Annotated in this window: 106 protein-coding genes and 8 pseudogenes (1 of these 114 only partly in view); 43 read left to right on the top strand and 71 right to left on the bottom strand. The window is 50.9% G+C overall.

The genetic code is table 11. The features are described 5' to 3' along the window. The 9 genes from HALTADL_RS07405 to HALTADL_RS17700 form a co-directional block, all read right to left on the bottom strand. Positions 1-5, bottom strand: the 5' end (the start) of a protein-coding gene (locus tag HALTADL_RS07405; protein WP_162551691.1) for a S8 family serine peptidase. 4,708 nt of this gene lie to the left of the window's left edge; the window shows 5 of its 4,713 coding nt (coding positions 1-5); it begins with the start codon at positions 3-5; its stop codon lies off the left edge, out of view. A gap of 219 nt (positions 6-224) precedes the next feature. After that, positions 225-1,562: an ISH6-like element ISHla10 family transposase gene (locus HALTADL_RS07400; RefSeq protein WP_100190878.1), complete on the bottom strand. Its 1,338-nt coding sequence runs from the start codon at positions 1,560-1,562 to the stop codon at positions 225-227. A 54-nt stretch (positions 1,563-1,616) separates the two neighbouring features. Next, a complete protein-coding gene (locus HALTADL_RS17280) occupies positions 1,617-1,769 on the bottom strand; it encodes a hypothetical protein (protein ID WP_162551690.1) in 153 nt (50 codons plus the stop codon). A gap of 265 nt (positions 1,770-2,034) precedes the next feature. Then, positions 2,035-2,274: a hypothetical protein gene (locus tag HALTADL_RS07395; RefSeq protein WP_245708448.1), complete on the bottom strand. Its 240-nt coding sequence runs from the start codon at positions 2,272-2,274 to the stop codon at positions 2,035-2,037. Further along, entirely contained in the window at positions 2,264-2,467 is a 204-nt protein-coding gene (locus tag HALTADL_RS07390) for a hypothetical protein (RefSeq protein ID WP_089673051.1), read from the bottom strand. The genes HALTADL_RS07395 and HALTADL_RS07390 overlap by 11 nt, the downstream gene beginning before the upstream one ends. Positions 2,468-2,930: 463 nt before the next feature. Continuing rightward, positions 2,931-3,293, bottom strand: a complete 363-nt coding sequence (locus tag HALTADL_RS07385) for a type II toxin-antitoxin system RelE family toxin (RefSeq protein WP_089673052.1) — start codon at positions 3,291-3,293, stop codon at positions 2,931-2,933. 63 nt (positions 3,294-3,356) lie between these two features. After that, the gene (locus HALTADL_RS17705) at positions 3,357-3,485 is read right to left on the bottom strand and encodes a hypothetical protein (protein WP_265472944.1); all 129 of its coding nucleotides are present in this window, start codon (positions 3,483-3,485) and stop codon (positions 3,357-3,359) included. 802 nt (positions 3,486-4,287) lie between these two features. Continuing rightward, the gene (locus HALTADL_RS07380; protein ID WP_245708450.1) at positions 4,288-6,561 is read right to left on the bottom strand and encodes a plasmid replication protein RepH; all 2,274 of its coding nucleotides are present in this window, start codon (positions 6,559-6,561) and stop codon (positions 4,288-4,290) included. A 1,484-nt stretch (positions 6,562-8,045) separates the two neighbouring features. Beyond that, positions 8,046-8,222, bottom strand: a complete 177-nt coding sequence (locus HALTADL_RS17700) for a division/cell wall cluster transcriptional repressor MraZ (protein WP_177171939.1) — start codon at positions 8,220-8,222, stop codon at positions 8,046-8,048. 236 nt (positions 8,223-8,458) lie between these two features. On the opposite strand from HALTADL_RS17700, the gene HALTADL_RS18015 reads away from it, so the two are divergent. The 3 genes from HALTADL_RS18015 (at position 8,459) to HALTADL_RS17695 (ending at position 10,472) form a co-directional block, all read left to right on the top strand. Continuing rightward, positions 8,459-8,836 (top strand): DUF5805 domain-containing protein, encoded by a 378-nt coding sequence (locus HALTADL_RS18015; protein ID WP_143054159.1) that lies wholly within the window; start codon positions 8,459-8,461, stop codon positions 8,834-8,836. Continuing rightward, entirely contained in the window at positions 8,829-9,992 is a 1,164-nt protein-coding gene (locus tag HALTADL_RS07370) for a site-specific integrase (protein ID WP_089673055.1), read from the top strand. The genes HALTADL_RS18015 and HALTADL_RS07370 overlap by 8 nt, the downstream gene beginning before the upstream one ends. A 354-nt stretch (positions 9,993-10,346) precedes the next feature. Continuing rightward, a complete protein-coding gene (locus HALTADL_RS17695; protein ID WP_265472943.1) occupies positions 10,347-10,472 on the top strand; it encodes a hypothetical protein in 126 nt (41 codons plus the stop codon). 528 nt (positions 10,473-11,000) lie between these two features. On the opposite strand, the gene HALTADL_RS07360 is transcribed toward HALTADL_RS17695, so the two are convergent. The 3 genes from HALTADL_RS07360 to HALTADL_RS07350 all read right to left on the bottom strand — a co-directional run bounded on the left by HALTADL_RS07360 (position 11,001) and on the right by HALTADL_RS07350 (position 13,226). After that, positions 11,001-11,771, bottom strand: coding sequence for a S1 family peptidase (locus HALTADL_RS07360; protein WP_162551689.1), 771 nt, complete (start codon positions 11,769-11,771; stop codon positions 11,001-11,003). Positions 11,772-11,978: 207 nt separating this feature from the next. Next, a complete protein-coding gene (locus HALTADL_RS07355) occupies positions 11,979-12,509 on the bottom strand; it encodes a hypothetical protein (RefSeq protein ID WP_089673057.1) in 531 nt (176 codons plus the stop codon). Between the two features lie 9 nt (positions 12,510-12,518). After that, positions 12,519-13,226: a DUF7437 domain-containing protein gene (locus tag HALTADL_RS07350; protein ID WP_089673058.1), complete on the bottom strand. Its 708-nt coding sequence runs from the start codon at positions 13,224-13,226 to the stop codon at positions 12,519-12,521. 269 nt (positions 13,227-13,495) lie between these two features. Between HALTADL_RS07350 and HALTADL_RS07345 the strand changes: the two genes are divergently transcribed. Further along, entirely contained in the window at positions 13,496-14,101 is a 606-nt protein-coding gene (locus tag HALTADL_RS07345) for a site-specific integrase (RefSeq protein WP_089673059.1), read from the top strand. 6 nt (positions 14,102-14,107) lie between these two features. On the opposite strand, the gene HALTADL_RS07340 is transcribed toward HALTADL_RS07345, so the two are convergent. The 6 genes from HALTADL_RS07340 to HALTADL_RS07315 form a co-directional block, all read right to left on the bottom strand. Next, positions 14,108-14,575 (bottom strand): type II toxin-antitoxin system VapC family toxin, encoded by a 468-nt coding sequence (locus tag HALTADL_RS07340; protein WP_218143681.1) that lies wholly within the window; start codon positions 14,573-14,575, stop codon positions 14,108-14,110. Beyond that, the gene (locus tag HALTADL_RS07335; RefSeq protein WP_177171940.1) at positions 14,556-14,906 is read right to left on the bottom strand and encodes a hypothetical protein; all 351 of its coding nucleotides are present in this window, start codon (positions 14,904-14,906) and stop codon (positions 14,556-14,558) included. The genes HALTADL_RS07340 and HALTADL_RS07335 overlap by 20 nt, the downstream gene beginning before the upstream one ends. Positions 14,907-15,135: 229 nt before the next feature. Next, positions 15,136-15,522: a hypothetical protein gene (locus HALTADL_RS07330; protein ID WP_089673061.1), complete on the bottom strand. Its 387-nt coding sequence runs from the start codon at positions 15,520-15,522 to the stop codon at positions 15,136-15,138. Then, complete coding sequence (locus tag HALTADL_RS07325) at positions 15,519-16,397, bottom strand: ParA family protein (protein WP_089673062.1); 879 nt, start codon at positions 16,395-16,397, stop codon at positions 15,519-15,521. Before HALTADL_RS07325 ends, HALTADL_RS07330 begins: the two co-directional genes overlap by 4 nt. Positions 16,398-16,581: 184 nt before the next feature. Next, positions 16,582-17,925 (bottom strand): DUF790 family protein, encoded by a 1,344-nt coding sequence (locus tag HALTADL_RS07320; protein ID WP_089673063.1) that lies wholly within the window; start codon positions 17,923-17,925, stop codon positions 16,582-16,584. Position 17,926: 1 nt separating this feature from the next. Beyond that, the gene (locus tag HALTADL_RS07315; protein ID WP_088901854.1) at positions 17,927-19,321 is read right to left on the bottom strand and encodes a DEAD/DEAH box helicase family protein; all 1,395 of its coding nucleotides are present in this window, start codon (positions 19,319-19,321) and stop codon (positions 17,927-17,929) included. Positions 19,322-19,703: 382 nt separating this feature from the next. Between HALTADL_RS07315 and lrp the strand changes: the two genes are divergently transcribed. Continuing rightward, the gene (gene lrp / locus HALTADL_RS07310) at positions 19,704-20,165 is read left to right on the top strand and encodes an HTH-type transcriptional regulator Lrp (protein WP_089673064.1); all 462 of its coding nucleotides are present in this window, start codon (positions 19,704-19,706) and stop codon (positions 20,163-20,165) included. A gap of 120 nt (positions 20,166-20,285) precedes the next feature. On the opposite strand, the gene HALTADL_RS07305 is transcribed toward lrp, so the two are convergent. From HALTADL_RS07305 to HALTADL_RS07295, 4 genes are all read right to left on the bottom strand, one after another. Then, positions 20,286-20,849 (bottom strand): TATA-box-binding protein, encoded by a 564-nt coding sequence (locus tag HALTADL_RS07305; protein ID WP_088901852.1) that lies wholly within the window; start codon positions 20,847-20,849, stop codon positions 20,286-20,288. A 241-nt stretch (positions 20,850-21,090) separates the two neighbouring features. Beyond that, positions 21,091-21,753: a GNAT family N-acetyltransferase gene (locus tag HALTADL_RS07300; protein WP_089673065.1), complete on the bottom strand. Its 663-nt coding sequence runs from the start codon at positions 21,751-21,753 to the stop codon at positions 21,091-21,093. Further along, entirely contained in the window at positions 21,754-22,443 is a 690-nt protein-coding gene (locus tag HALTADL_RS17275) for a hypothetical protein (protein WP_143054160.1), read from the bottom strand. Between the two features lie 7 nt (positions 22,444-22,450). Then, on the bottom strand, positions 22,451-23,110 hold the full coding sequence (locus HALTADL_RS07295; protein WP_089673066.1) for a hypothetical protein: 660 nt from the start codon (positions 23,108-23,110) through the stop codon (positions 22,451-22,453). A 366-nt stretch (positions 23,111-23,476) separates the two neighbouring features. On the opposite strand from HALTADL_RS07295, the gene HALTADL_RS07290 reads away from it, so the two are divergent. Further along, complete coding sequence (locus HALTADL_RS07290; RefSeq protein ID WP_089673067.1) at positions 23,477-24,211, top strand: winged helix-turn-helix domain-containing protein; 735 nt, start codon at positions 23,477-23,479, stop codon at positions 24,209-24,211. A gap of 563 nt (positions 24,212-24,774) precedes the next feature. Beyond that, complete coding sequence (locus HALTADL_RS07285) at positions 24,775-25,083, top strand: hypothetical protein (RefSeq protein ID WP_245708451.1); 309 nt, start codon at positions 24,775-24,777, stop codon at positions 25,081-25,083. Here the strand turns inward: HALTADL_RS07285 and HALTADL_RS07280 are convergent. The 8 genes from HALTADL_RS07280 to queF are packed head-to-tail and all read right to left on the bottom strand — an operon-like array spanning position 25,078 to position 34,630. Further along, entirely contained in the window at positions 25,078-25,563 is a 486-nt protein-coding gene (locus tag HALTADL_RS07280; protein ID WP_089673069.1) for a GNAT family N-acetyltransferase, read from the bottom strand. The two genes, HALTADL_RS07285 and HALTADL_RS07280, sit on opposite strands and share 6 nt — an antisense overlap. Beyond that, entirely contained in the window at positions 25,560-26,723 is a 1,164-nt protein-coding gene (locus tag HALTADL_RS07275) for an ATP-binding protein (RefSeq protein WP_089673070.1), read from the bottom strand. Before HALTADL_RS07275 ends, HALTADL_RS07280 begins: the two co-directional genes overlap by 4 nt. Beyond that, positions 26,720-27,835 carry a hypothetical protein gene (locus HALTADL_RS07270; protein ID WP_089673071.1) on the bottom strand — a complete coding sequence of 372 codons (1,116 nt, stop codon included), beginning with the start codon at positions 27,833-27,835 and terminating at the stop codon, positions 26,720-26,722. The genes HALTADL_RS07275 and HALTADL_RS07270 overlap by 4 nt, the downstream gene beginning before the upstream one ends. Before the next feature lie 10 nt (positions 27,836-27,845). Next, entirely contained in the window at positions 27,846-31,814 is a 3,969-nt protein-coding gene (locus tag HALTADL_RS07265; RefSeq protein WP_089673072.1) for a coiled-coil domain-containing protein, read from the bottom strand. Continuing rightward, positions 31,811-32,326, bottom strand: coding sequence for a hypothetical protein (locus HALTADL_RS17270; RefSeq protein WP_143054161.1), 516 nt, complete (start codon positions 32,324-32,326; stop codon positions 31,811-31,813). The genes HALTADL_RS07265 and HALTADL_RS17270 overlap by 4 nt, the downstream gene beginning before the upstream one ends. Further along, the gene (locus tag HALTADL_RS07260) at positions 32,313-33,164 is read right to left on the bottom strand and encodes a hypothetical protein (RefSeq protein WP_162551688.1); all 852 of its coding nucleotides are present in this window, start codon (positions 33,162-33,164) and stop codon (positions 32,313-32,315) included. Before HALTADL_RS07260 ends, HALTADL_RS17270 begins: the two co-directional genes overlap by 14 nt. A 6-nt stretch (positions 33,165-33,170) precedes the next feature. Continuing rightward, positions 33,171-34,205 carry a tRNA guanosine transglycosylase family protein gene (locus HALTADL_RS07255; protein ID WP_089673074.1) on the bottom strand — a complete coding sequence of 345 codons (1,035 nt, stop codon included), beginning with the start codon at positions 34,203-34,205 and terminating at the stop codon, positions 33,171-33,173. Further along, positions 34,202-34,630: a preQ(1) synthase gene (queF, locus tag HALTADL_RS07250; RefSeq protein WP_089673075.1), complete on the bottom strand. Its 429-nt coding sequence runs from the start codon at positions 34,628-34,630 to the stop codon at positions 34,202-34,204. Before queF ends, HALTADL_RS07255 begins: the two co-directional genes overlap by 4 nt. A gap of 240 nt (positions 34,631-34,870) precedes the next feature. On the opposite strand from queF, the gene HALTADL_RS17265 reads away from it, so the two are divergent. Further along, the gene (locus tag HALTADL_RS17265; protein ID WP_143054163.1) at positions 34,871-35,224 is read left to right on the top strand and encodes a hypothetical protein; all 354 of its coding nucleotides are present in this window, start codon (positions 34,871-34,873) and stop codon (positions 35,222-35,224) included. Positions 35,225-35,387: 163 nt separating this feature from the next. Here the strand turns inward: HALTADL_RS17265 and HALTADL_RS07245 are convergent, their stop codons facing one another. From HALTADL_RS07245 to HALTADL_RS07220, 6 genes are all read right to left on the bottom strand, one after another. After that, positions 35,388-35,645 carry a hypothetical protein gene (locus HALTADL_RS07245; protein ID WP_089673076.1) on the bottom strand — a complete coding sequence of 86 codons (258 nt, stop codon included), beginning with the start codon at positions 35,643-35,645 and terminating at the stop codon, positions 35,388-35,390. Positions 35,646-36,045: 400 nt separating this feature from the next. Continuing rightward, the gene (locus tag HALTADL_RS07240; protein ID WP_089673077.1) at positions 36,046-36,288 is read right to left on the bottom strand and encodes a hypothetical protein; all 243 of its coding nucleotides are present in this window, start codon (positions 36,286-36,288) and stop codon (positions 36,046-36,048) included. A gap of 24 nt (positions 36,289-36,312) precedes the next feature. After that, positions 36,313-36,615, bottom strand: coding sequence for a hypothetical protein (locus HALTADL_RS07235; RefSeq protein WP_089673078.1), 303 nt, complete (start codon positions 36,613-36,615; stop codon positions 36,313-36,315). Continuing rightward, positions 36,612-37,010 (bottom strand): hypothetical protein, encoded by a 399-nt coding sequence (locus HALTADL_RS07230; RefSeq protein WP_100190880.1) that lies wholly within the window; start codon positions 37,008-37,010, stop codon positions 36,612-36,614. Before HALTADL_RS07230 ends, HALTADL_RS07235 begins: the two co-directional genes overlap by 4 nt. A gap of 538 nt (positions 37,011-37,548) precedes the next feature. Further along, positions 37,549-38,199, bottom strand: a complete 651-nt coding sequence (locus tag HALTADL_RS07225) for a DNA-directed RNA polymerase subunit epsilon (protein WP_089673080.1) — start codon at positions 38,197-38,199, stop codon at positions 37,549-37,551. Positions 38,200-38,340: 141 nt separating this feature from the next. Further along, positions 38,341-38,649, bottom strand: coding sequence for a thioredoxin domain-containing protein (locus HALTADL_RS07220; protein WP_089673081.1), 309 nt, complete (start codon positions 38,647-38,649; stop codon positions 38,341-38,343). Positions 38,650-38,673: 24 nt separating this feature from the next. Between HALTADL_RS07220 and HALTADL_RS07215 the strand changes: the two genes are divergently transcribed. The 4 genes from HALTADL_RS07215 (at position 38,674) to HALTADL_RS07200 (ending at position 43,346) form a co-directional block, all read left to right on the top strand. Continuing rightward, positions 38,674-39,657, top strand: coding sequence for an HNH endonuclease (locus tag HALTADL_RS07215; protein ID WP_245708453.1), 984 nt, complete (start codon positions 38,674-38,676; stop codon positions 39,655-39,657). Between the two features lie 103 nt (positions 39,658-39,760). After that, on the top strand, positions 39,761-40,126 hold the full coding sequence (locus HALTADL_RS07210) for a hypothetical protein (protein ID WP_089673083.1): 366 nt from the start codon (positions 39,761-39,763) through the stop codon (positions 40,124-40,126). Between the two features lie 384 nt (positions 40,127-40,510). Then, on the top strand, positions 40,511-40,840 hold the full coding sequence (locus HALTADL_RS07205; protein ID WP_089673084.1) for a hypothetical protein: 330 nt from the start codon (positions 40,511-40,513) through the stop codon (positions 40,838-40,840). Between the two features lie 133 nt (positions 40,841-40,973). Further along, complete coding sequence (locus HALTADL_RS07200) at positions 40,974-43,346, top strand: MBL fold metallo-hydrolase (protein WP_089673085.1); 2,373 nt, start codon at positions 40,974-40,976, stop codon at positions 43,344-43,346. Positions 43,347-43,432: 86 nt separating this feature from the next. Here the strand turns inward: HALTADL_RS07200 and HALTADL_RS07195 are convergent, their stop codons facing one another. The 5 genes from HALTADL_RS07195 to HALTADL_RS07175 all read right to left on the bottom strand — a co-directional run bounded on the left by HALTADL_RS07195 (position 43,433) and on the right by HALTADL_RS07175 (position 51,356). Further along, complete coding sequence (locus tag HALTADL_RS07195) at positions 43,433-44,062, bottom strand: vWA domain-containing protein (protein WP_089673086.1); 630 nt, start codon at positions 44,060-44,062, stop codon at positions 43,433-43,435. Between the two features lie 325 nt (positions 44,063-44,387). After that, a complete protein-coding gene (locus tag HALTADL_RS07190) occupies positions 44,388-45,131 on the bottom strand; it encodes a hypothetical protein (protein ID WP_089673087.1) in 744 nt (247 codons plus the stop codon). Between the two features lie 142 nt (positions 45,132-45,273). Then, positions 45,274-47,802, bottom strand: coding sequence for a DEAD/DEAH box helicase (locus HALTADL_RS07185; protein ID WP_218143683.1), 2,529 nt, complete (start codon positions 47,800-47,802; stop codon positions 45,274-45,276). 200 nt (positions 47,803-48,002) lie between these two features. Then, on the bottom strand, positions 48,003-49,523 hold the full coding sequence (locus HALTADL_RS07180) for a ribonuclease H-like domain-containing protein (RefSeq protein WP_089673089.1): 1,521 nt from the start codon (positions 49,521-49,523) through the stop codon (positions 48,003-48,005). Between the two features lie 153 nt (positions 49,524-49,676). After that, on the bottom strand, positions 49,677-51,356 hold the full coding sequence (locus HALTADL_RS07175) for a DUF4143 domain-containing protein (RefSeq protein ID WP_089673090.1): 1,680 nt from the start codon (positions 51,354-51,356) through the stop codon (positions 49,677-49,679). Positions 51,357-51,645: 289 nt separating this feature from the next. Between HALTADL_RS07175 and HALTADL_RS07170 the strand changes: the two genes are divergently transcribed. From HALTADL_RS07170 to HALTADL_RS07145, 7 genes are all read left to right on the top strand, one after another. Beyond that, positions 51,646-53,379 carry a hypothetical protein gene (locus HALTADL_RS07170; RefSeq protein ID WP_218143684.1) on the top strand — a complete coding sequence of 578 codons (1,734 nt, stop codon included), beginning with the start codon at positions 51,646-51,648 and terminating at the stop codon, positions 53,377-53,379. Further along, the gene (locus HALTADL_RS17690; protein ID WP_218143685.1) at positions 53,380-54,168 is read left to right on the top strand and encodes a Piwi domain-containing protein; all 789 of its coding nucleotides are present in this window, start codon (positions 53,380-53,382) and stop codon (positions 54,166-54,168) included. A gap of 22 nt (positions 54,169-54,190) precedes the next feature. Then, positions 54,191-55,681, top strand: a complete 1,491-nt coding sequence (locus HALTADL_RS07165) for a metallophosphoesterase family protein (RefSeq protein ID WP_089673091.1) — start codon at positions 54,191-54,193, stop codon at positions 55,679-55,681. Beyond that, entirely contained in the window at positions 55,678-58,389 is a 2,712-nt protein-coding gene (locus tag HALTADL_RS07160) for an AAA family ATPase (RefSeq protein ID WP_089673092.1), read from the top strand. The genes HALTADL_RS07165 and HALTADL_RS07160 overlap by 4 nt, the downstream gene beginning before the upstream one ends. Next, positions 58,389-59,660 carry a DNA double-strand break repair nuclease NurA gene (locus tag HALTADL_RS07155; protein WP_089673093.1) on the top strand — a complete coding sequence of 424 codons (1,272 nt, stop codon included), beginning with the start codon at positions 58,389-58,391 and terminating at the stop codon, positions 59,658-59,660. Before HALTADL_RS07160 ends, HALTADL_RS07155 begins: the two co-directional genes overlap by 1 nt. Before the next feature lie 163 nt (positions 59,661-59,823). After that, positions 59,824-60,492 carry a hypothetical protein gene (locus HALTADL_RS07150; RefSeq protein WP_089673094.1) on the top strand — a complete coding sequence of 223 codons (669 nt, stop codon included), beginning with the start codon at positions 59,824-59,826 and terminating at the stop codon, positions 60,490-60,492. Further along, a complete protein-coding gene (locus tag HALTADL_RS07145; RefSeq protein WP_089673095.1) occupies positions 60,489-62,219 on the top strand; it encodes an ATP-binding protein in 1,731 nt (576 codons plus the stop codon). Before HALTADL_RS07150 ends, HALTADL_RS07145 begins: the two co-directional genes overlap by 4 nt. 54 nt (positions 62,220-62,273) lie before the next feature. Here HALTADL_RS07145 and HALTADL_RS07140 read toward each other — a convergent pair whose 3' ends face one another. Both HALTADL_RS07140 and HALTADL_RS07135 read right to left on the bottom strand, forming a co-directional pair. Further along, complete coding sequence (locus HALTADL_RS07140; RefSeq protein ID WP_015911568.1) at positions 62,274-63,212, bottom strand: transposase; 939 nt, start codon at positions 63,210-63,212, stop codon at positions 62,274-62,276. Between the two features lie 96 nt (positions 63,213-63,308). Next, positions 63,309-64,805 (bottom strand): hypothetical protein, encoded by a 1,497-nt coding sequence (locus tag HALTADL_RS07135; RefSeq protein ID WP_218143715.1) that lies wholly within the window; start codon positions 64,803-64,805, stop codon positions 63,309-63,311. 107 nt (positions 64,806-64,912) lie between these two features. Between HALTADL_RS07135 and HALTADL_RS07130 the strand changes: the two are divergent. Continuing rightward, positions 64,913-65,326, top strand: a pseudogene (locus tag HALTADL_RS07130) (DUF6610 family protein); the annotation flags it as partial. Positions 65,327-65,396: 70 nt separating this feature from the next. Continuing rightward, entirely contained in the window at positions 65,397-66,326 is a 930-nt protein-coding gene (locus HALTADL_RS07125; protein WP_089673816.1) for an ArdC-like ssDNA-binding domain-containing protein, read from the top strand. 197 nt (positions 66,327-66,523) lie between these two features. Here HALTADL_RS07125 and HALTADL_RS07120 read toward each other — a convergent pair whose 3' ends face one another. Next, on the bottom strand, positions 66,524-67,084 hold the full coding sequence (locus HALTADL_RS07120) for a TATA-box-binding protein (protein ID WP_089673817.1): 561 nt from the start codon (positions 67,082-67,084) through the stop codon (positions 66,524-66,526). Positions 67,085-67,582: 498 nt separating this feature from the next. On the opposite strand from HALTADL_RS07120, the gene HALTADL_RS07110 reads away from it, so the two are divergent. The 4 genes and pseudogenes from HALTADL_RS07110 to HALTADL_RS07090 form a co-directional block, all read left to right on the top strand. After that, positions 67,583-67,795, top strand: a complete 213-nt coding sequence (locus HALTADL_RS07110) for a hypothetical protein (RefSeq protein WP_089673819.1) — start codon at positions 67,583-67,585, stop codon at positions 67,793-67,795. Positions 67,796-68,270: 475 nt separating this feature from the next. Beyond that, positions 68,271-68,543, top strand: a complete 273-nt coding sequence (locus HALTADL_RS07100) for an AbrB/MazE/SpoVT family DNA-binding domain-containing protein (RefSeq protein ID WP_089673820.1) — start codon at positions 68,271-68,273, stop codon at positions 68,541-68,543. After that, positions 68,544-68,975: a type II toxin-antitoxin system VapC family toxin gene (locus HALTADL_RS07095; protein WP_089673821.1), complete on the top strand. Its 432-nt coding sequence runs from the start codon at positions 68,544-68,546 to the stop codon at positions 68,973-68,975. Between the two features lie 229 nt (positions 68,976-69,204). Then, positions 69,205-69,942 (top strand): annotated as a pseudogene (locus HALTADL_RS07090) (IS5 family transposase); the annotation flags it as partial. Between the two features lie 8 nt (positions 69,943-69,950). On the opposite strand, the gene HALTADL_RS07085 reads toward HALTADL_RS07090, so the two are convergent. Then, positions 69,951-70,481 (bottom strand): IS630 family transposase, encoded by a 531-nt coding sequence (locus tag HALTADL_RS07085; protein WP_162551687.1) that lies wholly within the window; start codon positions 70,479-70,481, stop codon positions 69,951-69,953. Further along, positions 70,450-71,004, bottom strand: coding sequence for an IS630 family transposase (locus tag HALTADL_RS07080; protein ID WP_089673823.1), 555 nt, complete (start codon positions 71,002-71,004; stop codon positions 70,450-70,452). The genes HALTADL_RS07085 and HALTADL_RS07080 overlap by 32 nt, the downstream gene beginning before the upstream one ends. A gap of 49 nt (positions 71,005-71,053) precedes the next feature. Between HALTADL_RS07080 and HALTADL_RS07075 the strand changes: the two are divergent. Together HALTADL_RS07075 and HALTADL_RS07070 are read left to right on the top strand one after the other, a co-directional pair. After that, positions 71,054-71,143, top strand: a pseudogene (locus HALTADL_RS07075) (IS5/IS1182 family transposase); the annotation flags it as partial. Positions 71,144-71,423: 280 nt separating this feature from the next. Continuing rightward, the gene (locus HALTADL_RS07070) at positions 71,424-71,681 is read left to right on the top strand and encodes a hypothetical protein (RefSeq protein WP_089673824.1); all 258 of its coding nucleotides are present in this window, start codon (positions 71,424-71,426) and stop codon (positions 71,679-71,681) included. Between the two features lie 432 nt (positions 71,682-72,113). Here HALTADL_RS07070 and HALTADL_RS07065 read toward each other — a convergent pair whose 3' ends face one another. Both HALTADL_RS07065 and HALTADL_RS07060 read right to left on the bottom strand, forming a co-directional pair. Beyond that, positions 72,114-73,313 carry an orc1/cdc6 family replication initiation protein gene (locus tag HALTADL_RS07065; RefSeq protein ID WP_089673825.1) on the bottom strand — a complete coding sequence of 400 codons (1,200 nt, stop codon included), beginning with the start codon at positions 73,311-73,313 and terminating at the stop codon, positions 72,114-72,116. 529 nt (positions 73,314-73,842) lie between these two features. Then, entirely contained in the window at positions 73,843-74,310 is a 468-nt protein-coding gene (locus tag HALTADL_RS07060; protein ID WP_089673826.1) for a hypothetical protein, read from the bottom strand. A gap of 149 nt (positions 74,311-74,459) precedes the next feature. On the opposite strand from HALTADL_RS07060, the gene HALTADL_RS07055 reads away from it, so the two are divergent. Continuing rightward, positions 74,460-75,005, top strand: coding sequence for a hypothetical protein (locus tag HALTADL_RS07055; RefSeq protein ID WP_089673827.1), 546 nt, complete (start codon positions 74,460-74,462; stop codon positions 75,003-75,005). A gap of 1,069 nt (positions 75,006-76,074) precedes the next feature. On the opposite strand, the gene HALTADL_RS07050 is transcribed toward HALTADL_RS07055, so the two are convergent. Together HALTADL_RS07050 and HALTADL_RS07045 are read right to left on the bottom strand one after the other, a co-directional pair. Beyond that, complete coding sequence (locus tag HALTADL_RS07050) at positions 76,075-76,731, bottom strand: arsenate reductase/protein-tyrosine-phosphatase family protein (RefSeq protein ID WP_089673828.1); 657 nt, start codon at positions 76,729-76,731, stop codon at positions 76,075-76,077. Beyond that, a complete protein-coding gene (locus HALTADL_RS07045) occupies positions 76,728-77,915 on the bottom strand; it encodes a carboxylate--amine ligase (RefSeq protein WP_089673829.1) in 1,188 nt (395 codons plus the stop codon). Before HALTADL_RS07045 ends, HALTADL_RS07050 begins: the two co-directional genes overlap by 4 nt. A gap of 919 nt (positions 77,916-78,834) precedes the next feature. Between HALTADL_RS07045 and HALTADL_RS07040 the strand changes: the two are divergent. Further along, a pseudogene (locus HALTADL_RS07040) lies at positions 78,835-79,419 on the top strand (DICT sensory domain-containing protein); the annotation flags it as partial. Positions 79,420-79,604: 185 nt separating this feature from the next. Here the strand turns inward: HALTADL_RS07040 and HALTADL_RS07035 are convergent. Next, positions 79,605-80,771 (bottom strand): ISH3-like element ISHla1 family transposase, encoded by a 1,167-nt coding sequence (locus HALTADL_RS07035; RefSeq protein ID WP_009486633.1) that lies wholly within the window; start codon positions 80,769-80,771, stop codon positions 79,605-79,607. Between the two features lie 49 nt (positions 80,772-80,820). On the opposite strand from HALTADL_RS07035, the pseudogene HALTADL_RS17685 reads away from it, so the two are divergent. After that, a pseudogene (locus HALTADL_RS17685) lies at positions 80,821-81,006 on the top strand (DICT sensory domain-containing protein); the annotation flags it as partial. 248 nt (positions 81,007-81,254) lie between these two features. Further along, positions 81,255-82,075, top strand: a pseudogene (locus HALTADL_RS07025) (IS5 family transposase). Between the two features lie 86 nt (positions 82,076-82,161). Here the strand turns inward: HALTADL_RS07025 and HALTADL_RS07020 are convergent. The 3 genes from HALTADL_RS07020 to HALTADL_RS07010 all read right to left on the bottom strand — a co-directional run bounded on the left by HALTADL_RS07020 (position 82,162) and on the right by HALTADL_RS07010 (position 84,624). Continuing rightward, positions 82,162-82,776, bottom strand: a complete 615-nt coding sequence (locus tag HALTADL_RS07020) for a protein sorting system archaetidylserine decarboxylase (RefSeq protein WP_089673924.1) — start codon at positions 82,774-82,776, stop codon at positions 82,162-82,164. Between the two features lie 468 nt (positions 82,777-83,244). Next, positions 83,245-83,544, bottom strand: a complete 300-nt coding sequence (locus HALTADL_RS07015) for a hypothetical protein (RefSeq protein ID WP_218143716.1) — start codon at positions 83,542-83,544, stop codon at positions 83,245-83,247. 210 nt (positions 83,545-83,754) lie between these two features. After that, positions 83,755-84,624, bottom strand: coding sequence for a universal stress protein (locus HALTADL_RS07010; RefSeq protein WP_089673922.1), 870 nt, complete (start codon positions 84,622-84,624; stop codon positions 83,755-83,757). 249 nt (positions 84,625-84,873) lie between these two features. Between HALTADL_RS07010 and HALTADL_RS07005 the strand changes: the two genes are divergently transcribed. Continuing rightward, complete coding sequence (locus tag HALTADL_RS07005; RefSeq protein WP_089673921.1) at positions 84,874-85,275, top strand: hypothetical protein; 402 nt, start codon at positions 84,874-84,876, stop codon at positions 85,273-85,275. Positions 85,276-85,693: 418 nt separating this feature from the next. Here HALTADL_RS07005 and HALTADL_RS07000 read toward each other — a convergent pair whose 3' ends face one another. Both HALTADL_RS07000 and HALTADL_RS17255 read right to left on the bottom strand, forming a co-directional pair. Continuing rightward, positions 85,694-87,082, bottom strand: coding sequence for a hemolysin family protein (locus HALTADL_RS07000; RefSeq protein ID WP_089673920.1), 1,389 nt, complete (start codon positions 87,080-87,082; stop codon positions 85,694-85,696). 233 nt (positions 87,083-87,315) lie between these two features. Further along, positions 87,316-88,089, bottom strand: coding sequence for a DUF7509 family protein (locus HALTADL_RS17255; protein WP_143054203.1), 774 nt, complete (start codon positions 88,087-88,089; stop codon positions 87,316-87,318). A 140-nt stretch (positions 88,090-88,229) separates the two neighbouring features. On the opposite strand from HALTADL_RS17255, the gene HALTADL_RS06985 reads away from it, so the two are divergent. Then, the gene (locus HALTADL_RS06985; RefSeq protein ID WP_089673917.1) at positions 88,230-88,622 is read left to right on the top strand and encodes an ArsR/SmtB family transcription factor; all 393 of its coding nucleotides are present in this window, start codon (positions 88,230-88,232) and stop codon (positions 88,620-88,622) included. Here the strand turns inward: HALTADL_RS06985 and HALTADL_RS06980 are convergent. The 6 genes and pseudogenes from HALTADL_RS06980 to HALTADL_RS06955 form a co-directional block, all read right to left on the bottom strand. Further along, positions 88,544-88,720, bottom strand: coding sequence for a calcium-binding protein (locus tag HALTADL_RS06980; RefSeq protein ID WP_089673916.1), 177 nt, complete (start codon positions 88,718-88,720; stop codon positions 88,544-88,546). The genes HALTADL_RS06985 and HALTADL_RS06980 overlap by 79 nt on opposite strands. Then, on the bottom strand, positions 88,717-89,496 hold the full coding sequence (locus HALTADL_RS06975) for a hypothetical protein (protein ID WP_089673915.1): 780 nt from the start codon (positions 89,494-89,496) through the stop codon (positions 88,717-88,719). Before HALTADL_RS06975 ends, HALTADL_RS06980 begins: the two co-directional genes overlap by 4 nt. Then, complete coding sequence (locus HALTADL_RS06970) at positions 89,496-90,308, bottom strand: SWIM zinc finger family protein (RefSeq protein ID WP_089673914.1); 813 nt, start codon at positions 90,306-90,308, stop codon at positions 89,496-89,498. Before HALTADL_RS06970 ends, HALTADL_RS06975 begins: the two co-directional genes overlap by 1 nt. A 159-nt stretch (positions 90,309-90,467) precedes the next feature. Beyond that, on the bottom strand, positions 90,468-90,761 hold the full coding sequence (locus HALTADL_RS06965) for a helix-turn-helix transcriptional regulator (protein WP_089673913.1): 294 nt from the start codon (positions 90,759-90,761) through the stop codon (positions 90,468-90,470). Positions 90,762-90,828: 67 nt separating this feature from the next. Continuing rightward, a pseudogene (locus tag HALTADL_RS18010) lies at positions 90,829-91,254 on the bottom strand (hypothetical protein). Beyond that, the gene (locus tag HALTADL_RS06955) at positions 91,251-91,868 is read right to left on the bottom strand and encodes a tyrosine-type recombinase/integrase (protein WP_089673912.1); all 618 of its coding nucleotides are present in this window, start codon (positions 91,866-91,868) and stop codon (positions 91,251-91,253) included. Before HALTADL_RS06955 ends, HALTADL_RS18010 begins: the two are co-directional and overlap by 4 nt. A 1,243-nt stretch (positions 91,869-93,111) precedes the next feature. On the opposite strand from HALTADL_RS06955, the gene HALTADL_RS06950 reads away from it, so the two are divergent. Continuing rightward, positions 93,112-94,449, top strand: a complete 1,338-nt coding sequence (locus tag HALTADL_RS06950) for an ISH6-like element ISHla10 family transposase (RefSeq protein ID WP_100190878.1) — start codon at positions 93,112-93,114, stop codon at positions 94,447-94,449. Between the two features lie 184 nt (positions 94,450-94,633). On the opposite strand, the gene HALTADL_RS06945 is transcribed toward HALTADL_RS06950, so the two are convergent. Continuing rightward, positions 94,634-95,266 carry a hypothetical protein gene (locus tag HALTADL_RS06945; RefSeq protein WP_245708459.1) on the bottom strand — a complete coding sequence of 211 codons (633 nt, stop codon included), beginning with the start codon at positions 95,264-95,266 and terminating at the stop codon, positions 94,634-94,636. Between the two features lie 99 nt (positions 95,267-95,365). Between HALTADL_RS06945 and HALTADL_RS06940 the strand changes: the two genes are divergently transcribed. Continuing rightward, entirely contained in the window at positions 95,366-95,980 is a 615-nt protein-coding gene (locus HALTADL_RS06940) for a hypothetical protein (protein ID WP_089673147.1), read from the top strand. A gap of 205 nt (positions 95,981-96,185) precedes the next feature. Then, positions 96,186-96,413: a hypothetical protein gene (locus tag HALTADL_RS06935; protein WP_089673148.1), complete on the top strand. Its 228-nt coding sequence runs from the start codon at positions 96,186-96,188 to the stop codon at positions 96,411-96,413. A gap of 178 nt (positions 96,414-96,591) precedes the next feature. Here HALTADL_RS06935 and HALTADL_RS17670 read toward each other — a convergent pair whose 3' ends face one another. From HALTADL_RS17670 to HALTADL_RS06925, 3 genes are all read right to left on the bottom strand, one after another. Continuing rightward, positions 96,592-96,732 carry a hypothetical protein gene (locus HALTADL_RS17670; protein ID WP_177171941.1) on the bottom strand — a complete coding sequence of 47 codons (141 nt, stop codon included), beginning with the start codon at positions 96,730-96,732 and terminating at the stop codon, positions 96,592-96,594. Between the two features lie 25 nt (positions 96,733-96,757). After that, a complete protein-coding gene (locus HALTADL_RS06930; RefSeq protein WP_089673149.1) occupies positions 96,758-97,246 on the bottom strand; it encodes a type II toxin-antitoxin system death-on-curing family toxin in 489 nt (162 codons plus the stop codon). Between the two features lie 387 nt (positions 97,247-97,633). Then, positions 97,634-98,464, bottom strand: a complete 831-nt coding sequence (locus HALTADL_RS06925) for an IS5 family transposase (protein WP_089673150.1) — start codon at positions 98,462-98,464, stop codon at positions 97,634-97,636. A gap of 332 nt (positions 98,465-98,796) precedes the next feature. On the opposite strand from HALTADL_RS06925, the gene HALTADL_RS06920 reads away from it, so the two are divergent. Continuing rightward, positions 98,797-99,159 carry a hypothetical protein gene (locus HALTADL_RS06920; protein WP_143054167.1) on the top strand — a complete coding sequence of 121 codons (363 nt, stop codon included), beginning with the start codon at positions 98,797-98,799 and terminating at the stop codon, positions 99,157-99,159. 225 nt (positions 99,160-99,384) lie between these two features. On the opposite strand, the pseudogene HALTADL_RS17925 reads toward HALTADL_RS06920, so the two are convergent. Next, positions 99,385-99,600 (bottom strand): annotated as a pseudogene (locus HALTADL_RS17925) (ATP-binding protein); the annotation flags it as partial. Positions 99,601-99,646: 46 nt separating this feature from the next. Between HALTADL_RS17925 and HALTADL_RS06910 the strand changes: the two are divergent. After that, positions 99,647-100,792: an ISH3-like element ISHli5 family transposase gene (locus HALTADL_RS06910; protein ID WP_076611400.1), complete on the top strand. Its 1,146-nt coding sequence runs from the start codon at positions 99,647-99,649 to the stop codon at positions 100,790-100,792. A 233-nt stretch (positions 100,793-101,025) separates the two neighbouring features. On the opposite strand, the gene HALTADL_RS17665 is transcribed toward HALTADL_RS06910, so the two are convergent. Beyond that, a complete protein-coding gene (locus HALTADL_RS17665; RefSeq protein ID WP_218143687.1) occupies positions 101,026-101,154 on the bottom strand; it encodes a thrombospondin type 3 repeat-containing protein in 129 nt (42 codons plus the stop codon). A 345-nt stretch (positions 101,155-101,499) separates the two neighbouring features. Between HALTADL_RS17665 and HALTADL_RS06905 the strand changes: the two genes are divergently transcribed. Together HALTADL_RS06905 and HALTADL_RS06900 are read left to right on the top strand one after the other, a co-directional pair. Continuing rightward, positions 101,500-103,512 carry a bacterio-opsin activator domain-containing protein gene (locus tag HALTADL_RS06905; RefSeq protein ID WP_162551686.1) on the top strand — a complete coding sequence of 671 codons (2,013 nt, stop codon included), beginning with the start codon at positions 101,500-101,502 and terminating at the stop codon, positions 103,510-103,512. Positions 103,513-103,613: 101 nt separating this feature from the next. Continuing rightward, on the top strand, positions 103,614-105,770 hold the full coding sequence (locus tag HALTADL_RS06900) for a sensor histidine kinase (RefSeq protein ID WP_089673153.1): 2,157 nt from the start codon (positions 103,614-103,616) through the stop codon (positions 105,768-105,770). Positions 105,771-105,820: 50 nt separating this feature from the next. Here the strand turns inward: HALTADL_RS06900 and HALTADL_RS06895 are convergent, their stop codons facing one another. Then, a complete protein-coding gene (locus HALTADL_RS06895; RefSeq protein ID WP_162551685.1) occupies positions 105,821-108,994 on the bottom strand; it encodes an outer membrane protein assembly factor BamB family protein in 3,174 nt (1,057 codons plus the stop codon). Between the two features lie 333 nt (positions 108,995-109,327). Between HALTADL_RS06895 and HALTADL_RS06890 the strand changes: the two genes are divergently transcribed. The 3 genes from HALTADL_RS06890 (at position 109,328) to HALTADL_RS06875 (ending at position 112,993) form a co-directional block, all read left to right on the top strand. Continuing rightward, positions 109,328-109,702 (top strand): response regulator, encoded by a 375-nt coding sequence (locus HALTADL_RS06890; RefSeq protein ID WP_089673155.1) that lies wholly within the window; start codon positions 109,328-109,330, stop codon positions 109,700-109,702. Positions 109,703-109,852: 150 nt separating this feature from the next. Then, positions 109,853-111,607: a sugar-transfer associated ATP-grasp domain-containing protein gene (locus HALTADL_RS06885; RefSeq protein ID WP_089673156.1), complete on the top strand. Its 1,755-nt coding sequence runs from the start codon at positions 109,853-109,855 to the stop codon at positions 111,605-111,607. Between the two features lie 618 nt (positions 111,608-112,225). After that, positions 112,226-112,993 carry a DICT sensory domain-containing protein gene (locus HALTADL_RS06875; RefSeq protein WP_089673183.1) on the top strand — a complete coding sequence of 256 codons (768 nt, stop codon included), beginning with the start codon at positions 112,226-112,228 and terminating at the stop codon, positions 112,991-112,993. 109 nt (positions 112,994-113,102) lie between these two features. Here the strand turns inward: HALTADL_RS06875 and HALTADL_RS06870 are convergent, their stop codons facing one another. Further along, a complete protein-coding gene (locus HALTADL_RS06870; RefSeq protein WP_143054168.1) occupies positions 113,103-113,504 on the bottom strand; it encodes a sulfurtransferase TusA family protein in 402 nt (133 codons plus the stop codon). 412 nt (positions 113,505-113,916) lie between these two features. Beyond that, on the bottom strand, positions 113,917-114,879 hold the full coding sequence (locus HALTADL_RS06865) for a transcription initiation factor IIB (protein WP_089673158.1): 963 nt from the start codon (positions 114,877-114,879) through the stop codon (positions 113,917-113,919). Positions 114,880-115,343: the final 464 nt, after the last annotated feature.

Raw genomic sequence — 115,343 nt, 5'->3', positions numbered from 1 at the left:
TTCAAATCCTCTTTCGAGTCGAACGATTCGATCTCCGCTAGCTGTACAATGACTCTGGTCTCTTCGGGAGTTCCAGTTTCATTGCCGCCTCCGTCTGCAGTGACTATACCCATTCCTCCGACAGTGAATAGGATGACAATCAAAACAGACAATACTGCCAATATTCTCTTCATATAGTCCACACATACACCAAGTACAAATTGTTGGTCGTGTTGCAAAGCGGTCTAGACTTTGCCGCTGGTACTCTCAATTGAGAGGTCACAGTTGATTGCTGTTTTGGTCGAACGTTGGAGCAGTTCGTCGAGGAACGCTTGGTAGTACTCGGGGTCGGCGTACTTCACCAACCGAAGTTGGAGTATCGCTTCCAATCCCTCTGCTGTCCAGCGCATCCACTGGTTCTTGCACCGCTTGCTGACCTCGCCCATCAGTCGTTCGACGGGGTTCGAGGTCCACGGAACCTCGAACCCCTCGACAGCGTGCTCGGCGAACGTCACAATCGACGGCAGCCACCGCCGAAGATACCCTGCAGCCTTTGCTGACCCGAACTGCTCCAGTTGCCACGCTGTCTTCTCTAATCGCTCTCTCGTTCGCGCGATCCGCGAGCGGATCGCCGCGAACTCCTCCGCTGGACGATGCTTCGCCACAGAGTTCTTCAGATGGAACACCTCGTCGATCACCTCCGAAACGATCTCCTTCCGACGGTCCAAGGAGAAGACGCCATCGTCCCAGAGGGTGTTACCCAGCGTTCGGCCGACGTGGACGAGATCGAGCTGGTGGTCACGGTTTTCGTCGGTAAAGGCTGTGACGATGCCGCTATCAGCGTCACTGACGACCGTCGCGTCGTCAGTGACTGCGCCGATATCATCGAGTTCGGCGGCAGTTTCGTCCCAGTCAGCGTTGACCGACAGATCCAGCAGGGAGCGTGACTCTTCGGCGGTGTCTTCGCCGAGCGTTGCTTGGACGGAGTGGGACGAGCGGTCGTCGTCTTGGCTGTGGCACTTTGTCCCGTCAGGAATGACGGCGTCAGCGTCTGTGCCAGCGACACAGTCTGGAAGGAACTGTTTGAGCTTGTGGCCGTATTTCTTGGCACGGCGGTTGATGGTGGTCGGCGACGGCATCGAGACGAAGCTGTCGCCGTGATTGGCAGCGTCTCGATAGCTGAGCGAGGTAGCGAGATCGACGCTTTTGGCGGCGATGTCCTGCTGATAGCGGTTCTGCCCGTCGAAGTCGAGAACGTCTTCGACGGGCCGGAAGTAGCTGGATTCGTCTGGGGAAGCGGCTGTATCTTCGACGTAGTGGAGAGAGAACTCGTGTTCTCCGGCAGTTGTGACAGCTGTGCGGGTGTCGGTGCCGGCGCGTTGGAAGCGCTGGTCACCGTTGCCATGTGCGTGTTTCTCACCACAGAGCGCCTCGACGCTGGCGGCGTCGAGGCTCTCGACCAGCGATTCGAGAAGGACTGCTTCGAGGTTCTGGTCAGTGACGGCCTCGGCAAGCGTGGCGAGCGGTAGCGTTTTGTCGTCGTCGATACTCAGTTCGAACCGCACGTCGATTGTGGCGTGCATGGGGTACCTCGGTTTGGACACCAGAGGCAACCCCGCCTTCACGGGAGTCAGTTACTACTGAACTCTAGAGGACTTTGCGACACGACCAAAAACCTGCCTGATTATAGCCTCCGTTTTCGGTTTGGCACCATCAGGGACACACCCCTCAATCCGGTCGAAGGCATTCCAGATTATTTCGTCTGTGAGGTTTTGTGTGTCCTCAGACATATGTTAACATTCACATGAAAGGCAAATAAACTTTCCCGGTAACAAGTTTCTTCTAGAAATCACACACCGGCGTCGGACTCAGCTATTTCTTTGTCTGAGATACATTTGCCCCGAAGCAGATCGGTTACTCATCGGTAGCATTCTCTCAGTGCTTCTCGGCACGATCTCGAAGTGAGGCTAGTACTCTCGAACCCGCTCCTCAGGGAGATCGAATTGTCTGAGGATCCACTGGATTGACATCGTAGGTTGGGCATGTAGTAGGTCATCAGCACATCTTTGCGGGACTGTGCAACAGAGGGTAGTACACCCCGTTCACCGGTTTCTCCTCTCGGAAGTCGCCGACAGCAGTCTGCACATCGGCAAACAGCCGCGCCTTGTCGGGAGTATAGAAACTCTTGATTCGATCCATCAGACCCTCGTAGTGATAACGGACCTCGTCACCGTCGACAGGGCTCGCGAACAATCTTACACCGTGGGCGTGCTCTTCGATAATCTCAGTCATCATTTTCGCCATCTGTTTCGAGGCAGACGACATCCTTCAGTTCTTCCAGGAGCTCAGAGTGATGCTCTTCGAGGATCTCGACATCCCTAGCTAGTTCTTCGTTGATTCGGTTCCGGACGCGCGAGATCGATAGATATCGCTTGTGTATATCAGGATCTTCGACACCAGCGACGTTATCGCAGTCGGTGTCGGTCATAATATAAGAAATACATACCACTATTTTCGTTGCTAGAGTGATAGGTTCTTATAGCGATCTACTACACCACCACTTCCAATGTTTCCTATGCTCCCATTCTTTTATAAGTAATCTACCCCACTGGTTCCAGTGCTTTCGCGATCACCTACACCATATTACTTCCAGTATTTTTTCTCACAGATGGGACACCACTACTTCCGCTGTTCTCATTGAGCGGACCAAAATATGTCAGCAGATACACTTCGGATGTGGTGTGTGGGCGCTGTGATTACCGAAATGAAATATCACATCTCACGCACGTACAATGAGAATTTGAGTTGGGAGAGAAGAGCACGTTTCCGCTGTTAGAGTGCTAATATTGGGTGCTATAATTGTCATACCACCTATTTAGTATCAGGGAACCCACCCCACGTTTCCGTCGTCTGTTGAGCAAATCAGACCGACTACACACATTCTCGCCAGATCAAGGTATTTCGCCTTGTCTATCTCCACTTTCGAATTCGCTCATTCTTTGAGCGTACTCTGATGGATTGTAGGCGTGATCATCCTTTTTTAGGACTGCGACCAGCACCATTCGCTCACCAGAAACTTCGAAGATGAGGCGGAACTTATCACGGCCAACCCACTTCCGATAGAACGTGTATTTATCACTGCCACCAGCGAGCTTCGTGTAATCGTGATGAAAACGTGGATCTCGTGAACCTAAAACACAAGCAGTGTTGATGTCCTGTATTTTCGATTTAATCCGGTCGACTTCGTGGGCTTGGAATCCTGCAAGATCCTGCGACACATCTTCATCAAGAACTTTGAACTCCGAGATGCCCATCAATTACTGCTATCTTCTCGGAGAGGGTATAAAAAATCTCAATTAGGGCCCGGAAAATAGATCTCAGATATCGTCTAGAAAGTCTTCGACGTCGACGAGATTATTTTCATCGTCGAGTTTCTCTGCACGCTCTTCGATAACACGGTCTTCATCATCGAGGGGTTCGTCAGAGCGTGGTTTTTCTGTGGCCATGCGTGTCTAAAGTCACGTCTTAACCATGGATAAATGTAGTGGTGAACGCAGCTTGCCATGATATAGCCACGAACAACCATCAGTGAACAAGAGGTACTAAGGAATACACTCATGGAGTATATATTGACCGACCTCGGCCACACTGTCCTTACTCATGATATCAAAACGGGGGTCGAAAAATTGGTCGCCGAAGAGCATGAGGTTCAAGAACAGTATGCCGATTAGATAGACAAAATCCCCATCCTCAAAGAGAGTAGGTCACCCCAGTAGCCGTACTTCCGATACCAGACGCGCTTACCAACAATTCTTCTTCATAAACATATAATCAAGCGAGAAACATATCTTGAATCAGTGGGTAAATGTCTATACAATCATAGAAGATCTACTATACAGCGTTTCTAATACTCGTAATCAGCACATTTACATTCGATATGAGGGGTGTGTTGCCCATCTAGGAGGTCTTATCTCTCTTAGACTAATGAAACACATACACTCACAGTCTTGCACACCCGTAACCGAGTTTTCTATCAACGTTACTTCTTGGTTTTAAATAACGTGGTTAGGTGTGTGTGAATTGTATAAGGAGTACTCTACCACACCACTACTTCCGGAGAAGAACGCAGTTAGCTGGCTTCTCGAGCCGGAATTTTTGGCTTTTTGATAGAGCCACACACCACTGCTTCCGCTGTTCTTATTGGATGAGCCAACAAACTACGCTCAGTATAATTCACTGGCAAAGAGCAGCACCAACCGTTTCAGATTCTCTAGTACCACCCTGGACAGAGAGTGTACCCGGACATACTCAGTCAGACGGCATCGATGAAACTTCTCGGAGATGCGATTGAGGAGTGTCGACTTCCAATCGACCTAAACGGATCATACCTGTTGACGATGGTGAGACCTCTGAAGGACCAGTCTTGAGTTCACTCTCATCGGCATACGCTCCCCACAGGAACGCCCACCACCGGGATAACCGAGCATGGCGTGTGAATAACACCCGGATGTCGTCATCCGGACTAATTGGGCATAAACCACTCATATACACCTCCTCTAACTCTGGAAGATCGTAGTGTGAAATGTAGTGGCACAACACTCGACTCCCAATATCACGAGCGAACGTTGCGTCAATGATCGCTGTGTCTGGATCTGGTTCACCAAACGGCTCCTCGTGATGGCTTTGTGGACTCCACCACGGCTCTAAGTGGGCTTCCCACTGCCGTCGACCCCCGGATTCGGTCGGTTCGATGATGTCCCACGCAGCCAGTTCGTTGATGTACCGATCGTAGCTACTCCCAGAGATTCCAGCCTTCTCGATGATTGCTGATCGGCCCAGTGGATCCGGAGAATTGAGCAGTGTTTTCAGCAGTTTCGTCGCTGTCGGTGGGAGTTCGGGAAGCAACCGATCTGTTGGGAGCTGTGACAGCCCGTAGGAGATGTCTTTGATGCTGATGAAATCGAAGCTCCGAGTCGACCGAGCAATATGCAGCATCGCTTCGGCGACGTCCGAAGGACACGCTCGATGAGGCCGATCAGCGGTCCCCAAGACCCGGAGAAAGAGCCGAGTCAGACGCTCTAGGTCGTCGTCTCGCTCATGGATATCGCCGCGATAAGACACCTCGTAGCCTTTCGAGGTCGCGAACTCCTCAATGAGCTCACGAGTTGCGGTGTAGGTGTTCGAGATCTGCACTGGGATTTCCATCACCGGTGCAGTCTCTGTTCCGTCAGCGATGGCTTCTCGAATCTCACCTGCTTCCCGTTCGATGGCCTCCTCTATGTCTGCTTTGAGATCCGTCATCGTCGGCCCCGAAAACACCCATGAGGCGGTCAGGTGCATCGTTGGATCGGCCTCATCAACATCATACGGCAGCCGCATTTTCAGTTTCTGCTCGCGATCTTCCAGGAGCATTCGGTATCCCGAGTGGATCCCGTAGACAGACTGTTTGGGAACCGTGTACCGAGCGAAATCCAGGAAGTCATTCAGGCGTTTGTCGTCTCGAACCAACATCCCAGTATCCGGCATTCGGACGTTGATCGTCACGTCGACGTCAATGGTGTAGTACAGCTGGGTTGCTGAAGCGATCAGTCCCTGGAGGTCTCGGAACAACTCAGTTCGAGCCTCAACATCGTCGCTGTTGGTGAGTTCTCCAACTTTCTCGAGGCAGAGGCTCCGAACAGTGCTGATGCGGTCTTTCCAGTCATCATACTGTTCTTCGTCCTCGCTGAACCACCCGATCTGATGGCCCCACCGGAGAATATCTCCTGCCTTTTCGTCGAGTTTGTCGACCACGGCATCATCGATCTCCTCGAACTCGTTACCGAGGGCAGACGGAGAGAGTATCTTACTCAGTGCTTTGTTGCTCAGTAAGGCTCCCGCGATACGTCCTAGTGTGGGAAGTGGCCCACCCCACTGAGAGATAACGAGGAGATCGTCGTCGAAACAGCTGAGATAGGAAACTCGACCGTCGTCGAACTTCGAGAGGAGGTCATCGGCGAGGTTTACCCCGGGGTTTCGGCGGCTAGCACCGTATCGCTGGTGCATTCCCCAAGCGTCGAGGACATCAGATGGGCCGTTGAGCCACTGGACGTAGCTGTTGCCGTTCGCTGGAGAGCCGGTTGTCGCGAGCCACTCCTCGGCGGTTGCTGTCGGAGGTAATCCATCCCCCCCTTCCGTGCTTGCCTGCGCCCTATACACTGTACCTGCATCGGACTGAGGGGTCAGCGTAAGAGCCGTCTCCAACGTCGACTGGGAGGGGTGAATCAGCCGGTAGTCAGCAGTGAGAAACTCCTCGACAGCAAGCTGGCCAAGTGACGTGAGAGACGCACTATTGTACCGCCCTCGACGATCAATGTCTACGAGCCCTCTTTCTTCTAGATCGACAATGTAGCGTCCGATAGTCCCCGACTTGACACCGATCTCATCGTCCTGCTTGAGATCACGGTATTCGCGTTCTCCGTTAACAGGAAGGTTCCCTAGGAGCCGGAGTCGACCAGACACTTCAGGGAGCTCTTTGATAATATCCCATACCTGCTTGAGTTGTTTATCCAATGTCTCCTCACCATCAGAGACAGTCTCCATACAGGACCCATCAGCACGCTCAGTAAGACTGAGATGAGCATCATACCAGTTTGGATAGTCTCGCTCAAGGGTAGCATCAAGAGTCGGAGAGATGATTAATCGAACATCAAATGCGGACCCCAGGACAACAATCGCTGCGAGAGCTCGCACACCAGTAGAACGATCACTGAGATCTGTCCACGATTCACCGTCAAGAATCAATGTAATGGATTGTGGAGTCTCATCGAGTTCCTGATGAACACGCACAGGCCCCTTGGCAAGTGACTCGAGGCCACCATTCATTGATCCTCTACCAGTCCCAACAGTCGTCAGTAGCTGTTTGAGCTTTTGATATCGCTGCTGATGGTACGTCGAGAGATCATCCTTTGACGGCTCAGCGTATTTGGTTGCGAACTCAACCAGCGAGTTCTGGTAGTCGACAGCTTCTGCCTCGCTATCGCTCCATACCTGCGTGGGGTCGTTCGATCTTCGTCGCCCGTACCCGAGGGTCTTGTCGTGGAGAACGGGCAACACCGACCCATAGCGTCCGTGTCTGAGGATCTGTGGATCAATCTCGCAGATGAACTTCCGAATTGTGTGAAGACTAGACGGAAGTAGTTCGTCAAGCAGCTTCGGAATCCACTCAGTGACTCTCGGCGTGATATCGTTGACAACGATACCAGATGGCGAAAGGGATCCATCAGGAGCTACCTTTCGAATATTCGAGTGTTGTTTCTCTCTATCGTAAGATACCGTCATTTTGTCCGCCTTTCGATAAAGCGGATGTAGTGAAGATGGACCTGCGGCTAGACGGCGAAAGAATCAATAGTACCAACGTTGGCACTACTAATAGGAGCATTCAGTCACACGCTCCTTGCAGGATCACTTCACTGATCCGCTTGAGGAATACTGCAGAACGACATCCGGGGCGAGGCGTGGGAACTTCACACCCGGACTGTCGTTTGGAACTACGCTCTTGAGTCATATGTATCGTGTTTCAGTTTCTGTTGTCGTGGATTCTGTTGGTGTAGCCGACACTCTCGTTGCTCAGCGAGTTTGTTCCACTCCGATCTCTACCGTGAGAGACAGAGCTGAGGCTCTCTGAAGGCAAACGCTTATGTCGTTTCGTACAGAAGCAGGAGTTGTCTAGGCACCTGCCCCTTTTAGTGGATCTTCTTTCGTTAGCTGATAGCTTGTCTTGTGCAGCGGATTGACTTAAATTATTGGCTAGTAGTTGTGTGACAGGTTCAACTGGGTTAGAACATTCTGGGGCGGGTTGATAGAAGTAGTTAGTGAGACAGTCCACGTCGAGATCATCGACGCTCATGGCTCATCACCGCCGATAACACGATATTCAGCAAGTGCAACCTGTAGCTTCGGGATGAGTAAGACCCTAATACTCAGGAAAGCAAGGAGTAGATGGACCATCCGGCCAAGATGTCCATCGAACGGGGAACAACAACCATACTTTTGTTCCCCTTTCCTCGCCGCACAGAGCGTCAGCTCTAGGCGTCACCCCCGGTGTCTTCGTCGAGATAGGTTACCTTCTTGGCCTCGAATTCGACAAGTGCTTCCCGCCCTTCAATGGTGAGTGCTTGACGATGCTCTTTTGGTATGACGAGCCGCCCTTTGTCATCAACCTTCTTGCTGAACGAAATCGTCGGGTTTTCTGATCCACTCATTTATTCAAGATAGTGTATCAGGTCCGGTATTAAGTTTTTGGGACAGCAAGACGGAGCGAATTCAAAAATTTGTAAAGAGTGCACAGGACACTCTTTGAAATCTAAAGACACATCGCGGAGCCGTCTGCTTATCAGACAAAAATAGTAATAATAATTATGTTTAGTGGTGTTACACTCTTTGTAATTCTTTAAATCAGAAAAACTTACTTGTTTATGTATTGAGTTCATAATTACGTATGGCATTCATACAGATAAGCGACGTACCTGACGAGTGGCTGAAAGAGGCTGATGAACGGAATCTATCGCGGAGCGAATATGCCAAACGCATGATCCGTGGAGGGCGTCGACAATTCGGTCACGACTATGCGCCGAACGAAACACCAGCGACTCCAAACACACTCAAACTAGACGAGAGTACAGGGTCCGAAATTGAAACCCAACTCAAAGCTTGGATACACGCGAATCTCTCTACTGACGATGCACAGGATGTAGATGATCTCGTTGACCTTCTCGAAGACGATCTCGCCACACTCGCAGACGAACTCTGCGACGAACAAAAAGCAAAGTATCGCCGCTCAAAGGGCGGATATCTCAAGATCCCCACCAATGAGTAAATACGGTAACCTCAATTTTGAGGAGGAGTGGTACAGCGAACCGTTAAAAAAGTACCTCGAACACAAGCAGAACGTCGATGACGTGACAGACACGCGATTTGGCGACATCGCCCGTATCCTCGTCGGAAATCCCGAAAGATACGATTGGGAGTGTTTAAAAGAACTTGGCGAACCGTCAGTAAAGTGGGAGGCATGGGATGAGTTCGTTAGAGAAGAAGACGACGAAGGAAACGTCGTCCGTATCTGGCGCGATGAGATGACCATTGCCGATGCACGAGCGTTCAAGCAACAGCTCGAAGACGCTGGGTTGGGGTCTCGAACTGTCGAAGGAAATTTGCGAATAGTCCAGTCGTTTTTGATGGAGTTACTGGAACGTGACGTGATTGAATCGAATCCAGTCGCCTACGTCTTGGACGAGACAGAGTTCGACCATGACGACCCCAATAAAAGCGACCTAACAGTTGATGAAATTGGAAAGTATCTGCGAGCCATTCCAAACCTTCAGCAGCGGGCGATGGGCGTCATGTTTGCGAAGACAGGTATGCGACTAGGAGAGAACTACAATATCGACCTCCCATTCCTGCATCTCGACCACAAAATCTACGACACCATTCTCGATCAGCACGACGTGACGCTCGTTGACGAGGTTGCCGATCACCCAGATACGCTCTACATTCCGAGCGAACCGACAGGATATGAGACATTCCAAGGTGAGAAACGAAAGCTCGGTAACAAACGGAAACGTGGCACGAAAATCCCAATCGACGAAGAACTGAAGAAAGCACTACTCGACTGGCTTGCTGTCCGACCAGAGACGAGTTACCCACATCCCCTGTGGGTAAAGCCCGCCGGAAAACCAACTCGAATTGGGAAAATGAATCCGAATGATAAGTTGACGAACTACTGGGCTGAAGAAACTGGCCTCCTCGACGACGGAGATACAGGAGAGTTCACCCCCCACTGGTTCCGTCACTTCTTCACGACCAATATGAAACCGGGACGAGGCCATCACGACGACTCGATAGCACCGTCACTGGTGAAATACATCCGGGGCGACGTTGAAGACGACATCATGGAAGTCTACACGCACGACTGGGGCGATCAGGTTCGTGAACAGTACCTCGACGCCATTTACAAGTTCGGCATCTATGACTGACGACCTGCCAACCCCAGGTCCGAACGAGCCGATACCGTCGTGGCCAGAATACGAGCAGCTACGTGAGGCTATCCATGACTACCTCGATCACGACCCAGACGATCCCAAATGGAACGACATCTGGCGGGCACTCGCCGCGATCATGGGGGAGTATCAGCGCGATCAGTTCGTCGAGGCGTTCGACCTCGATGAGCCAGCCGAGACAACCTGTATTCGATGGCCCATCACAGGTGATGACGAGTCCCCCACAGCCCGCTCAAAGCCGATGACGACCCGACAGGCCCGCCTCACAAGCCACCAGCCAACGACCACGCAACACTCTGGCTCGATGACGGCGAACCTTCCGTCTACTCGATGCACGTCTATCGGGGTAACATCGAACGGCTCGATGCCGCCGAGCCGCCGTACAACCAGTGGTTTGACCTCTTCGAGTTTGCCGCCCAGTGGGGCCTCGAAGTCAGCATCCTTGAGAAGTCCTAGTACAATCTCGGCAGTACAGGTCATCTTCTACCCGCCCGAGCGATACCGGTAATCGGTCGAGTTTTGATGTAGTCTGTTCTCAATCAATGTAGATCAATCCTCTACGAACACACCGGTCGATACCATTTCGTATCGTCCGATATACAAGCAATCAAGGCTCTTACCGAATCCAGTGAAACAATCAGATCAGTAATATTGACACCAGCTACGTGCTGAATACAACACGCGAGTCTTGCATGACGGCCTGCTCAAATCGCGGTTGTCAAATTGGTCGATACAGCGTGATGAATTTCCGTCTCGCACGGATTTACGACGACGTCCTCGATACTCCCGTACCCTGCTTTTCGCTGTCTTGATGGGTATCTTCGGGACGTGGCTGATCCGACAGTACCGGTACCGGGCCGGTATCGGGTCGTGATTCGTAACGATCGTACTGCTCCTATCGTTGGTTGAGCGGCGCGGCCAGAACGCGCTCGGAATCGTGTGAAACTGGTACGAGAAGGTCTGACTGTGAGGCTGAGGACGCGTTCACTCTTCACTGTTTTCGATAATCTCAATGATCTGCTCCGGGTAGAACGCGAAATTAACATTCAGCGGGCCTTCCTCTATCGAATGCGTGGGCGATTGCAGAGTCGATGAGTGAATTCCGAGGAAGTACCGCTGCGGCTGCTTATACACGACAGGCCCGCCATCCATCTGATCGATTATCGACGGTGTTGTGAAGATCGGGCTTCCGCTCATCCCGGAGTGCGTATTCGCGTCTGTTGCGAACGCGAGATTCCCCATAAACCCGCCGCCGTAATGACTGGATATCAGGGCACTCCGGATTATCGGCATATAGTCATTCGGTTCGATCACTGGGTACCCGACAATCATCGCTTCCTCACCTGCTGTTATCGGTCGTTCATCGGGGAGAAAGTTCGGCGGGCCGATCGGTTGATTGATGTAATCATCCAAGTTGTCGTACAGTTCGAGCACTGCCAGGTCGGGTTGCGGTTCAGCGGAGTGCTCCATCCATTGCCGCTCGCCATCCTTCACTAAGTCCAGCGGGCGGCTGATACGGAGCATCGGTGTGTCCGCGTTGTCTCGCAGATAAATCCGGGCTTCCTCGGCTACGAATTCTTCTTCGCCGTCATCGTTCTCCTCAACGAAGACGTGCCGGTTCGTGACTAGGTAGTCTGTCTCCTCGCCTTCCTGCTCGTATCGGAACAGTGTGCCTGTTGCGTGACCGCCGCCCGGTAGTTTGATCGGTGTGACGCATAGGAATAGCGGGTCTAAAGGGTTGTTCGGTAAGCTCATGTTGTGTTCCGGTAGAGTAGGTCGGGTTATTGATGTTGGGTGATGCATCGGGTGAGACCCGGCAAGGCCGGTTAAACGACCGTCCCTCCTAACCCGTAACAGACGTGTTTTGCTGTTCAGCTCAAGTGGTGGTCGTTGAGTTATCTTGCAGCTGCTCCATTCTACGGAACGGTCTACAGTTCTAAGAGGAGCTCTGCCGACAAGCGATCAAATCAGTCGCATTGAGCCACCAGGTTCGTCTCCAATGATATCGGCTAGACCGTATACCTCAATTGTCCCTGTATACCCCTGTGCAGTGACGGCATTCTGGATGCCCTCTTTGGCTGGCTTGTCATCGGTGAGAACGATCACACCCGAAGTTGAGCGGTCTCTGACGTACTGGATCGCGAGCCCTGCAAGAATCGTGTCTGTCTTTTCGACTTCGTGTTCGGGTTTGTCAGTCATGTTCGCGATTGTCCGTCTGGCGATGTCGCTCGCTGCAACAGCATCTCCATCGGTTGGGTCTGGCGCATCGATGATCTCGGCCCATCCTTCGTCGAGTGCTGTCTGAACACGGTAAGTGTCTCGTCCACCAACCTCACCGATGACCCGCCGAGGGAGTTTCAGTACGACGCCAGCGGTCTGTACGGCAGAGCGAAACTGTACGAATTTGGTGTTCGACGGGTCACCTATCGCGATAAAGATATTCGCGTCGACAATGACCTCCTTCCCCCCGGATAGTGGTGACTCTTGACTCATCTAGCGACCTCACTCGACATCATCTGGCTGTGCTGGCGATGTTTCCTGCTCGTCGAGATCAGGGAGATCCATCTGGTTGTGGACGTCTGGGAATAGATACTCGAAATACGGGTCCTGTTCCCGACCAACGGCGAGGGCGGGCACGAGTGCGTAGATGATCATCATCGCCTCGGTATCTCGAACGTCGATCTCACTGGCAACCATCCGCTGAGTCATGTTTCCCGCGTGGTGGAGGCCAGCACCACGGAGTGCCGCCACGAGCTTACCGATACCATATCGATCAAGAAAGTATTCGACGTCCTCATCGACTTCCTGAAGAGCAAATGCGTGGAGGACCGTCGGCGTAATGATGATCGGGGTGTACGGCTCAACGAGAATAACAGGCTCTGCAGTGAGCTGTTGTGGACGAGTCGAATCGTCACGCTCGACGAGGCCTAAATCGACTAACCGGTCGACGTAATCGTAGGCTGTCGATTTCGAGAGATCAAGATCGTCCATAACCTCTGGTGGCGAAACTGGTCCCCAGTAACAAACGTAGACGTAGACGCGAGCGAGAGCCGGTTGGTTGAGGAGCTTCACGAGTGTTTCGAGGCCCGGTGCATTCTCGGCAAGGAGCTCCGGCTTGAGCGTCTCCTGGTTCAAGATGTCTCTCGGTGGCGTATGGAGGGCCGAAGTGCCCCCATCTGGGCGAGGTGGCGTGTCGGGTTGATCGTCCATACCTATTAGTCCGAAGTTCACGTACTTTAGACTTGCTTCGAGTTAACTGACAGAACTACTCTGAGATATCCTCTATGTGTTTCACTGGCATACTTACTAGATGGATAACAAAATCGCTGGCTTGCTCACGGTCTTTTCGAATCGTGGAGGACAACTATATTGCACGTTTGTACAGTAACGTGCAAAAATTTCGCCCTATACTGGGAATAGCCCCTATCGAAGGCCGAAATCACTATCGCTAAGTGCATGATACTCATGAGTAACACGCAATGCGAACAGAACGGAACAAAGATAGCTCTTGGAACGTCTGGCTCTCACGGAGCGAATACGAAGTGCTACCTCGGGAAGCAGAGACGTTCGAACAGGAAGTGGCTATCCGGCTGATGGGTGATTGCGGGCTCCGTGTGCAGGAAGTACTCGACGTCAAGCCCAAACACGTCTCCAGAATGAGCGATGGCAAGCACTTTGAGCTGAAGGTCGTCGGTGGAAAGGACACCACCGGTGAGTATACCGGGGGTAAGTACCGCGAGACATGGCTTCCACGTGACGTTGAGGCAACGATCAATCGCTACATACAGCAGACTGGGATCAACGACGAGGAACGCCTGGTTCCAAAATCCAAACGAACCGTCCAGTATTGGGTTGAGAAAACAGCCGAGAAAGCAGCCGAAGAAACTGGAGACGATGATTATCGACGTGTCTCAACGCACGACCTCCGCCGATGCTGGGCCAATCACCTCCTTGTCGAAGAGAACGTCAGCCCGCGGATCGTCATGGCTCTTGGAGGCTGGAGTTCCTACGATGCTATTGAACCCTATCTCGCTGCTCCAACTGAACAGAACATAATCGAATCGATGCGAACTGCACTGCAGTGATGTGTGTTAGACGTTCAACCCAGTGTCGACTGGTACACGTGTGAAACCCAGCGTCTGGAAGTCTTTATCGAACCCCAATACGTGGTCAATATCGCGCTCTGTAGCTAGCACAGCTGTCGTGTGATCGACGAACGAGATTGTTTGATCGTCGTACTGCTCGAATTGCTCCAATGCCGTATCAAAGGTAATTCGATCAACCACGAGATGGTTGAAGCTCTCGCTGTTACGGATTTCAGTGACCGCCCGAACCGCTTCGTTGTGAGTACTCTTCCGGAGTAGTAACGTTGCGAGTTCCGAAAGCACCGCCTGCGTAGTGAACAGTGGACCAAACGGAAGATCTCCATCTACAATGCTATCAAGTGTTTCACGTGCACGCGCGTGCTGCTCCGCAGGCTCGTAATAATACGCGAAGAACATCCCCGTATCCACGATAGCTGGAGATCTCTGGACAGCACTACCCATTGATTTCGCCATACAGCACGTCGTCGATATCGGCTTCACTCACTGTCTCATCACCGGCTATTGGCTCTGTTCCCCAGACGGGATCTTCTGGATTGATATCTGTGACATCGCCCGCCGGCTGAAGCCAGTAGATATTCCGTCCAGCTGTCTTCCGTTTACCGAGCATCCCCCGACCATGAAACTCATTCAGTTTCCGGCGAGCAGCTTCTGCCGTCACGCCGAGTTCTGATGCAATATCAGCACTGGTCACAGCTGGGCCAGCGACGGTACTGAAAACCTGCCGTACTCGGTCGATTGTGACCGTTTCAGCGTACTGCCCGGAATCAGTTCGTTCTCGGCTCATAACTAACGGTACTTGCTCTATACGTATAACCATAGTGGATACGACCACGTTGTGTACCCAACGTGGGCACATGACTGTTTGCGGAGGATGCCTGAATGACGGTCAAACTGGTTGGCACTACATCCTTCTCACTATCGACGCAAGACCAATGCCTATCCATACACGTCGCGTTCCAACTTCCGTGTTGTCCTCACAGGTTTTTCTCGGCCGTATATTCTATGTTGCTATACTATTCATAATCGTATCCCCACTCCCTAAGTTGATCTGAGACCTCGCCGAGATGGCTCAGTCCTATAAGAAGTGCTGCCTCCCGCAGGTCCGCTTTTTTTATATTTTCGTCGAGGATCCGTTGAACCTCTGACATTCCCTCTCTTTCTCGGTCGATAGTCGATTCTTGGAGGTGAAGCTGAACTGTCTTTTGACGGCCATCGGTGATACTGTTGCGGCCGTGAATCCATGGCAGACGAGGCTGTGATGAACCTGCAGAGACGTTTGTTGTTTGATCTTTTGTTTCGGTCACGGGTTCATTCTCAATACTATCCGTAGTGTGAGTATCCTTAGATTCCTCCTCGTCATCATCGTCCCAACCTACAGCACCGTCTTTGAACCCAGTCATTGTTTTACCTCTGCCTCGTTGATCTCGCCTGGCTTAGGTGGATTTGAAGCTTCAATACCAGCTGATTCTTCGAGGTGTCGAGCAATCTTATCGAATTGAGCTAATGTGTCTATTTCGTAGTCACGTCGTTGAGCTCGGTGATCACGAACATAGCGGAAGGCAGAACACTGCTGTTTCCAGCAGCCCTCCATTAGGGCTGCACGTTCTCCAATTACTTCTGGGATGGAAAACGGTACGTTCTCAATCATCTCTCGCTGGTCAATCGTGTCTTTGTAGCCCAGTGGTACAGCTCCAAGCACACCAACATCAATGTTAAGTTCATCTGCAAAGTTGGTCGCCATCTGTTCCAACCCATCAATTGACGCCTGTCCCTTCCATGATGGCTCGACCGGAATTAGGAGGTTTCGCGTCGCATAGATTGCGTTGTACAGATGATCTGACTCAGTCGCAGGTGGGTCACATATTAGGACATCATATCTGTCTGGAACATCGGCCTCATCGAGGACACGACGCAACTGTGCGTAGATGTTGTAGCTATCGCCCAGATCTGTAGCCTTTTGTTGTTCTCGATTGAGATGGTCTGAGAGATCTGCGAGAGTATTGTGTTCGGGAATAATATCGATCCCTTCGACGCTTTGGATGAGATCATCAAATGGACCTCCGGGACTCTTGACCAAGTGTCGAACAAGGCTATCGGCCTTGCTGTTTGTTCGATCTTCGTCGACCCCAAATAGTCGGCTGAGATTACCATCTTGTGGATCGAGAGGAACGACTAAGACATTGAGCCCTGCCCGAGCGTGTGCTACTGCCAGATTTGAAGCAAGCGATGTTTTGCCTACCCCTCCTGCTTCTGAGTAGACTGTGTATGCCAGCATATTACTACTCTACACGTGATTGCTAATGAAGTTTTGTCAGACACTTATCTAAGACACCTGTCTAAGACACTTATCTTAGACACAAATCTTAGAAATACATCTTCGAATCTAAGAAAACAATCTAACCTTATTATGGTCTATCGAGTCTGTGTGATATTGATCGCTCTCAGCCGAACTACTGATACTAAGAGGCCTCTACAGCGTATTCTTCAGCTAACTCTACAACATCATAGACGTGAATACCGGATTTGAACCAGAGAACACGGTTGTCTATCCCCTCAAAATCCTCTGCCGAACAATCGAGTCGCTCTGAAACGGCAACAATGAGATTGTCGCGGTCGGCAGCCCGTATCTTCGCCAGTTTCTCTTCGAGATACTCCGGCGTCCAAAAGCCGACGATCTCGAACATCGCTCGTTGACCATCAGGATGTTCAATCGCAAAGTCGGGCAGCATCACTTCTGCGCCCAAATCCAGGACATCATCCTCACGTCGGAGTTCCCAATCGGTCGTAGCTCGGTCCCACTTCTTTGCGAGCGTTCGTTCAACATCACTGTCAAAATCACTTTGGGCCGAGTAATGCGACGACAACCCTTCGGTATGGTCAAGTTCAAACGAAAGCGTCGAATTAGATGATTTTCCCTCATCTGTGAGTACGTCTGCTTCCATTTCCCACCGATCACACAGCGGGAGAGCAGGCAGAAAATTCGCCATTCGAATGCCGTATTTTCGTGACTTCGAAAACAGCGATGCGGCGCCATCCAGGCGCGCTTCGTAGCCATCGGCAAGGTCTGTACTCCCAACACGTGCTCCAGTGTTGTCGATTGGATAGATACGATGCATCAGGCCGAACAACTTGACGTAGCTGAACACTGTCGCAAATGAATCCCAGACCCGTACCCGCATCTCAGTCGCATCATACAGCACAGCTTGTGCCAACGCGAGATTATAGCGAGTCAACAGCCACTCAACGCTGATCGTATCGTCCGCATAGGATTCTTCGCTGTCACCGGTGAGTCGCGTGGTTGTCGACGAATCGTCGGTTTGGTGGTGATCATCGAAAACGAGATCACCAAACCGAACAAGCCGTTTGTTTTCCTCCAAGTCGGCGTACATCCCCCGATAGCAGTCTTCGAGTGAAATCCCAAGTCGATCAGCAACTGTGCTGTAGACCCACAGCGAGTTAGTATCATCTCCTAACGTTGGTTGGCGGACTATCGGTTGGTTCCCATTTGCTACCTCGAAGAGTTCCTGCCGTATCTCTCGTGGCTCTACGGGAGCAATCACCTCGAATTCACACTCGTCTGTGAGTAGCTTCGCCAGTCCCTGGACAATTTTGTAGTCCGTGTCCGAGACAGTCAACTCATCAATTGTGTCCTCTAACTCGCCTTTCGGCTCGCCAAGATGCTCTTCAAAGATGCCAATCAGTTCTGCGGCTGTCTCCCGGTATCGTTGCTCGTCTGGATCAATGAATGACGGTCGAATCTGACCGTCAGAACGTCGAGAGCGGGCTAGATCAGCTGTCAGCACGTCAGTTCACCCCCTGTCGACGGTGTTGAGAGACATAGGTTTCCATCGTGTCCTCGGAGATGATCTCGTAGAGGCGGGCTGGTTGGTTCTCATCGGTTGGACGGAGGATTCGTCCTAACCGCTGTGCATACTGCCGCTTGGATGAACTCCCCGAAAGAATAATCCCGACATTCGCTGCTGGAACATCGATCCCCTCATCGAGCACCTGGGATGTCGCTAACATTGAGTACTGTCCTGTACGGAACCGCTCCAAGATCTCTGTCCGTTCGTCAGTCTCGGTCTGGTGTGTGATGCAGGGAACAACGAACTCCTGGGAGATTTCGTAGGCGAAGTCGTTGTTCGCGGTGAAAATGATCGTTCGGTCCTCGTAGTGGCGTTTCAGGAGATTATCGAGTGTGTCGAGTTTCTTCTCCGCAGTGCGGGCAATCTTCTCGGCTCGTTGCTTCGCAATTAGAGCTCGACGTCCTTCAGGATCGTACGACGTGCGTTTGAGAAACTCCTGGTAGCCGTTTTCTTTCCACAGATCGAAGTCGTGACTGTCGACATACTCGCGGTAGATCTGGTACTCCTCGTCGTACCGCTCTCGTTCGTCAGCTGTGAGTTCAACCTGGAGATGAAGCGTTTCGTACTCGCTGAGGTACTCGCCTGCCAGCTTGTCGACTTCCTCTCTGTAGACTACTTCCCCCAGAAGGTCCTCCAGGACATCGTGTTCTCCATCAGCACGCTCGTAGGTGGCAGTTAATCCGAGTCGATACGGCGCAATCGTCATCTCAGGGATCTGCTGGTAGGTCGGAGCCGGGAGGTGATGGACTTCGTCGACGACAAGCAAGCCGAACTGATCTCCATACTCGTTGATGTACCGATACGCAGAGTCATAGGTCGTCACCGTAAGGTTGCTCACATCGTGGCTTCCCCCACCGAGAACGCCAACCCCATCTGGGAGCTGGTCACCGAACGCATTGGTCAGCGTTGCGTGCCACTGGTTCATCAGATCGATTGTTGGGACGACAACGAGTGTGCTGACACCAGCATCAGCGATGGCCTGGACGGCGAGAAACGTCTTCCCGCTCCCGGTTGGGAGCACAACACTGCCGCGACGCCCATTGTCTCGCCACGCAGCGAGGGCCTCTTGCTGATAATCACGTGGCTCAATGGCTACAGATGGTCTGAAATGGAACTCAGAATAGCTGCGAGCATCGTCGGTGAAAGATTCGACAGTTGCTGCGGATTCGGAGAGAGTGACTTGTCCGTCAGTTCCATTGGCCCACTCCCGGATGTCACGGTACTGCTGTGCTCGTGCCCGATACTCATCGACACGGTCGTCCCATTCAGCGTAGGGGACCGTATCAGGAGCATCTTCGAGCAGAAGCGTTCCATCATCGAACGAGACCTGCATTGAATCAATCTACAGGCGGCAAGGTACTTGTCCTTGCTGTGGTTCAACCAGTAGATCGGTGGTGAATTACGAATCGTTCCGGTAGGCGAGAATATGATATTAACCAACAAAATTTGGTCTTTCCGGGACGCAATGCGAGAGGCATCCTCAGCTTGATCAACACCCATTCGTAGAGACTCAGAGGAAGAGTCGACTGTTGCATTACAAGCGGAAAGACCAAATGTAGGATTGTACAGCCTGTGTTGGTTAATTCATATCAGCAGTCCCGATTTGAACATGAGCAACTAGGTGGATAGAAGACTGATTTCATTGCAGACAGCTGAGATCAAGTCTAATGAAATGTTCGTTAAGTTATAGTGCCCTTAACCGAGAGTATATTACTATGACGTACGATAATTTAGACAGTCAGTTAATCAACGCACTACTCGGCGACGGTCGGGCCAGCCTGCGGAGTCTCGGAGAAGAGCTTGACGTGTCGGTAACTACTGTCTCAAATCACATCAACGATCTCGAAGCTAAAGGCGTCATCGAAGGCTATACGCCGATCATTGACTACGGCGAATTAGGCTACGGCGTTACTGCAATCATGCAGCTGAAGGTCGAAGGAGCCGCACTCACAGAAATTGTCGACCGGCTTAAAGACCAAGACCAGATCGTGAGTGTCTACGAGGTCACCGGTGATTACGACATCATTGCACTCGGGAAATTCGGTGACACAGATGGAATGAACGCACAAATCAAAGAACTGCTGGCCGACGTTGATATTCGAGAATCCAACACCAGCGTTGTACTCAACGCAGAGAAAGAAAATAGACAGTTTGAGCTTGATGTCGACGAGGAGTGAATCTGTGGGTCTTCAGTCATGATTTGGTAGATACCCACTACACACCGTCTATCGGTTATGTATAGCACTTCATCGTTGAGGACCCACTATGATCGAATCAGGGGTGTGTTGGATGATACATCAGCTACTAAATAGCCCCAGACCCTCAAGTTCCTCAATCATATTCTCCACTGCAACACTGGCATCCTCTGGTTGTTGCCCGCCTGTGATCACGATTTTCCCACTGCCGAAGAGCAAAACTACCACTTCCGGATTATCCATCCGGTAGACCAGTCCCGGGAACTGTTCGGGTTCATACTCAACGTCCTCAAGCCCAAGACCGATTGCAATAGCATTGAGATTCATAGCTTCACCAAGGTCAGCACTTGAGACGATATTCTGGACAGTAATCTCTGGAGAATCATCGATTGGTATTCCAAGATCCCGGAGTTTTCCGAACACGATATTGATCGCCTCATGGACATCATCAACACTTGATGCGCCGGTGCAGACGACTTTTCCAGACCGGAAAATGAGTGCCGCTGCCTTGGGGTCCTGTGTTCTGTACACGAGTCCTGGAAAGTTGTCTGGGTTGAAGTCCGCGCCTACCAGGTCTTCATCGAGGGTTTCAAGATCCAGTTCATGATCGATGCCAGTCGATGCAACTACATTTTGAATTTCGATTGTATCTACGGCTGCACTCATTATCAAGAGATCATCCCCCTGACTATAAACAATTAATTCATCAACGATCCACCAGTGATCAATATATGGGCAAAAAGGTCGACTGTATGAATAATCGTAAGCGGATATTTGAGCGAAGGCGATTAGAAATCACTCACTTCGACTCGATATAGTCGTTATAGACGCCATTCTCTGAGGGATCTAATCGAGTAAAGACATAACCCGGCTAAGTGGATATAGTAAACAAATCTGTGGCTCTTGATTATAGATATTTCATCCATACTGTTGTACGACATTGACACATTTTATCGTTGGTTGGCCAAGCACCGCAATCTGGACATGAGCGTCGGCTATGATCGGAATAGAAACCTTCGATTGTCCGTTTTTCGGTGAATCCAGCATCGCTAAGAAGCGGTCGACTGCTTCCATTAGAGTCGCGCTCCCATCCACAGGTAAAGACCATTTCTGCGTTTGTTGAGTCGATCCAATGAAGCCGATCCTGTAAGATTCTCCGACCAATTCCTTGTCCTTGCCATGCTGGGTCAACGACAGTGAATAATAGATAGGCATTCACATCACAGACTATTGCATGAGGAAAACCACCGACTGGGGGTAAAGTATCAGCAGCATCATTTCGATCATAGAGTAATACGACACCTCCTCCGATTCTAACAGTCTGGTCGGTTTTCGAGGGTGAGTGCTCAGCAATCACACCATAAGCATCTAGTGGGGTTTTATTTTCTGAGCTATCGGGTATATTCCCCCCTACAATTGGCAAGTAATTGCGTGGAATTTCTTCCGGCCAATCATTGGCAGGTCCAAAGTAATGATGCTCTTGTTGAGCTAGAAAGTAGACGTCTTCCTCACTCTCAGCAGGCCGAACACGCAACTGATCTTGAGTGCTATTCGGGTCAGGTCTAGTCATCTATCTACAATTCCCATTTCTATATTTTTCCTCAATACGTGATCGTCGACTGAGACCTTTTTCCTCAATACCACCTGCTCGTACTGGTTGTGGGAGCCCTTGAGTATGGAGTTGTTTCCAGAAAATACATTCAGTGATTGCACTTGGTTTGACCCCTCCTTCAATAACCACTTCTGGGGTGTGGAACTGCTCTGAGATATTTTCTATTTGTGAGATATTTTCTATTTCAGTGAATGATTTAGCGTAGCGAGCCAAAGCATCTTCAAAAGATTGGGAGATCATCGCCTCATCAGGTCTCACCATATATTGGAAATCTATTGCATCAGAAATATACCGGAATTCACCCATATACAGATTGGTTTCTGTACTTGCTGCATCAACAAGAACGATTCCGCTATGTGAGATGAGGCTATTGTCACACTCGGTGTCTGGGTGTATACCCATGAGAGCAATGTCTATTGAAGGGTAACAAAACACACAATCTTGTCTGACAACTGGAAATTCTATCCCATGATCTGCAGCAATATGTGACAACTTTGTTTCTAAATTGTCTCGATGCGTTGAATCTGCGGGTAAAATTCCTTGTTCAAGGATAGAGGGTAAGTTAGTGGCAGAAGCGACGTGGTAGAGTATTGTAGAAGTATCTATAGAGATATACTCATCTCGACCTACAGAATTTTTTAATTTCATTTAGCTACTATTTATTAGTTTCTGTGCTGTCTTCAATTTCTTCATCGGATATCGTTACGTCAGTAAAGGCCATCTGTGGTTTTCGGACACACGGACCCATCTGATTAGCACTTACTATATCCTCTTCTGAGAAGTCAATGGATAAACATTCTGCAGCCTCAATCAATTTTTCTTGGCTTACATCTGTTTCATACAAAAAGTACTCCAATAAGGTGAGTGTTCCCTCAGAGATTCCTTCCTCATCAGCTTGTACAATCAACTGCTCAATGGTTGGAAGCGGCCCACGACGGAGGCTCAGTTCCACATCAATTTGTTCACCGTAGCTTATTGCCGCGTTCTGAATCGCATCCTGGAGTCGCATCTCAAGCATATCACCGTTAGTCAACATACCATAGACAAGCATCGCAAGTGCATCCTGTGTGGCTGCTCGAACTTCGGTGACTTTCCGGGGAGAGTCTGGATCAAATACAGATTCAATATCGCATTCTCGGAGTGTCGGGTACACTACCGCGAAATCACGGAGTGTTTGTCCGAGTCGATTACTGATTTGCTCACGTAGCTCATCACGGGCCTTTTGTGAGGTTTCTCCATCAAACAAGCACTCAGACTCATTATCACTAATGAGTCCAGCTGGATGATGTAATTCCTTATCACTGTCACTGGTCATAGATTGTTTCGAACTAACATACGACGTATTTCACGTGTACGAGTTGATGAGATGGACGTGGCTGTTCGAAGCTGTTTTTTCTCTTGGTAGATCAGTGTTCGACCAGCAAAGAAGGCCGCCACCTCATCAAGAGTGTATTCCGGTTTCTCATTTGTAGGACCATGTTCGTCAACTTGTAGTCCCGTGTCAGATGTTACGCTATATTTTGCCATCTTTGTTCTTAATTGGATCTTATTTCTCTGTATGCTCTCTCCAAATTCCACTCGACTCATCGGTTGTCGGCTCTTGATGCCCTCCTCATCAATTCTATCGCACCAATTGCATAAGTAATATGGGGGAGTGAACCACTATACCACTACTATACCAATGACTGAAGATATGGGGCCTTTCCCACATCAAAACTTAGCCAGTGATGGAACACTGGAACAAAAGCAACAAGAACAAATTCTTGAGACCTTAGATGATTATCCTGATGGGATCGGCTTTAATGAGCTACTGCGAGAAGTGAATGATATTATTTCTAGAAACACATTAAAAAGTCGGTTAGAAAAATACGAAGAAGAAAGTATTGTTGAAACACCAGACGATTGGCGTCGAGGTCAAAAGAAAAAATATAGACTAACTGAGAAGGGAAGAGTGCCAAACAACTTAGAGAAACAGTTTGAGGATGGATGCAAGTATATCTGGGAAATTTGGGAAAGAGTACTAGATATGTACGGAGAAGACACATTCTCACGTGGGAAAGTTATTCAATACGTACTTAATAAACGGGTTCGATATGGACTAGTAACTTCCGTATCAGCAGACGCAACTAATCAAGACTATTCTCCAGATATAGAGATTGATTCTCAACAACTACCAAATCCCAATAAAGATGATTCGATAGCCGAATTCTACAATACAATTGCAGCAGAATTGTATAAATTCTACACAGAGACAATTTTTGGGAAAATATATATCGAAACAGAATCAAAATCATCCCTTCTTAAAAAAGAGATAATGTTAAAAACATATGATAGTACTGTTGATCTTAGAATACAAATGAATGAGATGTGGAACGAATCTGAAGTCCCAACGCTTGAATTTGATTCAAAATCGTGATTTAATATACACATTGGTTCACTCTCATCGTCAGAGACAATAAGCTGGTTTCAGATGACAATGTATACCAAGCACCCCTATCAATCGGTACTTGAATTGCACTTGGCGCATTGAATTCTGTTTTTATTGATTTGAGATTATTCTATGTGAGGGCTTGGTTACACGGTGGACACTTTACTTCATCTGTTATTCCAATACCGCTCCCGTACCCGACAGTCATACTCCGTGTGATTTCCTCCTCAAAAAATTCAAACACTATTTCTCCCTGCTCGTACTCGACATGAGTCACAGTTAAGCGGAGCACACGTACGTTGACAGCATGTCTCTGTCGGATCTCCAGTGTTTCTCGGGAAACTCTTGATCCCGATGCTGGCGTAGGTCAGTGAGTTCTGCGTCGACCTCTTCGTATTGAGATTTGAGCTCTTTTCGTCTTTTGAGTGCTTGGACCCGGTCGTCCTGCTCACCGGTGTTGATAGTCTCTCTCAGATCATCTATTTTTGACGAGAGTCATACTCCGACTGTAACTGCCTTCTAGCATAACTTGGTTATCTGCACGTCATCAAATGAGCCATGTGATCAAATCCACTATATCAACCGTAACAGACAGGCCAGAGAAAAAACTAAACAGACTAATGAGACGATTTGAGGTTGGAGATCGAGTTCAGATTGATATTCCAGATAAAGACGATCTCGATCATGAACGACTTCATAGTAGACACGGAACAATTGTCGAAATATTTGAAGATGATGCTGGCCAAGAAACAGGAGATCCACGTGACTCCCATCTGTTTAGCGTTAAGATTGATGATGACTCAGTCGAATACCTCCGATGGAGAGATCTTCGACCAGTTTCAGATCGAGAAGATTCATAGCCATTTCTCGACGGTTAACATTTCTGTCCCTTTCTTTGTTTCCCAACCAGATTGCACCTCGTAACCAATCGATTTCCAAAATTCTACAGCAGATGACCCTTTTACTACATCTGCAATCATCTGTTCCTTTCCATGGCTTCGAGCAAACTCTTCTGCCTCTTCACACAGATAGCGTCCAATCCCTGCACCACGGCCAACCCTGGAGACTGCGACAAGACGAATCTGTGCTTCATGTTTGTCTAGAATTCTAGACTCACACCACACCATCAACGCTCCAATAAGAGTTCCGGACGTTTCCTCAACATAATAGAGTTCTCGATCTCCTCTCTCAAAAGCACGTTTTAATGTGTCTCGATATGTGAACCAATGAAGATCGTTCTTGATTTCGGAAGAATTAAAAAAATCATTGATGGCCTCTACTTCATTGATTGATGATGCAGCTTGGATTGGAAGGACAGTCTTGTCCAGCTTTGATTTCAAGCTTCGCCGCCTCCATGCTGACTTTTTCGAGGTCGAATCTTTACCATCTGTACGGTCTCTTCATCATCGTCAACAAAGACGGCTTCACCCACATTATCGATTTGTCTGACATAGGTTTTCAGATTGCTCCCCATGTAATCTTGACTCAGTTTATCTAGTGATCTAATATCTTCCTTTGTGGTAATCTTGTGACAGAGAGTGATATCACACTGAGAGAGGACCTCGCTATCGATTGCAGAGGGTTGTTGACTTGCAACGACAATTGAGAGGCCAGGCTGACGACCTTCTTTCACCCACCGAATTAGCATATCCTTCGCTAAGGATGATGATCCACTCGGAACGAAATTATGAGCTTCATCAATAAAGAGCCAAACTTTCGGAATCTCGACTCTTAGTCCCATCTCTTCACGACGGCGAGCATCCTGCCGTTGTCTGAAGAGTTCTTTTCCAAGGACATCAACCACTAAATTTCTTAACCCGTACTGCCCTGGATCAAGAACACTCACATCAAGAACGTTAATCCGATTTTCATCAAAGGTTGTCCACACGTCTTGATACTCTCCTGCGAAAATATCCCAATCACGTGCCATTTCTAACCGATTAAGCAGGGCCTCTTTTGTACGGTCAGATGAGGATCCATCCATTTCGACTTTATTAATGATGTCTGGAAGATAGAACGGGGTATCGTCTTCGTTGAGCTCTCTTATAGCACGATATAGAGTGATACCCATCGGTTTGTTGATATTCAGATCGAATAAGTCGCACCATCCATCAGGGCTCATGTCTGATGGATTAAGTAGGAGCGGATTTAGATCGATGCCGCGAGACCGGAATTCACGGACAATATCGTCACCATATCGATCTTCAGGATCGCCGGGTACGAGAAGGTTTACCGGGAATCCTTGTTCAGTAACCCCCCAATCCCAAAGCAGGTCGCGTTGGTCATCATTCTCTTCAGCCATTGTCCAATAGATTCCCATAGGGTCGATGACAAGCGGTACCACATCATTTGTTTCTGTATGTATCTCTTCCACCACATTCCCGAGTGTGTAGCTTTTACCCGTTCCGCGCTTTCCGCAAGCGAGTATTGAACGGGCACTTGATGCATCAATATACACATCGTCTTCCTCTTCGATTTCTTGTCCAATATACAGTTTCATAGTGCACTATCCTCGGTGACTTCAATAAGGGGAACTATGGATTCATAGTATGAGAACCCTCCGTGTACTCCCCACTCCGTATTTGCTAATTTCCTCGTCAGATGTGGATAGCCAAGACCGATTGACTTGACCCCATCTGTTTCGAAAATTGTTCGGCCTTCCTTGATATTCATTCCCCCTTCTACGAATCGCGCATGAGGATGATAATCCTCACAGACAATTGAGTCTTCAGAGGGTAACTGATCTCTCCAAAGAATTCCGTGGTCTGCCGTGAGGAAGATCCGGAATCGGTCTGAAAGTTTATCAGCAGTTTCATGCATCTTCCCGAGGTCGTCGAGTATGTCCTGGACAACTGCTGACTTATTCGGTTCCTCTTTCCTGTTATGAGAGTCTTGATCAAGCCCCATACGTGTGATTTGAACGAACGTTTTCTCTTCTAGTGGATACTCTTCGCGGAGGGCATCAACTACCTCATTAAAACTACTGATCCGGGTTACGCTACTCATAGAGGAATGAAGGTCGGTAGAAAGATCTTCATCACCGCGTTCCCAGTATGTATAGGAAAGATCATTATAGAACCTCTTCGCATCAAGAAGGTCAGCATATACAGAAGTGGGAGAGTATTGGCCCTTGCCGTATATTACCCGCCGATACCCCGGTTCTGTTGTAGAAATACCATCAACGAAAACCGGTCTTGCGTCTATAGCTGTCCCCCGTACAGATTCATACGAGAGACCATCAACGATGATCAATATAACTAGGTCCTCCGTAGAAACAGCGTCTAGAATATGCTCTTTAATTTGAGACTGAACCAACAAGTCCTCTTTTAGCCGCTGATGATCAGTATTTGAAGCCCAATCAACGACAGTGTTCAATCGTGGGCCGACTGTCTCCTCATCGCATGACAGTCTGTCAAAATCGGGATGGTGTTCGTCCGCGTCGATGATAACATCATTTTCAAAAAGAAAATCTGGATGATAAAAGTCCGTTTGAAAGTCATCTATAGAGGAGTAAATATTGAAGTCCTCAAGATAGAATTGAGCTAGTTTTGGTAGAGGAACTATGACTGGCTGTTGATGAGCACGCTCCTTAATTTCATTAAAGTATGCCATCGGTCCGTATTTAGCGCCCCCGCCGCTGTGAGATTTCTATATCAATCTGGTTGAGAACAAAGAGTCGCTGAATGCGATCCAACAACTCTTCTGGATCAATCGTATCTCCATTATCGTGATATTCCATCAGGAGGTCTTTGAAATCCACTCGGCGGTGGTCTTCAATTCGTTTTAACGTCTCTTCGATAGTCTCCCCATCTGGTTCCTGTTCATATCTAAATTCCTTCGCATCTTCGTTGATTTTTTCAGTTGTCTCAACGAGATCCCCTCCCCCAGTTCCAAGGTTGGTTACATCTCCAATATCTGTAAAGGAGAATTGATCAAGTTCCGATCGAAGTGATTGAAGGGTTGATTCTGCTGTTAGTATCCGTTCTTCAACCTCGTTATGGTTAGCATCGACTGTCTTTTCTATTCCGACGACACGAGCATACTCAATTTCACGACGGGCATCCTCGATGTTTTCTTCTGCTCGTCCCAATACGCTCTTTTTATATGTGTCTTTGAACTCCTCTAGCAGGTTTCGACGTGATTCCTCTGGGTTTCGAATGCTGAAATTGGCTGAACGTAGTCCACGTGCTTTGCCATCAGTTGCCTCTTGGAGAATCTCTTTCAGCCGTTCGCGCTTCTCATCGAAGACCTTCTGATGTTCTTTTCGCTTGCTTTTATATTGGCTCTCGATTCGATCTAGATTCTCTTTAAATCCTTCTAGGTTATCAAGAGCACCGACTGGATCTTCAGCGAACCGCTCTGATATTTGTGAGATAAACCGGTTGATCTCATCCTCTTCTTCTACAGTACCTTCATCAAATGTTCTTGCGTAGTCCGTAATTTCCTCTTTGACTCCCGCAACTTGAGCCGTGAACGCTTTCCAATCCTTGAGCTTCTCAGCATCTTCTTCAAGCTTCTCGATCTCCTCATCAACCGATTCTAACTCTGATTCCGCCTCTTTTTGCTTCTTGGATAGTTCTACTGCGCCTTCGATCCCAGTTCCATTTTGAGTCTTGAGGGTGCCCTCTAGGTTAGTGGCAGTTTCAGTTAACTTATTATTAATATCAGTATACTCGCCACGGATTGACGAACGTGCGTCGTTAACTCCTCCAACGAACTGGACTCCGCCTTCAATTGTGTTGTCAAGATGGTTTGGTACAATCTGACGTGACTTTCTTTCAATCCGGTTTTTAAGATCCTGACATGCCTGGTGATGACGTGTGTAGAGTATTTCTCCCTGTTGTTCTAACCCCTCCACCTGTTCTTTTGCGTGATAATACAGCGTCTCTAGCCGTTCTCCATCTTCTGGATTGGTCTCCTCAAGAACACTCTCAACCTCACTAAACGCTGTTTCTACACCGTCAGGAACCGCATCCTGATCTAACTTTTTGATTTTCGTTAGTAGGTCTCGTCCAGTAGTAAGAATCTCCTCGACTTGTGCAATCGAATAGTCGGTTTCAAGCAGGACCAAGGAGTCATCTTCATCTAATCCAACAATGCGCCGGCGAGAGAGGAATTCAAATATGAGGTCCAGTTCTTCCGTTTTGTAGCCCTTATTATATCCAGTTTGCTGAATTTCTTCAAGTGGGAATTCTTCCCGGTCTCCCGACTCCAACTCATCTACAATGAACTGTTCGAACGGGTGTAGTGTCGTTCGTACCTCATATTCGTCTTTATCCGAATTTTCGACAGTAAGAAGATCAGAGTAATGTTTCTTAATGCGTCCATCGAAGGGAGACGTATTCTTGAGACCAAACCGTTGAGCTACCTCATCTTTGGGTTGTTTAAGAGACTCTATTCCACGACAGAGTGATACAGTTTGTAAGGAATCTAGGAAGTCCAGATAATCACCCATCACTGACTCGTACTGTGTACTAGTGATGAGTGTGCTGTAATCGGGATAGAGATCTTGCATTGCTTCTCTAAATACAGTACTGACTGCCATTTTTCCTGCACGGCGAATTTTGAATGGAGCGTTGCCAATTAATTCTTCTCCAAATAGCGTTTGAATAGCCTGCTTGAGGAGGCTATTTTGGAACGACTCGATACGTTGTTGCTGTTGCGGATCAAGATCTCTGTCTGTGGTATCGAGGTAGTCGACTAAAGCCAGCATCAGGAACGGATTGACTGCTTTTGGATCCATCGCATCCCGAAGGAATTCGATCCCATTTGGTAGTTCCTCAAACGTCTTGCGCCCATTCAGCATGAACGTGAATTCCCGTGAAGAGTCCCGCCGAATGTGCGGATCAACCGTTTCATCAGCTTTCTCCCATCCGAGGACGAAATTGAATGCGATGTCATTATCGGCTTCACCGGGGCCGATATTAGCCGAACCAACGACGTTATCCTCATGAGCTGGATCGGTAACTGAGACCGTCGCGCTACGCTTGGGATAGGTTGGATCAAACGTGCCGATCATCCCATGCTTTCTATAGACTTGTGGTGCCTCCTTGTCGAGCCCATCACCAACACCCCAACCCTCAAGTTTCCCGCGCTGGGGCTTGAAGATCTCACCACCAACAAGGCGGTTTGCTAGTGCATTGTGAGCGTATTCTGCGTTGGGATGATCCGTATCATATTCGCTCCAGAAGTCACGAATCAACTCTCGCACAACATCTTGTGGCCCATCGCTGCGTGTAACGTCAATGAGTGTATAGCCTTCATCGATAACTTTGATAACTTCCCCATGCAGCTTTTTTGAAAGGTGCCTCCGGGCATCAATAAGCCCATACTCTTCAACAGCAGCTTCAGGAATCCCTTGTTCAGGGAAAACTGCACAGAGCAAAATAAACGTCTTTTGTTCATCAGTTGCGACTGAAGAGTGATCGAGGGCATCGCCAATGGCGGATTGGATAATGGTCGAACTGCCCTGGAAACGTACTTCACCATTATAGAATGCCTCTGCAAGGTCAAGTGCGGTGAAGGCATCACGGCTAGTTTGGTATTTTTGAAGTGCGATTCGGAAAAGATCGATAACCGTTCGCGGACCATTGCTGAGTTCTGGTCGAGAACAAATCTGGCCTATTGCATTGAGAGCATGACTAGTAATTACATCATACTGTTGATCCTCAAAAGCAAACCGTGAAGCGTACTCGTTCCACAACTCAGCGGGGAAATCTTGCCCGTAGACATTTTCTAAATTGAGCATCAAGTTATCGCTCTCTAATCGGTTGAGAACGTCCCCTGCTCGCGTATCTAGACTACTCTTAGTTTGAGCAGGCATTGAGACAAAGAATCCGAATTTATTATCTATCTGAGCTCCAGAATGAATGTCCCATATCAGGTCACGAAAGTTTGCTTCTGCGTCCTGTCGGTTATCTGCACTCTTGAAGTACTGTTGAAGTTCATCTCCAAGAACCACAAGTCCCTCGAAACCTGCATCGGTGGCTAATTTCGTACATTCATCAAAGAAGTCAATTAGCGTATCCGCATTAATGCTGAGGTCAAGTTCACCAGTCCGTTCCATCTCCTCGAACATTGTGACCAGCTTATCGACACCGACATCATGGGCGTCCTTTTTTTCTTCAGCATAGCTACGAATCTCTTTTTCTAGATACGACTTGCGAATATCTTCCAACTTATCAACATAAGGTGGAGCCTCAGTCCGTAATTTATAATGCATCCACCCATATGTTGCCCGCATTATATCCGAGAATGAACTAACAGTAAACGGAGGAACAGCAATGATCTCGTTTTGATTTAGCTTGTGCCAAATGCTCACTGACGTGCTTGTTTTTCCATACCCAAACGGCCCGTAGAGGTAGCCTTTCGTAGAACTTTCATTTTCCGTGAGGGAATCATATACGCTTTGCTCGAACCCACTCGTATCGCCAAGTGAGATGTGTGTCTCTGCATACGTCCGATATTTTTCTTCAACGGATTCGGCAGAGTCCTCAAGATCACTTGCTGTGTGAGTGGAAATGATCCCCTCGTCTTTTCTAATCAGGTCAAGCAGTTCGTCAGTGTTTGATGAAGCTACTGTTTCGCTCATTGGTTTTGATTGGTGTTAGTATTAGTGTTGACAGTGGCATCGACAGCTGGGAGGGTTGCTGTGTCAATGCTCAATGTATCCCAGCTGGCAGCTATTGTTTGATAGTGTTGTTCGTCAGTTGAAAGGTGAACCCTTGGATAGATCTCTTTAGCAGGCGATTTTGTTACATACACCACGTTAGAGAGTCCACTCAGGTCCACATTATTGCGCAATTGACGGGTAGTCGAACGATCAGGTTTCCCATGGTCGTACACTACCGCAGTCACATCTGGTTCAGTTACTCGTTGGAAGTCTGCCTGCTGGTACTTCCATCCATACTCACGTAGAGCCCAACAGAGGAACGTTTTCCCACTGTTTCTGGGTCCATGAAGATTGATGAACGGTTCTCCGTTTTTACGGTATTGCCTGATTTCTTCGAGTGCATCTTCCTGAGATGGTGTGAGATGTTTCTTTAGATCGATCTGCTTTATCGTGTTCATGCGTGTAAGAAGATTTGACTCAGGCGAGGTCATCGATATTCACCTCCTCGGTAAGCCGTATTCTGATAGAGTAGTCAGATTCAATCGACAATCTCCCATCCATTGAAGCAGTGTGTTCCAATAACTCAGGGAGATCATCCTCATAAACTAGAAGTACTGTGCTCAAGAATTCTCGGGACTCATTTGATAACTCCAGACGATCTCCGTAGCGTAGGGTTTTGAAGAGGATATCACTCCGATACAACGAATCAACTGCGGCGATGACTAGTTCATTCTTAGCAAATGAACGAAGATCAAACGTTCCGTCTTTCAATACAGGAGGAACAAGTTTCTCAACGAATCTCTTATAACTATTGAGACTTCGTTTGCTCAGTGGACCGGGGTCATTAAATATTGGTGACTCCATCCGGTCTGCTCTGTTCATTACCTCTTCTATCACTTCCTGTCGTGCATCAGCGAAGTTTGTCGGTGCCCTACGGCGATAAGCATCCGAGATTTGGAAGTAGGACCATGAAATCCCCGTGTTACTACTTGGGTTGCGATAATATGCTGTTGAATATAAGAGGTGGAATAAGTCAAAGAACGCATCCTCGTTATAAATTAACACATCAATAAATTCTTCTCCCAATTCTGTGAGCTGTTGGCGGTTATTTTCTTCAACCAGCCCTAGGTTTGTCAGAGTCGTCAACATTCCTTTTGTATCTACTTCCCTATCCGTTTTGCTGGGACGAGTAAGGTTGAATTCCACATACGCATCCTCCATAACAGCACTAGCAGAATTATACTCTCGTCGTTCGATTAGATCAAGATATGACTTGATTGCATCAGGCCGACCGGTCCCTCCTTCAATGTGAAGTTTTGTTGAAGACATAGTTGTTTAGATACTCACCTCTTTTCGGGGTGTGATACTTTCCAACTGTTTTCGGTATCGGGACGATTGATCCATCATGTCTATGACCTCCTGCTGACTCATATCATCAATACGTTCAACGACTTCGTGCGTGACGATGAGATTATGGAGAATTCTGTCCCACCGGCTGTTACTCAAGCGAGACATATCTTCACAGAAAGCACAACTATGATCGGTCTCTGCCTTCAAATGAGGAAGTTCTTGCCTCGTCAAAATATTCCCGCTACGGTGCTTTCTGTGAGATGCGTTGAGCCGACCTTTGAATGGGAAATACACATTTCCATATCCGCTTGTTCGCATCCAACTTGTGGTATCGAAGCTGTCGACGCCAGCCTCATACAACAACGGAATACTTGTAGGACCACCGACACCAAATGCGTGAACTGAAAGTCCATGTTCATGTGCAAGTTCGGTTGCCCACCGGAGATTTTCAAATGCTTCTGATGTGATCATATTAACACCGCCATTCACACCCCCGGTTGCAAAGCTACCAAATCCAACTTTAGACAATCCATCAAGTTCTTTGTATTCATCAATACACCGAGAAATTTGTTCGCGTGTGTGACCTTGAATGACGGCCAATGAGTCCCTTCTTACACTTTCAGGTAAACGGCGGAAACACATTCGAGTCGCACTAACTGTCTCATCAACTTTCTGTTGTACCGTCTGAACGTCATCATCACTCATCGGTACATTATCCGGGAGAACATACCGCTGCCCCCATCTGTTTTCATCATAATAATTCAGAAGGTACTCATAAAGTTCATCGAACGTCTTGTTACCGACCTGTACCTCGTATCCACCAGAGTCGAACATAACATTGAGATCAAGTTCTTTACTCAGAGATTCGATTTCACTATGTGTCCCGTTACCATGAGCAATCGGAGTAAAGATAACGTTCTCTAACGGTGCCAGAGTATGATGTTCATTCTGAAGTCGGGCGAAGAGCTTCTGCATAGAGCTCGGACAAATATTCATCCCAGCAAAGAATGTAAGCGTCATTTTTCAGAGGGGATTCTCCCGAGGTTTTCTTTTCGAGTGGCGCTACTACTGGGGATCTCATCTCTATCGAGATCGCCATATTCAACAACTACATCTGTGGTGATCCCTCCTCGGGTGTTGAATTGTGCAGTAATTCGCATCCAGTGGGGAGATATACAGTCTGTAAGGTGATCTAATATCTGATTTGTCGCAGCTTCGTGGTATATCTCGACATCTCGATATGACGTGAGGTAGAGCTTTAGCGATTTTAATTCAATAATATGTTCGTCAGGGACATATTCAATAAATATCGTTGCGAAATCTGGTTGGCTTGGTTTTTTTGGACATAGACATGAAAATTCAGGCGCAGCAAGTTCGAGTTTTGTTTTTCGGTTGGGATACTCGTTTTCGATCACGTCCAGGGTGTTTGGATTAGGCGAATTCATAGTTTGTCACAGATCGGTCAGGATATTCGCACGCGAATCCACAACTCAAAGTGGATCACGTAGCGTATCTCTTCTGGTTAGGATGACTCTACTGTACCCTTATAAAACCAATCTAATCAACATATGGTGCTGATATGTATGTTTGAGCCAACTCGGAATCATCTTATGGTGAGTCCTGGATTAGCCGGATGAATTGGTATCACCAGAGATTACTAATATATTCCAACATTAGGATAGACGATGACCGAACATGAAGATAGTTTATCTTTGAGCCAAATTGATTCAAAGAGAGATACCGAAGAAAAGCAACGAGACGGTAAATCTGGGGAGATATTATATACAATTAGGTTTTTAAAAAATCGGGAGACAACCGTTGAAAGAGGTAAAATAACTGAGATTGGTTTGTCATCGAACTCACTCCCCGTTGATCTTCGTGCACTTGACACAGATACCTACACCCACTATGGTATCTTTAGGATGAAAGATCGTTCGACAACACTGATTGTCCAGGATCAGAACGGAAAAACATACAAAGCACTTTCATTAGGCAGAGATACTGTGAAGGTACAGTATGAAGTGAGTATCGAATTATAATATAGTTGGTCGATGTGTTTTTTCTGTTCTGAGATAACAGTGACTTATGAAATATTTGCGACCAACTGATACATTGTGTTAATCACAATCGCGTTTCTGCAGATAATCGAGTTTATGATAAAACGATTGACCAAAATAAGAGATATTGTTTTGTCAAATCAAGCTATTCTGCCTTGGCAAACCCGGTAACAAGAATGCCAACGAATCCTAAACCGAGCAACCCGAGTAACCAGAATGGTATTGCGTAAGGTAACACGGTCAGAAAGTCCACCCATCCTAACCCTTCCGGATATCCTGTAATATAAGTAATAGATGTGCCGATCAAGCCGATACCCAGTCCAAGTGAAAATACTACTTGTAGATACTCTCCCTTCGTATAATCATCTGGATCACTCGTTTGATCCTCTGCGCTAGCCTTCATACCTTCACCAGAGTTCTGTGTCGTCGCATCTGCATTTGCTGTGCTGTCTCCAGAAGACTTCGCTGAGTGGATCGGCTATTCTGTCGAGGAACTTCTGAACGGTGCGGCAGAGACTGGGAGTGATATCAGCCAGTCAGATAATGAGAGCAAGAGCAAAGATGGAGATGACACCAGTGATTCCAGCGGATTGCTCTCGCGGTTGTTCGGCGGGTAATTGTTGGCTGTTTAGCCTATTTTTCTAATATGAGATTAAACGTGGCTAAATCCACACACGTGTCGTGGTGTGGTTAGTAAGATTCTCCTCAATTTTGGATTCGTTACCTAAATCCTGAATTGAGTAACTCATCTTGATTCTACCCGTATCCCGAGGACAGTGACTCTGGCTACGAGGTGATTTTCCCTACTCCCGCAGCCGCTTCACGAGATCAGTAACCTCAACACCACCGGTGTCGACCGACTCGGTCCCAACGTCTGTTTCGGTTCCTGGAACCTCGATCTCGTCGTCCACTACAGGTGTCTGGCCCTGTTGGTCGTGCAGCGTCCGTTCGGCGTCCCCCACCGTTCCGGGCATTGATTCGCCAATGATGTGTCCACCGCCGTTTCGGTACGCCCAGCCGTTCGCGTCTGTGTTGTCGTGGTGCATGATGTATGAGTTACTGTTGATCGGTTAGTCTCGCCGCCAGAACTCGTTCACCCAAGACTGATCGATGAGCTTGAGTTGAATCTCTTCACGCTTCTCGTAGGTGTCGTCGATGCCGCCGAAGTAGTAGCCGACTCCCTCCTCAAGTTCGATGTCGTCGGTCCATACCGTACAGACCACACCCTCTCGTGTCGTATCGTCACCGAGTTTCACACGCTGGCGTGGCTGGTGGGAGTCGACGTCCTCGGTCCAGTTGACGAACCCCTTCGTTTTCACCCAGCCGTGGGTGCCGTCGAGGTCACCGAGTTCGACAAACGGGAGTCCACTCATCGCTGCCCACCTCCCACGACCAGGGTCACACCACTTGTCGACCGTCGGCTGGGGAGCGGTGCGTTACACCACCGACAATCACCATCCGAATGCAGCGGGTCGTAGAAGCCCTTACAACTCGGACAGACCGAGAGACCATCCGTGTCGATACGGCCGTCGTTGTGCAGCACCGTTCGGAGAACACCTCCTCGCTCGATGAGCAGCGCATCGTAAGGCACGTAGAGGCGAGTGCTATCGGCATCGCACTCGGGGGCGTCCACGGGGATGGCTTCTTTCCAGGCGTCTACAAGCGGGAGTTCGGCGGGCGTGCGGTCGGTCCACTGATCGATGGCATGCGGGCGGTTGATTGGCGGGACGTACGACTGGTCGTGCGTGTAGTGATTAACGTTAAACATCGGTGGATAACGATTCCCTGCTATTCGATCTCGATACCCAGCGAAGTATCGCGGTTTGGCTGGACAGCGTTGCTACTGGGCGTAGGACTCGAAGTCGAAGAGAGCAACTACTATCGACGACTGGTGATCGTCGAGTCAGTTACAACGCTAAGGAATGAGGACGGTGCTGAGTGCCGAGAATCGAGTACTTCGAATACATCGCGCGGGAATCGGGCGCGCGTGTTCGATAACAGTTACTCGGACAGTTGCTGTTGATTGGAAGGTCCCAAAGGGACTGCCGGAAGATCCCTCAAGGGGAATCTCACGTGCGTCTGATCCAATACGCTGGATACCGAAGCCCAAAGGGGTGGAGGGGGTTCCCCGAAGTCTTCGGGTTTCAGAGCAACTGCCGAATTAAACGCGATAAGACCGATCAGGGGGTCCCCCTTAGGGGAACCGACCTAACCGACCGCCTCAATTACGCACATTGTCGCAAGAAGTACTTAAAGAGACGAAAATGGGTTTCAGAGTGGCTATCAGTCTAAACAGACCGGTTCGTCTACTGAATCGGCTGATTCTCTTGGTCGAAGTACCCAATTCGCTTGAGTTCCTTTTTAACGAGTTGACTAACACTGTAACGGTCACGCTTGGAGACCCCATACTGAGAGCATAGCATCTGAAAGTCTTCTTGTTGGCTGAATCTATCTGGATAATCCTGCTGGCTTACTCCGGAGAAATCGATGTCGCTCGGATCGTTGCCGCCCAAAAAATAGTGCCTTCGATCCCGATCCACGATGACGCTAATTGTACAGAGCCCAACCTTTTCGATCTGTTTTTGTTGGCCAAAACGGTCGAGGTTCATCTGACTCATCGCAGAGATAGCTCGACGTTGTTGGTACGTAGTAACGTCGAGCGCTGAACAAAGCGACTCCGTGATTCGTTTCTTGTCGCGTGCGGCTTCACGAGCACTGTGGCTGCCGTCACTTTGGTGTCGCCCCTCGTTTAGTCGAATGAGTCGCTTGAGCTTCCCACGTGCCGTCCCAATCCCGACTCGTGTCTCTCCGAACGGATCATACCCGGATGTGTAGGCGTCGGGCTGATGATCACGCAGTTGTTGGTTAGACGGGACCAGTTCCGGAGTTTCAGATACTTCCTGGTCAGTCTCCGTTTCGGTCGTCTCTTCCTGAGACTCTACACGTTCGTTGCTCATCGGTATCCTGTTGCTGTCTGGTGAAAACTATAGGTATATTCTTAACAGTTTGTGTGTCGTTTATATTTGAGCGCTATTGATTAGTACAGTAGGATAGAGCCCGTAGACACAGGTTTGATCAAAGTTTAGATGTGATGAATCCTATCCACCGGTGATAAATCCATTCCGTATGTCGTTCAACACTGCTGTGGCATGGTCTGCTAGGTCCGCAAGTTTGGGGTCGTACATCGCAAACACTTCCTCGTCAGCGAGGACGAACGTACGGCGGTCCGTATAGCCCTCCCCAGTGTCAAGCCCAAAGACATCAGCGACAGCACCGTCGGGATCGGCAAGCAGATTGAACAAAATGTCCCTTTCAGCAAGGTCAGCGCGGCTGTCGACGCTGTACACCGAAATGTCGTATACTACAATTTCTGCTTCCCGGTCGCGCCGCTCTGGAGAAAGAATCATGCATGCCTGCTGTAGTATTCCAGTATGCCAACGGATCGTCTCCGCAGTATTGTCCCAATGTTCGGCGGTGGGACCCGGTATGTCGACACGCTTGATGGGATTGTAGAGTTTGTTGAGACTCACAACCCAACGACTGACGAGATGGTTGGCTGGCATCGCGGTACATTTCCAAATGTGTCGAGTCGGGATTCGATTATGCGGCGAGTGAGCTACCTCCAACAGGTCGGATTCCTTCATCAAGAAAATGATTGGTGGGTGCTTGGGCAGGTTGGCCGTGAGTATGTCCAAGATCAGCGCACGGAAACCTTGCTTCGGATTATGTGTTCGCGGAACGTCGGGCTTCGAAGTTTGCTGTATGCGTTGTCTGCGGCTCCGATGACGTTGGCGGAGATTAGTAATCAACAACTGGATACCCACCCAGAGTTGGGGTGGTCGCGGGGGCAAACGGATATGGCGACCCAACGAGTGAACTGGCTTCGAAGCATGGGGTTGATCGAGAAACAGGGGGATGCGTATTCGCTCACATCCCAAGGGAGACAGTTCGTCAAGTCCGCGGTCGAAAAGTGGGCGGACGCCGAACTGTCGACAGCGTCAAGTAATGAGGTGAAAGACGGGACGTACGAAACGACGATCCATGCTCGGATAGTCGATCCCGAGTTCCGAGCGACCGTGCTGGCCCGGTACGATGAGAAATGCCCAGTGTCTGGTGTCGACCATCCTGGTTTGTTGGATGTTGCACACGTGTTGTCGTGGAGTGAGTTCCCCGAGTATCGGGCTGATGTGTCGAACGTGCTGCCGTTGAGTAAAACGCATCATGCGGCGTTCGACCGGGAATTGTTCACAATCGATCAAAAATATCGGTTACAGGTGAACCCGGCGTTCGAAACAGAGAGTGAGTTGCTGCAACGAACAATCATCAATCGTGCTGGTGAGCGAATGTCATTGCCTGATGGGAGTGTTGATCGAGAATACGTGAACCGGCATAATGCATCGCTTGAGTGGGTGTGAATAGAGTGTGTTGCCAGAGAAGTGCTTGCTAGTGTTAATAACGATGTCTGTAGATTGTGGTCTGCAATAGTTATAAATCGGTACTGTTGGTATGTGGTGGTAGATGAGTGATGGATTTGATCCGACCGAAACGTATGATGGGAGGATCATGGTGCACTTGCTTAGGGATTCTCAAGATAACGAGGAGATCCCGTGTTCGTCTTTTAGAGAAGCAATAGAAGTGGTGAAAAAGAAACGGCACTTAGCTACTGTGGCGAAGATTGTTGATCGGGATGATGACGTCGTGTTCTCATCAATAGATGTAGACATTGAGACATGGGAACGGGTGTGGAAGAGCGAAAAACGCAGTCTGTCGGTCACTGTTGAAGAATACGACTGCCCCTACGACAGTATCTCCTGTTTTGCTGATGATCTCTGTGTGCAGTGTAAAATGGATAAACTCCAAGACAGTCCTCGGTTCTCTAATTAGTAATTTTGTGGAAAGACAAGCGAGACCGGAGTTTCTCATGAAGCTCAATAGAGAGACATGAGTACCAGCTGGATAGTTAAGCTAGAGTCGACATGAGCCAAAAGTATTACAGCCAGCATCGATACAGGGGCCACAGAGATGCGTTGAGGCACTTGTTTCTGTTCCACAGCATTTGCAACGTCCTTTTTGCGCCATATTGATGACATATGTTATAGATTCATAATGTTTGGGTTAGGATCAAGTTTGGTGGAAACAAATTAAGAGCTAAAACAATGAGTTGAAAGAATGTATTATTATGAATTGGTTGTTTATTTAGTTAAGTAAGAAATTAGGATACTCTGGGTAGGCGATTGTTTTATTCAAACAGAGTAGAATTATGTTTCAATGGCAGATGATCGTTGGCACATTGAGGGTTCGTTTCGTGACGGCTCGTATCGTGTAAGAGATGACCAAGGGCAATATAAATCGTTGAGTGTGGCTATTCTAGAAGAAACTTCAGAAGTAGATTCATTTAATGAGGACGAACTTGCTGAAATGTTTGATGTAGACTCCGAAATTATACTTGAGCATCTTGGACATCTTAGACAGGAGGGACTTATTGATGGAGATGCTGGAAATTGGAAAAAAGAAAATGATTTTGATCCTCATGAACCGGAGCGTCACTTCACAGAGGAACAAGAGTGGGTGCGTCAGGATGATGACTCTATGTACTAGATAGTGTATACAGGGCTTCAGCTATTCTTTTAAGTTACTATACGAATTAAGCGAGAAATCAGCTTCGACCTCTTAACTAACACTCTAACTATCAACCAAAATTATATGATGCTTACTATCGTTTTGGTTATACGTGCGTCTCTCGTTTAATCATGCCAATCCAAACAGCGGTAATGAGTCGTTTCTCCTTCGATTCGGAACTGGCAGTGCGGAGACGGCGTGCATTCTTGTTGATGCTGGCGACGGTGTCGATCTTGATTCGTTACTGAGTCCGAGTGATCAATTGGTGGCGATTTGTCTTACTCATGCACATGTCGACCACTATGCGGAATTAACCGCGGCACATCGTGATGACGTCCCGATATTCACGTCTCCTGCGACGGCGACCATCTTAGGAGATGTGTTTGATGTTGCCTCCAGTAAATACGATATCACTGCCTCTGAAGCGGTCACGTCTGCCATAGCTCCGATTGATGACTGGACAGATATTGTTCCCGGTATCGAAATCCATCCAGTGCCTGCGGGTCATGTCCCGGGAGCGGTCGGGTTCTTGTTCAGAGTGATAGATGACGATGACACGCATCACATATTAACAACGGGTGATTTCACGTCTCGTCGAGCAGGAGGGTTCCCCGGGTTTGACTCAGATGGATTCATTGACGTGGACGTGCTGTTTTTGACAGGTGCGACGAACAACAAGTTCGAATCAGCCATTACAGAGGCGTTGGGGACAGCCATTTCCCACGCCCATAGTGGCTCTCGGACCCTCGTAACTGCGAGCGGGCTTGTTGGCCCACAGATTGCGTATCTGCTCACAGCGATTGCTGCCGAGTATGATCTGCACGTTCCGATTCGTGTCGTCGGCCAAGTAGCAAAACTCTATGACGAATTAGACTACGAGTGCGACCACGTAACCTCGATCCCTGAGTTCGGTCATACCGACGAGTGTTTAGAATCCGGCGTGATTGCGATTGCTGGGCCAGATGTTCCCCGCGAACAGAGTAGTGGGCGGCTCTTCGGCGTGCTTCAGGAGGATCCGAATGCGTGTGTCGTCCAACTTATTGGCTCGGGGAAAACACCGCGGACAAACGGTCAGTGTACGATTCATACGCATACGCTTTCGAATCACCCTACGCGCGAGACGCTTGTTGAGGTGCATGAGGCGATTGATCCGACGGAGACGGTGATTACACACAGACATCACGGCGCAAAAGAGGCGTTCAATGATCTGTCTGGTATCGTATGGGGATCGGGGGATACTGATGAAAACATTCTCTATGACGGCTCACAGTGGCGTCTCCCACCGTGGATGGGTGGCGGTACTGTGCCCCGTGATGCGGGTCGTAATCTCCAGCAGTTCGCTGGGGCCGAGCTCATGTTATCGTTTTCTGTGCCGTCACTTGACCGCCATTCGACTCCAGACCTCGACGCCGAGGGACTCAATGCAGATCAGTTAGCTTCGATGTTACACCAGAGTCAGGGGGCTGGCAGAGATACGGACATCCCCGACACTAGCACTGCCTCCGTTGGTGAACCAACGTACTCCACGACGCAAACAATGCCGAGTAACAATACGAACTCAGACGACGCTGACGCATCGGACACCCCTTCACACGGGTTGATACGTACAACTGGTCCTGATGGTTTCGATGAAATTGATCCGCAACTACAGGACGCACTTGATGACGGCAGTCTGACAGAAGCTAAGATATCGAAAGTCATAGCTGCACAAAAGCAAGCCGCTGAAAAAGCACAAGACACAGAGACTCCGACGATTGAAGCCGAATCTCCAACTAATGCGAAGACATCGTCTTCAGGTGAAAAAGAAAGCGGTGAGAGTGACACGGAGGTAGACGTCGACGACTCACCAGACGAGGCAGAGTCAACTGCTGAGATGTCGACCGCAACCACTGATGCCGAAGATGCTGACGATGGACCAGAGCTACACGATGCGACCACTACGAATGATACCACAAATGAAGCTCACGACCAATCCCCACAGCAAGAAGCAAATGCCGCAGACACTGGTGAGTCAACTGTGAGTGAGCCTGAGGAAGCTAAGTCGCCAGCGATGGAGACGCTTCAGCTCAATCCAGCTGCTGTCGCGTTGGCTGACCAGGCTCTTGCGGCCGGTTCGGAGGCTGAAACGATCACGATGGTGATTTCAACGGCTGTCAGCGAGTATGTTGCTGCCCTCTTGGCTGGTGACGCTGCCGGTACCGAAGAGGAACTGTTTGAAATTGATTTCCAAGGGAGCCCGGCAGCCGAGCGTGCGCTTACGGCTGTCATTGATGACGAGGTAGAGTCCCTATCAGCGCTTGCTGCCGAAGGGATTGCAGCTGCGATTTCAAGCGACAATTCGGTCTCTCGAGAGATTAACGTTTTAGAGAGTCACTACCGATATCTGGATTCGATACTAGCTAATGACGACTATGTCTTCGATAGCTACGAACCAGTCGTCGAAGCAGCTATTGCTTGGTACGTCTCTTCGAACAACGAGTCATAATCGGAGTCAACTCAATTACGATCAGTCATTGACGCACGATGCAGATCAAAAAAGCAGGTCTCTGTCCAGCGAGTTAGAAGCTGGCGTTAGGTATCGCGTTCTTGACGCTGACGATCTTCGTCGTCATACCCGCTCATTGAGCCTTCTGTGCGGGCTTCACTGATGGTTTCGGATGTTGATTTGTAGGCGTCTCTGGTTCCCTCGCCGTCGTGAGCCATGGTTAACGAGCGATCTTGTTCAATACCCATTCCTTCGGCGGTCAGCACTGCATCTTGATTCGCACCAATAAAGAGGAACTCCCAGCCATCGGCTTCTTGCCGGGTCTCTATACGGCCTCGTACAGCATCTTTGGGTGTCTCAGAAGCGTTTTCCTTGCCATCAGTCAATACGACGATAATGACGTTGTCAGGTTGTTCGGCTTGGTCGACTGTAGCAATTTCTTCGCCGGTTTCGTCGACTGCCCGAGCGATGGCGTCGTGCAACGCTGTTCGCCCGCGGGGCTTGTAGTTCTCGTCGGTGAGCTCTGGGGCGTCGGCAACGGGATACGTTTCGTAGATTTGGTCGACGGTGGTGTTGAAGTCGTACAACGTGACCGTCGCTGTCCCTTCTTGATCGCGCTGGTCTTTGAGAAACGTGTTGAATCCGCCTCTGGTGTCGTCAGCGATCACGTCCATTGACCCTGAAGAATCAAGTACGAAGGTGATGTGCGTATCCATACGTTAAGATGAAGACTAGTCAGCCTGATAACACTGTCTCAACTGTGACTGACATAGTCGATATAGATCCCGATGCTCGTTCGGAACGCAGTCAGCTGGGATGTGACTAATCTATTAAAAGAGGTAAAATACGAGATTAAGTTTTATATTGTATACACAACAGTGTATTGTGGCGAGGTGACAGCTGATATGTGCGAGACTACAGTTCATGGTTAAATGGTTGATCCAGAGTTATGAACGAGTGTGAGACTGCGTCTCTCGTGGATTGGTGGAAGTCTCTAACGGTATACTTTCGAACTCAATTGCTTATCGATTTATCAGTTTACTATACTAATTTGGGTGGGGCGCCCAATTTCAAACCTTGGTCTGTGAGTATCTGCTTCAGTTTTTCAGCAAGATCTGCCTTCTGCTGGAGAGCTGTAATGCCAATTCTCCACGAATTGTCTCCTTCAATATTTGTCTCCCACGTTGTGTAGTTCTCGGTAGCCACCTCATCTACTGGTTCTGTGACAGAGATAGTATGAGTGATCTGGGTATCCGAATCTGACGGAAAGAAGACCTTCTTGATTTTTATTTTGATATCGGTTGTCCTCCAATGTTGTACTTTTTCGGAGTCAACAGTCACACTTTGACTCTTCCAAGTGAATCCCAGAGTTGAGTCGACAGCTTTCTGAATTTCGTCAGTCAGGTCCGTCGATTTGTGACTGCCATTTTCTATAATATATGCTCGGATTTTCTCCTTGAGGCTTGGACTGAGGTCGCCTCTCGATTCAATATATTCTAGCAATGTTTCTATAGCATCATCTGATAACTCAGACAGTTTCGAGGGGTCTAGTTCAGGGATTTCGTCGGCAATGTCGTCAACACCGCCGCCTTCTGTGTATATGAGGCCTGCGAGTCGGAACGGTTTGATTAGACCCCATTCAATTTCAGATCCGTGTGAGTAGTCCATCTTTTCAAGAAAATCCCAGATGCTTGGATCAACCTGATAGGTGACGTTACCAGCATCCGATGGCCGGGCGTTGATATAGTACCCGTCGTCGTTTACGTAAGCTTTCAATGTGGGCATAAAAAGGAATTAGTTACTAGATTTAATAAAATTTAATATTATTTGACAATCATCGGGTATAATTTGTCATGCTCGTATCCTCTAAGCTTTGTAACGGAAAGAGGCGGTCAGTAAATTGTCATAATTAGGAGCTGAACAGGGATTACGAGTAGAAAACGACGGGGCGACGGTTGCCGCCGTACTCGTCGTCTGGAAGGTACTCTGAGAGGTCCTCTCGGTCAGCATCACCAAGGAGCTGATTGAGAACGTCGACTGCTGATTGGCGGAGGAGTGGTTTGTTGTCGTTGCCGCAGTTTTCGTCGAAGGTGCAGGCTGGACAGCCGTTTGGTTGCCCGCACTGACAGTTTTCGAGTTGGTCGCGGGCGCGTTCACAGAGCGCTTCGAAGTTGTCGTAGATGGCGCGTGCGAAGCCGAGTCCGCCTTCGACGCCGTCGTATATGAACCAGCCTGAACAGGTGCGTCCGCCTAATTCTTGGGTTCGTTGTTCGAGGGCGTGTTTTGCGGCTTCGAATGACTCACCGATTGAGTCCGTGATTTCGTCATACTCGTTGTGAGTGTAGTGAGTATCCATGACGAGTGTGGCGAGGCCGCCGAGGTCGTCTTTGTCGACTCTGAGTTCGAGTGGGGCGGTTTGTATGGTTGCGTGTTCTGCAGCGTGAAGCCCAGCAACGTATCCTAAGTGAGCCATACCGGTTTCATCAGGGTCAACGCCGGTTTCGAGTCCATAGTCTTGGTATTTCCGCACGAGAGCGTTTTCGACGTCGTCAGGGACTTCAACCCAGCAGAGTTGGGTGTCCATGAGGATCGGTGGCGTCTCAGTGGCGAGCATCTGTTGTTTCGGTTCACTGTTGCTGATGTACATTTGGTCGTACGAGTGATAGTGGACGAGCACGGTTCCCCGGCCGAAGTGAAGCGTGAACCCGTTGATGTCTCGTGTTTCCTCGGAGTCAGCATCTAATACGTTGACTTTGTTTTGTGTTCGCGTGTAGTAGTCGTGATCAACTGGTTTGAGTTGAATAACGGGTTGAGGTCGCTCTTCGTCCACGTTCACGACTTCGAACTGTTGACCGTTTTGGAGGCGGACTGCACCTTCGTGGTAGTCTCGGTAAGCTCGATTTTGTTCAACTGGCTCTAAATCAAGGTCGTCGGGGAGTCCCCAATGGTCGCGGTCGACATCGGGTGCTAATTCGAGTCGGTAGTCTGTGTCGTTGTTTCCATACAGGTTAACTTGTGTTTGGGGTCGGCTTGGACCACAGTAGTGGGCGGCAGCATCAAGGTAGCCGTCGATGTAGCCTGCTTCGCGCCACATTTGGACGGCAGCTTGAAGACGGTCTGTTTCGGCGAACGTTCCTAAGTCATCCTCTGTAAGCGCGATTTCGTCGCTTGCACACAAGACGTGTGTGGCGAACACAGAGTTGTTTGACGTGTCGACGACGGCGTCTTCGACGTCGTTTTCAAGTAAGTATTCGGGGTGGTTGATGATGTACTGGTCAAGGGTACGATGGTCACCGACAAGAACAGAGAGACTGTGACTGGCTTCGCGGCCTGCGCGACCAATTCGCTGCCAGAACGATTGTCGTTGTCCTGGGTATCCCATGAGAACGGTAGCGTCTAAATCGCCGATATCGATCCCGAGTTCGAGCGCTGATGTGGTTGCGAGTCCGGTGAGAACATCTGTTTTGAATTGGTGTTCACGTGAGTGTCGTGTTCGGCGGCCGAGCCCGGCGTTGTAGGCTTCTCGTTGTGGTTTAGTGGTGAGGTCGTACTCACGAGTGTTGTGTTTCCGGTGGTCGTCTGCGCGTTGAATACTGAGTTCGGTGAGTTTTCGGCTTGGACAAAACAGGAGGGTGCGAATCTCACTGGAGGTGAGGTGGTTGAATACTTTCGGGGCTTCGACGCTTGCTGGGACACGTTCGGCAACGAATTCGGTGTCAGATTCCTCGGTTTCACTGTCTTGATCTGTAGTCGTAAATGGTGCGTCGTCTGGGGTTGCGTCTCGGGTTTTGTCTCTGGGTGGTGGGTTCCAAAGGACGATGTCTCGTGGACCGTGCGGTGACCCATCGTCGTCAATGACTGTGACTGACTCGTTAAGCAGTTCTAAAGAGTGAGCGTGCGGGTTCCCGATTGTAGCGGAGGTAAGAGTGTACTGTGGGTTGCCGCCCCAGTAGGTGGCGACGCGTTTCATGCGTCGAAGAATCCATGCGACGTGCATACCTTCGATACCGGTGTAGGTGTGTGATTCGTCGATAGCGACAAGATCGAGGGCACCGTAGAACCGACTCCACTTGTCGTGGTGTTCGAGGTACACGTTCAGTGCTGCGAAGTTGGTGAGAATAACGTCTGCTTCGTTCCTGATTGCTCGACGGTCGCCGGTTGTGTCACCGTCGTAGGTTTCCACACGAATGTCTAATCCAAGTTGGTCGTATAGGTCGGTGAGTGATTCGTGTTGGTCTTTCGTCAGCGCCTTCATTGGGTAGACACACAGCGCCGTTGATGCATCGTTTTGTTCTGTTGCTCTGGTCCCGTCAGCGTTGAGAACGCCTGCATCAAGCAGATTCCGAGCGATTTGCAAGCCGTAAATATGGGTTTTACCGCTGGAAGTCGATGTTGCGATGGTGACGTTGTCGTTGTCTTCGAGTGCGTTGAGTGCTGCTGCTTGGTGACTGAACAAGTCGAATGGGTATGGTTCGGCGAGTTCTGGGCGTAGAATATCGCCTGCAGGGACAGTTTCGGCTGGTTTTTCTGGTATTTGTATTGTTTCTATGAAATCGGACTCAGATGTGAGACTGGTTCGTGGAAATGTGTCGAGGAGAGTGTCACCAGTCATTTCGGTTTGAGATCCTGTGTCGGGTGTGTTGTGTTCGCTCATGATTAGAAGTCCGTGAGTCCAGCTTGTTGCCCATCGACACCACCGGTGCCGCTGTCGGTCATGTCACGTCGCTTCGCGTCTGTGATAGCTTGGTAAACGTGCCACAAGGCTTGACAATCATCTTTACAGTATTGCTTGTGTCGCTCCCAGTCGGGTTCCCGCTCGGGATCGTCTGGATTACGCATGAATTCTTGATACACGGCGGCTGTTTTCGCACCGGTCAACCCAGTCTCTGCAGCCTCGTACCCGAGTGCACGAGCGACATGATCGAGTTTGTTCGTTCGACCGGGCAGCAATGCGTTCCCATCTCGAACAGCCCATTTATACAAGTCATACGTCCAAACGTCATCCCACGCATCAAGGTACTCTGGACAGTATTGGGTTAGGAACTGCTTGATTTTCGGGTAATCGAACCCGTACCCGTTCCACGTAAGCACGGTTCTGTTTCCGTGATTTGCTATGAACCAGGTGATGAACGCTTCAAGCACGGTTTCTGGGTTCTTTGGATTGTGTTTCTCAATGAATGCTTGGTGAGTGTCCGAGGCCGGATCGTAAACACCGAATTGCCAGATGATCGTCGGTGAGAGTCCATCGGTCTCGATATCTAAACAAACTGGTGGCTGGTTCCCTCGTGTTTTGATTGGTGTTTTGTTCGTGAGGACGAGTGGTTCTCCTGATTCGATGACGTCGGCGTGACCGTGTATTTTCTCAGCTCGTGTGGGTCCTATCCCGGGGAGTTCAGCAAGTTCTGTGATAGAGAGGTTTCGAACATCCTGTGTCGTGCGGCACTCTTTTTGCTGCAATCGTTGTGCTGTGGACGCCCCCACTCCATGCAAGGCTTTTAATCCGAATTTGGAAGCATCAACAGCTTCTGCAGCGACTGTTCCACGGCTTGTACAACTGTATTGTGCAACCGTAGCACTGCCTTGATTGTCTGCACCTAATCCAACAATCGGTAGCGTGTCTGAGGACTGAGTTGACTGTACTGACCACTCATGGTTGTACTCTGCTGGTTGTTCTCCAGCGAGAACAGTGAATGGTTCTGGAAGACAGTTACTGATTGCTGTAAGTTGATCTTGTTCTGGGAGTGTTGTTGAGAGGCTAGTCGTGTTCCATTCAATAGAGAATTGAGGAAGTATGAGGTATGTTGCGGCTCTACTTCCTGTGTCTCGGGTGTTGGTTTCGAGTTCTGATTGGAGACGGGGCAGGATATCGAGATTCTGGACTGCAAGTACATCGATCATTCCAGGGTCTGAAGTGGTGTTCGGTGCTTCACGAACTCCGGTGTCTGTGCTGTATCTGTAATGACTGATGTGTTCGCCACTGCGACCGAGTTGAGGGTGAATCACAAAAACATCTGCAGCATCACGCACTTGTGCGTAAGCTGCTGCGTCTCGTGGACCTGGAATCGTGATAAGGTCTGGTTCAAAATACTGGATTGTATCCTGGACTGCAGATTGAGATAAGCGTGTCACCGATGGAGAAGGAAGTGAAAGTAACTCCAGCGATTGATCATTCGGCATTACTCAATGCTGTATATAGTTTGAAATCATATAAGTCTGTGTTCGGTGAGATGAGACTCGTATTTCAATTCAGACAGTCATTGGTGGATCGCGTTTGGAGGTGGGGGATTTTGTAAAGATATCTCAAGGGACAGTGGCTACAAAACGATGTGATTAACTGATGAGTAGGAACAGCCAGTACGGAAGGTAGCACAAATTGATTTCTCCTCGTTCGACGTATAGTGATTGGTTCTCTGTGGCACTCTGTGGGAGACTGTCTGTGATTATGAATCGGTACGGTGCTTCGTAATTGAATTCTTGTAACTCCTCGCTGTCTCTTTTTGTGTGTTGGCCTACGTTGGGATCGAATTCTGTTGCGATTTGTTCTGGGGCATCGGTGTGTGGGTGATAAGAAAAGATGAATGGCAGTACCTGTCCGTTTTGGTGTAAGATGTAGTCGATGAGGCCAGTGTCTGTTTCGGTGTATTCGACGTCGTAAGCCTCGACATAGTAGGCGAGTCGTTTTGCGTGGTCGAAGGCGACGGTACGGGCGAGTTTGTATTCGAATTCGTGGTTGAGAACGTTCTGTTGGGCATAGTCTTCAAATCCGTAGTGTTCTTGTCGTTGTGAGAGCAGTACGAGATGTCGCGGATTACGGAGATACAAGCGAGTTCGACGGTATCGTCTGAGTGAAAAGTCGTGGGATTCTGTAACTGCGATTCCTTCATCGAGGACATTGAGGTAGCTATCGACTGTTCGCCTGTCAACCCCTATTTGATCACTGATTTTTGTGTATTGAATTTCCTCACCAGCATGACTGGCTGCGATTGAACTAATTCGGTGTAGGTTTTCGGGGTTTTGTATTGACGCGTACTTTGAGAGTTCTTTATATAGGAAAAGTAGGAAATGAGATTTGGCGAGTTCATTCCTGACTGTAGCGTCATGATTGTGGTGAAGAGCTCCGTTTTGTCGTAAGTAATCACGTGCTGCGTCATGGAGGTTGTCTCGTACTGTTGAGTCAAGTATACCGAAGTGTAGCTCGTCCAGAGTTTCAACAGCTGTTTCTATGCTTGTTTCTGAATTTGATAGTTTGAGCCCATCTCGAATAGTTTTGATAGGTGAATTTCCTGGCAATCCCGTAGACTGGTATGATTCAATTTGTGTGCCAAAATCAGCATCAAATTCGGTCCCTAGTACGCCTTCTGTTTTGATTGCATCAACGAATTTCATCGGGAGTATTGGTATTGGTCCGATTATCTCGTCGATTTTGTCTGCTCCCGATAATCCAGAGAGTGTGGTTTGTTTTGCTACGATACCGGTTAAGAATAGGTAGGTCTCGTTGTCGACAATATCGAGAAGTGCTGATTTCTTGTCCTCGGTGATATTTAGTGCGTTGACATCATCTATGAAAATGAATTTAGGACCTTGTCGGGGCGCAACGTGTGTTTTGAAGTAGTCAATGACTTTTTCAAGAGGTTTGATGCCTTTGTCGGGGTGTTCTAAATGGTAGAGTGAGTCTTCTAAAGGGACGTAGAGGACTTGGCGAGGAGAGACTGAGGATTCGAGACTAATATTTTGATTGTTGTCGGGGAAGTCTACGGTATTGAGTAGAGCTGCTATGAGTTGATGAAGTAACGTTGTTTTTCCGATCCCTGTTTGTCCAAAGATCGAATAAGTGAGATTCTCAGCACCATCTTCGCGTTTATTGCTGGTTATTTTGAATATATTATAAAAATCGGATCGGGGTGTGAGAGCTACCGCTCGTGATAGGCTTTGTGAGGTCTCATCGCTCCACCACCCGTTATGATGCTTAGCATCAGTAATAAAATTCTGCGAGCGCTCGGTTTCAGACATGGTAGTTATCTCTAATCTAATTTTATAAAAGTTAGCTCATCCTAATGTTTCTATTTCTCAATTGCTGTGGTCAAACAGCCCCCTATTTCTATTGATGTAGTAAGTGTGGTTGATTTCTACTATCATCTCATCTCGAATTGGTTTCTTCTTGTTGTGAATAGAGTTCTCTAACCGTCCATCACTCTTTTTTAGACTTTTAGAACATCTATTGATGCTAAGTTATTTTTAGCGTGTTTGAGATTCGCTTAGTAGGAAGTTATATGTTAAATGCCTACTATTACAGAGGTAGATGGTTACCCAGGCTGACATCGAAGACGGCGAAAAAATCGATATCCGAGTTCAGGTACTCTCCAAACTGAGTTGTACGACAGACAAAATGGCTAATCGACTCAAAGTCTGTGATACGGCTGGTAATGAGTTCCCTCTTGCTCTCTGGAAAAACAATGCATTGAGCGATTTTGCGTGGGAAGAAGGTCGCTGGTACGAACTCACGAACGCAAAAGGAAACGAGTTCAAGAATAAAAAAAGCCTGAACGGATCATACCAGCTCGATGCTGAACCAATCGAAGCTCCGACAAGCGATGATCAGACAAATTCACCCACACTATTAGACTCTCTTGATGATGGCGTACCGTATTTGTCGCTGTTTGAGTTTGATCGGAGTTTTGAGGAATTGAAAGTATATCAGTACAGTATTGAGGCAACGGCCGTCTTTGACGATGATCCTATGAATGAGACGTACCGCCTTGCAGGGTATCTCCGCGCGTGCAGTGGTGCTGGTGTCTCGGTTGTGGGGGCGATGTCTATTATTACAACGGACCCGATGTCTGTTGACCTTCCAGATCCATTCACTCTCACAGATGAGACACGGACCACTCTATACGCTGATGATAAATCCGATAACGAGCAAATCGTTCGGTTGCTCCAACAGTTAGTGAAGAAGACAGTCGATGACGATGTTTATGAAACCGGACGTGTGGATCGTATTCACACCAAGCAACCGGTTATCAAAGGGCCTGATGGTCTCTTCGAAGCGTGTCTCTCCTACAGTGTTCGTCTTGATCTGTTTCCATCTGGTGATGGGTTTGCTGGAATCGAACTCAGCCATCATGCACGAAGTCGAGTTACTGTCGACGAGTACATTGAGCAAATAAACGCGACCGTAGACGAACTGGTTGGCACACATGTTGAACATGATCCAGAAACATATTCGAAGCCTGGCAGTGGAACACTCAAAGGCTTCGCTGACAAGCGATACACCGACCCAATTCCTGATTTTGGAGGTCAGTCGCTTGCTGACTGGTATGAACAACAGGGCCGAATTTCCGATGAACTCTCTGAACAGCTCAGATCGAAGAATCCACAATTAATTGAGATTCAGTACAATCCGCATAACGATAATACAGATATCCATGTCCCGGATCTCCTCCGAGTGTCTCCGAAAAAAGAGGTAGTAAAAAAACTGGCTCCAGAGTTCCACAGGAAGTGGGATCGTGCTGCGAAGATGCTCCCTGATGAAAGGTTTCGAAAAGCAATCGAGTTCGTCGATGATTTAGATCCTCTTTCGGGGATCGATTCTCGGATCACCTCGACACCAGTCGGACCGAGTCTCTCGTTCATGTCTTCGACAGTTGACCGGTCGAACAATCTCAGATTCAGAGATAATCAGACAACAAGCCTTCCATCTACAGGACTACGAAAGTACGGAGCACATAGCCGCCCGTCGTCTTTCAAAATACAGTATCTTGTACCTGAGTGTTGCGCTGACCAGTTCAAGCAGCTTCGTGACCGGTTGGAAAAACAGCTCAGATCTTGGGGTTGTGAGCCAGACGAAACATCGTACACAGAGTATGAACTCGGTAGTGCGGTAAACTACAGTAATTCAGTGGCGATGATCGATGATGTTGATGCCGTGCTAGCGGTCGTGCCTTCACCAAACGATACACGCATTCGGAATGGTGATATCGACGATCCATACGCGGAATTCAAAAAGGCACTTGGGAAGCAGGCGATCCCATCGTAAATGATTCGAGAGGATAATCTCGACAACAAATGGGCGGTTCGTAATACTGCACTTGGACTGGTTGCAGGTGCTGGAGGGATTCCATGGCGTGTCGATGAGATGCCTGGTGAGGTGGATTGCTTCGTGGGGTTAGATGCGACGCGTGATCCGAAAACAGGTCAGTTCCTCGGAGCGAGTGCGAACGTGGTTTTGGCGGACGGGACAGTATTCGTTTCAAAAACACAGTCACTCCAGTCTGGAGAAACGTTTGATGAGGACGCAATCATTGATATCCTCAAAGACGTGAACAGAGAATTTGTTCGAGCAGAAGGTGACTCACCGAGTAACATTGTCATTCACCGTGATGGACGTGTATTCGAAGATGTCGATACCATTGTAGAACCCTTCGATGAGATAGGGATTGAAATCGATATTGTAGATGTTCGAAAAAGCGGTGCTCCACGCGCAGCAATACTCCAAAACGGGGATTTCCAGATTGATCACAAAGGACAACTGTTCATCGCTCAGAATGATGAATTTGGTTTCCTTACGACTACTGGTCGACCAGAATTTGACGAGAGCGACGGGTTGGGAACTCCACGAGCTCTTCGCGTTGTTCGACGGGCTGGTGACACTCCGATGCAAACGCTCTTAGAACAAGTGTACTGGCTCAGCGAAAGCCACATCGGAAGTGATCAGGGGAGCACTCGACTGCCGATAACGACGTATTATGCGGACAAATGCGCTGAGTCTGCACGTGAAGGGTATCTTATTAACGGGGAACTTATCAGAGGAGTTCCATACGTCTAAACACATTACAAGGACAGAACAAATGAAATTTGCACATCTTGCAGACATCCATCTTGGACATCGGCAATACGGACTGAAGCAGCGAGAAGATGATATGATGAACACGTTCGAAGCGACGTTACAGCTTATCATGCAGGATGACCCTGATGCGATCGTCCTGCCTGGTGATCTGTTTCACTCGCGTGATCTTCGCCCGAAAGTGTTGGAAGCTGCTGAGAAGGGACTTAACGTCGTTCCTGACGATGTTCCGGTTCTCGTTTCTCGGGGTAATCACGACGAGAACTTGACGCCGCGTGAAGTGACGTGGCTAAACTATCTCCACCGCCGGGGACACATCGTATTACTGGAAGCGGATCTAGAGAGTGAGTCTGAAGCTGCTAGGTTCGAACAATACGACGCCGAAGATCCGGGAGACGACTCAGGGTTCTATGATATAGAAACACCGGATGGGACGGTTCGTGTATTCGGATTGCAATGGCGCGGAGCTCGAACAGATACTGCGCTTGAACAAATCGCTACCGGTATTCAAAGAACTGCAGAGGAGTACGGTCAGGCTGAATACACGGTTCTATTGGGTCACTTCGGTATCGAGGACGAGGTACCTGCACTCGGAGGGAACGTGACGCACGCGGAACTACGAGAGGTACGACAAGAAGTGGATTACTTAGCGTTGGGTCACATTCACAAGTGTTACGACGCCAGTGGCTGGATTTTCAATCCAGGATCACCCGAGGCCCACTCCACGGCAGAAGCACGTGATGACTGGGAGCATGGCTACTACAATGTGGAGCTGAGTCAGGCAGACGATGAGTATGAGGGTCCCGGCCAACTTGCTCACGACGTTGTCCACAACTCATCTCGACGACGCCCATTCTTCACTATTGAGCTTGATGTGACACCATTTGATTCGGCAGGTGAACTCGAAACAGCGTTCGGTGAACACATTGAGGAGCAACAAGCTTCTCTTCGAGAGATGTTGGGGCGAGAAGAGTTCCTGTTAGGGAGTGATCATCGTGAGCCACTTCTTGATCTTCGGTTCGTTGGAACGCTTCAGTTTGACAGAGGTAGTTTCCGAGTTGACGAACTCGCTGAACAAGCTGGAACAGCGTGTAATGCGTTATACGTACAAACGAACACGAGTCGTGTGACAACCGCAGAGATCCAGGAGCTGCTCGCTGATCTTGATGATGATGAGGTGTTCATTAACGGTCGGCTGCAGACTGCAGCGCTTGAAAAACGGGTTTTCGAAACGATTGCGACTGAATCTGAATACAGTGAGCAGTCTGAGTCGGTGGCGACGCTTCTCGGTGACGCGCACCGCATGGCACAGGACGGAGAGAACACAGACGATATCGTTGATGTTGTTTCAAGCAGTCGCCGAGACCTGTTCCCAGAGGCCGCTGATGGTGTAGTGCTGGATGTTGAAGAGGACCCCTTCGGGAACGCTGAGGAGGAAGCTGAGACTGGTGGTGCTGACCGGGACGCTGCTGTGGTTGAGGGTGATAGCGAATGAAGATTATCGATGTTACATTAGAGAATATCAAGTCGTACGAGGATAGAACAACGATTTCGCTTCGTGGGGGTGTGACTGCGATTCTCGGTAAGAACGGGTCTGGGAAGTCGACGATTCAGGAGGCAATTGGGTTTGCGCTTTTTGATTCGCTTCCGTTCAATAATAAGGAGTTTGTTCGGGAAGGCGCATCTTCAGGGACTGTGGAGGTCACGATCGAACTGGATGAAGCAGACGGATTACAGAGGTACCGTGTAACTCGGTCTGCCGGGTATTCGAAATACGGTGTTGCGCGGTATGATGGCGAGCGCGATGAGTGGATCGATCAGGATATCGATTCGAAGAAAGCGTTGATGAAGTGGCTTTGTGCGAGGTTTGATCTGAAGGATAGCGATGAGTTGGGGAATCTGTGGGAGTCGTGTATCGGGGTGCCTCAAACACGGTTTCTCTCTGATTTCGCACAGCGACCGGCAGCACGGAAGTCAACGTTTGATGAGCTACTGAATATTGACGCGTATGAGGAGTCTTGGAGCACTCTAAAAGGAGTTCCAGATCAAATTAAAGCCGAACGCGGACAGGTGCGAGAGGAGATCCGTGAGCTCACGGGGGAAGTGCAGAGTCTCCCTGAGGAACGAGAAGACAGAGCACGATTAGAAGCGGAAATTGACGAGTTGTCAGCGGAAATTTCTTCAGCAGAAGCCGAGCTTACAAAGGCCGAAGACAGATACGAGGAGTTGGAGGCTATCGAAGGTCGAATTGCAGAGATTGAAGGAGATATCGAGCAGAACGAACAAGCGATTGAGGCGAAAGAGTCGGCTCTCGAAGTAGCAGAAACTGAGCTCAAAACTGCGCGAGAGGCCGAAAGGAAGTGCGAAGAGGCTCGTGAAGGGTACGAAGAGTATCGTGATGCGAAGGCTCAGCAGGAAGCACTTGAGGAACAGATCGATGAGTTAGAGAAATTACGGACGGAACAACAGGAACAAGAAGCGGAACTCGGGAAGCTCGAAATCCGGCAAGAAGCACTCGAAGAGCAGGTTAAAAAACACGAGGTGGCTCGAGAGAATCTCGAAGAGTACGAGGCTCAAAAGGACCGCTATGAGGAACTTGAAGACCGTATTTCTGAATTAGAAGCTGATCAAAAGACTGTCGAGCGGTTGGAAGGTGAGATTTCAGATCTTGATTCTGATGCAAGAGACACACTCACCGAGCTTCGTGAAGAAGTTGAAATTATTGAGGAGGTTGAGGCTGAGGCAGCGAAGGTTGTTGATGCAGCTGACCTGCGTGAGGAAATTGGCGAAATAAAAGCAGAAATTGCATCGTTGAATGCGGAAGAAACCGATCTGAAGGAGAAACTTGAGCAGCTTGAAGATGCGGAAGTAGACGCTCCGTGTCCGACCTGTGGAAAATCGCTGAAGGCAGATCATCGCACAGATCTCATCGAAGAGCGTGAAGCCCGAATCGAAGAGATACAGAGTCAACAAGAAGCTCTTGCTCAGGAGATCTCGGAATTAGAGGCAGAGTTGTCCGAGGCTGAAAAGGTCGAAAAGCGAGTTTCGAAGCTTGATATGCGTCGGAACCAAGTCTCTGAGTTACAGGATGACCTTCGTGAACTCAACGGGGAGCGAAATGAGACTCGGGAACGAATAGTCTCGCTCAGAGAAGCAATTGATGAATTACCAGGATTGCAAGAAGAGCGTGATTCGCTTGAAGATGCGAATGATGCGTACTACACAGCGAAGGCCCAAGTCGATGAGTACGCTGATGCGCCGAGTGAACTTGGTGAAGTCGAAGAGTCGATTGAGTCTGTAGACGCAGAAATCGAACGGTTAGACGAAGAGATTGATGAGTTCGGTGATGTCGAAGACGAGCTTGAAGCAGTAAAAGAAACGCTCAGTGAAACCGAAGAGGCCTACCAACAGTTTGAACGGAATAAACAGGCTGCTGAAAAGCTGGAGGAACGCCAAGCAGCCGTAGCGGAGATTGAGGAGACACTTGAGTCGCTCAACGACGAGGGTGAAGACCTCTCTGACAAGCTAGAGGCTGAGAATGAAGCGTTTGACACTGACGAGTATGAGACGCTCGGTGAGCAGATTGCGGATTACAACAAGCAGATCAACACGCTCTCGGGTCAACGGTCGGAGAAAGAGAAAACACTTGAGAACGTTTCTGCGACGGTTGAGAAATTAGAAGGCAAGTTAGAGGAGAGAAAACAAGAGTTTGAACGGCTGCGTGAACTTGCTGCCGACCAGAAATTCGCTTCATGGGTGCGCGATAACGTCCGTGCTGCGGGACCGAAAATGCGGAATGTCATCACAGATCGTATCGGGAAACGAGCAGATGCTATCTTCCGGTCAATTCGGGGCGAAAAAGCCGAACAGCTCGAATGGACATCCGACTATGATATCGTCGTTACTGATGCTGATGTTCAGAAATCGTTCTCGACGCTGTCAGGCGGTGAAAAGATGGCTGCTGCGCTAGCGGTTCGACTGGCTATACTGGAACAGATCTCTGGTCTCGGAATTGCGTTCCTTGATGAGCCGACCGCAAACCTCGATCAAGATAAGAAAGCGAACCTTGTCGGGCAACTCAACAGACTCGATGCGTTCGAGCAACTCACAGTCATCAGCCACGATTCGACATTTGATTCGATGACTGATTACAGCATCACTATCGAGAAAACCAGCCAGACCTCGGAAGTGATGAGTGACTAATGCCGTTCGATAAGCTGGAAGTTGCAACGGCACTCGATGATAACGTTGAGACGATCAAGTCATACTTAGAGGATGATGATGACCTGGTTGAACGGTATCAGAATGCTTTCCGTCGACTTCCTGAAATCGGTGCCAGCGAGATTCGGCGTGCACTGTCGACGGCCTCCTATCCTGGTGCGCTTCCAACTGAGGCACTTGACAGTGCAGACTCACTCATAATTCGTCACGACGAATCAGATGAGTGGGAGACTCATGAGGCCGTTAACGATTGGGCTCGGAAGCTCCTGATGGATGTGCCGATGCTTGCTGTTGATGGGTCTGAGATTCCGCCGACGAAGCAGTTCAATATTCCGTTGGCGTACGTGCAAGCGGCTTGGTGTTTGAATCATCATTCACCAGAAGGAAAACTTGAACGAGACAGGAAAGGGAAGCTGCTTGGTCCGATGGAAGTCACTCGGTCAGGTGGCGAGGCTGGCGGTGACGAGTACCGATTCGTTGATGGCTCGCTAGTCGGGCTTGAACGATATGAACACGAGGCAAACTTGCTGGTCGACAAAATCGAAGACTTAGCAGAGCAGTATAAAAATAGTACACTGGAGCGTCGACCAGTCGTTCTCTATGATGGGCCGCTTATCGTATCGTTTGCCAACCCAGAACGTCCGGCAGTCCGAGATCGGTACCTTGCGTCTATCAGTCAACTCATTGCAGCGAGTCAACACCATCAAATACCGCTAGTCGGCTATGTGGCTGGGACGAATGCCGTGGAATTAGCGAAAATGACGCGGTTACTCCTCCAAGACGAGTTCGGGGCCGACCGAACGATTCCTGATGCCCGCGTGTTGGCCGGGATGATGAGTCCATGGGGTGATTCGACCGTACCATTCCTGTGCCGTCGTGATGGAAGTGTCGACGCTCTCACGACGACGTACCGTGGTGTGAAGTATGACTTCGCCAATGAGATTTATTTTTCGTACCTGAAAGTCCCGCCTGGTGCGGGTCTTGATCGATTGGAGTTCCCAGGGTGGTTACTGGATGCAGACGCTCCATCTGGATACGAGAGTTTGTACGAATACACATTGGATGCGGTGCGTGCTGAAGCCGGGGTCGGTCGAGGGTATCCGGAGATACTTCAGCAAGCAGATACTGACGCTGTTCTTGATCAGCGTGACCGGCAACAGTTTCTTCGCCTACTTCAGGGATGGGCAGAGGAAAATGACATCCCACTGGAATGGGATGCAAAAGCACTCAGCAAGGAGCTGCGTCGTCGATGAAGCTATCCATACACGGCTCAACTGGGATCGATTCAGATCCGTGTGGAGACCTGTCTGCTCGTAGTCTCAATGAAATCATCGTGTCTCCCCTTCGTGCATCGAAGAACGAATCAGAACTTGATTACGGTCATGGAACCGTCACCTCCACACCTTACCGAACCTTATGAGTAACACATCATCAAGCAACCAAACCGAGCGGGTTGACGATTGTCTCGCCATTGGAAGTATCATCAGTTCAAACAGCCATCTGGATTACACGGTCGAGATTTACAACAAGACCGACCGGGAGCGAGCGCCTGCGCCGGATGAATGTGGGTTCGGCCAGCCCGTGTTTATTAAGAAAACGATTCAGGAGACGGAGTACATCGTAATGGGCGTCATTTACGATACTCGACTTGTTGATCCTGATCAGGGCCGGTCGGGTCCGCGTCTCGCTCAGCAAGACCAACCACAGTTCACACCAGGGTACGTCGAAGAGCGGACAAAGCTCGCGGGTGTCGCACTCCTTGGCACTGCAAAAATCACAGATGGCGGTACAATTGAGGAACCAGATCATCAGATGCCCCGCTGGACTCTTGCTGTCGAAGATATCGTCGAACGATGTCCAGATGGCGTGATTCGTGCGTTTCACACAACTACTGATGGCGGAATCCAACTCGCGTATATGGAACGGCTACTCGACGTTGCAGGTCCACTTGGTGCGGAAGTAACGCTCACATTGGTTGAGCGTCTCAGCCAGTTATTCCCTGCTGAAGAACACCAACGATTACTTGATATCATCGAGAAAGACGTTCGTTGGCAGTCGTCAGTCGATAGAGGGGTGATGCGATGAGTCCTCCACAAAATTCCACGTCGGCTGATGAGGCTCTTGTCGGGACTGTTGCCGCTCCTGGAGACGGACCAAATGAGTTCTTCATTGTTACCCCTGATGAGCAAGCTGTAAAGACTGGTGAGTTCATAACCTACTCAATTACTGTGGAGGGAACTGCTCAAGATGTACTTGCCCGGGTTACGAACCGAGAGCAAGCAAGAGGGCTTCCTGAAACGTTCATGGCAGACCCGAGTATTGCTCCAGAAACAGTCGCTGGGACTCTCGGTGTTCCCACGGATGATATCGACCTCTACCGTCTCGAAGCCACCGTAATCGGGTTCTATGACACACAGATGCAGACGTTCTCTAATCCTCGGCAGCTCCCACGACCAGGGACGCAACTCCGGACCGCTTCTGATGCGCTGTTAGAAGCTGTTCTACCGAACCTCGGTATTGGTCGTGAGGACGCCCTTACCAACACTGGTGAGGTTGATGTGAGTTCCGTCGACGTGACAGAGCGTAATGGGTTGGCTCACATGGGATGGTTACTCAACCGTGAAACCAATGCAGTGAACGTGCATGTACCAATTGACGAGTTCGCTGCGACACACTTAGCCATCCTTGCCTCCACTGGGTCCGGTAAATCGTACACCGCAGGTGTCCTCATGGAAGAAATGATGATGCCGGATATCCGTGCATCACTGTTAGTGTTCGATCCACATGGAGAGTACGATACACTATCCGAGATGCGAGGAGAGGAGGTGTTTGAGGGTGAAGACGGATACCGGCCTGAAGTACAGTACTTTAATCCAGAAAATCTTCGAATCCGGATTTCAGAACTCAGTGTTGATGATGTAATGGCTGTACTCGATGATCCTAGTGATCGGATGCAAGAGCGTCTTGCTGGTGGATGGCGTGCAATGCAGCAGTCGGATTCCCGGACGTGGGGAGTCAACGAATTAATGGATGCAATGCGGGATCGTTATGATGACGACGATGCGAGTGTTGGTGCATTAGAATGGCGCCTTCGGCGCTCGATCCAACGCAACGACTTGTTCACAAGAGATGCAAACGTTGCGCTCAATGAATTGGTGGCTCCTGGTCGATGTACGGTTTTGCAGATGGATACACTCGGTCGACGAGACCAGCAAATGATTGCCACTGTACTCCTTCGTCGGTTGTACGAAGCCCGCCTAGCTGCAGTCCGTCAACGCGGAGATGATCCTGACTATGATGGTGAAATCATTGATTTTCCTCTGTTCTCGTTATTCGAAGAAGGACACCGGTTCGCACCCGCGACAGGAGATGCACCATCTCTCGGTATTATGCGGACAATTACGTCTGAAGGTCGAAAGTTCGGATTCGGACTCGGAATTATTAGCCAGCGGCCATCAAAAATCGATCAGGATGTGCTTTCGCAGTGCGGTACGCAAGTGACGATGAAGATCCAGAACCCAACTGATCAAGATGCCATTAAGAATAGCGTTGAGGCCGCTGGTGAAGATGTTCTGCGTGAGTTGCCAGGGTTAACACCTGGACAAGCAGTAGTATCTGGGGATTCGATGAATACTCCAGTATTGATTCAAGTTCGAAATCGACATACTGAGCACGGCGCAGGCAGTATCCCGTCGACTGAAAAATGGCGAACGGCTCATCAACAACTTCAGCAACAGCCGACACGTTCAGAAACCGCTGATATGGGTGGCGGTGAATCAAGCGGAGAAGAAGACTTGTTGGGTGGTAAATGATTTCTCAGTACTATTCGAGTAACTAATACTGTAGAGGGTGTCATAGAATAGTTCTCATAGCGTGATGACGGTGCTTCCTGGATTGTCTCCGCGTTCGTCGTTGGTGATCGCAATAACGAGACGAAGGCACAGCGCGAGGAACACTTGTGCTCGTGCGTGGACGCGGCCTCGGGCGCGAACGTGCCCGAGGCCGCAGTCCTTGACGGCGTCGTTGGTTCGTTCGACTCCACTCCGGCGGTTGTACGTCTCGTCTAGCGTCGATTGCTTCAGCTGAACGTCCTCGCTGTGTTCGTCGATGCGGGCTTCGACCCTGTACTCGATGTCTTTCGGATCGTCGGTGTTTCGTGCGTTGTACGGAGCGACTGGCACGACCCCTGCGGCCAGCAGGTGGTCGTGCCAGCCGAGCGTGTCGTAGGCGCTGTCTCCAAGCATCCAGATCGGTTTCTCGACGGCGAGCGCGTCACACGTGACGCGCATCGCCGTCTCCTCTGGCGCTTGCTTGCTCTCGGTGAACTCCGCGGCAATCGGGATCTTTTGCCCGGTCGAGACGATCGTACAGCCGTAGCCGTGGTAGTACTCTTCGGCGGTTGGATCGTAGCCTTTCGACGCGTCTTGGTCGGCGGGCATCGTCCTCACGTCGGTGGAATCGATGGAGTAGGTCAAGTCGAGCAGGCCGCGGCAGGCGGCCTGCTCGACGAGGCGGTCGAAGACCTCGTCGACGACGTGTTCGAGGTCGGTGAGGAAGCGATCGACCGCGTCTCTCGACGGCGGTCGATCGAAGCCACAGCTGAGCCAGACGACCGTGTTCTGGAGTTCTCGCGTGACTGGACGGATGCCGTAGACGTTCTTGTAGTAGCAGTGCAGGAACGCTCGGAAGAGTGCTGGTGGGTGATGATCTCGTGTTCGCCCCCGGCGAGCGGGGGCGAACACATCGAATTCTTCGAGAAAGTCGAACTCAAGATGCTCGAACAACGCGAGCGTCTCGGTCGCCATTACATTGAAGAACTCGTCGATAGAAGTCTCCTCTTGCAGGATGCTGGCGCTCGTAGACACAGTTCCAACATCCTGCGTCTTCGTGTGTGACGCTTTCTATGACACCCTCTGTTGTACTGTATCTTCTCCAAGGACGAATCGGAGAAGCTGGAAGTAGTGATCGATGATGTCTTGGACAGCAGTTTCTCTGGTCCTGCCTGCACCTTCGATCAATGGTCGGAGATCGAAGAACGGCATACCGGGAATCATCCCATCTTTCTCAGGGATCTTCATGTATTCCACATCGTCGAGATCACCGAACAGGGTTCTGTGACAACGCAAATAGTTTTCACACATATCACCTCCCTTTGGATCGATCAGCATTGTCGGTCCTTTGAGGTCCTTGTATGAAGTCAGCATGTCGTTCATAGTCGCGACGGACTTACCACTACCAGTTGTTGCAGCTCGTAGGTAGTGGTGTCTTAGATCTGGTCCAGAGAGTCCAATTGCATCCCTTCGAGAGAGGGTGTCGAACCATTCTTTTTTGCTTTCGATTGCACTGATTACGTCTTTGTCTTCACCCTCTTGATCTCGAAGTTCTGTTACTGCTCTTCCGATTGTCATGCCACCACTGAACTCTTTGAACACCTCTTCATTAGGGGATGTTAGTGGGGACTGAGCTTTGGGCATCCCACCAGTACCACCACGGCTGGCTTTTGGTAAGGAATCAATTGAAGGAACGGTAATGAAGTTGGCAAGCTCGTTAATGTTACAGACGAGGATCGGCTTGCGACGGGACACCATCTCGTATCCGTTAGGGTAGGTGATCCCGTGGTTCAGCATCCGCTTGTATTCATTTTCGTTCCGTTCTAGGTAGTTCCCATCGATCTGGTAGAACTGACCACTGAGGTTGTTCAGAGAGTCTTCGACATTGGTTGCGACAGCTTGGTTTTCGGCTGCTATTCTCATACTCACATTGTAAGTGTGAGATGGGTCTTTCAGGTCGATTTGACCCATTCTACTTGTGCCAGATCGTCTGCCACTAGTCTGTGAATCGTGGATTGTTCCACCAACGTCTTCTGGTGTTTCTCCTCGGTGGCGTTCTTGTTTTTCTTCGTCGGATACGCCTAGGACAGCATCCATGACAGTACGCAGAATGAGTCCTCCTTGGGTGTGGCAACCTTGTTTGAGGATTCCTTTTTGTCTTTCTGCCTTTGCTGCCCAGTTACTTCTTGGCTCGAAGATGAGTTGGAAGAGTACTGCGCCGTCGTCTTGGATGACTGTTTCAAGCAGGTTTGAGATTGGGGAGCGGTCAGTTTCCTCAGTGTCGTATGTTGTGAGGGTAGTCATCCAGTCTTTACGGCGTTCTTCAATTCCTTCGTAGCGAACCATGTGTGGAACGTCATCGAACACATCGGTTATATCGAAGTGCTTGCGGTCGAATTTGTATCCGTCTGGATACTGGGAGCGTGTTGTACTCTCTAGTTTGTCACAGTTGGCGTCTCCCCTTTCTCCAGGGCCGATGAGGAATTGGAATTGGGGTTCTCCAGCTGGTTTGTAGATGATCAACTCGAAGTTGGAAACTCCCTCGATACTCTCAATATGGAGTTCCATATCGAGTGGGAGTTTCCTTCCTCGACCATATTCATGGAGGCCGTAGAGTTGGTGGTTGACCGTTTCAGAATTTACTTCCTCCCGTGATGGTGTGATCTGGATGTACTCTTGACTGGAACGGCTTGCATCGAGGAGCTCAATTTGGTGAGTTCTGGACCGATCGTGGCTGGGACGACAGTGGTCGTGATTCCGATCACGTGACGGTTCGGAAAACCGTACGGCACAGTCTTGGGAAGGTTCGAGAGTTCTGGCAGGCACACGGCGTCTGGCCCGAGTCGACGCTCCAGGATGTCGGTGTCGAGTATGCGTATCGTGGGACCTCTCCGAGCGATATCGAGTGCCCAGCGTGTTCTGAGTGCAGTATGAACGTCTGGTCGACCGAACGTGGACCCTACGTGGCTGAGTACGATACCGGGGATCTCTGTGGGTACTGCAGTTACGACTGTTATTTTGCGCACCGACACCGGAACCATCTCGAAGAGCTAGCTGGTGAACAGAGCGTCTACTTCCCACCAGCCTAACCGCAGTGTTTTTTCGCGCCCCAAGGGGTGCGGCGCGTTCTGAAGAAGCAGAACTCGTCGTGTGAAAATCATGGCTACACAGAGTGAGACGTCGGTTTCCTTCGAGGAGAGCGATACCCGACACGATGAGATGCACAGTACGATTGAACACTGGATCGGCGAGCTCGTCGACCACGTCGATGATGCACAGGAAAGCAAAGAATTCCAGGAGTGGCTTGATGTCCAGAGTCGCTTCCATGACTACTCGCATCGAAATACGCTGCTCATCAAACTCCAGTGTCCCGAAGCAACGAGAGTCGCCGGCTATCACACCTGGCGAAACGACTTCGATAGGCACGTCCAGAAGGGCGAACAGGCGATCTGGATCTGGGCTCCGATCATCGCCAAGCGCTGTCCGAAGTGCAAGAATTCACCCAGCTACCACGACCAGATCGACTGTGAGTACGACAAGAGGCCTCCAGGAGAGTGGTCGAAAGGGCTAGTCGGGTTCAGACCTACGACTGTCTTTGATGTCTCTCAGACGGAGGGTGAGCCCCTTCCCGAGTTGGAGACTGCGGCGACGGGGGACGCTGGCGATCTCGTGGTGAAGCTCACGGGGGTGGCTGAAGACCTCGGGGTGACCGTTCGAATAATTGAGCCTGATGAGTGGAAGTACGGAGATGCGATGGGCGTCTGCAAGTACCGATGCATCCATTCGTTCCACCCTGTGGTGGAAGCAAAAGCCCGAACGAATCAGGCTGACCTCGCTGTTACGTTAATCCACGAGTACGCTCATGCGTTGTTGCATTTCGATGTCGACAGTGAACCCGAGCGGGCAAAACGTGAGGTCGAAGCCGAGGCCGTCGCGTACATCGTCGGTCGATTTTTCGACTTGGATACGAGTGGCTCTGCGTTCTACTTGGCGGCGTGGGAGAACGAGGATTCGGAGGTGATCCAGGATCGCCTTGGTCGAATTAGTTCGACTGCTCAGGAGATCATCGAGGCAGTTTCAAAAATATAGACCTACATATTCTTAACTAGGTATCCTGCTTCAGTTCGTTAGAATATATTGAACGTCAACTGCATCCATCAAATGTACTGTTAGTTGGTATTTCTAAAAATAACCCATCTGAGTCGATTTGAATTGTCATTAAATCACAATCCCTGCTATTCACAAACGTACTAGAGCGAATCAGCTGCTACGGCTATCCCTGAATCTTAGCCCAGCAGACCGAGATCATCGATTTTCTCAACAATATTCTCTACAGCAGCAGTCGCATCCTCAGCAAATTTACCACCCGTAATTACGATTTTACCGCTCCCAAAGAGGAGGATGACGACCTCTGGATCCTCCATTCGGTAGACAAGTCCAGGAAACTGTTCGGGTTCGTACTCAACATCCTCTAACCCAAGCCCGATCGCGAGTGCATTCAAATTAAGATCATAACCGAGGTCTGCACTCGAAACAATGTTTTGGACAGTGATCTCTGGAGAGTCAGTGATTGGGATACCCAACTCACGAAGCTTCTCAAAAATTATCTCGAGGGCCTCGTGGACATCATTAACACTTGCAGCGCCGGTACAGACGATTTTCCCCGAGCGAAAAATCAGTGCTGCAGCTTTTGGATCTTGTGTCCGATCAACGAGTCCAGGAAAGTTGTCTGGGTTGAATTCGGCACCGGGAATATCGTCGACAAGTGTTTCGAGATCAAGTTCCTGATCGATTCCAGTTGATGCAACAACGTTCTGAATTTCAATTGTCTCTGTCGGTGCGGTCATAAATTAATGTAACCTAGTTACTGAGATGGTATTATAAAGGGAGGACAAAACCAGTCGACCTTGGTTGGATGAATTGGATTCTCACTCTTAGGAAGTTAGCGTACCTTGATATGGGGGAGGACACTAATTTAATCGTGATTAAGGAAATTCACCTCCAAGGACCATCGAATCCCCATCCCCCTAATGCCATGCTGTCCCCGGGCCAATCAGCCTATCCAGTCAAGCACTCTGCAGACTGAATTTGATTCTGAAAGCGTCGATGCCCCTTTGACCCCAGATTCGATCCAATAAAAATAGATCGTGTTCGCCAGCTGCTCGACGACCAGGCGTTTCTGGATATCATCGAGTGTCGACGGACTGGCGGCGGCTACCAGAAAGGGACCTTTACCGCTCACCGATTGTTCAAAGATCCTGATGTTGTGAAAGGCGTTGGTCACGAACCAGAGTTAGGTCCGAAGTCGGTAGAATAGACCTCTAGCGAGTGAAAACACCACATATATGGTTAGAGACACACTTGAGACAATTGATGAGCTGCTTGAGGGCGTGATGAATGATGTAGATGATTCTGATGTGCGGTACAGACTCCGAAGTGCTCGTCAGCTGTTAGAGTTGGCCAAACAACGTTATAAAGGTCATGATGAAGCTATTGAGGATATAGTAGAGGATGACGAGATACTCAAAGATCTCCGTGAGCTTGGATATGTGGAATAATCATCCGTTGAATTAATTCTCTGTGTGTTGCACTGTCTTACCTACTAGATGAGTGATTACTTCGCTGATTTCCTCATGGGTCCTTACGGACCACGATGAGGGCGCTAATTGCACGTTTCTGCAATAACGTGCAAAAATTCTGCTCTGGGCCGGGAATAGCCCCTGTTGAGAGTAGATTTCAACACCGCTAAGTGCATAATTTTTTTGAGTAACACGCAATACGAACCGAACGGAACAAAGACAGCTCCTGGAACGTGTGGCTCTCACGGAGCGAATACGAAGTGCTCCCTCGGGAAGCCGAGATCTTTGAGCAGGAATGCGGCGATCCGACTGATAGGCGATTGTGGACTTCGTGTACAGGAGGTCCTCGATGTGAAACTCGAGCATATCTCCTGAATGAGCGATGGCACGCACTTCGAGCTGAAGAACAACATGTGGCGCAACATGTATTGTGCGTGAGCCTGTACTAGAGGGTATGGCAGCAGAAGAAGCTCCTGAAGAAACCAAAGTCAGTGATCGAGGAATGGTCACGATCCCGGCGGACCTCCGCCGACATCTCGATATCGAGCCTGGTGACAAACTCCGATGGAACACTGACGAAGAAGGAAATCTCTCCGTAGAGGTGGTCAAACAGCGCTATGGAGCGTTCGAAGACGACGACATGAAGGCTCCGATGGGCGGTGATAGCCTCGAAACGCATGATCTCGCTGGTAACGAGGAAGACCTAGTGTTTACGGAGGATTCCTGAATGGCGGTCGCGGTAGTCGATGCTAACATCCTCATCGACTACAAGGACACGAGTCCGGACACCCGTCATGAACGAGCCGAGAACATTGTCTATGCCATCGATAGAGGCGATCTCCCGACTGCTCGAATCACGAATTATGTTCTGTTAGAGACGCTGAACTGGATTCACGAGCGGCAGCGACACGATATCGCCGTCGACCTGAAAACCCGTCTCGCCAATTCAGCAGGCTTCGAGGTGGTCCATTGTGCGCAAAAAGACTTCCACCGTGCGATGGAACTCTTTGAGAGCTATGAGAGCCTCTCGTTTGGTGACGCGACTATTGCTGCGTATATGCAGCGGACGGGTATCGAGTACCTCTACTCGTTTGACGACGACTTCGACGGGATCGAGGGTATTACCCGGCTAGATACCCCAGATAACCCGTTCAATTGATCCTGTCGATCAAACATCGACGCTGTCACCTGATTCTGTTGTCGATAAAAAGAGGGCTGGGACAGTATTGACCTAGCCAAAGGAATAAATCCAGAAGGAGGAGGATGGTCTCACGCGTGTCGACGCTGCAACGCTGGAACAACGCCTCGAACGGCTGTGTTGAATCACTAGATGGCGTCGGGGTGGGTCGCTAAATCAAAGGTGTTGAAGCGGAGAGATTCGGTTGCCTATGACACAAATCTCCCGCTTCACTAGCGAGATTGTCCCGATTGCTCAAAGAGTTACTGGCGATGGAGACGAATCCGCCGCCCCGGAAGGTGGCGGCGGATTCGCCGACTATGCCCTCGTTTCCCTCCATTGTCTACGGATTTACCTCAACACGTCCTACCGGATGACGATTGACCTCCTGAAGGAGATGCCACAAATAACAGGGGAGATCGGCCTTGACGCGGCCGATCTCCCCGTCCCATCCACGTTGTGTAAGGCGTTCGACCAGATCAGTATGAGCGTCTGCCGAGTGCTGCTGCGCCAGTCGGCGCAGCTGCACGATCCCTCAAAACACGGTGCTATCGACGCTACATTCTACGAACGCTCAGCTGCGAGTCGTCACTACTGCCAACGAATCAGCTACCGCGTGCAGAAGCTGAAAGTCACGAAGCTCGTGGATACAGACTCTCAAGCCGTCCTTGACGTTCATTGTTCAACAAACCGGGAAGGAAGCGACGCAGACCTCGCCGAGCAGATCGCCCGCCGGAATGCGGGCGATCTGCGGTCTCTTGCCGCCGACAAAGGATACGACAAGCAATCGCTCCGCGAATCCCTTCGTGACCTCGGGATTCGCCCGCTCATCAAACATCGTATCTTCGCACCCTACGACCACGCACACAACGCTAGAATCGATGAACAGCGCTACAATCAGCGCTCAATGACCGAGACGGTGAACTCGGCGGTCAAGCGCTCGCTCGGCTTGAGTGATCACTGTAACTTTTGAATATCAGGAAGGAACGTCTCGATCCAGTCAACAGCGAAACTGAGCCGATGGCTCAGCCGAAGGAACGCCTCAGTGACGAACTCTCTGAAGTGGTCTTTCCCCTCAAAGATTGTTGGTGAAATCTCACGCTTGAGGTCTTTCCACAGCGGCTCGATTGCGTTCAACGTCGGTGAGTACGGCGGGATGAAGACGAACTCGATACCGAGTTCGTCGGCCCTTTCCTGCGTGAGTTTCGCGTGATGAGAGCCGTAGTTATCTGCCACGAGCAGAATCCGACCCTGCGGATTCTGCTCGCGGATCTCTTCGAGAGCCTCGACGATCGTCTCCTTCACCAACCGCTCTTTGTACGTGATCACGCTTTGCCCAGTCAACGCATAGAAGCCGATTGACCGCCACGGTACCGTTACTAACGGTTTCTCTATCTGGACGGTGCGGTCAAACGACCACATCCGCTGAGAGTTCTCGAACGGCTGTGGCCACGCTTCATCGAAAGAATCCCAAGACGATTGGATCATCCTCCACGGCATCGTCCTCGCCGAGCGCCTCGCTCAGGCGCTCGGCGAGAATCTCCTCAGCATCCTCTGGACTTCGTGGATCCATCGGTCGTGGTTTGGCGTAGTGCATTCCTGAGGCCCGAAGCTTCCGAGCAAGATGAGTAGGGTGGTAAGTAACGCCGAAACGGTCTTCGATGAGTGAGAGGATCTCGCGTGCTGTCCATGGTTGGTTGATTTCAAGTACAGCACAGATCTCGTCCCACTGTGCCGAGGTGAGCTTCGGCGGCCGCCCGCCGCCGAAGCGTGGTCGCAAGCCCTTGACACCGTCTTGATTCCACGCGCGTGCCCAGCGGCTGCTCGTCGGCTGGGAAACGCCAACAGCCTCACCTGCCTGCTGTTGGGTTTTCCCACCGTAGAGGTTCTTGATAAAACAAAGTCGCCGGACGAGACGTGTCTCGTCCGCCTTCTGTGCCTCGTCAATCGCTCGATCTAACTCTGCGTCCGACAGATGCTCAACAAGCTCAAACCGACGTGATTGCTCCATCAGAGAAAATACGTTGTCTGAATATTCAGCTATTGCGCTGATCACTCTTGCCGTGCGAGCGCGATCATGGTTCCGTGAGTTCCGAGAAATCGCGCTGATGTGTGTCGTCTATAACATCAAGCGTGCCGTGAAACAGTGAATTCCACTGCTGTATGGCGATTCAACACAGCCCCTCGAACAGAATGTTCCAGAGTCGGTGTGGCGGGCGTATCTTCGTCGACGGGTCTCCAACGCCGAGTTGGCACGCCAAGACGGCTACTACGTCGTGCGGTAGATCGACAGACTCCTTTTCGCGGTTCTATGTGACTAACCAAAGACTACTGCTTTACTGGCGTTTCGACACGTCGATTTGGTTAGTGTGAATAACGAGAGTGGTTGGCAGAAACGGGTTTATCTAGGGCGAAGTGGCTCTTCAGATCATGAACGACAAAGCATCCGTCGACCAACACACCCGCGACAAACTCGAAACCGTCGACAAGCGACTCGCCGTGGCCAACGCGGAGATCGCCGCCGCCGTCGAGCAATCGACTGGCCTCCTCGCTGCTGATCACCCAAAGTTCCAACTCCGAAATACTCACACTGAACTGCTGGATGCCTACCGGGAGCTGGTACAAACGATTGATATGGTCGAACGAGTCCTCGGTGAGATCGACGAGCATAGCGAGACGCCCAAATAGATCATCAGCGACCACGGCGATCGGCTCGGCGAGACCTACGACGAGCCGCTGTCGTACATTGCGGTCCAATTGGCGAACAAGAACCGCCGGAAGTGGTTACACGCCAAACCCGAGACTCGCGGTGCCCAGCAGGTCGAACGTCACGGACTCACCGAGAACCAACGGCGGTGGTTGAATGACGTGGCCGACGAGTAGCCACACCACGGTTCCGATGTAAGAGAGTACGTTTCGTGTGTTAGCCGAACAATTCTACCAGTTCCATCGGGCGAGAGGGAGAGTACATTTCGTGTGTTCTGACCCACAGTCGACGGCCCCTCGCCGACAGACAGAGAGTACGTTTCGTGTGTTAGGCCAATAAAAGAGAGTGGTCGACGGTGGGGTGGTCGACAGACAGAGAGTACATTTCGTGTGTTCTCACCACCGAACCCGAAGCTACTCGCCCCGTTCGGATTCGATCTGCTTGCGGATCTCGATCACGACCTCGGGGTCTAAGTCGAGTGCGTGTTCGTGATACTGGCCACCACCGCGACCCTCGTTGCGTTCGAACCGTTGGAGAAACCCGAGCATATGCAACTCCGAGAGATGATCCTGGATGCTTTTCAGCGTGGTCAGCGGGTCGGCTCCACAGCGGGTTGCAACGGCCTCGTACATCCCTTGAATCTGTTTCGACCGGGCGGGCGTCTTGTCGTCGCTCTCTAAGATCGCCACTGCCTGTAAGATGTACTGGGCGTGTTCAGTCTGATCGCGAATGCGATTTTCGAGTCGACCGCGTTTGACCTTCGTCCGTGCTTCCTCGATATCGGCGTCGGTGACACACTCCGCACGGCGTTTCTCGGCAACTTCGCCGCCGACACGCAACAGGTCGATCGCCTGCCGGGCGTTGCCTACGTCACGGGCGGCGAAGGCGGCGGCTTTGTTGATCGCCGACTTATCATACCCACCGTCGACAAAGGCTTTCTCGGCACGATTCTCCAGGATTGTCTGGAGTTCGACAGCGTTGTACGGGCTGAATGAGATCTCGGTTTCCATCAGTGTGTCTTTGACCTTCGGCGACAGTTGCTCACGGAACGTGTAGTTGTTCGAGATGCCGATGAGGCCGACGTGGGCGGTCTCAATGTGGCCGTTCGACCGCGCCCGTGGGAGTTCGTACAACAGCGTATCGGCGTCTTCGAGGTGGTCAATCTCATCCAAGACGATCAGGTGCGTCCCACCGCGCCTATCGAGTTGGGCGTACAGCTCCTCGAAGGCATCAGCGGTCCCAAGGCCGCGTTTCGGAAACGGACTCGCCTCGGGCGGTAGCAGGTCGTTGACTAGCCCACGGACGATCGTAAACAGCGTCTTGCCGTTGCAGTTGCGTTCGTGGACATGGAGTTCGTCGGCCTCCTCCCGAGTGGCTGCGTTGTCGACCAGTGCGTCCATCATGTATTTCGTGACGGCTGTTTTCCCGAGCCCGGCCTTTCCATACAGCATGATGTTCTCGGGACTCCGGCCGAACAGCACGTCGCTGAGGGCGTGGCGGTATTCCTCGATCTCGTCGTCTCGTTCAAGGATACTCTCGGGTTGGTAGTCCTCCGAAAGCACGTCCTTGTCGGCAAACAACGTCTCGTGGAGGTCGGCAAACGGGTCAGACATTCCCTTTCTATTCTAGTCACTACTAGACTAGTATATAAAACCTCACTACCGGAGATTCGTGTGTTAGGGCCGTGGTTGTCGTACCGGCTGAAATCAGTGGCTGTGTGGCGTTTCTGTGGTATCTCCGAAACCGAGAACACACGAAATGTACTCTCTCTATGTACTGCTGTAGGGGGGGCCGTAATTGTCCGGCTAACACACGAAACGTACTCTCTTTCTCACTGGGCGTGGGGCTGATATCACGACAAGGTGGTCTGTGGCGGCTAAATACCCGGGAATTACACTTTGAACACGGGGTGTAGCCGATCGTCGATAACTCGTGAAAACTGGGTGTGGTCTGACTAACCAAGATTGGGAGAATTGTTTGACTCAAAATCCAAAACTTGGTTAGTGAGACAAGTCGACGGCTGCCGTTGTAGCGGGCGGTGAATGTGATTTACAGCCAGTCGACCACGCCGCCGAGTGTCGGTATTCACTCGACACGGTGGGGTGTGCCGGGCGACGAGAACACACGAAATGTACTCTCTTTCTATAAGAGGTCGATCACACGCTTTGGCGTTTTCACATGGACCTTCCCGTTGATCTCGTCGACCAGCTCCTCGGCCGCATCAACGAGACTGGAATGAACGACGATCACCCGCCGATAGCCGTTCTTTTGGAACCCATCGACCTGTTCGATCACTTTTTCAGGTTTCTCAGCTAAGGCATCGGAACTCTCGACTTCGACCAGCAGGCTCGACACCCCGAATCCTGTTACCGCCATATCAGGCCACCCGTTAATGCCGTCGATATCGCGCGTTCCTTCGCCATCACCGACACCGTGTTCGGCACCGATCGCCACGGAGTCGTCGGTCGCATCGTCGACGGCGTTGTACGTCTGTTCGAGCAGTTCGTCATGTTTGGGCTCGCTGTCCGAGGTGAGCCAACTGACGACCGCAGCACCGACGAGTCCGCCGCCTGCCAGTAGGCCGCCTTGTTGTTTTCTGGATAGCTGCATACTTGCTAATGGGTCTACAGGTTGATAAAACGTCAAACAGTGCTTAACGTGGATTTAACAATGAGAACGATTTTCGAGGTGGCATTGACTGCTCAACATTGTATACATACCTATTTGTATTACTATTTCAAACCGACAGGACAATACTGATGAACAAATGCACGGTCTGTGATGAAACCACTCTCGGCCACCGCTGTCGTGGCTGCGGCGAGATCCACTGCGAGTCTCATATTCTACCAGAGAATCACGACTGTGTATCCCTGTACGTCGATACTACCGACGGTAAGTGGTTCAATACACAGTTTGAGACACTCGGCGAGGACACGCATCGCGAGCAGCCAGAGACAAAATCTGTCGCCGAAATCAATGCATCCAGCACTGAGGACGACGAACCGACGCCCGATCCTGACAAGAACTACACGGTCGCCGAAGCCAACGACAACAATCCGAACTACCAGAACGACAGCGAGTATGAGACGGTCGACGTCGAGGAGGGGCAGGTGTATGGCACTGCTGAGCCAGAGTACGAATCCTCGCCCGATGTGAACCTTGACGGTTCGATCAAAACCGATGAATCGGGTGCAGAGCTAGACGAGATCGACGACGTCGACACTCGGTGGTTGTCCAACGGCCAGCTCGTGATCGTCGGCATTGTCGTGTTCTGCCTGCTAGCATACATTTTCTATCTGATTTAGCAGCCATTGAGACACGCGGTGAACGTGATCTACAGCCAGTCGACCACGCCGCCGGTCGGTATTCACTTGTAACGGTGGGGGGTGTCTGTCGGGCGGCGAGAACACACGAAACACACTCTCACGGCTGGTCGACCACGTCGCTAGGCCGTGACAGAATCCACAGAATAGTTGAGACTGGTCGTCCTAATGCATACGCTGTGAGTGGTTTTGCATTCCATCCAATGAATGCGTAGCTAAATACGGCAGTTACTGGAGCGAGGACTGTATCATTCTGATCGTGGACCGCCAGCAAAAGGCCGAGCAGCGTCTTGGAGTCAACGATTGTGCGGTCGGTCACTGGTAGAAGTGGCCGGGGACACTCAACAGAATTTGACAGTTATCTTGTGCTCGGCCAGTGGTCAATAGTGACAAGCATAGTGCAATCGTAGCGTCTCTAACTTGGACTATGTTAGAGGCCATTGATCAAGTAGGTGATGCCGACGGTTTTGGTGATGATATGGGAGACGAAGAGGCCATAAGCATCTAGTAGTGAATATTCTCCGAGATTGAGAGGTCAGTTCGAAGGAAAGTGTATCGCAGTACAGTTGCAAGCGTGAGTACACTGAGTATCGGAGTGACAACAGCGAAGTCAATGGTTGTGGTGCCGTAGCTATCGCTTATTTGTATAGAAGTAGGAACGCCGCCTGTCACGGTCAGATGCGATGACAGTTTTCTGTATACCACACGAACACGATGGGTGGCCATTATTGACCGGCAGCACGGCGTTCGTAGGTAATCCCACATCGAAGTCTATATAATTATCTCTCAATAACTGATTTGTTCGTCAACGGGGTGGGATCGAAGCTAGCTGTCGATTTTCGATTGTAGAAGTCAGAACACCCTTGCTAAGATCAATTGGATCGAAAGTACGAGGTATTACGCACGGTGATTGAACTCTCGATCGACTGGCAATACGGCGTTCGTACTCACAAGTCCAGCCAGCAGAATACAAATTGGAGGTGGTGATAACGGTCTCCAATGTGGCTAGTGGTTACTCGTCCGACTTTCCCTGCATTCCCCCCCCCCGGAATCACCCGCTAACCGACGACGAGTACTCTTCAAGAATGGAATCGATACAGTGGGCGATCTGTTCATACACCGTTTCAAATGCGTCAGTTCCGTTGTTGTATGGGTCTGTGAGTTCCATCTCTGAACCGTGATCAAACAGACGGAGGAAGAAAATCCGGTCGCTGAATTTGGGGAACGCAGTTATGAAATTATAGTAGTTCTTGTAGTCCATTAATAAGACGAGATCAGACTCGTTGAGAATCTCGGCATCCGCTTGCACAGAGTGGTGGTCTGTGAGATCCACATCCCAATTCGTTGCTGTCGTCACTGCATCCTGTGGTGAAGTCGGATCAGATGGCGACTGGAAGCCCGCAGAGTCGACAGTCACCCCCTCAATACCACGGCTATTGAGTTCCTGTTTCGTGTACCATTCTGCAAATGGGCTGCGACAAATATTCCCATGACAGACAAACAGCAGTGTGTCGTCCCCGCTCAAACAGTCGATCGCAGCAGCTCGTCGTGCTGCTCGCTTAGTCGGCGTCCGATGCAGTTTCTGATAGTAATAGAACCGAACACTCCGGCGGAATAGCTGCTTCTGAATGAATCTAGGACTTTGTCGAACGATTTCGGTCAGCGACTTATCGGCTACTTTGTTGGAAATTGTGTGTAGGGTACTCATTTGTTTTTGAAGGGATTGGCTGACGCATCAGTGCTGTAATTCATGGGTTTGTACTTTTCCGTAAACGAGTCAAGTCGATACAGGCACTCGCCAATCATTGGCAGTGGATCACTCAGTGAGAGAATATCGAAGGTCGATGGCTGTGTCGACGGTGTAAAGAACTCACGAAGGGCTGTGAGCTGATCGTCGCGTTTGAGTACCTGAAATGCATCCTTCGTCAGATTACGGGCACGGACGCCGACATCATAATCGAGCTTCGGTTCGACTGGATCTCCCATGGTGAGTTGGTAGAGAAGATAGGGAAAATCGACGCTAGCGAACGTCGACAACGCGAGACTACCCCAGAACCGAGGGTTGAGTTCAATCAGCCGTGGCTCACCAGTTCGGGCATCGATCCGAAACTCAGCCATTGCAAGCCCCTGCCAGTCGAGAGCAGTCAAAAACTGGTCTGTGAGGTCGACGAGCTGTGGATCTTCGACCGTTTCACGGTAGGTACTCACCCCACCATCGGGTGGCAGGGATCGAAGGCGGTGTTGGACAGTGAGTCCAACCATAGTCGAGTTCTCGTCGTAGAGTGTATACACGCCTCGCTCACCACCGTTTGGAATGAACTCCTGAAACAGAACGGGGCCGACTAACGATGCTGAGTCGTTGGTCACTGCATCAAGTTCCTCGCGCGAGTGACAGACCGAAACCTCTTTTCTACCACTGCCGTGTTCTGCTTTTACGACAAGTGGATAGCCGAGAGCAGCCTCAGCTTCGTTGAGGGTACTCTCCGTAGAGAACAGTGTCTTCGGCTGTGGAATGTCGGCCTCACGAGCAGCCTCGACTGTGTGTCGTTTGTTGAGCCCGATCTGCACCATCTCGTATGAGGGGAACGGTACTGTGGTCTGTTCTTCGAACAAATGGCGGTGTTTGACGACGAGATCGACCGTCGACTCGTTCATCGGCAACAGCATATCGTAGTCGTACTTGGTGACTTCCTCTTCGAGAGCAGCTAGGAAGGCATCGGGATATGTCTCTGGATGGGGATGGGTAAACGACCGATGAGCATACCTCGAAAGCTGACCAATGCTGAATGATTTCGAACTCCCAGCAGTCACTTCGAGATCATGTGCTCCAAACGACCGAATGGCGACGAGTGACTGCGGTGCATGGGAGTTCAGAACTAAGATAGAACTCACAAGAGATCGTACATTGAGAGTGGTGTTGGTATACTGTACCCACGGCTCCAGTTTGGTTCTACGTCGAATGGATTAGTCATTGGAAGGCACCTGTGGCTGTGTCGACTGTTCGATCTCCTATATTTGAGGTTCATATTGGTGCAACACCTCAACAATATTCCTGAAGAAATGGACGTGAGATGGATGTTGGATTGTAATGACGATTTTCATACTGCCACAGTATAATAGCCAGATGGCCGAATATAATAACCATTTTTCAGGTGTGTGTGAGACTCAATCAGTCCATAATATGGATGTCTTTAACCAGTATCCCACTCGGTTCCGATTTGAACTCCGGGATGAAATCCTCCAGATAGCAGATTACGCACGTCTCACCCATCTTGATTATAGGAAGCCTGTTCAAACAGCAAGGAACCGAGCAAAGTTTCGGCTGAGAGTATTGTCGTCATCAGTTTGTACACTTCATCGCTAAATCTGAATGGGTCGGCGTCGATCGGCTCTAGCAATATATGAATTCAATAGAACCGCACCTATAGGACAAATGTTATATTCTGTGCTGGATCAACCTTTTATATCTCGGTGCAGACGCTGTAATTGGATGGGTACGATTGGTTTCCGTAATGCCTTAATCAATCACAAACCCATCCAAAATATTCCTGTCTGATTTAGAGAGAGAATATATAAGATCGCAATTTCACTTTAGGACCCCACTGAGCTGCTCTCAATAAGATTAATATTATCTAGACTTTTGATACTGGTATTGACGTATACAGATGATCCAATAGGTGATCCATTTACCCAACGACTTATGCAGCTATCCTATGATGTGTGACTAAGAAAATCATAGGTTCCTCACTGGTGATCGAGGGTTAGTCATTCAGCAAAATAGTTTTGTCTGATCAAATCCATTTTTCCAATAATGGTCGACTCATTGCGTGGGTTTTTCGAGCAAATCAACAACCCTGATCGGCATCTCGTGGTACTCAACCGAGATGCTGAGTACCCGGTTCGCAGCCTGCTCGATTCGATGCTCGATGGGCAGCCCGTCTCGGTAAGCGATCTTGATGTTGCTGAGGAGGAGACTGATGCGGTTGCGCTGTTCGAAGATGATGAAATCCTTGCGCGGTCGACACTCGATGAACTCCTTGAATCGGTGTTGTTGATCAATTCCGACCTCTACAAAACGGGGGCCATTGATTTCGAAGATATCACACTTCCCGACGTTTTGCAGGGCCTTGATGAGGTTCCGTTCCGCCTCCGTGGGTATCCGGCCTCAAACAAAGAAAAACTCTTGTTGATCAGTATCTCGCGGGTTATTGAACGGATTGCAGCCGAGACTGGTGGGGGACGTCTCCGAGCGTCCTTCCAGCGACTCTCTCGACTCAACGACGAACGTGGAACCTACGCAGTCTATGAGACGCTCAGCAACAGTGGTGTTGATGTCCACCTCTACGGGATCGGTGATGCCGATCCGAGCGATAATCTTCCAGTCACTGTCCATACTCAGTACCTCACAAAGCATCCTCGGCTAGCTGTTTCTGCGGCCTGAGTTCTGTGTCGAAGCGGTTGTACTGACGGTCTCGACGAGAGAATTACGGACGGATCGACGGAGAGCTGTCGCTGTCGGCGGCGGTCAGCCGCCGACGCGACAGCGTCGCCACTCACTCCGCTGGCTTGCTCGGTCGGTGGTTAGCGGTGGAATCGGTCGTCAGGTGGCCGATTCGCGGGGACGGCCCGACGCACCGCGAGGGCCGTCCACGCAGCTCGTCGAATCATATTGACGAACTCCTTGTACGGCCACCACCAGAGGCGACGCCCGCCTCGGCGGGGCGTCGCCACATACTCGTAGTGAAGGTACCGCCAGACGTTCTGTAAGAGGAGACTCACCACCACGTACAGCAGCCGTACCGTTGGATCTCGTGTTGTCGTTGTCGCTATCGCTTGCTCAAACAAGCGATAGCTTGACTCGATACCGAAGCGTTTCGAGTAGTGGTATCGAGCGTCCCGTGGTGAGTCGATGAACGGCGCGTCAGCGGCGTAGCCGTGACGCGCCACACCGTTCTCGTCATACTTCCCATTTAGGTACGTACAGTCGATGTAGACGGGAAAATCGACGGTCCAGCTGTGACCGTCGAGTTTCCCCGTCAGATCATGCTGAATGACGCGACTCCATCCTTCCGAGAGCTCTTGCTGAATCGCCTCACCCCACCGGATGATCGGGATCACGTACGCGTAATTGTGCGCCTGAAGCAGCGTGAGACACTTACTGTCGTAGAATCCGCGATCAAGGTAGACGGCCTTGACCCCGGCGTCAAGGCCGTCGAGGACACCGAAGAACTCAGCGAGGACACTACTTGCGGTATCGCCGTCTTTGAGACGGCGTACCGCCAGCGTGTAGCGTTTGTTCTTCACACGCGCGTAGAGTGTGGCATAGGCGTGGAACGCAGTGGTTCCACGCTTCGCTACCGAGTGATAGAGGCCGTCTGTGTCGTCTTCGTCACCGTAGTAGGGCCGCAGGTGGAGGTCTGCGCAGACCTCCACCTGTTCGGGGAGCAATTCATCGAGATCCTTTCGCAGGAGCGTGTTAGCGACTCGTTCGAGCCGTTCCGGCTCGAACTTCGTCCGAAGATGGTAGAGGACCGTGTTCCCAGCGGGTGAGTTCTGGCTCGACGCACAGAGCGTAGAGACAGAGGTCCCGTCGGCGCAAGCGCCGACGAGGACCTCATAGATGTCTTCAGCAGTGATTTCAGCGTTATTGGCTAACGAGAGCGAAACTTCCTCGTCAAGGCGGTTGACGAGAAAGTTAAGAAGCTGGTCCTCGTGGATCTCACCGTCTGCTTGTTTGGTTTTAGACACACCTTCAGCAAGCAGACGTTCTAACTAAGCGGCTTTGTGAAGTACTGATACTGGTACCTCTTATCCATACCGTCGGTCATGGTTCGTCGTCTTCCAGCCACCACCAGATGCCGAAATTACGGACCACGCCGCGCTCCTCGCGCTTGAAGACGAACCGAACGTCTGGGACGGCTTTTGGACCTTCCGACAATCACTCGTCGAGGAACTTGAGACCTATATCGTCGACAATATCTGAATGCGTGCATCAACAACCAGTTCGGAGCTTACATATTACTCATACTGAGTCGTGTGCAAGACTTAGAGGCTGTATGCAGCAACCGCATCGAATTGTACTGCACTGACAGCAGTAAATCGGAGGGCCGCGCCATACTACGTGTTTTAGCTCGTTGGCTTTATTCTGAGAGTGGCTTAGGCCTAATATGGTTTAATCTGGCTCTGTTGAAATCCTCAAGAAGTTACAGGTACCTCCGGTAGTCTGGCCGGATGGAAGCCCTCCCGAAGTCGCGGTTACTCCGGTTCGTTGAGCAAGCGATGCACTTGGCTCGGCGAGCTGTCGCTCGTTACTCGTCGAAGTTCTCGAAACGGCGGTACACACTTCATCAACACATCGTCCTGCTCTGTCTCAAGGTTCGGAAGAATACGACGTACCGGACGCTTCTGGACGAACTTATCGAGATGCCTCGGATTCGAAGCGTCCTCGATCTTGAGGAACTCCCGTCTCCTTCGACATTGTGTAAGGCGTTTAACCGCCTTGGTATGGCTGTTTGGCGGGTTCTTCTCAATCTCTCAGTCACGCTTCTCCCGACCAACGGTGTCGTCGGGATCGACGCCTCTGGATTCGACCGCAGTCACGCCTCTAAGCACTACACGAAACGAACGAAGCTGACGATTCAACAGTTGAAAGTTACACTTCTCGTGGACACGAGAGTGAATGCAATCATTGACTTACACGTGACGACGACCAGAAAGCACGACTCGAAGATCGCGCCTTCGCTAATCAGGCGGAATACGGATGACGTAACGATTCTCCTCGGTGACAAGGGATATGACGACCAGAAGATTCGCACGTTAGCCCGTGAAGATGGTGTTCGTCCGGTCATCAAGCATCGAGAATTTTCGTCGCTTCACAAGGCGTGGAACGCTCGGCTGGACGCCGACCTCTACGGTCAACGTAGTCAGAACGAGACGGTGAATCTCGACTTAAACGGAAATACGGCGCATTCGTCCGCTCACGGCGCTGGTGGAAGCAGTTCCGCGAACTCGTTGTCGGCTGTCTCACTCACAACATCGACAAGGGACTCTGAACGTGCAATATACTACACATAGTCAGCATCGAACTCGGGTTGTCGGAGCGCGTTGATTGGGAGGAACAGTCTGGACCCCTTATGATCTATTCACATTCCTCTTCATCTGGATCAAATGCTAACATTGTCTGGCCAGCATACACGGTATCACCAACTTCAACAGCGAGATCTTCTTCCGTAAATCGAGGTGGGAGAATAACATCTGCTCGACTTCCAAAAGAGATGTGACCGATACGGTCCCCTTTTGAAATTCGATCCCCTTCCTCGATGTACGGGTGTATTCGTCGTGCAAACCACCCTGCGATGAGAATTACACTATAGTCTTCAAAGTCTATTTGCAGTTGTTCGTTGTTCTCAGACTCCTTTGAGAATGCCAGTTTATACGCACCTGGCCGGTGTGTGATCTCATTTACGCGACCAGTAAGTGGAGCACGGTTAACATGAACATTTGTTGCGCTCATGTATACCGCTATTCGGAGCTGACCGCCTTCGTCCCTAACCACCGAGACTGTCCCATCGGCGGGTGAAGCAACGCCAATTGGTGCAATCTGGCGGTCCGGATCACGATAAAACGCTAAAATTGAGGTTGAAAATATGATACCAAATACTGCTGCGAGTGGGGTGATAATCGATGCGAGAACCCCCGCAACAAAAGTTAGTATCGCATATTTCCAACCATCAGGTGCGAACTGAGTTTGCATAAGCGGCTTATATAAATATACGTGTATAGCTCTTCGCTATTGGATGCTTGCCGACCATGTGAAGAAACCATCACCCCACCGACTGTTACTTGGAGTCTCATCCGAATAGTCGTCCTCACAGAGACAATGTCCCTGAAGCGGTATCACAGTCGGACGTTGTCTCAGCTTGCTTTTCTTGAGTCTTCTCTATCTCTCGGTTACGGTCTGCAAGTTCGGTTTTGAGATCCTCGATCGTGGTCTTGAGGCGATCAATGACCGGTCCTACCTAACGGCTGTTTCAGTGGGAAAGATGTCGAGCTAATAGAATTTCAACAGAGCCGAAATAATGAAATCGTCACTGGGGGCTTTCTGCGAGACTCGATCAAAATAATTTGGTCGCGTCTCAGAACGCTTTACACTTCACCTCCAGTAGCCTCAATTGATGCAGTGCAGTGAATCTTCTCGTGGATTGATTCACGCTACAATCGTTCACTGATTCATCGTCGTACGCGTATCGCGGACAACCTGTATCACCGTCGCGAGGAGGACGAGACAGACGGCGATCATCACACCCTGTGAGACGGCCGCGATCGGTGAGTCAACTGCGCCACCGGTTAGCAACGCGATTATATCTGGGATTCCACGCGTCGATCCCAGCACTCCGAGCACTGCCAGTAGGCCGATTCCGTAGGCAGCCAGCCGTTGCCGGTCTGTCTGTCGGTACCCCACTAAGCTCAAGATAGCGATGAGAACGCCGAAGAAAGCAGGAATGAGCGCTGTAATACTCACAAAGTTAGAGAATGCGTAGGCACTAACGCCCAAGATGATAAGTGAGATTCCGAGCACAATGCCCAGTCTGAATATAGACGGTCTTGAACTCGCCATATACTGAAATCCGTTTGGTGTGAGCCTATAGGTTTCTATGTGGCACCTCACACTACTACACTCACCCTCTCAGTAGAGCGTTGAGTCATGTAATTGAGTAATACGGTTGCGCGATTACGTTGAGTCCGCAACAGTCATGACGGGAACCGGTGCCGAGCGCACGATCTTTTCGGCGACACTACCGAGCAGGATACGATCCGTGCTACGTTTCCCCGTTGTCCCCATCCCGACGGCATCTATGTCGTTCGATTCGATGCAACCGAGGATTTCCTTGACAGGCGTTCCGTGTTCGATGTGGCGGACTGTTTTTGTAACGCCATGCGCATCGGCCTCTGAAGCGATGGTCTCGACAGCGTCAGTCGCAGCCTGTTCGCTTTCTTCAGCGGAGATCGTCGACCGGACATCCAGACCAAGTGATGCCTCTTCGACGACAGATAGAACATGCACGGTCGCATCGATCGACGACGCAAGTGAGAGAACGTGTTCGGCTGCGTGTGTCGCAGCGGCACTCCCATCTGTCGGGATAAGGATGTTCTCGTAGGGGAAATTGAGTGTCTCATCGGGCTGCATCCGGACTGTGAGAACAGGAACCGAGGACAGCCGGACGACCTTCTCGGAGACACTTCCGATGAGGTATCGTGAAATTCCTTCCCGGCCGTGGGTCGGCATTACAACTATATTTTGGTCATACCGCTCGGCATAGTCGGCGATCGTTGGGGCCGGATTTCCCTGAATAACATCGGTGTTGTATGGGACACCAAGTGTGTCCAGTGTCTTCGCGGCTTCCTCGACGATGTCTTCACCCTTCCTTTCGAGCACATCGATAGCCTCACCGCCGACGACGGTCACGCTGTCGCGGGTCGTATCGGCCACATAGAGTATTTGGATGGTCGCGTCGGCCCAGTGAGCGAGTTCGCTGGCGTGATGGAGCACCTCGGCTGCGCCCTCGCTGCCGTCGAAGGGAAGAAGGATGTTATCGTACATGGCTCGGTAGACGAGAGTATTGTTGCCAAACGCCTAATAGTTGTCACCGGCTCTATTGAATCATCAGCAAGTGATTATTTTGATCCAGTTACGGTCAGTATAGCATGTATATTCAGCGAAACATCTTAGATAACGATGGGGCGTCACGAGAGACGGGCCAGTCGGTGTCGTGGAATGCAACCAATTTGGATGAACTGACTCATCTCGTGTGGTGCAATTTTATGTTTTCATCGTTCGTGACCTCAATTTGTGTCCGAACAGCCCTCCAATACTGAGATAGATATTGGACTTATCGTCCAGACAATCTTCGTTCTCGCTGTGGTGATCGGCATCCCTTCGGCGTTTGCACTCGATGGACAACTTCGCTCTCTCACCTTCGTAATTCTAGTCGTCCTGCTGCTCGTGGGCTTTCTTGTCGTCGGTTACCGCCACGCACGCCGACAGAAGTCTCTCCACCAGCACGTCGCTTTTTTAATAGTTTGGTTCGGTGGTTTCGCTCTAGCGGGCCGACTCGCTCGCACAGCAAGCGGCCGCCTCCCAGAGCCGATTCCCGACCTCTTGGCAATAGACCTCACGCTCGGTGCACTGTGGATCGGTTCACGGCTTGCCTACGGTGGTGCACTGACCCGGGCGCTGTTTGGGTCAGACTGAGACTTCACGAGGAGACTGAACTGGTCAGTCGAGGTCCGGCCACTTCCAATACAGGTGTTCTATGTCGTATTCGCAGCTCTAATCGAACGGATGTTTCAGTCGATGACGTATCTGAAGATGAAGTTTTCAACAGAGCCTTGTCACCGACATCTCGGTAGGGGCTTCCAACTCCAGGAGGCTGTGCTCGGAATGCCACGCGCTGATTCGTCTCCGTTCAGAAATGCAAGATCATGGAAGGCCAGCCGACTGTCGGAAATTGGCAGTCAGTGTGTCTCAACTGTCAGGTAATTCTTCAGCTGCGCCCGGGTAGGCTGTCGCCCCACGAACGATTAGTATCCAGGATTCGTGACTCGGCCGCAGAGGAATTTCGTAGGAACCGAGTCCTTGTTCGGAGTGTTAGCCGCTAGGACAGGAGCAGTCACTCCATTTCGTCCTCCGTGGCTGGGACCTCGTCTTCGACTGACTCAACGGTGTCACGTTCGACTGTCACCCTGACCTCCTTAATACGGGTCTCCTCCAGCTTTTCGGCCCGTAACTTCACGTTCTCGTAGTCGAACACCTCGTCCTGCTCAACGAGGCGGCCCGCGAGGTTGAAAATGAAGCCCGCGATTGTCTCGAACTCTTCGCCTTCAGGGAGGTCGATATCGAGGGCCTCGTTGACTTCGTGGATGTTGACCTCTCCTTGGACCAGTATCTCGTTGTCGTCAACGAACTCAATTGGATGTTCCTCATCACCCACCAGTATTTCTCCGACGATCTCTTCGAGTACGTCTTCCATTGTGATGAGGCCCTCAGTGGCCCCGAACTCATCGATGACCATGACCATGTGCATCCGGTTTTCACGCATCTCCGCAAGGAGGTCGTCGACCTTCTTGGACTCGGGGACGTACAGCGTCGAAGCGACTACGTCCTCCACCTTGAGGTCGGAAAAATCATCGTAGTTGGAATCCTCTAGCTCACGGATATCGAAGATACCGATCACGTTGTCCAGCGAGTCAGCATAGGCAGGCAGTCGGGCGTGCCTCGATCGCATACATGTCTCGATAGCCTCCTTGACGGTCGCGTCTTTCGAGACGGCGGCCATATCGAGGCGGGGCGTCATCACTTCTTTTGCAGAAGCATCGGTGAATCGCAGGGTACGCTGGAGGATCTGACGTTCCTCCTCGTCGAGGATTCCCTCGCGTTCGCCCGTCTTGATAATGTTTCGAATCTCATCGCGAGTGACGTATGTTGACTCAATGGACGCGCTGCCGCCAGCAATCTTGTTGACGACTCTCGTCAGATAATAGAACAGGGTGATTAGCGGCCACAGTACTTTCTCAACGATTTTTAGCCCTCGGGCGACGCGCCGTGCGTGCAATTCAGTGTTCTCAACGGCGTAGGACTTGGGCGCGCTCTCACCGAAGATCAGGACCATCGAGGTGATACCAAGCGACGAAATAATAACTGCTGTGCCCGCGTCGAAATATAAGCCAACGAGCGTCGTCGAGATCGAAGACATGGTGATGTTGACCATGTTGTTTCCGACGAGAATCGTCACGAGCAATCGATGGGGGTCCTCTTTGAGGGATTTGACCGCTTGGGCCCCGAGTTTGCCCTCCTCAACCATCGCGTCAATCTGGTAGGTTGGAAGGGAGAACAGTGCAATCTCGGACGAGGAAAAAAAGCCCGATCCTACGAGAAGCGTCAAAATCATAAGAATACCAAGGGCAGTGATTTCCGTTTGCCCCAGTTCGACACCGATGACCGGTATAGTGGTCAGTGTAATACTAGCCTCTAATACAGCTGTGGGCACAGGTAACATCATCAGTATCGACTGTGTTTAGAGCAAAAAATAACCCCCTTGTGTACCCCGAGTCGGAGTCGCTGTAGATATTGACACCAGCGCGCTGAGCTGTTGTCTTAGTAGTATCTCCAGTTGGCCCCAGTTTGAACAGAGTGCAACACAGAGCCTCCGAATATATCAGTGAGTCGTATTATCGAGTTATTCTACAACACGATTGGTGAGGAGAACTGCACTGCAGATTTCAACAGAGTCGATCACTCATCTGTGTCTGATGAGTAAGTGTCTCCAGGAACGAATACAGGGAGGTCTGTATCGCGAGTTTCTCTGTCAAGACTATCGAACCAGTTACGGACTTTTCTATGGAGATCATTTTTTGTGGAGAACGAATCGTATTGTATCTCGTAGCCTTTTGGGAGTTCGTCGATAGTAGCACTACTGAAACTCTCATCGAGATAAAGACCGATTCGCTGACCAGGCTTGTGCGTGAGGGCAGGATTCCCTCGACGGAGGTGAAATTCGCCGAGGATACCGCCGGTTTCAGCACCGACTCCGGTCGTAAGGCCGCCTTGTGTGAACAGGAATATGACGGCATCGCTGTGAGCAGCGAATGCGACTGATTGGGCAAGCGGGTCCATTCCTTCTACAACAGATTTGTCATCGCTACGGCTTTTGTTCTGTTCTTTAGCCTGTTCGTGTGTTGGAATATCGATATCGGTGGCGATGAATGCGCGACAATGGAGGGTCTCGCGGAGTTCCGTACAGAAGTCTCTAAGGGCCTGTTCCATATCGCCCTGTCCATCGTTAGTGATGTGTCTGTGTGGATCGAAGAGTGGGTCGTTCTGAAACGGAGTTTTGAGAGTGTCAGCGTCATCATAGGCGACTTCAGCGTTAAACGCGGTGTATGGGCCCATGACGTACACGGTGAAATCGTTGTGAGTGCTGAATTTAGGGGGTGCAGGAGCTTGTTCTGCAAGAATATCAGAGATAGGGCGTTCGTTGTACTGAAAATTCGTTTCGCCGTCAAACATTACATTATATACTGTTTTGGGGCGACAAAGAGGTGTCCATCGAAGGTAGAAACCATTTTTGATATGATGGCTAGAAACAAAGAATAAATTCTTTGTAACCGCCAGCCTCATATAGAAAGCCACCGTATGTCGACGTAACGATGGCCGCTGAAACCGCCCACACGACGCCAGATCCGGATGAAGAGGATCTCGAACAGTATGTTGATCAGCGGCTATTCGACGACAGTATGAGCACGCTCGCGGACCATACAGCACGTAAGGCAGCACTCGGTGATGGTCGACGATACGCGATCCTATTCCTCCTTTGGGAACGAGAGGAAGTCGCTCGAAAAGAGCTCGCAGCTGCTATCGACGATGATAGCTTCGATCTCAGTCACCACCTTGGAGAACTCATCGATGTTGGTCTGGTCGCCCGGACAGGTGCGCCCGAAGATGGTGATGGACGACAGACATTCTACAAAATTACGCATCTCGGACGCCAAGAGATCGATGCAGATGTTCGAAATGTCACTGGTTCAGATATCTCAGGGTAACACCAGCCGAGTGCCTGTTCATCCGGTGTGTAGACGTCGACGATGACCTCGTTTTGGATGCGCTCGTCCCGTTCGTCGTCGCTGTTGGTTCTCGTCATGGACGTTTTTCCCTGATTATGGCAGCAGTCTCGGTCGCGTCGATGATCTCACTGTCCGCTAAGAGATCGTCGATGGTATCTGGATCATAGACCGCTTTGACGAGACAGTAATAATATGATGGCGTCCCAAAATCATAAATTAAACTGAGTCTGTCGCCTTCCCAGAGCCCTGTTAGCTCGGCGACAGCCCCAACCGTCATTTTGCTTGCGTTTGTGTACGACGGATCATTCAGTTCCGAACACTGGTGGTCGGGCAACACGTTGAGACTCGAATCCAGATACTCCTCTTTGAGCCCGTACATGCGGAGATGAAGGTCATCAAGCGTCGTAAAACGACAGACAAGACTGTCCAGTTCGGCCATCGTCGTCTCGGGTCTGACCACGATATCGTACCACTCGTCTCGCGCTCGACCCTTCTGTTTCCAGCGGAGACAGTAGCCAACAGTGCCGACCCGGTCGGCGTGTTTCGTCTCGGCGCGTTCCTGTCGCGTCTGGAGTTCCTCACGTGTGTTCGACCAACAGTACGAGCAGATTTCGTCTGGGGCATCGCCCTCGAAGCCTGTTTTGTCTATCTCGTGGTACTCGACAAACGTCGAGAACGGAACTCGTTGGAACCGGTAATCATGGTATCCTCGGGTACACATCTTCTTTCCGGGAGCACTGGGACTGAACGACAGCCCGGCATCTGTCCTCGACTCAGTGACGTCCGTGTCGATGATATGGCCGACCGTGCCGCTTCCGATTTCGATAACAAATCGATCTGTCGGCTCGCTCATCAGTCGTCGCTTCCTTCTTCGTATCTGTCTTCGAGATCCTCGAGTGCTCGGTGGAACTGTTCGGTGTTGATCGGTGGATCAGTCATCGTCCTGGCTTCGACGACACCCGCATAGGTGTCGAACTCCGCGGGCGTCGGGTCGGTCGCAAGCACACAGTTAGCGTAACCATCCAGTCCGCGCTGGATCACCTGTGCGTAGTGGTCGTAGGCACCGTCGACCCAGTGATATTTGTCGTCGACTTCCTCGAAAATAGCCCGGTAGACGGTTGCAGCAGCCAGATACCGCTGGCGGTCGCGGTAGGTATCTGCCAGCTCGAAAAATTGTGAGAAGTCGATGGCCTCGTAGATGCCTGGATCGGCGTGTTGTTCGAATAGCTGTTCGATTTTCTTGCGGTGCTCCTCGACGGATTTGTGGTCGTCGCCAAACTGGGCAAGAAACTGCTCGCGTAGCCCCGGATGGGTTGCAAGCGCGTCGCGGAGGAACGCACGCACGTCGCTGGCAGGGACATCCTCAAGGACGCTCTCAACGTGTTCACTGTCGTCTGCTGGCGGTCCGTCAGCAACATCCAATAACACGGCGACGATATGTTTACAGTCACCACCACCATCGTATGGACAACTGCATCGCGTGTCGATACTCCGACCACCGAACTCAATTGTGACATCGTACAGGTTTGACCCTTGGACAGCCGCTGTGACGAGGTCATCGAACCGGTCGAGCTGTCGTATGTGTCCGTCGCGACGGTACTTTTGTCCACGATCAAACACCGCCTCCGTACAGCGACTGGTAACGGTGTCTTTGTCGACATCCATAGTACCAGCTACATGACGATATGAATACAATGTTGCGCTGTCCCGAACAGCTGGTGCTATACGGAAATCTTAGAATACAGATCGATATCAGGGTGTCTTTCACTCAGTACTCCGGGTTCCGGATAACCGAGTTGTTGGCTAACTCGATCAACACCTGAGTCAGTCGAAATCGATCCCAGACTCTTGGAGTTTGTCGGATTCCCACTGCTGACGCTCTTCAATAACTTCTATCCCCAGAGGTGTGAGTTCATACAGATTCGTCCGACCGTCTTTCTCCTCTTTCCTGAGTAGGCCCTCTTCAACGAGATCAGTGAGATTGGGGTAGAGCCGTCCATGATTCACCTCAGTCGAAGAGTACTCTGCCAGCTCACGACCGATCTCCTGTCCGTTAGGCTCATTCAGTGCCGCAACACAATACAACAGATCTCGCTGAAAGCCACTTAGTTCGTACATTATTCATAGCTATAGTTTAGTTGTGGTAAATAATACACGATAGCACAGTCCACAGTAGAACACACCCTCACACCCGGGCACTGAACCACTCCGGAGCACCCGTATACTCGGCCCAGCAGTGCTTGTGGCACGCCTCACCACAGGCGTTCGGGATCGCCCGGTCAAGGTCGACCATCTCACCGCAGAGATCACACTCGGCTCGGTGACCCATCTGTCTCGTCTCGACATCAAGATCCTTCACCTCAATATAGAGCTCGTGGAGCGCATGGGGCGTCAACCGGACGAGAATTGTCTCGCGGTCGTCTGGGTCTCGTTTCTCTGGCGTGTACGTCAGTACCTAGTCCTGCCCTTTCTCGCCGTCGCCACCAGGGCCCAGCGATATCGTCTGGGCGAGTTCGTCAGGCACGTAGTGCCATTCGTTGTCTCTGAACCGTGGGTAATGGCCAGCTGGACGTGGGTTCTCTGGGTCGACATCTTCGCTCTCGTCGGTCATACTCGGATCATATGATCGTACACTTGCTCAGTTGTCTGGATGCTGCGGTGCCGAAGACGATTCCTCACGTCGTACAACGTGTTACCATCCTCGGCGTTCATCATGCGGTAGGCAACGCTGTGTCGAAGCGCGTGCGGTGTAACGTCGCCGGACTCGCCCCGAGTGCCATCGACGAGGTACGGCCGGACGCCCGTTTCCTCGGCAATCTTCGAGATCACGTCCCGAACACCCTGTGTGGTGATTCGGTCGCTTGATCGAGAAGGGAACAATGCGGGCGACTCTTTCCATCGACTGTTGAGGTACGATGACAGGAGTCGGGACACGTCCGAGGCCAACTCAAGCGTGGCCGGGGCGGGCTCGTTGTCGTTCGGGTAGTCCTTTTGGATATGTGTCGGGACATACAGCGCGGTGTTGCCCTCTCTAAGCATGTCCACGTCGACAGCGACCAGTTCGCCGACCCGGAGGCCGGTGTCGTACATGAGCGCGATGATTGCCTCATTACGCTGCTGCAGGTAGTCAGCACCAACCGAGTAGCATGCCGACCGCAGTTCGTCGACCTGGTCAGGTGTGAGCCATACTTTCGCCCGAACTTTGGAATCTATATTTTCAGCCATTAGCGGTGACTCTCTTTATATACGAACATCCGATTCCACCCACCTAACTTTGGAGTCTATACACAGACTCCAAAGTTCGGTGAAGCAATCATTGAGAGAAGGAGAACAGAAGCGAGATACAAGAGATCATGAATCGATTAACTGAGCAGATTGCTCTACTTAGAGTGAGTATTGAGCAATCGATACCCTTTGTATAGAATCAGCCAATCTGCAGTCAAGTACATAATGTGTATCGATAAAATTGAATTCTCGAATTCTAGTGCATCCTACCTGTAAGCCCTCTCTGTTTATCTCTCCATACCGATAAGAATGCCAATGAAAATAATCCGATGACTCCACAGAGAAGTAGGATTGCGGTTGTTACTCCGACAAGGTAGGGGATTGAAACGAGTGTACCCGTGTAAAGGCCAAGAATGAGTTGATATAAAAACCAACAACAAAAGCCAGCCATGAAATAGTTCCAACTTCTGTGGGGGTTGGAGAATGATTTGACAATGTATAATGAGATTATGCCTAGTGCCAACCCACCGAGTTTAATTAGAGTCGATTGGCCTCCGATCCAGTCAATCATCCATTCTAAGAATAGGCATTTAGAGTTTATAATTATGGGTATCGATGAACTCGATAAGCAAGGTAAGCGCTCGCAGTCTTGCACATCCGGATTTGATTGGACTTCGAAGAGCTTGATTACATGACCTAATGCTACACTCAGAGGCTGAGTGTAGCATACAACCACCTTACTACCGATCACCGAATACCTGTATGCGCTGCCCGGAATCAAGGTCGTTCCCAAACCAAACACCTGCATTTGTGGCTATGTCACCGGGAGAATCAAGAGATGCAGGCCATGAGTGAATGCGTACTAATTCATCAACGATTTCGATTCGTATCGTTGTCGGGGTGCCACTCTCAAGAGTGATCGGTTCGCTTTCTGTCCTGGATTCTATTTCATATGAGTCATTGTGGAACGATCTCGATTGGGCGGGAGCTATTCGTTCGCTCACTTTTATCCGGGAGACGTGATCAGAATCAGCTCCGTTCTTTAAAGTAAAAGTGTACTGCTTGCGTGGAAACAGAGCCGAGCATCCAGCAGAGAGACCGACACATCCAGTCCCGATCGACGCCAGCCATGTTCGACGGTTCATATCAAATTATTGGTCGTGTCGCAAAGTCCTCTAGAGTTCAGTAGTAACTGACTCCCGTGAAGGCGGGGTTGCCTCTGGTGTCCAAACCGAGGTACCCCATGCACGCCACAATCGACGTGCGGTTCGAACTGAGTATCGACGACGACAAAACGCTACCGCTCGCCACGCTTGCCGAGGCCGTCACTGACCAGAACCTCGAAGCAGTCCTTCTCGAATCGCTGGTCGAGAGCCTCGACGCCGCCAGCGTCGAGGCGCTCTGTGGTGAGAAACACGCACATGGCAACGGTGACCAGCGCTTCCAACGCGCCGGCACCGACACCCGCACAGCTGTCACAACTGCCGGAGAACACGAGTTCTCTCTCCACTACGTCGAAGATACAGCCGCTTCCCCAGACGAATCCAGCTACTTCCGGCCCGTCGAAGACGTTCTCGACTTCGACGGGCAGAACCGCTATCAGCAGGACATCGCCGCCAAAAGCGTCGATCTCGCTACCTCGCTCAGCTATCGAGACGCTGCCAATCACGGCGACAGCTTCGTCTCGATGCCGTCGCCGACCACCATCAACCGCCGTGCCAAGAAATACGGCCACAAGCTCAAACAGTTCCTTCCAGACTGTGTCGCTGGCACAGACGCTGACGCCGTCATTCCTGACGGGACAAAGTGCCACAGCCAAGACGACGACCGCTCGTCCCACTCCGTCCAAGCAACGCTCGGCGAAGACACCGCCGAAGAGTCACGCTCCCTGCTGGATCTGTCGGTCAACGCTGACTGGGACGAAACTGCCGCCGAACTCGATGATATCGGCGCAGTCACTGACGACGCGACGGTCGTCAGTGACGCTGATAGCGGCATCGTCACAGCCTTTACCGACGAAAACCGTGACCACCAGCTCGATCTCGTCCACGTCGGCCGAACGCTGGGTAACACCCTCTGGGACGATGGCGTCTTCTCCTTGGACCGTCGGAAGGAGATCGTTTCGGAGGTGATCGACGAGGTGTTCCATCTGAAGAACTCTGTGGCGAAGCATCGTCCAGCGGAGGAGTTCGCGGCGATCCGCTCGCGGATCGCGCGAACGAGAGAGCGATTAGAGAAGACAGCGTGGCAACTGGAGCAGTTCGGGTCAGCAAAGGCTGCAGGGTATCTTCGGCGGTGGCTGCCGTCGATTGTGACGTTCGCCGAGCACGCTGTCGAGGGGTTCGAGGTTCCGTGGACCTCGAACCCCGTCGAACGACTGATGGGCGAGGTCAGCAAGCGGTGCAAGAACCAGTGGATGCGCTGGACAGCAGAGGGATTGGAAGCGATACTCCAACTTCGGTTGGTGAAGTACGCCGACCCCGAGTACTACCAAGCGTTCCTCGACGAACTGCTCCAACGTTCGACCAAAACAGCAATCAACTGTGACCTCTCAATTGAGAGTACCAGCGGCAAAGTCTAGACCGCTTTGCAACACGACCAAATTATTTCATCAGGTCGACAAATATCTTATCGTATTTTATGTAACAACCTCTATATTGGCTACGTTCAGATCATCTGTATTCTCAATCTTGTGCATAGCTTTCTTGATTCCCAGTCGTTTATAGCCATCTTCAACAGGAGACTAATGGGTCGCCAGTGGTCTACTAACGCTTGAGAGCTCGATATCCAAATACTGCGGACACACCGAGGAGGACTGTGTACAAGAGGAGTATCTCATTGTTGAGTTCAACACCCTCAATGAGAAGGGCAATTACAAACAACGTTCCAACAAGAGCGAATAGGAGCCATTCTTGTGGCCCTGTCAAACGCTGTTCAATCTCCTCACGGAACATCATGTACACGATAAAGACTGAGATCCCCACACCCACTGAAAGACCCCATTCTGTGGGTAGTATCCCAACCCCAATGAACAGGACCACGATGGCGATTGTACTGATTACCCGTAAGGCGAATCCCAGACGTGCCAAACTGTTTCCATCAGAAGGACGGTCTTCTCGTTGATTCGACGAGGACTCCCAGTAGGCTTCGACCGATTCGCCAGCAAGTCGGGCACGGAGATGGATATATGTAAAGTAAGGCAGGACGGAGCCGAAACAGAAGATCCAGCCCTGTGGCTTCGACACCAGCTCCCAAAGCCGTCCGACACCGTACGTCCCCGTAGCCGATAGCGTCTCGAAACCAGTAACTGACTCAATAGCCGGTCCACCTACTGTGAGATACCCGAGAAAATAGAGGATGATGACTGCAAGGAGTCCGAGTGAGTCTTTCGAGTCCATCGTGTTTCGAGTGTCGACAAATAAATACAGACACCAGATAATACTACTGTGTCGAGTAATCCTGAACTATAAATGTGTCAAAGAACGAATTTTTCCATCATGGGTAGGAAGATCGCCGTGTGGGTGTTTTTCGCTACTGTGTTCTATCAGTTTGTAGATGCTGGTGCTGAACTGTTTGTTCCGTTCTATGACCGGGGTGGGGTGGTTGCGACACTGCTATTTTGGTTACTCCCCGCAGGAACCGCTTTCATCCTCGGACTTAGCGAAACCGCAGAACATGCGACGGATAGTCAAAGACGTAAATGGGTGTATGTCTCCGCTGTTATTGGCGCGGCTGTCGGTCAGTTCGTAAGTATCGTAGTTCTGCTTCCGACATCGGCGTTACCGGATCTGACCCTTGTCGGTGGTATAATCCTATCAGGAATTACCGCTCTGTTTGTACTAATTTCAGTAGCTGCAGGGGTCCTGCTTGTCCTCGCAGCTCATGGAGATCAAGATGAGCTGATAAGCTCTCGACTCACACAAATAACCGGTGTGACGTTTCTACTATTCTTTTTGTTTACTCTATCTATCGAAATGAGTAGTTTGTCTAGTCCTTATTTGACTGGGAATGATGCTATTGTCTTCCTTCTCGCAGGCGTATGGTTTCTTATTGTTACGCGGACACTCAAACAAAACAACAGAAAAAACGAGAAGGAGCCCTTTACGGCCTGACTATACATTCTGTACTGATTGTTATCGAGATCGATCAAGATTGTGGACGGCACATACAACGACGATTTCACGAATGTTGAGGTCGAGATCGTCTGTATCAATGCATGCGGAATGAACTTGTTGATACGGACTACTAATTCATTGCTTTACTCAGAGCGTGAGCAATTCATTTGTATATAAGGGAATCTAGTTTTGACAAACACTCATGCAATCAAACTCTCTGCCGTCGAAAAACGTGCTCGTGTTTGGTTCTGGAATTGCACTGTCGATACTCGGGTTTGTTTTAGGTGGGATAATAGGGTCTGGAATCGGATTTGTTGCGGGATTAGCGATGGGTGAGCGTTATTATTTTTATAAAAAGTCACAAAACGAGATTTTGCGCCGAATTGAGAATCTTGAAAAGAAGGTAGCAGAGATTCAAGACACCGATTAAGTCCGTTCTACATCGTTCGAATTAATATCGTTTGACTGGTCTTTGTCTCATTACCTGCGCTCGCAGTCTTGCACATACGGGCCTGATCAAGTTTCGAAGAAATCGGTTATGTGGCCCAATGTTACACTCAGAACAGAAATATAGCAACAGAACCTACGGTTGAGATGATATGGGGTGATTATTCGTTTTCGAGTGCGTCGTAGATGTCACGATTGCTGTCACGGTCAGCCGCCGCGACTCGCTGGACGAGTTCCTGACGGATATCATCCATCACCTCGTCGAGTGGCGAAGGAGAGTCGGTTGCATCGTCGGTTGACATAGATGAATCGATGCGCTGAACGTGGTTAATTATTCGGGTCCGCTGAATCGTCGGTCAATCGATTGATTCCGTACTGAATGAGGTCATCTCGCCAGGCCTCGATCTCGCCAGACAAATCCAACTGATCGGTATGCGAACGAAGATAGCTGATAGTTCCGTGTTGGTCGACAGTCGCCTCGTCAGTACCAAACTGCTTCAGTAGCATTCTGATCTCCCCATCGTAGGCGAACTGATACCCATTAAGAAAATAAAACACAACGGTCGTGTTTAGCGCGGTGCGTTTGTTCGCGTCGACGAACGGGTGATTAGCGACTAAAAGACGAAGGAGATGAAACGCCTTCTCGTGTATCGTCTCCGGTTTCGTCCCAAAGCTACCGTGTTCGATATAGTTCAGTGCAAACTCGATGTCACCACGGTTCTGCATACCTTGGTGGGTATCGGAGTACTCCGAGACGATATCATCGTGAATCGCAACGATATCTGCTACTGAGGGATACCATATCGAGTCGACCATTCGTGCTACTGTCGGGGAGGGTCCAGTGTAATCTTTGCTGTCGGGTCTCGGTGACTTACGGAGTTCGGTTTAGAATATGCGCCTTCCATCTTGCACCGCACGTTCTAACAGATGCCAAATAAGACTGCTTCGCTATTTGGGTAAGAGCCTCATTTGAAATGTTGTGTGCATAACCCCCATCGAAATGTAGTGTGCTATTCGCTAATTCAAACTTTGTAGTTTATAGAGAGTCTCCTAAGTTCAGTGATTGACCGTCTCGAGAAAGGGGCAGGTATGGTAATCATGAGCCGATCAGCTGCACAGATTGCTATACTTAGAGGGTGAGTCTCGCATCTTCACACTCATCATCTTGAGCGGCTGTGTTGAATCGCCATACAGCAGTGGAATTCACTGTTTCACGGCACGCTTGATGTTATAGACGACACACATCAGCGCGATTTCTCGGAACTCACGGAACCAAGATCGCGCTCGCACGGCGAAGCCGAGCGAGCGCTTGACCGCCGAGTTCACTGTCTCGGTCATTGAGCGCTGATTGTAGCGCTGTTCGTCGATTCTGGCGTTGTGCGCGTGGTCGTAGGGTGCGAAGATACGATGTTTGATGAGCGGGCGAATCCCGAGGTCACGAAGGGATTCGCGGAGCGATTGCTTGTCGTATCCCTTGTCGGCGGCGAGAGATCGCAGATCGCCCGCGTTTCGGCGGGCGATCTGCTCGGCGAGGTCTGCATCGCTTCCTTCCCGGTTCGTTGAACAATGAACGTCAAGGACGGCTTGAGAGTCTGTATCTACGAGCTTCGTGACTTTCAGCTTCTGCACACGGTAGCTGATTCGCTGGCAGTAGTGGCGGCTCGCAGCTGAGCGTTCGTAAAATGTAGCGTCGATAGCACCGTGTTTTGAGGGGTCGTGCAGCTGTGCCGACTGGCGCAGCAGCACTCGGCAGACACTCATACTAATCTGGTCGAACGCCTTACACAACGTGGATGGGGCGGGGAGATCGGCCACGTCAAGGCCGATCTCCCCAGTTATTTGTGGCATCTCCTTCAGGAGGTCAATCGTCATTCGGTAGGAAGTGTCGAGGTAAATCCGTAGACAATGGAGGGAAACGAGGGCGTAGTCGGCGAATCCGCCGCCACCTTCCGGGGCGGCGGATTCGTCTCCATCACCAGTAACTCTTTGAGAAATCGGGACGATTTCGCTAGTGAAGCGGGAGATTTTAGTCATGAACAACGGAAGTCTCCCGCTTCAACTCCTTCGATTTAGCGAATGATCCTGCCGCTGTCTAGTGATTCAACAGAGCCTCTTGAGCCCAAATCTGCACTACATATACCCTCGAATCACCGCCGCACAACTGGAATCCCATCATATAGCATAGATTCAGTGCAATCACCACTTCGCTCGTGTGGCGTCGATATACTGGAAGTCTCTATGACCCGAATTTTACGTTGCAAGCGTTCTTACACCTACTAAACGTGACCGAACGATACTACATTCATACGAACGAATTGGGGTCGAGGGACAAGTCGAAAGTAGTACAGAAATTTGTCAGAGAGGTATTGAAAGCAACAGACCGAAGTCCAGAATTTATTCAGCTTGTAGGCATTAAAGACCTACTTGAAGGATATGTCAACCAAAAGGCTGTCAATCAACTCTGTGAAAACACCGCTCTGGAAACAACTGATGGCGTAATCAAAGGACAGGTCAAAGCAACTACTGAGAACATCAACAACGCTATCGACCTGATCTCAGACCCTCTCATCGAACTGCTCATCTATGATCGCAACCAGAATCTGATCTTTGCGAGGTATGACACCGACCAGAATGAAATCCATCTGTCTGAGAGCGAATTTGAAAAACTACAATCACGGCTCAGTAGTCAGAGTCTGAGACTACTCGAACAAATCCCTTCTGAGCCCTAATTGTTGAGCAAATCTTCGAATCCAACGGTTCCCCGTCATTTGCCGAATTAGTATGACCCACTCGCGCTCGCAGTCTTGCATATCGTGTCTTGATCAGTTTTCGTATAACTCGATTACAACGGCAACGATGAAACATCTGTTCGTTTTAGTCCACGGATCTAACCGGGGGATCTTTTCTCGATATGATTCTCTGCGTCTCAACTCGTAGCTATAGTGGCATTTTCCTCACTTGTGTATCGCAAGTTGAACGATAAAGACCGCCCCAGTCGACTCGTTGGCGGCGGTCTGTAGCTGATCACTTGAGGCACTCGGGGGTTCTCGATCCTCTACCCATACGTTACCACCGTATCTGTCAACCAGTGACTGAACAAGATACAGCCCGATCCCGGTACCGTCGCTGTCGAGGCCCTGGTTTCCTTTGCCGAAGATCGTTTCTTTATGTCAGTCGATCACATCGGGTTAGAGGAAGTGTCTGCTTGGACGTAATGTGATAGCTCACCAAGCAGACAACCAGATCGAAGAAGAGCATCTGCTTAATTTTGTCGTCAACAGCCTCAACGAAGATCTTCCGATAGACCTCACAGACGGTGTGAGGGTCTCGACAGAGGAACTCTACGAGGTCCTCGCTGGCGCCAGCGCCAGCGGGACCTCGATCAATCACATCTGCGAGACGACCGAAGACTCTCCACACGCCAATACCGTCCGTGGACACCTTACCGATCAGTTTGACCTCGATACTGTCGAGCAAGTTGGAGACACGCTGCTCCAACAGGAAACCATTGATGCACTTCCTGATCGACCGGTGGAGGTCGTCGCCGACCTCCACCTCGATCCCTACTACGGCGATGAAGACGAGACAGTAGCTCTCTACTCTTCGCTGGCTAAGCGTGGAACGACGACCTTTCACGCCTATGCGACACTGTACGCACGGGTGCGCAACAAACGATACACGCTAGCGGTTCGCCAGCTGGTCGCTGGCGAAACCTCAAGTGATGTCCTCAGTGAGTTCTTCGAACTGCTTGACGGCCTTGACCTGGGCGTCAAGGCCGTCTACCTTGATCGGGGTTTCTACAATAGCACCTGTATAGGGTTGTTGTACGCCTACAATTACGCCTACGTCATACCGGTCGTCAAATGGGGTGATACTATCAAAGACGAACTCAGCAGCGGTTGGAGCCGTGTAATCGAGCACGAGCTAGCTGGGAAGGTGACGTTCCCTGTGTACATCGATTGCGTCTACCAGCAAGGTAGATACGATGAAAATGGGGTGGCGCGTCACGGCTACGCCGCTGACGCGCCGTTTATCGAGACTCCGCGCGATGCCCGAGAATACTACCGCAAGCGGTTCGGTATCGAATCATCCTACCGGTTGGCTAGGCAGAGTCTCGCTCTTACGAGCTCTCGTGACGCCGGATTACGGCTGTTGCTGTTTGTCGTGAGCCTGTTGTTACAGAACGTTTGGCGCTATCTCCACTGGATGTACGTGGCGGCGCCCCGCCGCGGGGGGCGCCGCCTCTTGGAGTGGCCGTTCACAGAGTTCTGTGAGATGGTACTCCGTGCTGCCTGGACAGCACTCGGAGTTCGTCGAGCCGTTCCAGCGAACCAACCGCTCGACAGCCGGTTCTTCCGGTAGTTGCCCCTGGATTAGGGCAGCGTTAGTGAGTGGCAACACCGTCGCGTCGGCGGCTGATCGCCGCCGACAGCGACTGGGTACCGGTAGAACTCACGATCACCGTCTTGCTGAAGACTAGCCAGCTACCGCAGACACAGATTCAGCACCTACTGGAGGAGGTTGTGAGGTTCTCGATGTGATCGACTGCTAGTGAGTGAGTGAGTAGACCTAGCCCACCTCAATCGAGTGACCGATCAGAATTCATCGACCACTATTGGGTCCGTTCCCAGTGCTGTTTCGGTCGCGTTGCTCAGCCCATCGCCATCCGTGTCGGTATCCGCGAGGACGCCACCGGTCGACACAAACAGGTACACGATCCCCACGAGACCGATAAAAAATAGAACAAGAAACATCCCTTAGCCGGTTGCCGCAAAAAGTGTCCTAAGATTGCCCCTCTGCTGCTCACCGCCACAGACTCCATACCCACTGAAATTCATAGTCTGTAGACTGTAGGCGTCTACGATAGCCCGGCTGCCTACATATGAGTCAGAGAGTGGGGTCAATGGCTAGTTGCCCCGATCTACGGGGTTGTTTTCCGGTACAGTACTGGCCCAGTACGTCATATGTAGGTATAGGTCAGACGTATCCACTGGCGTTCATATTCAACATACACATACCACAGACATATTTAATAATCGACTCACCAAAAATCGGTACATGACCACTCCGTGGCCGACCGCTCCAACTGCATAATTATGGTCGGTGAAAACGCTGTTCCTCACCATCTGGATGATGGAAACACGCCCGTCTCGGTCCTGCTCGTCGACGACAACGAGCAGTGGGCACGATTCGTGGCTAGTGATCTCGAAGCCGAGTATCCATCTATCACCGTCCATCTTGCACTGAGTCCCAACGAGGCGATGTTGCAGCTCGGAGAGTTCGACATCGACTGTGTCGTAGCCGACTACCAGATGCCGGAGGTCGACGGCCTCGAACTCTTAGAGCGGCTTCGTCGAGAACGGCCGGAGCTACCCTATATTCTCGCCACAAGCGAGGGCAGCGAGGATATCGCCTCGGCAGCGATCGATGCGGGCGTCTCGGACTACGTTGTCAAGGACCCGCGAGTCGACCAACTCTCGGTATTTGCCAGCAAAATCCACCGGGCGGTCGAGGCTGCCCGCCTCCGGCAGGCGATGGCCGAAAGCGAGCGTCGCTACCGGTCGCTGACCGAACAGAGCAGCGACGCGATTCTCATCATACAGGACGACGAACTCGTCTTCTACAACCAGCGGCTTATCGATCTCACTGGTCGGCCCCGTTCGTGGTTCGAATCGGTAGAGGACCTTATTGCGACCGTTCACCCCGACGACCGCGATGAGGTTCGAGCCACCCTTCGTCGCTGGCAGGATATGTCGGCTGGCGGCCAACTCGACGAACTCCGGCTTCAGACTGTCGACGGGGCAGTTCAGCACTGTGAGTACACTGGTCGACAGATCAGTCACGACGGCGAGACGGCCATAATGCTCTCGATCCGTGATGTAACCGACCGCAAGCAACGCCAGCGCGAGCTCAGGTGGGAACGCGATCTCAATCGGGCGGTGCAAAACGTCCTCGTCGCGGCCCGGATTCGAGACGACATCGAGCAGGGGGTAACCGGCCTCCTTGTCGACCACGGGTACGAACTGGCATGGATTGGCGTTCCGGAACACGGCACGCTCACACCGCGCGCACAACACGGCGCGACGGCGTATCTCACGGCTATTGATCTCTCGATGGAAACTGGCACCGCCGACAGCGAGCCGAGCCTCTGGGCTGCTCGCGCTGACGAGTCGCGGTTCGTGGACGATTTCGAGGAGCTGTTCCCAACCGACTGGCTCGAACAGGCAGTCGCATCCGGCTGCCGATCGGGTGCAGCACTCCCACTTTCATACAACGAGATCTCCTACGGTGTGCTTGCAGTCTATCACGCCGAGCCCGGTCGGTTTGACGAGACTGAACGTCGACTCCTCGGTGAGTTGGCCGACAGTATCGCCTTCGCGATCCACACAGTCGATACCGAACAGGCACTGGCATCCGACCACACCGTCGAGTTGACGCTCCGCGTGGTCGACGACGCGTACTATCTGCTCGATGTAGTTCGACAACAGCGGCTTACTGACGGCGAATCGATCACTGTCCATGGAACCCTTCGACACACCGACGGACAGTTTCTACAGTATCTTTCGGTCGACGAGTCGATGGTTGGGACACTCCGAACCGCACTCGATTCGCACCCCGATGTCAGTGAGGTGACGACAATCGTTGAGGGAACTGTGTCTCGCCTCCAAGTCGTTGTTGAGGCCGCCACGCCGGAGTCTATCCTGATCAATCAGGGTGCAGTCGTCCGGTCGACCACCGTCGAAACCAGTGGGGCCGAACTGGTCGTTGAACTTCCGGCGCGGAGCTCAGTCCGGGAGACGGTCGACAACGTGGCAATGGTGTTCGATGGAACTGCCGTCCTATCGGTGGGCGACACCACACGCTCCGTTGCTGACTCCGCTTCGGTGAGTATCGTCGACATGAGTGGGCTTACTGCCAAGCAGACCGCCGCCCTAGAGGCGGCGTTCCACCACGGCTACTTTGAGCAGCCACGCAGAAGCTCGGCCACCGAGATCGCCGAGGCTCTCGGTGTCGCCCATTCGACGTTTCTCCAGCATCTCCGAGCGGGCCAGCAGAAGCTGTTTGCCGACCTCTACCGCTAACTGAGGCGGTCGGCGCACGAACAAGAAATCGACCACCACATTATTTTTTACGTCAATATAACAATCGAAATGTTTTCTATCGGGCTTGCCTGTCGTTTCGTATGGGTTGGCAAGCACATCCCGGGGTTGTGCCGCTGCTGTTCGGATCGACACTCCTCTGGGTCAATGTGGGCTATCTGCTCTGGCGTCAGCAGGTGGATCGGCGCGCGCCGGGCCAACTGCTTGCAGCCGGGTTAGTCGCCTCAATCGCGCTCTCGCTTGCGTTGTTCGCCATTCGGCAGGCGGCCACAACACTAGAAGCCAAGCAGTTCTGGAACGCACTCATCTACTTCGGTGACGGGCCGGTAGTGGCATTTATTTTGGCATACGTGCTGGTGTACACCGGTTATGATCTCTCGCGTCGACAGTACGCTGCGTTGTTCAGCCTCCCAGTGATTACCATTGTCGGCGTGATCACTAACCCACTGCATGGGCTGCATTACCAACAGAGCCTCGGCGAGGTAGGCGGCTATATCACTCTCTCGAACGACTACGGCCCGCTGTTTTGGCTGTATGTCGTCTACGGCTACGCGTTTTTGATCGTATCGATCGTCCTGCTCGCCAGAGCTGCCAGCGACGCCCAGGGGAGCTATCGTCGACAACTGTTCGCACTAATCGGAGGGTTGCTGTTGCCAGCGGTTGGGGCCCTTGCACACATCACCGGGTTCGGTCCGGAGCCGACGCCGAACTACATGGGATACGGGTACATTGGAACGGCAATCGCGTTCAGTTACACAGTCCATCGCCATGATCTATTCGCAGCGGTGCCGGTCGCTCGTCGAACCGCGCTCGAACAGCTCGACGATGGACTGGTCACCCTCGACAGAGATGGTCTCATTGTGGGCCTCAACGACGCTGCACGTCGGTTTCTCGGCAGCCCCAACACCGAGCTGCTCGGTCGATCCGGCGTCGACGCGCTTGGGGTATTTATAAGACCGTTCGATCTCGAAGCGGCAGCCGAACAGTCCGCGACCGTCGAAACCGACGCTGGTGTCTTCGATGTCACCCTCAGCCAGCTGGTTCGTGGCGAGTCGACTATCGGCAGCCAGCTTTTGCTCCGAGATGTCACCGCCCGCCATCGCCGCGAACAGCGACTGACGACGCTCAACACCCGACTCGAACTCGCCCTCGAAGAGACCGACACCGGCGTCTGGGAGTTCGACCTCACCAGCGAGGAGCTGATCTTCGATACGGCCTCCGAGCGGCTGTATGGCTACATGCCCGGCGAGTTCCCCAACACGGTCGAAGCGTTCGCAGACCAAGTCTCCGAGGCCGACTTCGAGGCAGTCGAGGCCAGCATCGAGCGGGCTGTCGAGACCGGCAAGGCCTACCGCGCGGATTTCAAGGTCGACCAGCCTGACGGCGGCCACCGCTGGATCCAAGCTCGTGGTGTCGTTCAGTACGATGCCGACGGCCAGCCGGATCGTATTCTCGGCATTCAGACCAACATCACCGACCGCAAGGAGGCCCAGCGGCGGCTCGAAGACCAGAACAACCGGCTGGAACTGCTCAACAAGCTCGTCCGCCACGACATCCGCAACGAGGCGTTTTTGATCACGACGCTGGCCGGACAGTTCGGGTCCGGCCAGCCAACCCCCGAAGCCGGTCGACAGTCTGCTCGTGATAGCACTGCGACGCCCGAGACAGACCCCAAGACGGAGATTGACGAGCGGGCCGCCCAGATTGCCGCCAGCAGCGGCCGGATCACCGACCTCACCCAGCAGGCCCGAGAACTCATGTCGGTCATCTCGTCGCTGGGCGACTCGCTTACTCCAGTCGACCTACGGAGGACGCTCGACCGCGAGATCGCCAGCGCGTCGATGATCGACCCAGCGGTGACGATCCGCCTCGATGGGGTGCCCGCAGTCGATGTGACGGCCAACGAACTGCTCGGCGCGCTGTTCCGCAACCTCCTAACCAATGCCATCGCCCACAACGACACCGACGCCCCCGAGGTCGTCGTCTCGGGGGCAGTCCAAGACGAAATGGCATGTATAACTGTCGCCGACAACGGTCCGGGTATCCCGGAAGCCGACCGCGAGTCGGTGTTCACCGAGGGCAAGACGCTGCCCGGCAGTGACGGCACCGGGTTTGGCTTATATCTCGTTGACACGCTCATCGAGCAGTACGGTGGTCGTGTCACGATCAGCGACGCTGAGACGCTTGGGGGAGTTGCCATCACGGTCTGTCTCCCGGTCGCCAAGCCAGACGTCGACTGAGGCGTCGACCCGTAGTTGCGGGTGGCTCTTGGATACCGGATGATTTCTCTCTATTGGGTTTCTTCGCCGTTCTTCCGTCGACTCCACAACAGCCCACCGATCACGACAACGGCCACGCCCAGGAGGACGCCGACGAGACGGAGTCCGGACTGCTCTGGGTCGGTCGGCACCGGTGTTGGTTTGGTGCGTGTGACGTCGCCGAGCGACTGCCCGGCCAGCCTGAGCGTCACCGGGTCGTCCGTCTCGACGGTGCCGGTGACTGTCACGTCAGCGCGCTCGGCGGCGTCGACGGAGGCTTCAGCAGTACCGATGGTTTCTCCGTCGGCCGAAAGGACCGCGTCATAGGTTCCGGCTTTGCTGCCGATGTTTTCGACCGAGACGGTGGCTTCGACCCCGCCAGTCGACTCGTCGAACCCGATCAACTGCTGGTCAGTTGTCTCGAAAACCGGCGCACTCGTCCCGATGACGAACACCGAGAAGCCGGGCGTCTCGGCCTCGAAGAAATAGTAGTCCTCGGTTTCTCGGACCTGTTGGGTGTCGAGTTCCCGCCACTGAGCGATCTCGTCACGGTAGAGTCTGACGCTCTCGACCGACGCGTCGGTCGACTCGAGGTAGCTCTTCCGCACCCGGAAGCGGTGTGTCGCTGTCTCGACAGCTTCAGTTTCGAACTCTGTGTCGACCTCGATGAATCCGACCGGTCGCTGGCGCGTCTCACGCGCAAATCGAACCCCATCGTCGCTGAGGCTGTTCGTCGAGAAATCGGATCGGAATGCCGACCCGGAGTCGCCAGTCCTGCTCGGTTCCGACTCGGCACTGTCGCTGGTGTCGGCGTCACGAGTCCGGACGGTGAACTCATAATCTCCCGCCTCGGCGAACTGAATGTCAAGTCCATCGGGGACAATGTTTCGAACCTGTCGTGGTGTCGGCTCATCGCTGCCATCGGAGTCGCCGGTCGACTCGTCTTGATCGGTTGCCGTGCGGTCTTCGTCGGGTGTGGTGAAGTCGACGCTGACTCGTTCACCCCGGGAGACACCGCGGACAGCCACTGATTGGCTGTCGATACTGTCAGCAGCCTCAGAGCCACGGGTCGACGAGTCGTCGCTATCCGAGGATTCTGGTTCTTGTGCAGGAACAACCGTCACCGTCGACCCGGTGTCTGTAGATCGACTACTGCCACCGCCACCACCGTTACCACCACTACCACCGTTACTACTGGACTCAACGGTGACGGTACTCGTATCGATGTCCTGATTACCCGCTGCGTCTTCGACCGTCAGTGTCACGGTGTACTCGCCGGAGTCGGTGTAGGTGTGAGTGACTGTCTGGCCCGTCGCGTTCATCCCATCTCCGAAGCTCCAGTTGTAGCTGGCGATTCCAGTGTTGTCAGTGGTGTTCGAGCCGTTGAACTGGACAGTGGTGTCCTCATCGACGGTTTGGTTCTCGCCTGCAGCCGCCGTCGGCGGCGTCGTATCCACGATCACCGAATCCTGTTGGCCGGTCGCGCCGTCGTTGCCCGCGGCGTCTGCGGCAGTATCGAGTGTTGCGGTGTAGGTACCGTCACTAATTCCGGTGTAGCTCGCGTCATACGTGTAGTTACCACCAGTGATGGCCGTCTCTGTAAAATCGGTCGACGAGAGCGTAGCCGACTCAGCGTTGCTGATCGAGACCGAGATCGTCGAAAGCTGTTCAGTTGCGTTGAACCGAACCGTGACGTTCTGGCCCGATGGATTCGAAACAGCGTACGCTGAGATTGTCGGTGGTGCATCTAGGACCACAGACTCTGCCTGACTGGTGGCGGCGTCGTTGCCTGCACCGTCTGCGGCGGTATCGAGCGTTGCCGTGTAGCTACCCTCACTGCCTGCCGTGTAGATAGCCTCATATGTCACGTTGCCATCGGTGTCGACCGTCGGTGTGAAATCACTCGTCGAGAGCGTGGCCGATTCGGTCCCACTGATCGAGGCCGAGAGGTTGGTGAGTAGTTTATCCGAATTGAACCGAACGGCAATGTTCTGATTCGATGGATTCGAGACAGTGTATTCCGAGAGTATCGGGACGGAGTCGTCGGCGTGGAGTGCGTACAGGTTCCCGTCTTCACTCCCGAAGTAGGCAATGCCGTCGACGACTGTCGGTGAGGAGAACACGAACCCGCCGGTGGTGTAGGTCCACTGTTCAGTGCCTTTCACCGCGTCAAGCGTGTACACGTTGTTGTCGTAACTCCCGACGTACACTGTTCCGTTGACGACTGTCGGCGTCGAGTACACCTTGTTGTTGGTGGGATAGCTCCACTGTTCGGTGCCGGTGGTTGTATCCAGCGCATAAACGTCTTCATTGCTTCCAATGTACACCGTGTCGTTCCACACCGTCGGCGACGATTGCACGTCAAAAGTGGTTGCTGTCTTCCACCGTTCGGTGCCATCAGTGGCGTTCAACGCGTATACCGATCCGCCGACACCGCCGATGTAGACGGTACCGTTGACTACTGCTGGCGACGATAGCTCAGTTCCGGGGCCGCCGCGGGAATAGCTCCACTGTTCAGTGCCGTCGGTGGCATTCAACGCGTAGACTTCACCATCGTAACTCCCGACATAGACGGTTCCGTTCACCACTGCTGGTGACGATCGCACCTCACCACCGGTGGTGTAGTTCCACTGTTCGCTGCCGGTCTGTGCGTCGAGACCGTACACGGTGTCGTCGTCACTCCCGACGTAGACGGTGCCATTGACCACCGCTGGCGACGACCACACGTCACCACCGGTGGTGTAGTTCCACTGTTCGGTGCCATCGGTGGCATTCAACGCGTAGATCCTGTTATCGTAACTCCCGACATAGGCGGTTCCGTTCGCCACTGCTGGCGACGAGAGTACCGACCCTCCAGTGGTGAAATTCCACTGTTCACTACTGGTCTGTGTATCGAAGGCGTACACCTTGTTGTCGTCACTCCCGACGTAGAGTGTCCCGTTGACGACCGCTGGCGACGAATGGACGATCCCACCGGTGGTGTAGTTCCACTGGACGACACCTGTTTCGACCGGTCCGGTGCCGTTCGACAGCGCTCGGTTACCGTCCGGTCCCAGCCCGAACGACGGCCACGCTGACTCGTTGGTGACGGGTGCAGTTGCGGTGTCAGATTGGGCCCCGACGGCCAACGAACCGACGACGACACCCCCAGCGAGCAGCAGACAGACGACTAACCCAGCCCAAACAATCCCTCGACCGCGTTTCATTCGGTACTGCCCTCCCGAATTCGGCCGCATATGTCTCCAAGCCCGGAGTGTCTGTATAATTTGAACATATGGAGTTCACGAACGAACGGTACCTAAGCGGTAGTGCGTCATGTGACGGTACTCCGAGTTAGAAATCGCACGCGACAGTGGAGACTCATTGATGCGGGGGTGCTGTAGACGGTTCCCCCTCGACTGCCGTCAGTTGGGCTTGAGCCGGTTGCGTACCCCATCACCCCGTCTGAGACGGTTCCTAGAGCCGATTTCCCCACTTCACTCCTAAAACCCGTCACATGACGGTCGTAGAGTTATGCCCTGATAGCCAGTAGTACCGCCATGTGTAATCGGATACGGGTCCTCTACGTCGACGACAGCCGTCGTGCGACGCAGATCCACGCCGAAATGCTCTCCAACCACGGTTTCGAGGTGGTGACTGCCCTCACGCCCGCTGCCGGTCTCGACCGCCTTTCGAGGGGTGGAGTCGACTGTGTACTGAGCGATCTAACGATGCCCGAGACCGACGGCTTCGAGTTCCTCGCGGCGATCAGGGAGGCCTACCCGCGACTACCGTTTATACTCTTTACCGGCGAGGAGTCTGCCGACACCGTTGCGGCGGCCTTCGAGCGTGGCGTGACCGATTTTGTGCCCAAATCGTTCTGTGGAACCTCCTACGAACTGTTGACTCATCGTATTGAACAGGCCGTGCAGTAGCTCTGCACGCTACTTCCAACGTTATCGGGCGAATATGTCACATAGAATAAATACACTCATATGACGGGATCAAAAGTATAATACTCATTCGGTCTATAAATACAGTATGTCGAGTATATCTCAAAATAGTGATGAGGTACGGATAGAATTATGACTAATCAAGGTAAACTAAGATATTTTAATAAATTTTTTGAAAGCTATACATTCCAATATTATCTCGTAGCGAGCCTACTACTGATTTTTCTTATACTTGGGTGGACGTTACGACTGTTCTCTACGTCTTTGTCGACATTACTTGAGCCATATCGAACGCTGTTTCAATTGACGCTTGCAGCAGGTCTCATAGCTATTCTCCGAAACGAATTGGGGCTAAAGACCTACGGGCTGTTTGCTCCGATCGTCCTTGCACTAACATTGCTGTCGACAGGCTTAATTTGGGGATTAGGACTTTTCTTAAATATTTTTGTTATTTCTATGGGAGTTTACGCGATATTAGAACCGCTAAATGTTGGAACAGCCCACCGTCTTGGGGCCATAATTAGTGTCGTCGGCCTCTCTGTGGCTGCGTTTTTACTGATGGGTGATATTGGGCTGTTACCCCGTCTTTCTGGGACGATTGAGGTCTTTTTTCCGGCAATTGTCACCGCGTGGTATGCCGATCGCTTTGCCAGTGATGTCGAAGAACGTGGCTGGTCTGTGCCATCAATTCAGTTCATTTGGACCTTACTCGCAATCGTACTCACTTACGGCCTGATTTCTACGAGACCGATTGTCGACTGGTATATTCGTACACCGGAACTGTGGGTACTACTCATTGGAACAAATCTCTATTTGGGAGTTACAACTCGAACTCGATTAAAAGAGTATTATCGATTCAATTCCCACTGGGGCGGATTCATAAATGGGATCGGGACTCGGATACAGGTTGCACTCCGCAATATCTCGGCTTGGGTCCGTCAGGAGCCGAGACAAACCTCACTTACAGACGTACTGGGCATAAATATCAGGAATAGATACATAAAGCAGTATAATCCAGGTCATCTTCGAACGAGTGCGGGAAAAGTCGAAACAAAGCGACGATTGCACGGGTTAGGTATTCCGACACCGGACACGTACGCAATCGTGGAAGATACGGACGATCTCTCTCAAGCGAGAGCTGTGTTTGAAAAACGAGATTCGTTTGTAATTAAACCGGATGATGCATACGGCGGTGAAGGTATTCTCATAATCACAGATCGTACTGAAGACACATATCACACGACGGATGGAAAAAAGACAGTCGACGACCTCCTTCGACACGTCCAACGGATCATCCAAGGTCAGTATGCAGGAATCAATCTGAGCGGTGCTGCGATCATCGAACAACGGGTAGAGGCAAGCCCGTTATTTAGACGACTCTCATCAGGTGGCGTCCCAGATATTCGAATTATTGTATTTCAAGGATATCCGATCATGGCGATGACGAGACTGCCGACCATTGAATCGGGGAATCAAGCGAATCTTCACAAAGGAGCAATTGGAGTCGGGCTTACAGTTGCTGATGGAACTCCACTCGGCGCGTATCAACAGAGCCATGATCGCTGGGTGCCTACCCATCCCGATACTGGCGTCGACCTTACAGCATTCAAAATTCCGGAATGGGATCGGATCTTACAGACAGCCGTTGAGACCGCGGCCGCCTCTGGACTCGGGTATGCTGGTGTTGATATCACTCTCGACGGGTCTAATACACCACTTGTATTCGAAGTAAACGCGTATCCGGGGCTCGGAATCCAAAACACGACCCGTCTTGGGCTGTTGAAACGGTTGGAATGGATCTGTGAACTCCCACCAGCGTGTGAGTTCTATCCACCCGAAAAGAAAGTCGACCTTGCTAAACAGTGGGACACAGCGGGATACCAATGACGAGTGTAAATCGGTTCGTACTCGTAGCAGGTCTCGCTGTCAGTGTTGTGACACTCGTTGTGTGGCAAATCATCATTCGTTGGTCTCTGAGTACGTTCGAAGTGGTGTTTTTCACTCTTCCCGTCGGGTTCGTTCTCTTCTTGTTTTGGCAAGCCCTCCTCTATTACATTGTCAGTTTGGGTGACCAACCTGGCGAGTGGGGCAACTGGGACGAACCACTAGTTGAACAGACTATCTCTCAGTCAACAACGAACTCTGATAAAACAGACCAAGATTGAATATGAACATAGAATGATAACACAGGATCTGAGAAGTCAGGATCTGAGAAGTACTGGAACTACCGAACATGTAGAAATCTAAATATTTGGTCGTGTCGCAAAGTCCTCTAGAGTTTGCCGCTGAGAGTCCCGACGGTACTTAGTACAAACAAAAATACTGCGTTAGAATGGTGTGCACCAAGTGCACGTAGCTTAGAGAGCGTTAGAGATAGCACCGCCGAGTAGTCTACATGACCATAACTCGAAACTCTAGACCGCTTTGCGACGCGACCGAAATATTGGTAGAACAAATCTATTGTTCGGAAAAATATTTCCGTTTGGGCAATTTATTTTGCTAATGATGGTCGACTCATTGCGTGGGTTTTTCGAGGAAATCAAAAATCCCGACCGGCAGCTCGTGGTACTCAACCGTGATGCTGAGTATCCGGTTCGCAGACTGCTTGATTCAATGCTTGATGGGCAGCCGGTCTCGGTTAGCGATCTTGATGTTGCTGATGAGGAGACTGATACTGTTGCGCTGGTCGAAGATGGTGGCATTCTTGCTCGCTCGACTCTCGATGAATTGCTCGAATCAGTGTTATTGATTAATTCTGACCTCTACAAAACGGGTGCCATCGATCTCGAAGATATCACACTTCCCGATGTTTTGCAGGGCCTTGATGAGGTTCCGTTCCGCCTCCGTGGATATCCGGATTCAAACAAAGAGAAACTCTTGTTGATCAGCATCTCACGAGTTATCGAACGAATTGCAGCCGAGACCGGAGGAGGACGACTCCGTGCATCGTTCCAGCGACTCTCTCGACTCAACGATGAACGTGGGACCTACAGAGTCTATGAAATCCTCAGTAACAGTGGCATTGATGTCCACCTCTATGGGGTTGGTGATACCGATCCGAGCGACGATCTCCCAGTGACTGTCCATACAGGTACTTCTTATCCATACCGTCGGTCGTGGTTTGTCGTCTTCCAGCCGCCACCGGATGCCGAGATAACAGACCACGTCGCGCTCCTCGCACTTGAAGACGAACCGAACGTCTGGGATGGCTTTTGGACCTTCCGACAACCACTCGTTGAGGAGATTGAAAGCTATATTGCTGAAAACATCTGAATGCGTGTGTGAAGAACAACTAGGACGTTATTGTGTGCAACACTCTGTGTGACATAAAGTCGTTGCGAGGGCCCAAAATATCGTCTTGCTACGCGTTCTATCGCCTCAACTACTCCAGCTTCCGCTCTGCCTCGGCTACCGTCGTCGCAGTCTTTCCGTCATAGCCTGCCTTTCTGGATCGTCGCTGGAAGGCGTTTTCGGTGACCGAACTGGTGTCGTCGGCTACGACACGGACCACGTCGCCGACGCTCATCTCCTTGAGTTTGACCTGTGCCTTCTTGATGGGTTTGGCGGCCTCGGGAGACGGCGGCGTGAACCCAGAGATGTCGTTGATAATGCGGAACCCATCATCGAGGCGCTTGGCTGTCTCGACGGTCTCGTCGGCGGCAGTCTCCATCTCGTCTGCGGTCAGCGTACCGCTAAACTCCAAATATAGCGTATTAGATGTCCTGTCGGCTCGAATTTCGTAGCTTGCGTCGGTGTTCTCACCGGACTTTGAGATAGTCGACATTATACTTTACAAGTAATTCTCTCCAGACATATAATACATACAGCTAGCTAGGGGAGAATGGCGGCACTGAAACGATTGAACCAGATCGTTTGCTGGCCGGAACACACATCGAACGGCCAGACACGTGCTGGTGAGTCCTGACCTATATGTTAAATATGTGTTCGCAGTCTTGCATAACAGTCTAGTTGCATTGTAGCACTTTGTTTCGTCCGTATCAAACTCAGAGGTATCCAGTTACTCATTGACGCTTTGTACAACTCTCTGTAACTATCCTTCCAGAACAGACGTGACCCTCGCGGAACCGTGCTTTCTCGGGACTGACCTGAAGTAGCGAGCCCCTACCAGCAATTCTCTACACAAAAGCGATCCCCATTATCTCATCCTGACTTACAGTATCGAACATAATCTGTCGTTAGCTATTTTGATCCAATACCTCCATCTGTTCTTGATAGCGATTTCGAACAGTAATCTCAGATACATTTGCGACATCAGCAATTTCTCGTTGAATCCGTCTTTCATTACAGAGCCGTGATGCGATGTAGATCGCGGCAGCTGCAAACCCTGTGGGAGATTTCCCAGAGAGAAGACCTTCCTCGGCAGTGGTATCGATTACGCTTTTAGCTTTTCTACGGGTCTGTTCGCTGAGACCTAATTCGGAGGCAAATCGCGGTACGTACTGTTTTGGGTCAGCAGGCTTCATTTTAAGGCTTAAATCGTTGGCAACATGTCGGTAGGTCCGCCCGATTTTCTTGCGGTCGACCCGGGAGACCTCGGCGACTTCTTCGAGGCTTCGAGGAATTCCCTCTTGTCGACAGGCCGCATATAACAGTGCAGTCGAGACACCTTCGATAGATCGTCCACGAATCAAATCTTCATTGAGAGCCCGTCGATACATAACTGCAGCAACTTGCTGAACCGTATCTGGAATCCCAAGGGCACTTGTCATTCGATCAATCTCACTTAGTGCGAGTTGAAGATTTCGCTCACCTGTGTTTTGGGTCCGGATACGGTCCTGCCATTTCCGTAGTCGGCGCATTTGATTCTGCTTTTGAGAAGAAAGTGATCGGCCAGATGCATCTTGATTTTTCCAGTCGATAGTTGTTGTGAGTCCTTTGTCATGGAAATTTTGCGAGATAGGTGCTCCAACACGTGACACTTCTTGGCGATCTGAATGAGTGAATGCTCGCCACTCTGGTCCATGGTCGATTTGGTCTTCCTCAAGAACGAGTCCTGTAGGTTCGTGAATCAACTCACCATCTGCTGTCTGTACAACGTCTTCAGCGTCGACTTCATCTGGCTCAATGTTCTCGGCTGTATCATCAACTTGTTGGGTCTGAAAGCTCTCAGTAATTTGTCGACTGTCGGGAGATACCATTATATTAGGTTAAAATATGTGTTGATATGAATTTGGCTCATGATGACACTATTTCAATAAACAATTTTACTTTCTATCTTGCGAGATACGTAATATCACGCTCAAGATCATAACCCTGTGGAACACCAATTGCACCCAGACAGTCAGAGCATAATGGTTTGAATATCGATTTTGACTTATTGAGTCCGACAGCGTCCTCTAATTCGATAATATTCTCACACCGGCTACATTCAATTTGGTTTCCTTCTAATACTTCCATGTGATATTGTAGACACTCATAATAATAAACCCCTAGTAGCATTATTAATGATAATAAATTTATTTAAAATCAACCAAATGTGGTTTTAAATATTTTATTGGGCATACTCCCAGTATCTTTGAAACTCTTGTTATAGACTTGCGGATAGCCACGAGCGACTACCTGTCAGAGTATGCGAGCAAGTGTGTCTCTCGTTGAGTAGTGA

Source organism: Halohasta litchfieldiae (genome assembly GCF_002788215.1).
GTDB classification, from domain to species: Archaea; Halobacteriota; Halobacteria; order Halobacteriales; family Haloferacaceae; genus Halohasta; species Halohasta litchfieldiae.
The sequence above is the reverse complement of the archived record's forward strand: the minus strand, read 5'-3'. Positions and strand labels throughout refer to the sequence as shown.

Coding starts and splice junctions, on each gene's coding strand:
- HALTADL_RS07400 (WP_100190878.1), bottom strand. CDS start 1,562: ATGCACGCCACAATCGACGTGCGGTTCGAACTGAGTATCGACGACGAC.
- HALTADL_RS17280 (WP_162551690.1), bottom strand. CDS start 1,769: ATGTCTGAGGACACACAAAACCTCACAGACGAAATAATCTGGAATGCC.
- HALTADL_RS07395 (WP_245708448.1), bottom strand. CDS start 2,274: ATGATGACTGAGATTATCGAAGAGCACGCCCACGGTGTAAGATTGTTC.
- HALTADL_RS07390 (WP_089673051.1), bottom strand. CDS start 2,467: ATGACCGACACCGACTGCGATAACGTCGCTGGTGTCGAAGATCCTGAT.
- HALTADL_RS07385 (WP_089673052.1), bottom strand. CDS start 3,293: ATGGGCATCTCGGAGTTCAAAGTTCTTGATGAAGATGTGTCGCAGGAT.
- HALTADL_RS17705 (WP_265472944.1), bottom strand. CDS start 3,485: ATGGCCACAGAAAAACCACGCTCTGACGAACCCCTCGATGATGAAGAC.
- HALTADL_RS07380 (WP_245708450.1), bottom strand. CDS start 6,561: ATGGAGACTGTCTCTGATGGTGAGGAGACATTGGATAAACAACTCAAG.
- HALTADL_RS17700 (WP_177171939.1), bottom strand. CDS start 8,222: ATGAGTGGATCAGAAAACCCGACGATTTCGTTCAGCAAGAAGGTTGAT.
- HALTADL_RS18015 (WP_143054159.1), top strand. CDS start 8,459: ATGGCATTCATACAGATAAGCGACGTACCTGACGAGTGGCTGAAAGAG.
- HALTADL_RS07370 (WP_089673055.1), top strand. CDS start 8,829: ATGAGTAAATACGGTAACCTCAATTTTGAGGAGGAGTGGTACAGCGAA.
- HALTADL_RS17695 (WP_265472943.1), top strand. CDS start 10,347: ATGCACGTCTATCGGGGTAACATCGAACGGCTCGATGCCGCCGAGCCG.
- HALTADL_RS07360 (WP_162551689.1), bottom strand. CDS start 11,771: ATGAGCTTACCGAACAACCCTTTAGACCCGCTATTCCTATGCGTCACA.
- HALTADL_RS07355 (WP_089673057.1), bottom strand. CDS start 12,509: ATGAGTCAAGAGTCACCACTATCCGGGGGGAAGGAGGTCATTGTCGAC.
- HALTADL_RS07350 (WP_089673058.1), bottom strand. CDS start 13,226: ATGGACGATCAACCCGACACGCCACCTCGCCCAGATGGGGGCACTTCG.
- HALTADL_RS07345 (WP_089673059.1), top strand. CDS start 13,496: ATGCGAACAGAACGGAACAAAGATAGCTCTTGGAACGTCTGGCTCTCA.
- HALTADL_RS07340 (WP_218143681.1), bottom strand. CDS start 14,575: ATGGCGAAATCAATGGGTAGTGCTGTCCAGAGATCTCCAGCTATCGTG.
- HALTADL_RS07335 (WP_177171940.1), bottom strand. CDS start 14,906: ATGAGCCGAGAACGAACTGATTCCGGGCAGTACGCTGAAACGGTCACA.
- HALTADL_RS07330 (WP_089673061.1), bottom strand. CDS start 15,522: ATGACTGGGTTCAAAGACGGTGCTGTAGGTTGGGACGATGATGACGAG.
- HALTADL_RS07325 (WP_089673062.1), bottom strand. CDS start 16,397: ATGCTGGCATACACAGTCTACTCAGAAGCAGGAGGGGTAGGCAAAACA.
- HALTADL_RS07315 (WP_088901854.1), bottom strand. CDS start 19,321: ATGCAGGTCTCGTTCGATGATGGAACGCTTCTGCTCGAAGATGCTCCT.
- lrp (WP_089673064.1), top strand. CDS start 19,704: ATGACGTACGATAATTTAGACAGTCAGTTAATCAACGCACTACTCGGC.
- HALTADL_RS07305 (WP_088901852.1), bottom strand. CDS start 20,849: ATGAGTGCAGCCGTAGATACAATCGAAATTCAAAATGTAGTTGCATCG.
- HALTADL_RS07300 (WP_089673065.1), bottom strand. CDS start 21,753: ATGACTAGACCTGACCCGAATAGCACTCAAGATCAGTTGCGTGTTCGG.
- HALTADL_RS17275 (WP_143054160.1), bottom strand. CDS start 22,443: ATGAAATTAAAAAATTCTGTAGGTCGAGATGAGTATATCTCTATAGAT.
- HALTADL_RS07295 (WP_089673066.1), bottom strand. CDS start 23,110: ATGACCAGTGACAGTGATAAGGAATTACATCATCCAGCTGGACTCATT.
- HALTADL_RS07290 (WP_089673067.1), top strand. CDS start 23,477: ATGACTGAAGATATGGGGCCTTTCCCACATCAAAACTTAGCCAGTGAT.
- HALTADL_RS07285 (WP_245708451.1), top strand. CDS start 24,775: ATGAGCCATGTGATCAAATCCACTATATCAACCGTAACAGACAGGCCA.
- HALTADL_RS07275 (WP_089673070.1), bottom strand. CDS start 26,723: ATGAAACTGTATATTGGACAAGAAATCGAAGAGGAAGACGATGTGTAT.
- HALTADL_RS07270 (WP_089673071.1), bottom strand. CDS start 27,835: ATGGCATACTTTAATGAAATTAAGGAGCGTGCTCATCAACAGCCAGTC.
- HALTADL_RS07265 (WP_089673072.1), bottom strand. CDS start 31,814: ATGAGCGAAACAGTAGCTTCATCAAACACTGACGAACTGCTTGACCTG.
- HALTADL_RS17270 (WP_143054161.1), bottom strand. CDS start 32,326: ATGACCTCGCCTGAGTCAAATCTTCTTACACGCATGAACACGATAAAG.
- HALTADL_RS07260 (WP_162551688.1), bottom strand. CDS start 33,164: ATGTCTTCAACAAAACTTCACATTGAAGGAGGGACCGGTCGGCCTGAT.
- HALTADL_RS07255 (WP_089673074.1), bottom strand. CDS start 34,205: ATGACGCTTACATTCTTTGCTGGGATGAATATTTGTCCGAGCTCTATG.
- queF (WP_089673075.1), bottom strand. CDS start 34,630: ATGAATTCGCCTAATCCAAACACCCTGGACGTGATCGAAAACGAGTAT.
- HALTADL_RS17265 (WP_143054163.1), top strand. CDS start 34,871: ATGACCGAACATGAAGATAGTTTATCTTTGAGCCAAATTGATTCAAAG.
- HALTADL_RS07245 (WP_089673076.1), bottom strand. CDS start 35,645: ATGAAGGCTAGCGCAGAGGATCAAACGAGTGATCCAGATGATTATACG.
- HALTADL_RS07240 (WP_089673077.1), bottom strand. CDS start 36,288: ATGCACCACGACAACACAGACGCGAACGGCTGGGCGTACCGAAACGGC.
- HALTADL_RS07235 (WP_089673078.1), bottom strand. CDS start 36,615: ATGAGTGGACTCCCGTTTGTCGAACTCGGTGACCTCGACGGCACCCAC.
- HALTADL_RS07230 (WP_100190880.1), bottom strand. CDS start 37,010: ATGTTTAACGTTAATCACTACACGCACGACCAGTCGTACGTCCCGCCA.
- HALTADL_RS07225 (WP_089673080.1), bottom strand. CDS start 38,199: ATGAGCAACGAACGTGTAGAGTCTCAGGAAGAGACGACCGAAACGGAG.
- HALTADL_RS07220 (WP_089673081.1), bottom strand. CDS start 38,649: ATGATTCTTTCTCCAGAGCGGCGCGACCGGGAAGCAGAAATTGTAGTA.
- HALTADL_RS07215 (WP_245708453.1), top strand. CDS start 38,674: ATGCCAACGGATCGTCTCCGCAGTATTGTCCCAATGTTCGGCGGTGGG.
- HALTADL_RS07210 (WP_089673083.1), top strand. CDS start 39,761: ATGAGTGATGGATTTGATCCGACCGAAACGTATGATGGGAGGATCATG.
- HALTADL_RS07205 (WP_089673084.1), top strand. CDS start 40,511: ATGGCAGATGATCGTTGGCACATTGAGGGTTCGTTTCGTGACGGCTCG.
- HALTADL_RS07195 (WP_089673086.1), bottom strand. CDS start 44,062: ATGGATACGCACATCACCTTCGTACTTGATTCTTCAGGGTCAATGGAC.
- HALTADL_RS07190 (WP_089673087.1), bottom strand. CDS start 45,131: ATGCCCACATTGAAAGCTTACGTAAACGACGACGGGTACTATATCAAC.
- HALTADL_RS07180 (WP_089673089.1), bottom strand. CDS start 49,523: ATGCCGAATGATCAATCGCTGGAGTTACTTTCACTTCCTTCTCCATCG.
- HALTADL_RS07175 (WP_089673090.1), bottom strand. CDS start 51,356: ATGTCTGAAACCGAGCGCTCGCAGAATTTTATTACTGATGCTAAGCAT.
- HALTADL_RS07170 (WP_218143684.1), top strand. CDS start 51,646: ATGGTTACCCAGGCTGACATCGAAGACGGCGAAAAAATCGATATCCGA.
- HALTADL_RS17690 (WP_218143685.1), top strand. CDS start 53,380: ATGATTCGAGAGGATAATCTCGACAACAAATGGGCGGTTCGTAATACT.
- HALTADL_RS07165 (WP_089673091.1), top strand. CDS start 54,191: ATGAAATTTGCACATCTTGCAGACATCCATCTTGGACATCGGCAATAC.
- HALTADL_RS07160 (WP_089673092.1), top strand. CDS start 55,678: ATGAAGATTATCGATGTTACATTAGAGAATATCAAGTCGTACGAGGAT.
- HALTADL_RS07155 (WP_089673093.1), top strand. CDS start 58,389: ATGCCGTTCGATAAGCTGGAAGTTGCAACGGCACTCGATGATAACGTT.
- HALTADL_RS07150 (WP_089673094.1), top strand. CDS start 59,824: ATGAGTAACACATCATCAAGCAACCAAACCGAGCGGGTTGACGATTGT.
- HALTADL_RS07145 (WP_089673095.1), top strand. CDS start 60,489: ATGAGTCCTCCACAAAATTCCACGTCGGCTGATGAGGCTCTTGTCGGG.
- HALTADL_RS07140 (WP_015911568.1), bottom strand. CDS start 63,212: ATGGCGACCGAGACGCTCGCGTTGTTCGAGCATCTTGAGTTCGACTTT.
- HALTADL_RS07135 (WP_218143715.1), bottom strand. CDS start 64,805: ATGGAACTCCATATTGAGAGTATCGAGGGAGTTTCCAACTTCGAGTTG.
- HALTADL_RS07125 (WP_089673816.1), top strand. CDS start 65,397: ATGGCTACACAGAGTGAGACGTCGGTTTCCTTCGAGGAGAGCGATACC.
- HALTADL_RS07120 (WP_089673817.1), bottom strand. CDS start 67,084: ATGACCGCACCGACAGAGACAATTGAAATTCAGAACGTTGTTGCATCA.
- HALTADL_RS07110 (WP_089673819.1), top strand. CDS start 67,583: ATGGTTAGAGACACACTTGAGACAATTGATGAGCTGCTTGAGGGCGTG.
- HALTADL_RS07100 (WP_089673820.1), top strand. CDS start 68,271: ATGGCAGCAGAAGAAGCTCCTGAAGAAACCAAAGTCAGTGATCGAGGA.
- HALTADL_RS07095 (WP_089673821.1), top strand. CDS start 68,544: ATGGCGGTCGCGGTAGTCGATGCTAACATCCTCATCGACTACAAGGAC.
- HALTADL_RS07085 (WP_162551687.1), bottom strand. CDS start 70,481: ATGATCCAATCGTCTTGGGATTCTTTCGATGAAGCGTGGCCACAGCCG.
- HALTADL_RS07080 (WP_089673823.1), bottom strand. CDS start 71,004: ATGGAGCAATCACGTCGGTTTGAGCTTGTTGAGCATCTGTCGGACGCA.
- HALTADL_RS07070 (WP_089673824.1), top strand. CDS start 71,424: ATGAACGACAAAGCATCCGTCGACCAACACACCCGCGACAAACTCGAA.
- HALTADL_RS07065 (WP_089673825.1), bottom strand. CDS start 73,313: ATGTCTGACCCGTTTGCCGACCTCCACGAGACGTTGTTTGCCGACAAG.
- HALTADL_RS07060 (WP_089673826.1), bottom strand. CDS start 74,310: ATGCAGCTATCCAGAAAACAACAAGGCGGCCTACTGGCAGGCGGCGGA.
- HALTADL_RS07055 (WP_089673827.1), top strand. CDS start 74,460: ATGAACAAATGCACGGTCTGTGATGAAACCACTCTCGGCCACCGCTGT.
- HALTADL_RS07050 (WP_089673828.1), bottom strand. CDS start 76,731: ATGAGTACCCTACACACAATTTCCAACAAAGTAGCCGATAAGTCGCTG.
- HALTADL_RS07020 (WP_089673924.1), bottom strand. CDS start 82,776: ATGCAAACTCAGTTCGCACCTGATGGTTGGAAATATGCGATACTAACT.
- HALTADL_RS07010 (WP_089673922.1), bottom strand. CDS start 84,624: ATGTACGATAACATCCTTCTTCCCTTCGACGGCAGCGAGGGCGCAGCC.
- HALTADL_RS07000 (WP_089673920.1), bottom strand. CDS start 87,082: ATGATGTTACCTGTGCCCACAGCTGTATTAGAGGCTAGTATTACACTG.
- HALTADL_RS17255 (WP_143054203.1), bottom strand. CDS start 88,089: ATGTTTGACGGCGAAACGAATTTTCAGTACAACGAACGCCCTATCTCT.
- HALTADL_RS06985 (WP_089673917.1), top strand. CDS start 88,230: ATGGCCGCTGAAACCGCCCACACGACGCCAGATCCGGATGAAGAGGAT.
- HALTADL_RS06980 (WP_089673916.1), bottom strand. CDS start 88,720: ATGACGAGAACCAACAGCGACGACGAACGGGACGAGCGCATCCAAAAC.
- HALTADL_RS06975 (WP_089673915.1), bottom strand. CDS start 89,496: ATGAGCGAGCCGACAGATCGATTTGTTATCGAAATCGGAAGCGGCACG.
- HALTADL_RS06970 (WP_089673914.1), bottom strand. CDS start 90,308: ATGGATGTCGACAAAGACACCGTTACCAGTCGCTGTACGGAGGCGGTG.
- HALTADL_RS06965 (WP_089673913.1), bottom strand. CDS start 90,761: ATGTACGAACTAAGTGGCTTTCAGCGAGATCTGTTGTATTGTGTTGCG.
- HALTADL_RS06955 (WP_089673912.1), bottom strand. CDS start 91,868: ATGGCTGAAAATATAGATTCCAAAGTTCGGGCGAAAGTATGGCTCACA.
- HALTADL_RS06950 (WP_100190878.1), top strand. CDS start 93,112: ATGCACGCCACAATCGACGTGCGGTTCGAACTGAGTATCGACGACGAC.
- HALTADL_RS06945 (WP_245708459.1), bottom strand. CDS start 95,266: ATGGACTCGAAAGACTCACTCGGACTCCTTGCAGTCATCATCCTCTAT.
- HALTADL_RS06940 (WP_089673147.1), top strand. CDS start 95,366: ATGGGTAGGAAGATCGCCGTGTGGGTGTTTTTCGCTACTGTGTTCTAT.
- HALTADL_RS06935 (WP_089673148.1), top strand. CDS start 96,186: ATGCAATCAAACTCTCTGCCGTCGAAAAACGTGCTCGTGTTTGGTTCT.
- HALTADL_RS17670 (WP_177171941.1), bottom strand. CDS start 96,732: ATGTCAACCGACGATGCAACCGACTCTCCTTCGCCACTCGACGAGGTG.
- HALTADL_RS06930 (WP_089673149.1), bottom strand. CDS start 97,246: ATGGTCGACTCGATATGGTATCCCTCAGTAGCAGATATCGTTGCGATT.
- HALTADL_RS06925 (WP_089673150.1), bottom strand. CDS start 98,464: ATGACTAAAATCTCCCGCTTCACTAGCGAAATCGTCCCGATTTCTCAA.
- HALTADL_RS06900 (WP_089673153.1), top strand. CDS start 103,614: ATGGGTTGGCAAGCACATCCCGGGGTTGTGCCGCTGCTGTTCGGATCG.
- HALTADL_RS06895 (WP_162551685.1), bottom strand. CDS start 108,994: ATGAAACGCGGTCGAGGGATTGTTTGGGCTGGGTTAGTCGTCTGTCTG.
- HALTADL_RS06890 (WP_089673155.1), top strand. CDS start 109,328: ATGTGTAATCGGATACGGGTCCTCTACGTCGACGACAGCCGTCGTGCG.
- HALTADL_RS06885 (WP_089673156.1), top strand. CDS start 109,853: ATGACTAATCAAGGTAAACTAAGATATTTTAATAAATTTTTTGAAAGC.
- HALTADL_RS06875 (WP_089673183.1), top strand. CDS start 112,226: ATGGTCGACTCATTGCGTGGGTTTTTCGAGGAAATCAAAAATCCCGAC.
- HALTADL_RS06870 (WP_143054168.1), bottom strand. CDS start 113,504: ATGTCGACTATCTCAAAGTCCGGTGAGAACACCGACGCAAGCTACGAA.
- HALTADL_RS06865 (WP_089673158.1), bottom strand. CDS start 114,879: ATGGTATCTCCCGACAGTCGACAAATTACTGAGAGCTTTCAGACCCAA.